The following is an 88,256-nucleotide window of genomic DNA, read 5'->3' on the forward strand; positions in this document are numbered from 1 at the left end:
TCAGCGCCTCGGTCATGCCCAGTTCGTCGATCTCCTCGGGGCTGGACGCGCCGATGGCATGCCCGGTCAGCCATTCCGGGAGAAGCTCGGCGAACGACGCGCGGTGGGCTTCGGTGAGGAGCTTGGAGTCGGTCAGCGCGACCGTCTTCTTCCCGCGTCCGGGCAGCACGGGCGGCGGGCTCAGGTCCGTGACCGCGGCACAGACCACGACAGGGCCCGCCCACGCGCCGCGCCCGACCTCGTCCACTCCGGCGATCCGCACGGCAGGGCCACTTCCGGACGGCGCCGCCAGCAGCTCCTCCTCGATCTCGTAGCCGGCGACGCGCGAGACGCCTTCGGCGGAGGCCGGCGGGGGCACCATGCCGGGCAGGGCGCCGGTGGAGTCGGTCAAGGGATCTCCTTCAGGCAGGTGACGGCTCGCGTCACTGATCGTAGGGCCCCGACTTCTGGACAGGACGAATGTCGTGGCTCCTCTGCCGCGTGCGTTCTGTTCCGCACCAGGCAGGGTCGGGAGAACGCAACGAACCGGGCCGGGGGAGTCCCGTTCCGGGCGGTCCTGCGCTTTACTCGCTCTTGATGGCTTTGTTCGGCAGGTCCCGCTCCCGCCCGGCGAAGGACGCCGCGGCGCGGGATCTTTTCGAGCGCCTGCGGTGGCGCTATTTCCAGGTCGCTCCGGGCCTGCGGTTCCTGGGCGCGGTGCTGCTCCTCGCCCTGGTGCTCTCCGCGACGGTCGTCCTGGACGGGCCGATCCTCGGCGCGGCCGCGTTCACGGTGATCGCGATGGTCGTCGTCCATCTGACGTTGCGCTCGCCTACAGGGATGGCGGTCGTCGCGGTCATCCTGGCCTGGCTCGGCGTGTCGATTCCTCTGGGCGGGCTCTATCCGGACGAGGGAACGCCGCTGTACCTGGACCCCGCCGTGCTTCTCGCCGCCTTGGCCGCGCCCGTCGCGTTCGTCGCCTACCGCCTCCGCGGTTACACGCCGTGGAGGACGACCCTCCTGGCGCTGGCCGCCGCGGGAGTGGCGGCGGCGGCGCTCGCGCATCCGCTGCCGGCGGCGGGCGTGGCGCCCGGCTGGGCGGCGGCGCTGGCCGTCCTCGCCTACCGCTGGGACCGGGCCAGGCGCACGGTGCCCGCGGAGGCCTACGAGACAGGCTGGGTGCAGGAGCAGGCGAGCCCGAAGGGGGACGCCATGGCGGGGCCGCGAGAACGGCCGGACAAGCCGGCCAGACCCGACCGCCGTCCCACCGGTGAGGACACCGGTGCCGCGGCCGCGCAGGGGGTCCCGGACCAGCGCGCGGCGGCGCAGGCGGCCGACGCCGCCTCCGTCTCCGAACGGCAGCCGCCCCCGGAGCGCCGGACGGACGAGTCACCGGACATCTCCGTCGCGGACGCGCTCGCGGAACTGGAGAACATGATCGGGCTGGAGCCGGTCAAGCGGCAGGTCCGCTCCATCGCCGCGTCCATCGAGGCCGCGCACATGCGCGCCGCCGCGGGGGTGCCCACCGAGAAGCCCATGCGGCATTTCGTCTTCGTAGGGCCGTCCGGGACCGGCAAGACCACCGTCGCCCGCGTGCTGGCCAAGATCTTCTACGCCTTCGGCCTCCTCCCGGAGCCCGCCCTGGTCGAGGCGCACCGCGCCGATCTGGTCGGTGAGTTCCTCGGCGCCACGGCCATCAAGACCAACCGGCTCGTCGACTCCGCTCTCGGTGGGGTGCTGTTCATCGACGAGGCGTACAGCCTGGTCAACTCCGCCGAAGGGCAGCCCGACCGGTTCGGTGACGAGGCGGTCCAGGCGCTGCTCAAGCGAGCCGAGGACGACCGCGACAACCTGGTCATCATCCTGGCCGGCTACGACGCGCAGATGGCCGAGTTCCTCGACTCCAATCCCGGGCTCGCCTCCCGGTTCGGCACGCGCGTGCACTTCCCCTCGTACCGGCCTTCGGAGCTGCTGCAGATCGCCGAGTACCACACCAGCCTCCGCGACGACCGTCTGGACCCGGAGGCCCGGAGATGTCTCGCGAACCGTTTCGAAGAGGTCGAACGGCGCGGCATCATCGACGATCTGGGAAACGGACGGTTCGTCCGGTCGCTGACAGAGGCGGCGGCGCGCGCGCGGGACGTCCGCGTGGTCGAGTCCGTCTCGGCGTCCGGCGGGCCCGCCAGACCCACCGCCGACGATCTGGTCACCGTGCGCGCCGAAGACGTCGAGACCGCCTTCGCCGAGGTCACCGAACGGTTCCGCGGCTACGCCGAGACCCCGACGCTGGACGAGGCCCTGGGCTCGCTCGACGCGATGATCGGGCTGGAGCCGGTCAAGCGGCAGGTCCGGGAGATCGCGGCCCAGCTCCAGGTGGCGCGGATGCGGCAGGAGCAGGGGCTGGTCACCCGCCCGCCGACGCGCCACTTCGTCTTCACGGGACCGCCGGGAACGGGCAAGACCACCGTCGCCCGGGTCCTCGGCCGCATCTTCGCCGCGTTCGGCCTCCTCGCCCGTCCCGAGGTGGTCGAGGCCCAGCGCGCCGACCTCGTCGGCGAGCATCTCGGCGCGACGGCGTTGAAGACCAACAAGGTCATCGACTCGGCCCTGGGCGGCGTCCTGTTCGTCGACGAGGCGTACGCGCTCAGCAACCCCGGCTATGCAGGCGGGGACGCGTTCGGCGCTGAGGCGGTGCAGACGCTGCTCAAACGCGCCGAGGACGACCGCGACCGCCTCGTCGTCATCCTGGCCGGATACGAGGACGACATGGGCCGCTTCCTGTCGTCCAACCCCGGCCTCGCCTCCCGCTTCGACGTGCGCGTGGACTTCCCCTCCTACGGGCCGGACGAACTGCTCCGTATCGCGCAGCTCATCGCCGAACAGGGAGGCGACCGCTGGGAGGAGCGTGCTCTGGACGACCTCGCCCTCGTCTTCCAGCGCGCATGCGGAACGGGCCGGATCGACGAGCTGGGCAACGGCCGCTTCGCCCGTTCCATGTACGAGAAGGCCTGCGCGCGCCGTGCCCTCAGAGCGGCGCGGCTCGGGTCCGCGGCGACCACCGCCGACCTGACGCTCCTCACCACCGACGATGTAAGGGACGCCTTCAACGAGCTGACCCATCGCCTGGCCTGACAGGCCGGTGTGGGCCGTCGGTGGGCTGCGGTGTAATCAGGGCATGTCTCCGGTGACGTGGGATCAGGTGCTGGCCTGGCGGATGCGGCGGCAGTACGTCGAGCAGGCGGAAGGCGCCTCCGCCTTGGACGCCGCGCTCACCCGTGAGGAACTCACACGGGCCGTCGTGGACAGGACGGGATCGCAGCATCTCGCCGACGTGCTCGGCTCCGGCTGGGGGACGCTGCTCAAGCCGCTGGCCTGGTGGGGCGTGCTCTGCTACGGCCCCCCGCAGGGCAGCAAGGTCACGTTCACCTCGCCCGCCCGATGGCTGCCCGGCTGGGCGGGCCTTCCGGCGGTGGAGGACGCCGCCCGCACGGTGATCCACGCTTGTCTGGGCGCGCACGGTCCCGCAACGGCCGACGCGCTCACCATGATCGTCTAGGGTGCTCAGTGTGGACGAGCGGGACGAACCGACCGAATATCGTCAGACACGCTACGAAGCCCCGCCGGGCGCCGCCGATGTGCTCCTGATCAGGCACGGCGCCTCGGCGCCGGCGCGTCCCGACCGGCCGTTCCCGCTAGTGAACGGCCAGGGCGATCCGGAACTCGCCCCCGAAGGCCGCGAGCAGGCCGAACGGGTCGCCGAGCGTCTCGCCGGTGAGGACCTGGACGCAATCTACGTGACGCCCCTGCGCCGCACGGAGGAGACGGCGGGGCCGCTGGCCCGCCGGCTGGGCCTGCGGCCCAAGGTCGAGGACGGGCTGCGCGAGGTCCATCTGGGCGAGTGGGAGGGCGGGCTGTTCCGCAAGATGGTCGCCGAGAACGATCCGGTGGCCCAGCGGATGTACGCCGAAGAGCGCTGGGACGTCATCCCCGGGGCGGAGGACTCCGAGGCGTTCGCCGCGCGTGTCGAGGAGAGCCTGACCCGGCTCGCCGCGGCGCACGCGGGCGGGCGGATCGCGGTCTTCACCCACGGCGGCGTGATCGCGCAGGCGCTCGCGTCGGCCACGGGCGCCAGGCCGTTCGCGTTCCTCGCCCCCGACAACGGGTCGATCTCGCGGCTGGTGCGGCTCGGCGGCCTGGCGTCGCTCCGCGGGTTCAACGACGTCTCCCACCTGGAGTGGTCCGCTCCGGCCCCGCTGACCTAGAGGCGGAAACGCAGCTTCTGCCCGGGACGGAGTTGTGCGGCCACGTCGATCGCGGCGGAGGCGAGCACGGCGATCACCGGGTAGCCGCCCGTCGTCGGATGGTCGGACAGGAAGATGATGGGCATCCCGCTGGGCGGAACCTGGAGCGAACCGGTCACCATCCCTTCGCTGCCCAGTTCGCCGTCGCGCGCGCGGGCGAGGGGCGGTCCGTCCAGCCGGACGCCTACGCGGTTGCTCGCCGGCGACACCTCGTATTGCTCGGAGGTGAGCGTGACCATGGCGTCTTCGGTGAACCAGTCGTCACGCGGTCCGGGGATGATGCGCAACACCGGTATCTCAGGGAGAGGCGGCACCGGCGCGACGTCCACGGTGATGTCGTCGAGGTTCTCGACCGAGCCGACCGGCAGGCGGTCCCCAGGGGAGAGAGGCGCCGGCCCCAGACCGGACAGCAGGTCGGTGGAACGGCTCCCCAGGACATCGTCGACGACGACACCACCCCGCACGGCGAGATAGCTCCGGAGCCCTGCCGAGGGCATGCCGAGTTCGAGGACGGCACCGTCCCGCACATGGCACGGCGCGTGCGTCCCGCAGGCTCGGCCGTCGATGCGCACCGGTACCGGTGCCCCGGTCACCGCCACCCACGCCCGGTCATGAAAGCGCAGGGCCGCACCGCCGAAGGTGAACTCCACGGCCGCCGATCCCTCGGAATTGCCGACGAGCCGGTTGGCCAGCCGGAGCGCGCCCTCGTCGGCGGCACCGGACCGGGGCACGCCGAGGTGGGCGCGGCCGGGTCTGCCGAGGTCCTGGACGGTCGCCAGCGTCCCCGGGCGCACGACCTCGATCAAGAACGCTCCTCGGGCACGAACCGGACGCGCATCCCGGGCCTGAGCAGGGACGGAGGGTCGCGCGACACGTCCCACAACCGCAGGTCGCCGTGCCCGAGCAGCCGCCAGCCTCCCGGCGACCGGGACGGGTACACGGCCGCGTACGGTCCCGCGATCGCGACCGAACCGGCCGGCACGGACGTCCTGGGAGACTCGCGCCGCGCCACGTGCAGCGCCGGGTCCAGCCCCGACAGGTAACCGAAGCCGGGGGAGAACCCCAGGTAGGCGACCGTGTACGAGGCCGCGGCATGGCGGCGGACGACCTCGTCGCGCGACAGCCCGGTGAGGCCGGCGACCTCGTCGAGGTCCTCGCCGTCGTAGACCACCGGGATCTCCACCGGCTCCGCGGCCCCCTCGGCGTCGCCGGGAAGCCGCAGCCGCGGGAGCCGCGCGGCGATCCGGTCCAGATCGGCCGACGCACCGGCGATCACCAGGACGGTCTGCTCGCCGGGGACGACGTCGACGACGCCGGGAAGCGGCGTGTCCCTCAGTGCGGCGTTCAGCCGGTGCGCGGTCGCCAGGTCGCCGGTCTCGACGAGCAGGGCCCGGTCACCGGCCCGCAGGACGTTCACGCGAACGGCTCCAGCGCGACCTCCGCCTCGGACAGGGCCGACCGGACGGACCGGGCCAGCGCCACCGCGCCGGGCGTGTCACCGTGCACGCAGATGGAGCGGGCCTGCAACGCGACCTCACTGCCGTCCACGGCGACGACGGTGCCCTTCACGGCCATGCGCACCGCACGCTCCACCACGGCCTCCCGGTCGTGGATGACCGCACCGGGTTCGCGGCGGGACACGAGCGCCCCGGACGGGGTGTAGGCGCGGTCGGCGAAGCACTCGGCGACCACCGTGAGCCCGTCGGCGGCGTCGCGGAGCGCGGACGACGGAAGGGTCAGCAAAGGCAGTGACGGGTCGTACTCACGTACCGCGTCGGCCACCGCACGCGCCTGCGCCGGATCGCGCGTGACCCGGTTGTAGAGGGCACCATGCGGTTTCACGTAGGCCACCCGCCCGCCCTCGACGCGCGCGATGCCGTCCAGCGCGGCGAGCTGGTACAGGATCTCGGCGGTCAGCTCCGGTGCGGCCACGTCCATCTCGCGGCGTCCGAAACCGGCCAGGTCCCGGTAGGACACCTGCGCTCCGATGGTCACCCCGCGCTCGACCGCCGCCGCGCACACCCGCCGCATGATCAGCGGGTCGCCGGCGTGGAAACCGCAGGCCACGTTCGCGCTCGTGATGACGTCGAGCAGCGCCAGGTCGTCGCCCAGCTCCCAGATGCCGAATCCCTCGCCGAGATCGGCGTTGATGTCGATGACCGCCATGCCCAAGACCTACCACTGATCCGCGTGCCTCAGACGGTCTCCTCGTGCAGACCCTCGACCTCGTGCTCGGACGCCCACGCCTGGTACACGCCCCGGTCGAAGAGCTCCAGCCCGAGTGCCTCCGCCAAGGGCGCCTTGCCTCCGCTGTACTCCACGCGCAGCCAGCCGTCGTGCTCGCCCAGGACGACGAACGGTTCACCACGCCACGTGCAGTGCGTCGTCACGTACCGGAGCTGGTCGACCTCCGACAGGGGCACCACGCGGACGTACCTGTCAGGCGTGACTTGCTGGAAGCCTTCGGCCGCCCGCGTGGCGTAGAGCCGCACGACGTCCTCGTCCGGGCTCGCCTCGTACTCGGTGCCCCGCCAGGTCGCGTAGTAGCCGTGCCTGATGGTCACCGGCGTCCTCCCGGCCGCTTGACGACCCACCTGCGCAGGTCGGCGTCGTAACCCGCCACGAGGGTCTCCGTGCCTTCGGAGTCGAGCCGGTATATCTCGGCGGCGTGCGGCAGCCGCTGGCTCTCGATCTTGAACTCGGGGATGGCGGGCCCGTCGCCGGGCGCGTAGCCGGAGCCGGGGAACGGCGCCTTCTCGATCACCCAGCCGCCGGGGATGATCCCCATGCTCCATTCGTCGATCCCGCCCAGCGGGCGCCGGAACAGGGCCGGTTTGACCGCCGGCCAGCGGAGGACGAAGACCTGCTCGTCCGCGGGCGAGAACGGCGACCCCTCGTACACCAGCCCGAGCGCGCGGATCAGTGCCGCGGGCGTCCTGATCTCCCGCAGGTCCTGGAACCGGTGCACGTAACCGGCGACCAGGTCGTAGCCGCCTTCCAGGTAGTGCTGCACATGTTCCGGCCGCAGGACCTTCTGCATCACCACGATCTGCGGCGCTCTGTCCGGCGGCTGTTGTTCCGTGGGGGACGGCGCGCTCGGCGGTGGCGGCGCCGGCGCATCGCGCTTCTCCCGGGCCGCGGCCATGGGGATGCTCTGTTGCCGGGTGGTCGCCTTGTCGCGGTCGCGCTGGCCGTAGAGGGGCGCCACCGGGAGGCCGTGGGGGTCGCTCGGCGTTTCGCGGGACGGGTTCGCCGGGGCGGCGGACCGGCGCTGCGGCAGGCGCCGCTGGTCGGGGGGCGTCTCCCGCGGCGCCGGGACCTCCGGAGGGCGGGCCGGCCGGGGCGAGGAGGGACGCTGCTCGGGAGCCCGCGGCTCCGCCACGGGCACGGATCGCGGGGCGGAGGCCGCCGGTCGCGCCGCCGGAGCGGGCGGAGCCGGAGCCGTGACCGGTGGCATCGGAGCCGTCGGCGCGGCGGCCGGAGGCGCCGCGGCGGACGGCGCCGGAGCCGGGGATGCCGGAGCGGGAGGCCGGCGCGTGGGTGAGGCGCCGGCCGGGGCTGTGCCCGCCCGTGACGGCGCGGGAACGTCGGAGGGCACCTCCGGTCCGGTCCGGGCCCGTTCGGGGCTCTCCGGCGGCTTGGGGGCCCGGCGTCCGTCGGCCGGGGCGCGCCGGGCGGCCTTGGCGCGGGTCCGCTTGGACGGGCCCGCCACGTGGACGTCCGTGGGCACGGGAGGCGTGGGAGCGGTCCGGCTCGGCTCCTCGGGTTCGAGCAGCGCGTTGGCGTCCAGGTAGCACGCGCTGGGAAGGCCGGGGTTCACGGCCAGCTGCCACTCCGGGTGCGGCCAGCGCCTGGACAGCTCCGCCAGTGTCGCCTGCCGGTGATGGACCGCCTGCCCCTGGAGGGAACGATCCATCGCCTCGGGGGAGGTGAAGGCGAGGATGAACGTGCCGTCGCCGAACTGGGCCGTGGCGAACTGGTGCTCGGCTGCCTCCGGATCGCCGGGCGCGGGCAGGTAGAGGACCGCGCGTGCGAGGAGCTCCAGGTACCCGTGCTGGTCACCGCGTTCGCGGGCCTCGGTGAGCGCCGTCTCCAGGGCGGAGCCGGAGGGGCGTGCCCGGCGGGACGCCGCCCGCCCGGAACGGCCCTGCTCCTCGGGGACGGCCAGCGGGATGCCGAGGCCGGGCAGCGCCAGCGGCCCGCCGTCGGGGCCGGACCTGCTCGCCTGGTAGACCAGTTCGAGCGGGGACTCGATGCCGTAGACGTCGCGGAACGCGCCCATCATCTGCCCGGCGAGAAGGGCGCACGCCTCCAGGAGCTCGGCGGAGGCTCGGCCGCCGCGCCCACCGCGCTCGCGGAAGGTGAGACGGTCCCACCAGTTCTTGCGCTCCTCCTCGTCCGGCGGCTCCCAGCCGAGCGCCCTCAGCCGCCGCTCCTGGCGCGGTGCCAGCGGACGGGGCAGGAACGCGCTCCCGACGGCCTCCGCGTCCAGCACGCCCTCGGACCTCATGGCCTGGACGTAGGGCAGCCCGCTGGACCCCTGCACGATGAGGAACGAGGTGACGGGCAGTCGTGAAAGCTCCAGAGTCAGCCGTTGGGCGAAGTCGTTCCAGTCCACTCGGGATCCACTTTCACGTTCGCGGGGAGGCTTCCGTACTCGACGGTAGCTGAACGGTGGGTCACTCGGTCCAGGGAGCCGGAACGGCGTCCGCCCGCACCGGCGCCCAGACACCGCCCACCGCGTCGAATATCGCGAGAGGTGTCCGGTCGCCTTCGCCGGTGGTGCGCCAGAGACGGGTGCCGTGGGGCAGCCGCATGGGGACCTGGGCGGGCCGCTTGCCGTGGGCCGGCGCCCTCCTCGGAGCCGGCGGCTCCTCGGCCGGGAGTGCGGCCGGTGTGTCGGCCGGGGGATCGGTCGGCGCGCCCAGAGGGGCCGCCGCCGGCTCGGGCCGCAGGCGCTCGGCCTCAAGCCGCGGGCGCTCAGGTTCGGGCCGCGGGCGCTCAGGTTCGGGCCGCAGGAGCTCAGGTTCGGGCCGCACGAGCTCAGGTTCGGGCCGCGGGCTCTCGGGCTCGGACCGCGGGCTCTCGGGCTCCGGGGTCCCGGCTTCGAGCGCCGCCCGCAGGTCGGCCGCCGTGTACGGGTCGATCGCGGTGTGGGTCTCGTCGAACGGGCCGTCCGGGACGGGGGCCGAACCGTTGACGGCCGGCCCGGAACCGCCGGCGACCGGGTTCGGGCCGGCGAGCGCGTTCGGGTCGACCGTCCCGTACGGGTTGGGGACGTCCGGTGCCGCGGCGGGCGTGACGTTCTGGCCGGTGTCCAGCCGGCCGATGACGGACGAGTCCAGCAGGACCTCGCTCGGCAGGCCCCAGTTGATGGCCAGCCGCCAGGCGGGGTCGGGCCAGCCGGCCGCCAGTTGCCCGAAGGACACGCGCCGGTACAGGCCGGGGTGGCGTTCGCCGGCGCGCGCGAGGGCGCCCGGCGAGGTGAACACCGTGATGTAGGTGTCGCCGCCGATCGTGATGGTGGGGAACTCGGCGCGGTCGGGGTCCTCCACGGCGGAGGCGGTCGCAGGAAGGACCAGGTCGGCGCTCGCCAGCAGCCGGAAGTAGGTGGTGTTGTCGCCGTTCGCCTTGGCCTCGGCCAGGCGCGGTTCGAGCAGTTCGGCGTTCATGCCGGGCACGGCCTGCTCCGGCAGCGCCATGGGGCTCCCCGCGGGGGGAGGGCCCGCGGGCAGCGGGTTCGGCTCCGGGACGGCTCCGGAGGACGAGCGGCGCTTGTTCACGCGCGACGGGTCGGCCACGTCGATGCCGAAGTCGACGAGTTCGATCAGGCCGTTCCCGTGCCGGTGGAACGACTCGTACACGAGGTCGGACGGGCGCCGGACGCCCTGCACGTCCCTGAGCGCGGTGACCATCACGTCCGCCAGCCGCGAGAAGTCGGCGTCGGTCACGGCCGGCATTCCGCCGGGCATACCGGTCTCCGGCAGCTCCGTCCACCAGTTGCGCGGGGCGGGGTCGGCGGGCGGGCGCCAGCCCGCGTCGCTCATGACCTCCTCGTCGGCCAGGGTGAGGAGGAGCGGCCCTTCCAGGAAGTTGTTGCTGACGGCCTCGGCGTAGAGCCGGTCGGGCTCGCGCATGGCCTGGACGTAGTGACGGCTCTCATCGCGCTCGCGCACGATGAGGATCGTGTCCGTTTCGAGACCCGCAAGCTCACGTCCCAGCCGCCGGGCGAACTCGGACCACTCCAACAAGATCACTCCCTACGACCGGGGGCCTGACCCGGGTCCCGCGAGACCATGCCCGGGAACCGATGATTGTCGCCGGGAGCGCCGCGCGCAAACCGGGAGTTCACTCGGGCGGCGGTTCGTGACGAAGCACACGCAGGCCCTCGCGCAGGGCTTCCGGATCACCTCCGGAGCGGTCGAGGACGTCGATGAGTTTGTGCAGGATCTCGTGGCGTTCGTAGCCGACGTCCAGGAGCGACTGGGCGGTGTCCCACAGTTGCGGGGGGTCGCCGTCCCACAGCCTCTCGGCGAGGCGGACGTGCGCGTCGAGGTGGTCGTCGCCGCCGCCCGGGTGCTCGAACTCCAGGATGGCGCGGCGGTCGTCGGGATCGGCGGGATCGAGCTTCGACAGGTTGATGAAGCCGTGCCGGCCGGAGTGCCGGTGCGTGCCGGACAGGAACGGCAGGGCGAACGCCCGGCGGGGCAGCGCCTCCAGGTCGCCGTCGGGCAGCAGGCGGTCGACCAGTTCGCGGTCGAGGCCGAAAGCGGACGGGTCGCGGTAGGCCTCGGCGAACTTCGCGGTGGCGTCCCAGAGTGCGTCCAGCGTGGCTCTGATGCCCTCTTCCGGCAGCCCCGTGCGGCGGCCCGCCCAGCGGACCCACGCGGCCAGCACGTGGGGGACCGCTTCCTGTTCCGACGGGGAGAGGAGAACCTTCCGCGGCAGCCAGTCGAGCAGGAACATCTCGCATTTGATCGGGCTGACCCGCAGCGGCCGGCCGAAGTCATGGGTGCAGCCGTAGTCGATGATGCGGTCCACGCAGCGGCTCGCCGCGGAGAGGTCCGACAGCTCCTCCGCCTCATCGGAGGCGAGGAACCTGGCCGCGATCGTCGCGCGCCTGTCCCGCCCGTACACCGGCGGCTGGGGCAGCCGTCCACCCGGCGGGAGGATGTCCACACGTGCGCGCACGAACGCTTGGTAGGAACCGAAGTTCTCGCTCACCGGCGGGTCGTCGGTGGTGTTGGTGAGATCGAGGGCGCTCTGCAGTAAGGCCTTTGTGTCGCGCGAGTCCAGCTGCTCGAAGCGCATCAGCGGGTTGTCGCGGCCTTCCCTGCGGCAGTGGTCGAGGAGCTTGTCCACCTGGGACGAGACCCAGGCGTCCCTGACCAACCCGCTCGCGGGCGGGCGTCCCGCTCGTGCCGCGGGAGTGAACGGGCCGGTGGACGGCTGGACGGCTCCGGCCTTGTTGCGGTCCACCAGGATGACCAGGGCGTGCCGCTCGCTGCCCCCGTAGGTGTAGGTGCAGATGACGGAGTCCTGGTCGCCGTAGACGTCCCGGGACACGTAGCAGGCCTCCGGCTCGACCATGCCCACACGGTCGGCCCACCCGGGTCTGGCGACGCCGTCGGCCATCAGCTCCAGGGCCGCGCGCTCGGCCATGGCCGCCTGCCTGGAGGTGCCCATGTAGGCGACCCCGGTGAGCAGCGCGAGCGCGGCAGGCGTCCGCGCGGCCCCGGCATGGGAGACCAGGGCCTCGCCGATGACCTCCTCGACGTCCCCGTCGGGGACGCGCTGCCCCCACCACGAGCCGAGGATCTCGCTGACGATGAGTTCGGCGTCCAGGGGACTGCGGACGGCGAGGAGTTCGCGGGCGTGCCGGAGCATGCCGTCGAAAATCGCCGAGATCTCGTTCGAGGGTGACGGGCCGTCCCAGGCCGGGTCCCCGGAGGAGCGGTTGCGGCTGCGGGGACTCACCCTCCTAGCTTCTCAGATCCTGCGAGGCCGGTGTGAAGGACACCGGCGAAGGCCGGAATGGGCCGTCGGGCCCGCCACTGGCGCGCCACAGGCCTCCCCGACGCTCAGCCGTCCACTCCGCCGGCGGGCGCGCGACCGGAGGGCGGCTCCGATTTCAGGACGCCGGTGAGATGCTCGCGGGCCATCCGCTCGACCCTGGCGGGCGTGGCATCGAGCCCCAGATGGGCCATGCACGCCTGGACGTCGGCCACGCACCGGTGCACCGCCTCCGACGGGAAGGTCGTGAACTCGTCACAGAGCCGTCGTGCGAGCGCGTCGCGGATCTCGCTCCGGTGATCGGCCAGTGCAGGCATCTGCGCACACCTCCGCGCACGGGGTTCCGGCGGACGGGGATGCCGCCGGCCGAGACGCGGCATCACCTGCGGCCGCCGTGGGAGCGTCCGCGAACCCCGCCTCGATGTCCCATTCCAGCGTTTTTGTGGGGCAAGTCAAGACGTACCGGGACGTCGTTTCGCAAATTCTGACTCCCGGTCACCGGAGGTTTCGTCCGGATCGCCGCTCCGGGCCCTGACCTGCGCGTCCGCCCAACGGGGGTGATGCCGCGCCGCCCAGCCGGGGTCGACCCGCCCGGTGAGCATCCCGTTGAGCGCGCCCCGGTCTCGGAACGCCTCCCACAGGTGCCCCGCAGTCACCACGACGATGATGAGGAACAGCCAGTCATGGACGAACGTCGCGCCCGTCCGCCACCGGTCGCCCCACGGCCCGGGGAAGGTCATGATCTCGCCGGTGCCGAGCATGATGAGGATCGCGCCCGCCGTGAACGCCGCGTTGAGCTTCTGCCCCGCGTTGAACTTCCCCACGGGAAAGATCCCGCGGCCGCCCCGCACGTCCCTGCGGTCGCTGCTTTTGAGCCACTCCCAGTCCGACGGGACGAACCTGTTGAACTGGCGGAGGTCGGCCCTGAACGCGCGGGACGCGAGCCCGAGCAGCACCGGCACGGGCAGCGCGAAGCCGCACCAGACGTGCACGGTCTTCACCATTTCCCTGCGGCCCACCAGCGTCGACAGCATCGGCAGGTAGAGCAGTGCCGCGGTTACCAGGCAGATCAGCATCAGGAGCGCGGTGGCATGGTGGATCGAACGTTCGGCTCTGGTGAACCGGGCGAGCCACCTCGGCGGGTGGTCAGGTCGGCTCATCATCACGCCCGTTCGACCGTCCGACCCACGCGTCCACGTCGTAACCGAGGTTCTCCCAGTAACCGGGCTTCACCTTGTCGGTGAGTTCGATGCCGTCGAGCCACTTCAGCGACTTGTAGCCGTACATGGGCGCCACGTACAGCCGCGTCGGCCCGCCGTGATCGTGAGTGACCGGCTTGCCGTCCATCTGGGTCGCCACCAGGACGTCCCTGCGGCGTGCCTGCGCCAGCGTCAGCGACTCGGTGTAGACGCCGTCGAACGACGTGAACCGCACCGCGCGCGCCTGGGAGGACACGCCGACCGCGTCGAGCAGCTCGGGCAGGGCCACGCCCACCCACCGCACATCCGGCACGCGCCAGCCCGTCACGCACTGGAAGTCCCTGTCGAGCACCGTCTGCGGGAGCCGCGCCAGGTCGGCCATGCCGAACGACTGCGGCTTGTCCACGAGGCCGGTAACGGTCACCTGGTGGGTCGCGGCGCTGTGACGCTTCACGCTGGGGGTGACTGAGTAGTACCGGAACCCGCCGGCCGCCGGTAGGACGTCCCCGATCGGTCCTACCGGCGCCAGCGTCCGGCTCACCTTGTCCTGGACGGACGCTCCGACGGCGACCCCCGCCGCGCCGAGGCCGAGCATCGTGAGCACGACCCGCCGTCCGACCGGGCTGCCTTCCGCTCGTTCCTCCTCTTTCACGACTCCATTCGAACACCGCGGCCTGTGGCCCGCCAGGTTTCCGTGATGTCCGTAAGACTTCTGACAGATTCGGAGGCCGCCCTAAGCTGGGCGCATGGCCACGAAGGTTCATCTCACGCAGCGTCCGGAGGCCGACGAGCTCCTCGGGCGCAGCCCGCTGGCCGCGCTGGCCGGCATGCTGCTCGACCAGCAGATCCCGATGGAGTGGGCCTTCACCGGGCCGTACACCATCGCCCAGCGGCTCGGCGGCGATGATCTGGATGCGCACGAGATCGCCGCGCAGGACCCCGAGCGATTCGCGGCGCTCCTGTCGGAGAAACCGGCCGTCCACCGCTACCCGGGTTCGATGGCCAAGCGCCTGCAGCAGCTGTGCCAGTACCTCGTCGAGCACTACGACGGGGACGCCGGGAACGTGTGGAAGGACGTCGAGAGCGGCAAAGAGCTGTTCAAGCGCCTGAACGCTCTCCCTGGGTTCGGAAAGCAGAAGGCGCAGATCTTCCTGGCGCTGCTGGGCAAGCAGTACGGGGTCCGGCCGGAAGGCTGGCGGGAGGCCGCCGGCGCGTACGGTGAGGAGGGCTCGCACCGGTCGGTCGCCGACATCACCGGCCCTGAGTCCCTTGCCGAGGTGCGGGCCTTCAAGCAGGAGATGAAGGCCGCCGCCAAGGCCGCCAAGGCCGCGAAGTAAGCGAGCGGGGCCGCTGGGAAAGCGAATATCCCCAGGCGGGGCGCTTGAGGAGACGGCCGACCGGTCTGTCAACTCGCCGAGCCCTGCCTGTCAACTCGCCGAGCCCTGCCTGCCAACTCGCCGAGCGAGGCGGGTTGACACCCTGTGATGCCGAGGCGCCGTAACATCTCCTACTCGCCGTCCGGATGGCCGTCTCGCGCGTCCTTCCAGGACGGCGTCCGAATCCGACGAGTTCGTCCGGTGGCCGAAGGGACAAGGATGTTCATCAGGGCTTCCGTACGCGGCGAACCATCGGGATGATGATTACCTGACTCCGACCGGTGTTGTGATGGAGGCGGGAGCGCTAACCTGCTCCCATTCACTCATAGTGATGAAAAATTGCCGCGCGGTACGGGACCCTCTGGGGCGGAGGTGTTGTCCTTGAGCACCGAGACGTCCGTCCCGCATCCCCGCGTCTCAGGGGTGGAGGGGCAGCCCATGGATGCGTCCGACGCCGCACTGTATGCGACCCTTCTCAAGGAAGCCCCCGGCGGGCTGGCGTTCTTCGACGGCGACCTGCGCTGCCGCAGGGCCAACGACGCGCTGGCGGCGCTGCTGGGCGTGGCCGTCCGGGATCTGCAGAAGCGCAGGCCGTCCGAGGTGCTGCCCGAGGGCGTGGCCGCCGCGTTCGAGACGGCCCTGCGCAAGGTGATCGACGAGGACCGGCCGGTGAGCGACCTCGATCTGGTCGTCCCCGCCGACGCCCCGGAAGGGCCGCCCGGCGACGCCTCCGGCGTGGCCACGGCCGTCGAGGAGCGCATCCTGGCGTGCACGTGGCTGCCGGCCAGGAACGGCGACGACGAGCGCCCGGGGGTCGTCCTGACCGCCTTGGACGTCACCGAGCGGCGCAGGGCCGAGGAGGTCATCCGCCGCAAGGAGCAGCGTTACCGGTCGCTCGTGGAGGCCAGCGCCCAGGTGGTGTGGGTCGCGGACCCGGGCGGCGGTGTGATCGACGACGCCCCCGAGTGGCGCGCGATCACCGGCCAGACGCCGGACGACTACGCGGTCGGCGGCTGGCTGTCGGTGGTGCACCCGGAGGACCGGCCCCGCATCGAGGCGGTCTGGCGCGAGTGCGTCGAGGAGAACCGGGTCTTCGAGACCAACTACCGGATCCGCACCAAGAGCGGCACCTACCGCCATTTCGACGTCCGGGCCGTGCCCATCTGGCAGGGCGACGCGGTGATCGAGTGGGTCGGCGCCAACACCGACGTCACCGGCCAGCGCGAGGCCGAGGAGATGCGGGGCCGGCTGACCGAGCAGCTGTCGGCGGCGGCGCTGCGCACGGCGCGGCTCCAGCAGGCCACCTCGATGCTCGCCGAGGCCCTGACCGTCTCCCAGGTCGTCCAGGTCATCACCGAGGTCGGGCGGTCCGCCATCGGCGCCGACTACTCCGCGGTGGCTCTGCTGGACGACGACAAGCTGCGGCTCAGCATCGTGGCCCCGTCCCAGCCCGGGACGGAGGGCGAGGCGGTGTCGGCCTCGGCCTCCCGCGACGCGATCAAGGTCAGCGACCAGACCGTGATGTCGGTGGCGGTCCGCGAAAGTCGGCCGTTTCTGGCCGAGCATCCCGACAGCCTCCGCCTGCAGCTCGGTCACGGTGAGCGCGACCTGTTCGCCCAGCACACCGAGGAGCGCGCCTGGGTGGGCCTGCCGCTGCTTGCGGCGGGTGCCCCGATCGGCGCCCTGCGGTTCTCCTTCACCCGGCCCAGGGAGATCACCGAGGAGGAGCGGGTCTTCCTGGAGGCGCTGGCGGGCCAGTGCGCCCTGGCCGTGGAGCGGGCGCTGCTGTTCGAGCGCGAGCACAAGACGGCCGAGGAGCTCCAGCGCAGCCTGCTGCCGAGCGATCTGCCTCAACTGCCGGGCATGGTGCTGGCCGCCCGCTACAACCCCGCGACGCGCCATGTCCAGGTGGGCGGCGACTGGTACGACGTCTTCCGTCTTCCGGACGACCGGCTCGCCGTGGCCGTGGGCGACGTCATGGGCAAGGGGGTCCTCGCCGCGGCCGGAATGGGACGCGTCCGCAACGCCCTGCGCGCGCTGGCGCTCAACGATCCGCGTCCCGCCGCCGTCCTGGCCGGGCTCGACCGGCTGTTCAGCGCGACCGAGGACGAAGAGCAGTTCACCACCGTCGCGTACGTGGTCATCGACCCTGAGACGGGGCAGGGGGAGTTCAGCAACGCGGGCCATCCGCCGCCTCTTCTGATCTCGCCCGACGCGCCCGCGCGCGTGAGCACGCTGGAGCCCGGAACGCCGCTCGGCTGGCCGAGCCAGCGGCAGCAGACAAGTTTTTCCATCGAGACCGGCAACACTGTGGTGTTCTATTCCGATGGACTTGTGGAGAACCGTAGGCGTGGGGTGGACGCCGGGCTGGAGGAGCTCGTCGCCGTGGCGGCCGACGCCCCACCTGAAGTGGTAGGAGATCCCGAAAGACTCGTCGACTTCCTGGTCGATCGGATGCTTGCCGGATATGAGCAGGTAGACGATGTGACCGTGCTTGCCCTGCATGTCCCGCCCAAGTCCGCGTGAAGCCCGCCGAAGACGGCGTGAAGACGGTGGAGCGCGTTCGAAGGACCGTCCCGCGCCCTCTAAGGTGGAGAGTTACCGGGTAGGACTCCAAGGCGGAATGCGCAGCAGTGCCAGAATGCTTGACCCAGAGAGAGCGGGTACGCTGCGGTCCCGCACCGGGAGGTCCGCTCCGTGTGTGGTCCCACCCAGTGTGAGGCCGGGCCCGTCAGGGCACTTGGGTCAACCAAGCCACACGTTCGTTCGAGAGGTATTTGTGTCGCCTGCTAGCTCGACCTCGAAAGCGTCAGATCTGCACGATCACGTCATCGCGCAACTGATCGAGCGTGGACGGTCCCAGGGTTACCTCGACGCCGACGACGTACGACGTACGTTCGAGGAGGCCGACATCCCCGTGTCGAAGGCCTCCAGCATTCTGCGGAGCCTCAGCAAGGAGGGTGTGACCGTCATGGTGAGCGCTGCCGACTCCGCGGCGCCCAAGCGTCCGCGCAAGCGCGCGACGCAGCCGGCACGCAGGCCCAAGACCGCCGCCGCCGCCAAGGAGCAGCCCGACACGGTGACCGCCGTCGTCGGCGACGACGCGCCCGAGGAGGCCGTCGCCGAGCCCCGCCCGGCGGCCCCCAAGCCCGCGCCGCCCAAGAAGGCCGCGGCCGCCAAGGGCGCCAAGGCCAAGGGCAAGAAGGCGGCGCCCGCCAAGAAGGCCGCGTCCCCGGCCGCCGCGGCCGCCAAGGCCGAGCCGGCCAAGAAGGGCGACGGGCCGGAGGCCGACGACGAGATCGACGTCGACCTCGACGAGGACCTGACCGACCTCGACGTCGAGCTGGAGGACGACGCCGCCGCCGAGGTCGAGGAGCCCGAGGCCGACGAGGCGCCGGCCGCACCGGCCGCCAAGCCCGCGCCCGGCGCCAAGACGGACGCCCCGACCGAGGAGGAGGGCTTCACCCTCGGCGACGACGACGAGGACGCGCCCGCCCAGCAGATCGCGGCCGCCGGCGCCACCGCCGACCCGGTCAAGGACTACCTCAAGCAGATCGGCAAGGTCCCCCTGCTGAACGCCGAGCAGGAGGTGGAGCTCGCCAAGCGGATCGAGGCCGGGCTCTTCGCCGAGGAGCGGCTCGCCGTGTCCGGTCCCGCGATGTCCGAGGAAGACCTCGAGGACTTCGAGTGGATCGCCGAGGACGGCCGCCGCGCCAAGAACCACCTCCTGGAGGCCAACCTCCGCCTGGTGGTCTCGCTCGCCAAGCGCTACACCGGGCGCGGGATGCTGTTCCTGGACCTGATCCAGGAGGGGAACCTGGGCCTGATCCGCGCGGTCGAGAAGTTCGACTACACCAAGGGCTACAAGTTCTCCACCTACGCCACCTGGTGGATCCGGCAGGCGATCACCCGCGCGATGGCCGACCAGGCCCGCACCATCCGCATCCCGGTGCACATGGTCGAGGTCATCAACAAGCTGGCGCGGGTGCAGCGGCAGATGCTCCAGGACCTGGGCCGCGAGCCCACCCCGGAGGAGCTGGCCAAGGAGCTCGACATGACCCCGGAGAAGGTCGTCGAGGTCCAGAAGTACGGCCGCGAGCCCATCTCCCTGCACACGCCGCTCGGCGAGGACGGCGACAGCGAGTTCGGCGACCTCATCGAGGACTCCGAGGCGATCGTCCCGGCGGACGCGGTCAGCTTCACGCTGCTGCAGGAGCAGCTGCACTCCGTCCTGGACACGCTCAGCGAGCGTGAGGCGGGCGTGGTGTCGATGAGGTTCGGCCTCACCGACGGGCAGCCGAAGACGCTGGACGAGATCGGCAAGGTGTACGGGGTGACCCGCGAGCGCATCCGGCAGATCGAGTCCAAGACGATGTCGAAGCTGCGTCACCCGTCCCGTTCCCAGGTACTGCGCGACTACCTGGACTGAGAACACGCGTAAGAACAGGGCCCCGCTTGGTGCGGGGCCCTGTTCTTACGTCCTGTTCTTGTGCCGCCCTCTGGCGGGCGGCGGGGCGTCGGTCGTGAAGGACGGCGTCAGTCGTGAAGGACGATGTCGAGGTTCGTGCCGTTCAGTTCGGCGGTGTGGCCGAGATCGGCCACGGCCTTCAGCAGCGCGTCCGGGGTGCGCGGCGACGCGCCCGCCTTGAGCAGGTCGTGCGCGATGCGCCCGCGGGTGGCCTTGGCCATGTGGCTGACCACGGTCCGCTTCGCGACGCCCCGGACGAGCCGCTCCCGGAACACCCGCACCGCGACGGCGGGCCGCGGCGCCTTCCACACCGACGCGTACGGGCCGGACCGCATGTCGACGATCAGATCGCCGTCTCCGAGGGCCTCGTCCATCACCTGGCGCATCACAGGGCGCCACAGCGCTCCCAGACGTCCCGCAGGCGGCAGGGACACCGCCATGGCCAGCCGGTAGGGCGGGACGCGGTCGGTGAGCCTCAGCGCGCCCCACAGGCCTGAGAAGACGATGATCTGCTCCGCGGCGGCCTCGGCGTCCAAGGCGGGAAGATCGAGGTTGTCGTAGAGAACGCCCGTGTAGAGCCGGGCGGCCGGCAGCGTGGGCGCCTCGTGCAGCGCCCTGTTACGGGCGAGGGCCTCGTCCGCCTGGCCGGGGGAGAGGCCGAGCACGTCCGCTGCGTCCTTCCGCCGGCACACCTTGACCAGGGCCGCGAGCACGCGCTCACGGACGGGTGTGAGGCCGGGGAGGCTCAGGGAGGCCAGGTCGAGGGGCGGACCGTCCCCACCAGTAGCCTTCTTCTCCGACGGCGGCAGCAGGATGTGCACGATTCCCCTCGAAAGCGGTGAGTGATGGCGCGTGCCATGGAATTCGGACGGCTCGTCGCCGAGGCGTGGCCCGCGCCCTCCAGCCAGGATATTGGCGGCTGGCTGCTTCGCCATGCGGAGGGCGTGACCAAGCGCGCCAACTCCGCCCTGCCCCTGGACGACCCAGGGGATCTGGAACACGCCGTCGAGCGAGCGGAGCGTTTCTACAGCGGACTGGGGCTGCCGACCGTGTTCTCGATGGACGCCCATGCAAGGCCGTCCGGGCTCGACGCGTTCCTTGCGGCACGGGGCTACGAGATCGTCGATCCGACGCTCGCGATGGTGGCGGACGTGCCGGATGCCTCCGGGCACGCCGGCGTTGAGATCGTGGAGAAGCCGGCCAGGGAGTGGCTCGACCTCTGGTGGTCGGTGGACGGCCGCTACGCCCACCAGCGGCCGGTGGCGGAGAAGATCCTCACCGGTGTGCCGGCCGGCTATGCGTCGCTGGACGGCGTGGCGGTCGGGCGCGGTGTGCCCCAGGGAGAGTGGCTCGGCGTCTTCGCGATGGCCGTGGCCCCGGAGGCGCGCAGGCGGGGCCTCGGGCGGCGCGTCCTGCGAGCGCTCCTTGCCTGGGGACGCGAGCAAGGATGCGAACGGGCGTACCTGGTCGTGGTCGAGCGGAACGCCCCGGCCCGGGCCTTGTACGAGGCGGAGGGCTTCGTGCCGGCCGGGGGCTACCACTACCGCGTGAAGAATGTCACTTACGGGTGAGGCTTCAGGTGCTCCGGTGATCCGCATCACCTGAATCCCGATTTTCACTACGGTAAGTGAGTGAGTAATTACACTAAGGAGTGGTGTCCCATTGGCTCTGCGGGGTGACGAAGGGGTGGAAATGTGAACGGCGGCCACCGTGTCCGGTGGCCGCCGTTCCGGGGCTCGTGCTATTTCAAGGGCTACCGCTCATCGTCCGTCGCGGTCGCCTGGGTTTCGGTGAGCCGGTCGGTCTCGTCCTGAATGTCGGCCCCGTTGGCGCGGAGAGCCTCTGCGTACTTGCGCCCGTGGTGGGCACAGAACAGAAGGTCGCCGCCGCCTACAAGGACTGCACGGACGTAGGCCTGGGCGCCGCAGCGGTCGCATCGGTCGGCGACGGTCAGCGGCTTGGTTGGGGCAAGGGCTCCAGTCACGGCACCTTCCTCATGCTCGGGGTCGGTACTTAGGACAACATCTAACCCGACGCTGGCGTTCCCAACCTGGTTCTTCGTACGCCCACAGCAGAATGGCCCAATAAGTGACCGAGGTCACATTAGACGGAGTCCCACCGGAACAGGCGCACGGCGATCAGCGCGCCGGCGACGGCGACGCCGAGAAGAACGCCGATCTGGGGCAGCGCCGAGGCCGGCCCGAGGCCCCGTCCCATCACATTGAGCATGCCCTCGTTCAGGTACCGCAGCGGGAAGACGTACGACAGGGCCCTCATCCAGCCCGGCGACGCGTCCAGCGGGAAGAACGAGCCGCCGAGGAACGCCATCGGGAGCACGACGAGCTGCGTCACCCCCTGGGCCGTCTCCTGCGTCTTGGCCCACGCGCCGATCAGCATCCCGATCGACAGGAAGGCGAGCACGCCCGCGAGCACCATCGGGATCGCCATCCACCAGGCGCCGCTGAGCTGGAGCCCGAACACCGGTAGCTGCGCCACCAGCACGAACAGGGCGAACTGCACGAGGGCTATGACGAGGCTGACCGCGACCCGCGCGGCGAACACGGTGGGGATCGGCGCGGGGGAGAGCTGGAGCCGGCGCAGGATGCCCTTGGTCCGCCAGGACACGAGCGTCTGGGAGGCGCCGAAGACGCCCGCCGACGCCAGTGCCCAGCCGAGAAGGCTCGGCGTGAAGAACTGGATGGCCTTCAGCGAGTCGTCCTCCACCTGCCGGTCGGTCACGCGGTAGGCGGGCGGCTTGCCGCTGGCCGCGATGTTCGCCGACTGGACGATCGAGTTCATCAGCCCCCGTACCGTCCCCGACTTCACCCGGTCGGCCGCGGAGTAGTGGACGATCAGCTGGTCGCCCTGCTGCTCGACGACCGCGTCCGCGTCGCCCTTCTCGACGGTGCGCAGGGCGTCGGCCCGGTCGGACGACTTCTCCACCTGCATGATCTTGCCCATCTCGCCGGAGCCCCCCGCCACGGCCCGGTCGATGATCGACGACTGGCCGACCTCCAGGATCTTCACCTTGGACGTCGTCTGGTTGCCGAAGACCCCGCCGAAGATGACCAGGAACATCAGGGGGAACAGCACGGTGAAGAACAGCGCCGACCGGTCGCGCCAGAAGCCCAGGAACATGGCCCTGGAGAGGCTTTTCAAGCTGTCGTACGTGCTCATGCCCTGTACTCCCGTCCGGTGAGCTCCAGGAAGACGTCCTCAAGGGTGGCGCCGCGGATCTGGACGCCGTCCAGAGCGTCCTTGGCGGCCATGGCCGCGACCACGGCGGACGGGTCGCGGGTGGAGATGGTCAGGGAGACGCCGTCGTCGTCCGCGCCGTCCACGCCCGGAAGCAGCCGTGCGTCCGCCACCTGCAGGAGGCCGCTGGCGATGCTGATCCTGGCCGGCGCGTCCAGGCCGCGCACCAGCACCGCCGGGGGTCCGAGCTTGAGGATCTTTCCCGAGTCCATGATGGCGACGCGGTCGCAGAGGTTCTCCGCCTCGTCCATGTAGTGCGTGGTCAGGACGATGGTGCGGCCTTCGGTGTTGATGCTGCGGAGCACGTCCCAAAGGTTGCGGCGTGCCTGCGGGTCCAGCGCCGCGGTGGGCTCGTCCAGGAACACCAGTTCCGGGTCGTGGACGAGCGCGCACGCGATGGACAGGCGCTGCGCCTGACCGCCCGACAGCTTCTCCACCCGGACGTCGGCCTTGTCGTCCAGGCCGACCAGATCCAGCATCGCGTCGGCCTTCTTGGCCGGGACGCCGTACAGGGAGCCGAACGTCCGCAGCTGCTCCCGCGCGGTCAGCCGCTCGAAGAACGACGACGCCTGCAACTGGACGCCGATGCGGGGCAGCAGCTTCGGGTTGCGGGGCCACGGGGGCAGCCCGAGCACCGCGAGTTCTCCCTCGTCGGGCTCCCGCAGGCCCTCGATGATCTCCAGCGTCGTCGTCTTGCCCGCGCCGTTCGGACCGAGGATGCCGAAGAACTCGCCCTCCTCGACCGCGAACGTCACCCCGTCCACGGCCCGGACGTCCCCGTATCGCTTGCGGAGGCCCGTGACCTCGATCGTTTGCGCCATGCAGAGGACGGTAAGGAGGATTCCGCTCCTCGCACACCCACCTAAAGGTGGACGTTCAGGTCTAGAAGTCGGAGTCCGGGTACCCTGGCGAACCGTCCGTGCCCGCCGCACGGACGTGCCCGAACGCCCGCGGCGGCGAGCCTTTCGGTGGATTGTCGTCGGCCGGGGGTACCCTTCTGCCGACCGTCCTACCCCCGAGGAGCACACGCACGTTGACCGCCGCGACCGCCGAAGTGCCAACCGAAGACCCGCACGGCTACTCCGCCCGGCACCTGTCGGTGCTGGAGGGGCTGGAGGCCGTGCGGAAGCGACCCGGCATGTACGTCGGGTCGACCGACAGCCGGGGCCTCGCACACTGCCTGTGGGAGATCGTCGACAACTGCGTCGACGAGGCGCTCGCCGGTTACTGCACCCACATCAGCGTGACCCTGCACGCCGACGGGTCGTTCGAGGTAGGCGACAACGGCCGCGGTATCCCGGTCGACCTGGAGCCCAAGACGGGCCTGCCCGGCGTCGAGCTGGTCATGACGCGGCTGCACGCGGGCGGCAAGTTCGGCGGGGTGTCCTACACCGCGTCCGGCGGCCTGCACGGCGTCGGCGCGTCCGTGGTCAACGCGCTCTCCGCCCGGCTCGACGTGGAGGTCGACCGCGACGGGCACACCCACGCGATCAGCTTCCGGCGCGGGCTGCCCGGCGAGTTCGCCGACGACGGGCGCCCCAACGCCCGGTTCAAGAAGAAGTCGGGCCTGCGGCAGGTCCGCAAGGTCGCCAAGAAGGTCACCGGTACCCGTGTCCGCTTCTGGCCCGACCTGCAGATCTTCCTGAAGGACGCCACGGTCGAGCAGTCCCTCGTCCTCGACCGGATGCGCCAGACCGCGTTCCTCATCCCCGGCCTCACCATCGACGTCCGCGACGAGCGCGGCGAGGAGGTCGTCGACGAGAGGTTCCGGTTCGACGGCGGCATCAGCGAGTTCTGCGGCTACCTCGCGAAGGACACCCCGATCGTCGACGTGCTGCGGCTCCAGGGGCGTGGCCACTTCACCGAGACCGTCCCGGTCCTGGACGACCAGGGCCACCTGACGCCGACCGACGTCGAGCGCGACCTCGAGGTCGACATCGCGCTGCGCTGGGGCAACGGCTACGACACGATCACCAAGTCGTTCGTCAACGTGATCGCCACCCCGAAGGGCGGCACCCACGTGCGCGGCTTCGACCGCGCGGTCCTGAAGGTCGTGAACGAGCAGCTCCGCGCGACGAAGCTGCTGAAGAACGGCGACGAGGACGTCATCAAGGAGGACGTCCTGGAGGGCCTCACCGCCGTGGTGACGGTCCGCCTGCCCGAGCCGCAGTTCGAGGGCCAGACCAAGGAGGTCCTCGGCACCTCCGCGGCGACCCGCATCGTCTCCCAGGTCGTGATGCGGGAGCTGCGGGCGATCTTCGAGAACCCGCAGCGCGGCCAGAAGCAGCAGCTCAGGGCGGTTCTGGAGAAGGTCGTCGGCGCGGCCAAGACCCGTATCGCCGCCCGCACCCAGCGCGACAACCAGCGCCGCAAGAACGCTCTGGAGAACTCCGCCCTCCCGGCCAAGCTCGTCGACTGCCGCACCGCCGACGACCGCAGCGAGCTGTTCATCGTCGAGGGCGACTCGGCACTCGGCACCGCCAAGCTCGCCCGCAACTCCGAGTTCCAGGCGCTGCTGCCGATCCGCGGCAAGATCCTCAACGTGCAGAAGGCGTCCGTCGCCGACATGCTGAAGAACGCCGAGTGCGCCGCGATCATCCAGGTGCTCGGCGCCGGCTCGGGACGGACGTTCGACATCGACGCCGCCCGCTACGGGCGCGTGGTGATCCTCGCCGACGCCGACGTCGACGGCGCCCACATCCGCACGCTGCTCCTCACGCTCTTCCACCGGTACATGCGGCCCATGCTGGAGGCCGGGCGGATCTTCTCCGCCGTCCCGCCGCTGCACCGCATCGAGCTGATCAAGCCGAAGAAGGGCCAGGACAAGTACATCTACACCTACTCCGACGCCGAGCTGCGGCAGCGGCTCGTCGAGCTGGAGCGCAAGGGCCAGCGCTGGAAGGAGCCGATCCAGCGCTACAAGGGCCTCGGCGAGATGGACGCCGACCAGCTGGCCGAGACGACCCTCGACCCGCGGCACCGGGTCCTCCGGCGCGTCCGCATCGAGGACGCCGAGGAGGCGGGCAAGGTGTTCGACCTGCTGATGGGCAGCGAGGTCGCGCCGCGCCGGGCGTTCATCACCGCGGGCGCCACCGAGCTGGACGCTGAGCGCATCGACACCTGAGCGCATCGACACCTGAGCGCGGAGGTTCCCGTGCGCGGCCGGGGTCCGGTGTCCACCCTGCGGTGGAGAACCGGAAGTACAGCCGCGCGCCGATCCGCGCGGAGGGCGCGCGCCCTACCGTCGTGGCCATGAACACGGTGGACCACGTGCTCGTCGCCCTCGGCGGGCCCGCCTCGGTTAGCGTCGTACCGTGAAGTGCGAGGCGAACATGATCGAGCGGCTGACCCGCGCGCTCGTCGTCTGCGTTCTGGTGATGTGGGGCGTCTACGCCTACGTCCGCGGCCTGATCCATGAGGAGCCCGCGCCGGCACTGCACGGTGTGGGGCTCGCCGTCGCGGTCCTCACCGCCGTCATGTTCTCCCTGCTGGGGACGGGCATCTGGGTCGTGCGGCGCGACGGCGACCGCTGGCGGAGGATCGGCATCGGGCTGCTGCTCGGGGCGATGGCGGCGGCGATGGCGCTGTACGCGCTCGCGCCCCACGCCGGCGGCGGGTTCTTCTTCTGCATGGCGGGCCTCTGGGTGCTGCTGATGCGGCTGCCGCTGCCCTGGGGCCTCACGGTCAGCGGCGTGACCATCGCCTCGATCGGCGTGCTGGGAGAGGCATTCCGGTCCGGTGGCGCCGATCTCGGTCTCATGTCGGCGTTCATGGGGCTCACGCTGGGGGCCGTCGCGAGCCGCCACGGCATCGCCGCGCAGGAGGCCGCCCGCCGGGCCGAGGCCGCCAACGCGGTACTCGCCGAGCGGTCCCATCTCGCACGGGAGATCCACGACATCCTCGCCCACTCTCTGTCGGCGCAGATCGTCCATCTGGAGGGGGCGAGGCTGCTGCTCGCGCGGGACGGCGACCGCGTCCAGGCCCTGGACCGGGTGGAGCGCGCCCGCAACCTCGCCCGCAGCGGTTTGGACGAGACACGGCGCGCCCTCGCGACCCTCCGGGGCGAGGTGCCGGAGCCGAAGGAGGTCATCGCGGAGCTCGCCGAGGAGTTCTATGCCAGCACCGGCCGTCCCTGCGACGTGGAGGTGACCGGGCAGCCGCGCGAGCTGACGCCCCAGGCCGGGCTGGCGGTCGTCCGCACCGCCCAGGAGGCGCTCACCAACGTCCGCAAGCACGCGCCCGGCGCGCGCGCACGCGTGACCCTGCGCTACCTCGCCGACAAGGTCGAGCTCGAAGTGACCGACAGCGGCGGGACGGAGGCCGTGGTGCAGCTCGGCGGTGGCGGCTACGGCCTGGTGGGCATGCGGGAGCGCGCCGAGCTGATCGATGGCACCCTGGTCACCGGACCGGAGGGCAAGGGGTTCCGCGTGTCCCTCCGGGTGCCGGCCTGACGGGAGACGGAGCGGTGAGCGACAAGACGAGGATCCTGGTCGTCGACGACCAGACGGTGGTGCGCGAGGGCCTGGTCCTCCTGCTGGAGCTGCTGCCCGGCATCGAGGTGGCCGGCGCGTGCGGCGACGGGGAGCAGGCGATCGCCATGGTGGACGAGCTGCGTCCCGACGTCGTCCTCATGGACCTGCGGATGCCGCGCGTGGACGGCGTGGAGGCGACCCGCCGCATCAAGGAGGCGCACCCCGACGTCGGGATCGTCGTCCTCACCACCTACGCCGACGACGAGTCGATCTTCGCGGCGCTGCGCGCCGGGGCCCGGGGCTACCTGACCAAGGACGCCGACGCCGACGAGATCGCCCGCGCGGTCACCGCCGTCCGCGGGGGAGCGTCCCAGCTCGACCCGGCGGTCCAGCGGCGCCTGGTCGAGGCCGTCGCCACCGGCGAGAGCCCGCGCCGGGCCGCCCCCGGCGAGCTGCCGGACGGCCTGACCCGCCGCGAGGCGGAGGTGCTCACGCTGATCGCGCAGGGGCGCTCCAACGCCGAGATCGCCGGTGACCTGTTCATCTCCGAGGCGACGGTGAAGACCCACATCAACAACCTGTTCGCCAAGGCGAATCTCCGCGACCGCGCGCAGGCCGTCACCTACGCCTTCCGGCACGGCCTCACCGGCTGATCATCGGTCAGCGTCCGGCAAGGACCGGGTCAAGGTGCGGGCGCCCGCGCCCGCGCGGCTCCAGCATGAGGACGTGCTCAGAACCCTCATGATCGCGGAGTATCTGCGCCCCTACGCGCAATGGCGGATCAACCGCCCGGACCCCTGCGACGGCGGCCGCAACGCCCGCGCCGCGATCGGCCTGATCGACGCCGCCGCCTACGTGAGCCGGCTGGACGACAGCGAACGCGTCATCGTCCGCATGGCCATCGCCGGATGCTTCGCCCTCGGCCGCTTCAACCCGGGCGCCGAGGGCGAGAACCTCATCCGCTTCTGGCACTACGACGACGCCTCGGGCACCCCGGCCGACCTCCTCGAAGCCCTGGCCGACTGCGCCGAGCGCGGCCTGCGGCATCAGGCGCCGCAGCCCCGCAAGGGCCGGACGACGGTGGCGTGACCCGCGTCCGGCGCCCGTGGAGAGGTAAGCAACCGCCGCGCCGCGATCGAGGAGTTCTACACGAACACCATCGCCGGCGGCGCCAAGCTCAGCCTGGACGGCCCCATCCGCGGCTCGCACGGCGACCGCGCCGCGATGGCCTTCACCATCGACGTGACCGGCCTGCGCATCCGCGCCATCGACGTCATGACCTTCGGCGCCGACGGCAAGATCGTCCGGATGGACGCCCACTGGGTCCGGACGACATCGAGAAGACCTGACCGGCACCTCCTCCCGGCCGTGGCAGGGTGGGGAGGTGCCCGTGCTCTATGTCATCGCCTGCGGCGGCCGTCCGGCCGCGGACCTCCCCGCGTTCGTCGAAGGGCTCCGCTCGGACGGCTGGACGGTGTGCGCCGTCTCCACCCCGTCCGGCCTGAAATTCCTGGACGCCGCCCGGCTCGCCGAGATCACCGGCCATCCCGTCCGGTCCGACTACAAGCGGCCGGAGGAGCCCGACGTCCTGCCGCCCGCCGACGCGATGGCGGTCGTGCCCGCCACGTTCAACACCGTCAACAAGTGGGCCCACGGGACCAGCGACACGCTCGCTCTCGGCCTCCTCAACGAGGCCGTCGGCCTGGGCCTGCCCATCGTCGCGGCGCCCTGGCCCAACGCGGCCCTGGCCCGCCACCCGGTCTTCGCACGCAGCGTCGCCGAACTCCGCGCGTGGGGCGTCACCGTCCTGCTGGACCCGTCCTGGCTGCCGGCGCCGGGTTCGGAAGGCGGCGCCGAACGCGCGTTCCCCTGGACGCGGCTCCGTGACGTCCTGGCCGATACCTTGACCCGCCTCGAACCATCCTCCGCATGGAGGTTTCGCGCGCCCGCTCGGGGGGCCAAGATCGTGGGTATGACGATCAACGAGTCGCCCGAGCAGGCCCTGGTCCGGCTGGGGCTCGACGGGGTGAAGCCGCCGGACCCGGTCGGCCGGTTCGTGTACGGGGTGCCGGCCGGCGGGTTCTTCTTCGTGTCCGGCACCTACGGGACGCGCAAGGACGCGGACGGGCGGGACCACCTGCCGATCACGGGCAAGCTCGGCCGGGACCTCACCGTCGAGGAGGGGCGGGCGTCGGCGCGCCTGGTGGCGATCAACCTGCTCGCCATGGCCCGCGCCGAACTGGGCAGCCTCGACCGCGTCGCCCGCGTGGTGCGCCTGGCGGGCTACGTCAACAGCGCCCCCGGCTTCGCCGAGGCGCCGGCCGTCCTGAACGGCGCGTCCGACCTCCTGATCGACGTCTTCGGCGAGGAGCTCGGCACGCACGCCCGCATCGCGCTCTACCAGCCCGACCTGCCGGGCGAGGCCCCGGTCGCCGCGGAGCTGACCCTCCTGCTCAGAGACGACGTCCAAAGCGACTGACCCGAGGCGACCGCCCGAGCACCGGTCAGAGCACGATGGGGCTCGGGCGTTCCAGGAGGACGACGTCGCCGGCGGCCATGAAGGCGGCCGGTTCCGGGGCGTAGGAGATCGAGCCTGGTCCGCCTGCGGTGTCGGTGGGTGCCGCTACGCTCCCGGAGCATGATCAATTCGAGCGGCGCCCTCCCGGACGAAACCGAGTACCAGGACGTCGTCTCCCTCCTCTCAGGACTGCGCACGACGCCGCCGCGGCAGATGGTCAGCGCCTATCTCGTCCCGACGGAGACGCACTGGGTCGCCGAGTGCTGTGCCGCGCCGCACTCGCTGCCGCGCGACCTGCTGCTGCGTTCCCTCTCACGATCCTGACGGCGTGACAGGCCCGGTCCAGCGGCGGTAGGCGGCCCCGGGGTGATCGCCCGGGGCCTTGCGCGTCACTCCTCGTCGGGGGTCTCCTCGTCGGGGGTCTCCTCGTCCGGGGGCGCGGCGCCGATCGGGCCGCTGATGGCCGTCAGGGGCTTGTCCAGCTTCTCGCCGGACCCGTCCCGGCGGCCCATGGCGACGTTCAGCATCGCCGGTTTGCCGTTGGCGGCCGCGGCGCGCAGCGGCGTCGGCGCCGCCCAGGCCTGGAGCAGCACGTCCTCGCCCTTGAGAAAGCGGTGGGCGCGGACGCCGCCGGTGGCGCGGCCCTTGGACGGGAAGTCGGCGAAGTCGGCCAGCTTGATCGCGCCGGTCTGGGTGCCGGGCAGGGCCGAGGACGAGCCGGAGACCGTGATGACGCGGGCCTCGCGGGACGGGTCGAGCGCGCCGAACCACAGCACGCTCGCGCCCGCGCCCAGCTTGATGCCGGCCATGCCGCCGGCGGCCCGGCCCTGCGGCCGGACGAGGGACGCCGCGAAGTGCAGCAGCTGGGCGTCGGTGGTGATGAACACGAGGTGCTGCTCCTCGGAGAGCAGCTGGACGGCGCCGACGACGCGGTCGCCCTCCTTGAGGCCGATCACCTCGAACTCGTCGCGGTTGGCGGGGAACTCGGGGGCGACGCGTTTCACCACGCCCTGCGCGGTGCCGAGCGCCAGCCCGCCGCCCTCCTCGCCGACCGCGGCGATCCCGACGACCGTCTCGTCCGGTTCGAGGTCGACGTACTCGGTGACCGGCGCCCCGCCCGCCAGGGACGGGGGCGTGGCCGAGGGCGGCAGCGTCGGCAGGTCGAGGACGTCGATGCGGATCATCCGGCCCAGCGACGTCACCGCGCCGACCTGGCCGCGCGCCGTGGACGGGACGACGGACGTCAGCACGTCGTGCGCCGCGCGGGGGCCGCTGTCGGGCAGCGGGCCGGCGTCGTGGGTGCGGGCCATGAGCCCGGTGGACGACAGCAGCACCGTGCACGGGTCGTCCGCGACCTCCAGGGGGACCGCCGCGGCGGCGGTGTGGCCCGAGGATTCGAGGAGGATCGTCCGGCGCGGGGTGGAGAACTCCTTGGCGACGTCGCCCAGCTCCCTCGAGACGACCCCGCGGAGCTTGCGCTCCGACTCCAGGATCGCGGTCAGCTTGGCGATCTCCTTGGCGAGCTGCTCCTTCTCCTTCTCCAGCTCCAGGCGGTCGTAGCGGGTCAGCCGGCGGAGCGGGGTGTCCAGGATGTACTGCGCCTGGACCTCCGACAGCTCGAAGATCTGCATGAGGCGCTGCTTGGCCTGGGCGGCGTCGTCGCTCTGCCGGATGACCTGGATGACCTCGTCGATGTTGAGCAGGGCGACGAGCAGGCCGTCCACCAGGTGGAGGCGGTCCTCGCGCTTCTTGCGCCGGAACATCGAGCGCCGCCGCACGACCTCGATGCGGTGGTCGACGTAGACCTGGAGCATGTCGCGCAGGCCGAGGGTGCGGGGCTGGCCGTCGACCAGGGCGACGTTGTTGATGCCGAACGTCTCCTCCATCGGCGTGAGCCGGTAGAGGTCGGCCAGCACCGCCTCGGGGTTGAAGCCGTTCTTGATCTCGATGACCAGGCGGAGGCCGACGTTGCGGTCGGTGAGGTCCTTCAGGTCGGAGATGCCCTGGATCTTCTTGGCGTTGACCAGTTCCTTGATCTTCGCCTTGACGCGCTCGGGCCCGACCGCGTACGGCAGCTCGCTGACGATGATGCCCTTGCGGCGGGGTGTGACGTTCTCGATGGTGACGGTGGCGCGGGTGCGGAACGTGCCCCGGCCGTTCGCGTAGGCGTCGCGGATGCCGTCCAGGCCGACGATCTTGCCGCCGGTGGGCAGGTCGGGGCCGGGGACGAAGCGCATGAGGTCGTCCAGGCCGGCCTCGGGGTTGTCGATCAGGTGCCGGGCCGCGGCGATGACCTCGCCGAGGTTGTGCGGCGCCATGTTGGTGGCCATCCCGACCGCGATCCCGGACGCGCCGTTGACCAGCAGGTTCGGGAACGCGGCGGGCAGCACCTCCGGCTCCTGCTCCTGCCCGTCGTAGTTCGGGCGGAAGTCGACCGTGTCCTCGTCGATGGACTGGACCATCAGCATCGCTTCGCGGGACATCCGGGCCTCGGTGTACCGCATGGCGGCGGGCAGGTCGTCGCCGCCGAGCGAGCCGAAGTTGCCGTGCCCGTCCACGAGCGGCATCCGCATCGCCCAGGGCTGCGCCATCCGCACCGTCGCGTCGTAGATGGCGCTGTCGCCGTGCGGGTGCAGCTTGCCCATGACCTCGCCGACGACGCGGGCGCACTTGACGTGCCCGCGGTCGGGGCGCAGCCCCATCTCGTTCATCGAGTACAGGATGCGGCGCTGGACGGGCTTCATCCCGTCGCGTGCGTCGGGCAGCGCCCGCTGGTAGATCACCGAGTAGGCGTACTCGAGGAAGCTGCCGCGCATCTCGTCGGAGACATCGACGTCGACGATGTTCTCTTCGAAGTCCGGCGGCGGTGGAGGGGCTTGGGATCCGCGTCGTGCCATGCCCCACATTGTGGCCGGTCCCGGGGACATCTTGGGCCCCGCCCCACCGGTGTTCCGCCCCGCCCGGCGGATCGATCCCGTTTCGTCACCTGCGCGGACCTGGCAGATTGAGCACCGACGGTTTCGGTTTCCCCTGGTGGAGGTTTCTCTTGAGCGGTCTGGCCGACTTCCAGAACTCGATCTATCTGCAGGGACTCGGGGACGTCCGGCCCGCGCTGCCCACGGACCTGACGAAGCTGGAGGGCCTCGCGGAGCGGTCCCTCTCGGCGCAGGCGTTCGGCTACGTGGCGGGGGCGGCGGGGAGCGAGGCGACCGCGCGGGCGAACCGGGCCGCGTTCGACCGGTGGCGGATCGTCCCGCGGATGCTGCGGGACGTCGCCGAGCGGGACCTGTCGGTGACCGTGCTCGGGACAGCGATGCCGTCCCCGGTCCTGCTCGGCCCCATCGGCGTGCAGTCCATCCTCCATCCGGACGGCGAGCCGGCCGTCGCGCGGGCGGCCGCCGCCGAGGGGCTGACCATGGTGCTGAGCACGGCGGCCTCGTACAACATCGAGGACGTGGCGGAGGCGAACGGCGACGGGTCGCGCTGGTACCAGCTGTACTGGCCGAAGGACCGGGAGCTCGCCATCAGCTTCCTGGAGCGGGCCAAGGCGGCCGGGTACACGGCCCTCGTCGTCACGCTCGACACGGTCACCCTGGCGTGGCGCCCGCGCGACCTGGACCAGGCCTACCTGCCGTTCCTGAAGGGGATCGGCGTCGCGAACTACTTCAGCGACCCGGTCTTCCAGAAGGCCGTCGGCGGGCCCGTCACCGACGCCAACCGGGACACGGCTCTCCTGCACTGGGTCGCCAACTTCGGGAACCCCGGCCTGACCTGGGACGACCTGATCTTCCTGCGGGAGCACTGGGACGGCCCGATCGCCCTCAAGGGCATCCAGCACCCCGACGACGCCCGCCAGGCGGTGGACGCCGGAATGGACGGCGTCATCGTCTCCAACCACGGCGGGCGGCAGGTGGACGGGGCGGTCGGTTCGCTCGACGCCCTGCCCGGCGTGGTCGACGCCGTCCGCGACCAGGCGACCGTCCTGTTCGACAGCGGGATCCGGACGGGATCGGACATCGCCAAGGCCCTCGCGCTGGGCGCCAAGGCCGTTCTGGTCGCGCGCCCGTACGCGTACGGGCTGGCGCTGGGCGGCCAGGCGGGCGTCCAGCACGTCCTGCGCTGCCTCCAGGCCGAGCTGGAGCTGACCATGGCCCTGTCCGGCGTGAGGCGTCCGGACGAGCTGAACCCGGACATTCTCGTGCGCGCCTGAACTTACGCGCCCGCGATGCAGGTAAGGAGACGCGCATGCGCTGGCCTGATCACGCCATCTGGTGGCACGTCTACCCGCTCGGGTTCACCGGCGCCGAACGCGAGGCCCTACCGGGCGGTGCCTCCCCGCGGCCGCGGCTGGCACGGCTCGAAGGCTGGCTCGACCACCTCGTCGGGCTCGGCTGCAACGGGCTCGCGCTCGGGCCGGTGTTCGCGTCCGAGACGCACGGCTACGACACCGTCGACCACTATCGTGTCGATCCGCGGCTCGGCACCGAGGACGACCTGCGAAGGCTCATTGACGCGGCGTCCCAGCGAGGTGTCCGGATCCTGCTCGACGGCGTCTTCAACCATGTCGGACGCGGTTTCGGGCCTTTCGCCGATGTCGCGGCCCAAGGCGAGGCGTCCCCGTACAGGAAGTGGTTCCACGCGGACCTGCGCACGTTCGAAGGCCACGACCGTCTCGTCACGCTCAACCATGGGGAACCCGAGGTCGCCGACTACGTCACCGGTGTCATGACCCACTGGCTGGAGCGCGGCATAGACGGCTGGCGCCTCGACGCCGCCTACGCCGTCCCGCCGGACTTCTGGCGGACGGTCACGGACCGCGTCCGCGTGAGCTTCCCCGAAGCGTGGCTGCTCGGCGAGGTCATCCACGGCGACTACGTGAGCTTCGTCGACCGGACCGGAGTCGACTCGGTCACCCAGTACGAGCTGTGGAAGGCCATCTGGAGCTCCCTGAACGACGGCAACTTCTTCGAACTGGCCCACGCGCTCGACCGCCACAACGGGATGCTGGACTCGTTCGTCCCGCAGACATTCGTGGGTAACCACGACGTGACCCGCATCGCCAGCCGCGTGTCCGAACGTCACCTGCCCCACGCGCTCGTGATCCTGCTGACCGTGGGAGGCGTACCGTCCATCTACGCCGGGGACGAGTTCGCCTTCGAGGGCATCAAGGAAGAACGCGAAGGCGGAGACGACGCGATACGGCCGGCCTTTCCCGACCGTCCCGAGAACACCCCTGGCCATGGCGGCCCGCACCACCGCCTCCACCAGGAGCTGATCGGTTTGAGGCGCCGCCACCCGTGGCTCGTCCGCGCCCGGACCACGATGGTCACCTTGAGCAACACGACCCTCTCCTACACCGTGGGTCACGACGCGGAGCGGCTCGCGGTCGTCCTCAATCTCGGCGACGAACCCGCGGAAGCCGATCTGCCCGGCGCCGACTGGACGTGCATCGCCGGCGGAGCCTCCTTCACCAAGGACGGCGCCGCCATCCCGCCCACCGGGTGGGCGATAGCCGAACCATGACATTTGTCAGTGGCCGCCCCTGCGTTCCTCACGATCGCCTTCTGACGCCTGTGACTGCACGTCCGCACGGCCACCGGACAGCATGGACACCATGAAGGCACCCGTGATCGAGGTACGCGACCTGGACCTGAACGAGGCCGTGCGCAGCGTCTCCTTCACGGTGGCGCAGGGGGAGGTCTACGCGCTGCTGGGCCGCTACGGCTCAGGCAAGACGACGCTTCTGGAGATGCTCGCGGGACTCCGGCGTCCGACCGGCGGAACCGTGCGCCTCCGCGGCGCCGACCCCTACACCGACCGCGACGCCGCCCGCGCCGGGGCCGTCTGGCACGACGGCGGCCTGTTCCCCGGGCTGACCGTCGCCGAGGTCGTCGGCACCTGGCGGCGCTGGACGCTCGACCCGCTCACCCGCGACGAGGCCCTCCGGCTGGCGCGCCTCACGCACGTCGCCGACGTTCCCTTCGAACGCCTGACCGCGGGGCGGCGACGCCTGCTCGACCTGGCGCTCGCCCTGATCGGACGGTCGGACGTGCTGTTCCTCGACGAACCCACCGCCGGCCTCGACGCCGCCGCGGCGCGCGAGGTGTGGGCCGTCCTGCTGACGCTGGCCGCGGAGGGCGTCACCGCGGTGGTCGCGACCCGTGATCCCGACGAGGCGTGCCGCGCCGACCGGGTCGGGGTCCTGGACGAGGGATGCCTGGTGACCGGCCGGGACGCCGCCCGCCTCCGGGCCGCCTGACCGCCGGCCGGACGCCGCGCGACCGCCGTGCCCGCCGCATACGCTGGGCGCGTGCAGCCCCGGATCCCGCGCCTCACCGCCATCGCCGCGATCATCGTGGGGATGACGGCGTTCACGCTGGCCGGACTCCTGCTGCCCGCGCTCTGGTACGAGATCGCGCACCGGCGCGACCCGGGACTCCTGATCATCGCCGTCACCGGGACCGGCGCCGCGTTCGTCCTCTACGCCCGGCTCCTGTGGCAGAACCTGATGCGCCGCACCGCCCCCGCGCACCGGCTCGGCCTCGCCGCGATCGGCGCGATCTGCTGGGCGCTGCCGCCGCTGCTCGGCACCGGCCAGGGCTGGGGCAACGCGCTCCTCGTCCCCGCCGGGCTGATCGCCGTCGTCCTCCCGCTGCGCGAGGCGGTCGCCGTCACGGCCGCGGCGACCGTCCTGACGCCCCTCTACGGGGCGTTCCTGGGCCTTCCGCCCCTCGCCGTGCTGTACGAGGTGACGGGCGTGCCCCTCGCCGCCTTCTCCGGATACGTCACCGTCTGGCTGTTCCACGTCGTCCAGGAACTCCGCGAGGCGCGCGCCGAGCTGGCCCGCTCCGCGGTGGGGGAGGAACGGCTCCGCTTCGCCCGCGACCTGCACGACGTCCTCGGCCACAGCCTCCAGGCCGTCGCGCTGCGCGCCGAGGTCGCCGAGCGGTTCGTGGAACGCGACGACGGGCGCGTCCGCAAGGAGCTGACCGAGATCCAGACCATGGCCCGGGACGCCGTCCGCGACGTCCGGGAGGTCGTCCGCGGCTACCGCACCACGTCCCTGCGCACCGAGCTGGACGGCATGTCCGCCGTCCTGCGCGCCGCCGGCATCCGCTGCGAGCGCCCCGAGGTGTCGCCGTCGCTGCCCGCCCACGTCCACGAGCCGCTCGGCTGGGTCGCCCGCGAGGCGGCCACCAACGTCCTGCGGCACTCCAGCGCCACCTGGTGCGAGATCAGCGTCCGCACCGGCCGGGACGGCGTCCGGCTGGAGATCGTCAACGACGGCGCCGCGCGCCGCGCGTCCGCCGGCGGCACCGGCCTGGCCGGCCTCGGCGAACGCCTCGCCGCCGCCGGCGGCGAGTTCGCGGCCGGTCCCGCGGGCGACGGGACGTTCCGGGTGACCGCCGCCGTCCCCGCGGAGGGAGACGCATGATCCGCGTGCTGCTGGCCGACGACCACCTGCTCATCAGGGAGGCGCTCGTCCTGCTGCTGGAGACCGAGGACGGCATCGAGGTCGTTGCCGACGTCGGCCGCGGTGACGAGGCCGTCGAACGCGCCCTCGGCCTCAAGCCCGACGTCGCCGTCCTCGACATCGACATGCCCGGCCTCGACGGCCTCGCCGCCGCCGAGCGCCTCGCCCGCGACCTGCCCGGCTGCCGCCTGGTGATCGTCACCGCGCACGGCCGCCCCGGCAACCTGCGCCGCGCCATGGCCGCCGGCGTTCGCGGTTTCCTCGGTAAGGACGCCCCCGGCCGCCGCCTCGCCGAGGTCATCCGGCAGGTCGCCGCGGGCGCCCGCTACATCGACCCCCAGCTGGCCGCCGACGCCCTCGCCGCCGAGGAATGCCCCCTCACCCCGCGCGAACTCGACACCCTCCGCGCCGCCGCCGACGGCGCCCCCGTCTCCCGCATCGCGCGCACCCTCGGCCTCTCCGAGGGCACCGTCCGCAACTACCTGTCGTCCGCCGTCACCAAACTCGGCACCGACAACCGCCACACCGCCGCCCGGACCGCCCGAGATCTCGGATGGCTCTAGTTATTGGCATTTCTCTCCTCCTTCGGGCGCTGGGCGCCCTCCATCGTCGAGAAACGCGGGCGATCGCTGGCATCGCTCCGGCTCGCCTGGCGGCTCGCTGCGCGATCAGGGTCTCGCTTCGCTCGCCCCTGCCTTCGGACGCGATCGCGGTGGCCCGGTCGACGCGTGGTTGCGGTGATGGCCGGGCTTTCAGCGGCGGGCTAGGACGAGGGAGCCTCGTTTGGTTACGGGGAGAGGGGTGTTGAGCTGGGTGGCGGCCTCGGCGGCCTGGGGGCGGGGGACGTGGCGGGCTATCAGGTAGTCGCGGACGGCCGCCGGGTCGGGGAGGGTGAGCAGCGGGGCGTCCCAGCGCTCCACCTCGACCTCGCCGAAGACCTCGCAGACGCGGGCCGGGGCGTCCTCGGCGTCGAAGGGGGTCGGCTCGGGACGCCAGACGGGGGCCAGTTCGGGGCTGTCGGTGCGGCAGATCGCGGTGACCAGCAGCAGCCCGCCCGGGGCGAGGACGCGGCGGGCCTCGCGGAGCGCGCCGCGCGGGTCGTCCAGGTGGTAGAGCATGTTGACGGCCACGGCGGCGTCGAACGCGCCGTCCCGGAACGGCAGGCGCAGCGCGTCCGCCTGGACGCGCGGGGGCGGGTGGGCGCGCAGCAGGACGCCGGACGCGTCCAGCCCCACGAACGTGAACGGCGGCGGGTCGGGGAGCGCGCCGGCGAGGGCGCCCTCCCCGCAGCCGATGTCCAGGACGCGGGACGCGCCCGAGTGCAGCAGCTTCGAGGCGATGTGGTCGTGCAGGCTCCGCGCCCCGATCAGGTACTTCCCGGTGACCCTGCTGGCCAGGCGGAAGCGCTCCGGGTCTGAGTCGTAGTCGGGTGTGAGGGCCATGCCGTGAGTTTGCCCGAAGAACCGCTGCGGAAGCGTGTCAGGCGGTGACGCCTCCGTCGACGACGAGGTCGTGCCCGACGACGTGGGACGCGGCGTCCGACGCCAGCCACAGGATCGTCTCCGCCACCTCCGAGGTGTCCGCCACGCGGCCGGACGGGGCCGACGCGCGCATCCGCTCCGCCCGGCCGGCCGGGGTCTCCCCGGGCCGGAGCGACATCGGGGTGTCGCTGGCCCCCGGGCTGACGGCGTTGATGCGGACACCGTCGGCGATGTGGTCGAGGGCGGCCGTGCGCGTCAGGACGCTGACGCCCGCCTTGGAGGCCGCGTACGCCGCCAGCCCGGGGCGGCGCCCGTGCGGCCCGATGTTGGACGAGACGTTGACGATCGCCCCGCCGCCGTGGGCCCGCATGTAGGCGACCTCGTGCTTCAGCGAGAGGAACGTGCCGGTCAGGTTGGTCGCGAGGACGGCGTCCCAGGCGGCGGTGTCGATGTCGGCGACGGGACCGGCGCCGGCGAGGATCCCGGCGTTGTTGACCGCGACGTGCAGGGCGCCGTGGCGCGCGGCGACCGTCTCGACCATCCGGGCGGCGGAGGCGGGGTCGGTCACGTCCGCGACGACGTGGTCGGCGTGGCCGGGCCCGATCTCCTTGACGGCCTCGGCCAGGGTGGTCGCGTCGCGCCCGGCGAGGACGACCGTGGCGCCCTCGCGGGTGAACGCCCGGGCTGTGGCGCGGCCGATGCCGCCCGCGCCGCCGGTGATGAGGACGACCGCGTCACTGAATCGCATGGTGGACTCCAAATACTAGATCGATCGGTCTTGAATAAGGGCCGGAAGAAGCCCCGCCGAACGGCGGGGCGGTGGACGGTCAGTCGAAGAGGGCGATGGCCTCGCGGGTCGCGCCCCGGAGCCGGCCGTCGTCGGCCGGTGCGCGCCCCAGGACGCGCATGCCCTGGAAGAGGACGAGCAGCAGGCGGGCCAGCGCCCGCGGGTCCTTGCCGGGAGGCAGCTCCCCCTGGGCCCGCGCACGGGTCAGGGCCGAGGTGAGCGATGCCTCCAGAAAGCTCCAGCTCGCCTCGACGAGCCGCGCGGCGTCGGCGTCGTGCGCGGCCAGCTCGACGGCCGTGTTCACGACGAGGCAGCCGCGCCGCGGACGGTCGCGCCCGGACTCCTCGGCGAAGCGCTCGATCAGTTCCCGCACCGCCGGCAGCACGGGGCCGGGGCGCGACAGCGCCTCGGCGATCTGCGGGTCCGTGAGCTGGACGTAGCGTTCGAGGGCCTTCAGGTACAGCTCGCGCTTGCCGCCGAACGTCGCGTACAGGCTGGCGCGGGCGACGCCGAGGTGGGCGACGAGGTCGGCCATGGACGTCGCCTCGTACCCGCGCTCCCAGAACAGCTCCAGGGCACGCTGCAGGACCGCGTCCGGGTCGAACTCCTTCGTCCGTGCCATGGCACGGACCTTAGACCGTTCCAGAACGAACGGTCAAATATCGGCCTTGGGGCGCGCCGAGACGAACGGGCGGTCGAGGTCGAGGGCGTCCAGGACGGACCCGTCGGCGGCCAGCGCCTCGACGACCGGGCCGCGGCGGGCGCCCCACACCACCACGACGTGCCCGTGCTCGGGGACGTCCAGGATCCGCTTGCCCACCCGGACCCGCACGACCTCCGCCGAGGCCCGCAGTCGCGCCTCGTTCACCCACTTGGCGCCCCACGGCAGCAGCCGGTTGGAGTTGCGGACCGTCCGGCCCGAGCCGTACTTGAGCAGGTGGCGCCCCATCTCGCCGGACGAGCGCCGGGCCAGCGGCTCGGCGGGGGCCGACCCGCCTGCACCGCCCAGTTCGCGCCACTCGCCGTCGCGACGGTGGAACGTCCAGCCCTCGATGAACGCGGAAGCGGCGTCCCCCCACTGGTGCAGGAACGTGACGACGGCGACGTCGCCGTCCATGTCGAGCCCGAGCGGAAGGAAGTCCCGGCCCTCCTCGAAGGTGGCGGGAGCGGGGACGGGGAGGCCGTCCCTGAGGAGCCGCATGCACTCCTCGTGCACCTCGTGGTCGTTCATCTGGGGGACCTCTGATCATGCAGGCAGGGCAAAGGGCCCTCCCGCAAGAGGGCCCCCACGTGCCCCTCACTCTAGAGGTCCGGCTCGTCTGGTTTCACCCGTCTGAGGTACTCCCGTCAAGGCTTTGCCATCCGGGCTTCACCCTCTGGACGATCTCGTGCTCGCCGGCCCGGGCGCCCGCGCGGGCAGGGCGATCGCCGCCCGGGGATGAGAGCGATCGGTGTCACACCCGATGGATTTGCGGTCAGTGGCGTCGAGCCGGTTAACTGCTGACATGCCTTCCGTACGCCTGTGCCGCGAGCACCGCCCGCCCATGCCGCGGGCCACGCGGCGTACGTGTTGCCGGCGAATGTGTGACCGCTGAGGGCCCCCGCCCGAGCCTCGCGCCCCGAAGCGAGCCCGTCCCGACACCCGAGCCGCGCATGAGCATCGAACACCACCTGCTGGGCCACGCGCCGTACCCGCCCGGTCTCTCCTGAGCGCCCCGCGCCGCCCGGCCACGTCCTGATCCGCGCCGCCCGTCCGGTGGCCCCCGTCCGCATGGGTGATTCCCTGTGATTCAGATCGAGAAACTTCGTAAGGTCTACCGCGGCCGAGGCCGCGAGGTGACCGCCGTCGACGGCGTCGACCTGGCCGTCGCCGAGGGCGAGGTCTTCGGCGTGCTCGGCCGCAGCGGTGCCGGCAAGAGCACCCTGCTGCGCTGCGTCAACCTGCTGGAGCGTCCGGACGAGGGCCGCGTGGTGGTCGGCGGCCGGGACCTGCTCGCGCTGCGCGGCGGGGAGCTGCGCAGGGCGCGCCAGGGCATCGGCATGATCCACCAGCACTTCGGCCTGCTCGGCAGCCGGACGGTCGCCGGGAACGTCGCGTTCCCGCTGGAGGTCATGGGCGTCCCGCGCGCGGAGCGGGCCGGACGCGTCGCCGAGCTGCTCGACCTCGTGGGGCTGGCCGAGCACGCCGGGGCCTACCCGGCGCAGATCTCCGGCGGGCAGAAGCAGCGCGTCGGCATCGCCCGCGCCCTCGCCGGACGGCCGAAGGTGCTGCTGTCGGACGAGGCGACGTCCGCGCTCGACCCGGAGACGACCGCGTCGATCCTGGAGCTTCTGCGCGACCTCAACCGGCGCCTCGGCCTCACCGTCCTGCTGATCACCCACGAGATGGACGTGGTCAAGCGCATCTGCGACTCGGCCGCGGTCATGCGGGACGGCCGGCTCACCGAGTCGGGGCCGGTCCGGGAGCTGCTCGCCCGGCCCGGCTCCGAACTCGCCCGCGGCCTGTTCCCGCTGCCGCCGGCCGAGCCCCGCGACGGCACGACCGTCATCGAGGTCACGTTCACCGGCGAGGCGACCGGGGAGCCGTTCGTGTCGGCGCTGGCCCGCAAGTACTCGGTCGACGTCAACATCCTCGGCGGCGCCGTGGAGACCGTCGGCGGCGAGCGCGTCGGCAGGCTCCAGCTCGAACTGCCCGGCGACCCGTCGCTCAACGCCGCGCAGCTCGCGTTCCTGCGCGAGTCCGGACTGGCCGTGGAGCTGAAGAACCCCGCACAGGAGGACCCCCGATGAGCTGGGACGAGGTCATGCCGCTGCTGTGGCCGGCGACCGTGGACACCCTCTACATGACCGGCGTCGCGACGCTGCTCACCGCCGCGTTCGGGCTGCTGCTCGGCGTGCTGCTGGTGGTGACCGAGCGCGGCGGGCTGCTGCCCGCGCCGCCGCTCAACGCCGTGCTCGGCGTGGTCGTCAACGTCGGCCGCTCGCTGCCGTTCCTGATCCTGATGGTGGCGATCATCCCGTTCACCCGGATCGTCGTCGGCACCAGCATCGGCAACGCCGCCGCGATCGTCCCGCTGACCGTGGGGGCCATCCCCTTCTACGCCCGGCTCGTCGAGATCGCGCTGCGCGAGGTCGACCCGGGCGTGCTCGCCGCGGCGGACGCGATGGGCGCCACCCGCCGGGAGATCGTCGGCAAGGTCATGCTGCGCGAGGCGCGGCCCGGCCTGGTGTCCGGCCTGACCGTCACCGTCATCGCGCTGATCGGCTACACGGCCATGGCCGGGACGGTCGGCGGCGGCGGGCTCGGCAACCTCGCCGTCGTCTACGGCTACGAGCGCTTCGAGACCAAGGTCATGGTCGCCACCGTGGCGCTGCTGATCGTCCTGGTCCTGCTCATCCAGGCCGCGGGGGACATCGTCGCCCGCCGTCTCACTCACAGGTAACGCACAGAAAGGCACCCCTCGTGCTCCGCAAGATCACCACCGCGCTGGCCTCCGCCGTGCTCCTCGCGGGCCTGACCGCCTGCGGATCGTCGTCGGCGTCGGACGACCCGGACGCGCCGCTGAAGGTCGCGGTCAACCCCGTCCCGCACGGCGACATCCTCACCTACGTCAAGAACGACCTCGCCGGCAAGGCCGGCCTTGAGCTCGACATCGTGACCTTCAACGACTACCAGCAGCCGAACACGGCGCTGAAGGAGAAGCAGGTCACCGCCAACTACTTCCAGCACGTACCGTTCATGGAGGAGTTCGAGAAGAAGTCCGGGACGAAGCTGGCGTTCGTCGCGCCCGTCCACCTGGAACCGCTCGGCGTGTACTCCAAGAAGGTGAAGGACCTGCAGTCCGTTCCACAGGGCGCGACCGTGGCCGTCCCCAACGACCCGGCCAACGAGGGGCGCTCGCTGAAGCTGCTCGCCGACAACGGCCTGCTCACACTCAAGCCGAACGCGCCCGCGAGTGCGACCGAGCGGGACATCGCGAGCAACCCCAAGGGCCTGAAGTTCAAGCCGCTGAAGGCCGCGCAGCTGCCCCGCTCGCTGGAGGACGTCGACCTGTCGGTGATCAACGGCAACTACGCCATCGAGGCCGGACTGGCGCCGAACAAGGACGCGCTCGTCGCGGAGAAGGCCGAGGGCAACCCGTACGCCAACGGCATCGTCACGCTGCCGGAGAACAAGGACGACCCCCGCGTGAAGAAGCTCGTCCAGCTGCTGCAGGGGCCGGAGGTCAAGAAGTTCGTCGAGGACAAGTACAAGGGGTCGGTTCTGATCGCGACCTGAGCCCGGTGACCCCCTTCGCGCGGAAAGCGACGCCGGATGTCCGCCCGCCCTGATAGGACATGTGCCGACGATCTCGCGAAAGGGAACCATGGGCGTATACGAGCACCTTGAGGAGTATGTCGGCCTGCCGGTGGCCACGTTCAACGAGGACACCGGCGCCGAGGAGGAGGACGACGACGGGCGCGGCGCCGATCCCGTCACCGGAGCGGACCTCCCGCCCGCCGGCGAGGCCGCCTGGTTCGTCGGCACGTCCTTCGACGAGGAGGCGTTCGGTGACGTCTTCGCCCGGTTCCTGAAGACCGTCGACACCACCGAGATCACCGCGCTGATCATCGGCTACTGGGGCGCGTCCTACGACGACGGCGCCGCCGACCCGGTCGCGCTCCTGACCGAGGCGGCCGCGTCCTTCCCGAGGCTGCGGGCCCTGTTCCTCGGGGACATCACCGGTGAGGAAGCGGAGATCTCCTGGATCGAGCACTCCGACATCACGCCCCTGTTCGCCGCGTTCCCCGGCCTGGAGCGGTTCGAGGTGCGCGGCGCGCAGGGGCTCGTCCTCGAACCGGTGAGCAGCGAGCGGCTGAAGGTGCTGCGGTTCGAGTCGGGAGGGCTGCCGGCCTCGGTCGTGCGGGCCGTCGGGGCGAGCGAGCTGCCGAACCTGGAGCACCTCGACCTGTGGCTCGGCGAGGAGAACTACGGCGGCGACACGACCGTCGCCGACCTGGCGCCGTTCCTGAGCGGCGAGCGGCTGCCCGCGCTGCGCCACCTCGGCCTGGAGGACAGCGAGATCCAGGACGAGATCGCGGCGGCCGTCGCGGGCGCGCCCGTCGTGGCGCGGCTGGAGTCGCTGAGCCTGGCGATGGGCATCCTGACCGACCAGGGCGCCGAGGCGCTGCTGTCCGGCCAGCCGCTCACCCACCTGCGCAAGCTCGACCTGCACCACCACTTCCTGTCCGACGCGATGGTCGAGCGGGTGCGGGCGGCGCTGCCGGGCGTCGAGGTCGACCTGGACGAGCAGGAGAAGCCGGACGGCGACTGGCACTACATCGCGGTCTCCGAATGATCCAGGAGCGCCTGTCCACCTTCGCGGGACTGCCCGTGCACACCTTCGACGGCGAGCCGGACGGCCCGCTGCCCGCGCCCGAGGACGTCGCCTGGGGCGTCTACCACCACGTCGCCGACAACGGCGTGTGGGGCGCGGAGGTCCCGGAGAACCTCGACCTCTTCCTGGAGAAGGTCGACACCGCGCGGGTCACCCACCTCGTCATCGGCTTCTGGGGGTTCGACCCCGAGGAGTTCTCCCCGGTGGGCTGGCTGGTGGACAACGCCGAGCGCCTGCCGAACCTGCGGGCGCTGTTCCTCGGCGACATCCTCGACTGGGACCTGCACATCTCCTGGATCAAGAACGGTGACATCTCGCCGCTGTTCGAGGCGTACCCGGACCTGGAGCACTTCGAGATCCGCGGTGCCTCGGACCTGCGGTTCGAGCCGATCCGCAGCGAGCGGCTCACGGTGCTGCGGATCGAGTCGGGCGGGCTGCCGGCCGAGGTCGCCCGGACGGTGATGGCCGGCGACCTGCCCGCCCTGGAGCACCTGGACCTGTGGATCGGGTCCGAGTGGTACGCCGGGTCGTCGGAGGCAGGCGACTACGCGCCCGTCCTGACCGGTGAGCGGTTCCCCTCGCTGAAGCACCTCGGCCTGGAGAACGGCCCGTTCCAGGACGAGCTGGCGGAGGCCCTCGCGAGCGCACCGGTCGTCCCGCGGCTGGAGTCGCTCAGCCTGGCGATGGGGATGCTCAGCGACCGGGGCGCCGAGGCGCTGCTGGCCGGGCAGCCCCTCACCCACCTGCGGAGGCTGGATCTCCACCATGCCTTCCTGAGCGAGCCGATGGTGGAGCGGCTGAAGGCCGCCCTGCCGGGAGTCGAGCTCGACCTGCGCGACGCGGTGGGCAAGGCGGGATGGGTCGGTGACGAATGGGCCGCGAGCGCCCTCTACGTCGCGGTGTCGGAATGACGTTCGCGGTGGTCGGGACGCCCGGCGACCGGCGTCCCGTGCTGTTCGCGCGGGCGTGCCGGTCGGCCGGGCTGCCCGCGCCGCGGCTCGTCCCCTGGACGGACGTGCTGAGCGGCGCCCCGCTCGCCTTCGAGGAAGGCGACCTGGTCCGCATCGACTCGCCGGGTGAGGACCCCGCGGCCGACGCGCTGCTGCGCGGCCCGGGCGAGCCCGCCCGGGTGGGCGGCGGGGCCCGCTGGCACCGGACGTTCTCGGCCGCTCTGCGCCGCCTGGCGTCGTCGGCCGCGGCGTCCGGCGCCCGGATCCTCGGTGACGTCGAGGAGATCGGGGTGATGTTCGACAAGCGGCGCGCGCACGCCCGGCTGCTGTCGGCCGGGGTGCCCGTCCCGGCCGCGCTGCCCGGTGTCGACGGGTATGCGGCGCTCCGCTCGCGGATGGACGAGGCGGGGGAGCGGCGGGTGTTCGTGAAGCCGGCGCACGGCTCGTCCGCCTCCGGGGTGGTCGCCCTGCAGACCGCCCCTGGCCGGGTGAGGGCCGTGACGTCGGCGCTCCTGGCGGGGGACCGGTTGTTCAACTCCCTGCGCGTGCGCTCGTACGAGACCGAGGAGGAGGTCGCGGCGCTGATCGACCTGCTCGCGCCGGACGGCCTGCACGTCGAGCGGTGGCTGCCGAAGGCCACCCTCGGCGGGCGCGTGTTCGACCTGCGCGTGGTCGTCGTCCGCGGGGAACCCACCCACGCGGTCGTCCGGACGAGCCTTTCCCCGATGACCAACCTGCACCTGGGCGGCGCCAGGGGAGATCTCGGCGCGGTGCGGAGCGCGCTCGGGGAGGACGGCTGGCGCCGGGCGCTGGACGTGTGCGCGCGGGCGGCGGCCTGTTTCCCGTCCAGCCCGATGGTCGGAGTCGATCTCCTTGTCGGGCACGGGCTGAAGCGGTTCTCGGTGTGCGAGGTGAACGCCTTCGGCGACCTGCTCCCGGGGCTGACCGGCTTGCCCGGAAGCTCCGCCGAGGGGCTCGACACCTATGCTGCCCAGGTCAAGGCCGCCATGCCGGAGATCGCCGCCGCATGTACGACATGAACGAGATCATCGGCAGCCACGACGTGCTGCTGGTGACCCTCGACACGCTGCGCTACGACGTGGCCGCCGAGCTCGCCGCGTCCGGCAGGACGCCCATGCTCACAGGTCTCCTGCCGGGCGGCCGCTGGGAGCGCCGCCACACGCCGGGCAGCTTCACCTACGCCGCGCACGCCGCGATGCTGGCGGGGTTCCTGCCCACCCCCGCGTCGCCCGGACCGCATCCGCGCCTGTTCGCCGGGGCGTTCCCGGGCAGCGAGACCACCGCCACCGGCACGTGGACGTTCGACGCCGCCGACCTGCCGTCCGGTCTCTCCGCGGCCGGCTATCACACGGTCTGCGTGGGCGGCGTCGGGTTCTTCAACAAGCTGACGCCGCTCGGTTCGGCACTGCCGTCGCTGTTCGCGGAAAGTCACTGGGAACGCGCGTTCGGCGTCACCGATCCGGACGCCCTGCCCAACCAGATCGACCGCGTCGCCGAGATCGTGGCGCGGCAGCCTGCCGAGCGCCGCCTGTTCTTGTTCCTGAACGTCGCGTCCCTGCACCAGCCCAACTGGTTCTACCTGGACGGCGCCACAAGCTCGGCCGGCGATACGCGGGCGAGCCACGCCGCCGCACTCCGGCATGTCGACGCCCATATCGGCCGGTTGTTCGAACTGATGCGCCGTCCCTGCTTCGTCATCGTCTGTTCCGACCATGGGACGGCGTACGGAGAGGACGGCCATGTGGGTCACCGCATCGGCCACGAGGTCGTCTGGACCGTTCCTTACGGGGAGTTCGTTCTGTCGTGAAGCCCTACCAGGGGTACGTGTACGCGTACCCGCACAAGACCGCCTACCGTCCATTGCGACCCGCGCCCACTCTCCGGGACGTGTGGGCGGGGGAGGTGTTGGACGCGCTCTTCCTCTACCTGCACGTGCCCTTCTGCGAGATGCGGTGTGGCTTCTGTAACCTCTTCACCCGCACCGGTGCCCCCGAAGAGCTGACCGGCGCCTACCTGGACGCGCTCGACCGGCAGGCCACGAGCGTGCTGGACGCCCTGGACGGGCCGGCGTTCGCCACCGCGGCGTTCGGCGGCGGAACCCCCACCTACCTCACGGCGCCCGAACTGGAACGGCTCTGCGACATCGCCGGACGGTTCGAGGGCTTCGGCTCCGGTCCGCTGGGCGTGGAGACGTCCCCGGCGACCGCCACCACGGACCGGCTGACCGTCCTCGCCGAACGCGGGACGACGCGCGTCTCCATCGGGGTGCAGAGCTTCCTGGACGAGGAGGCGCGTGCGGCCGTCCGTCCACAGAAGCGCGCCGACGTGGAGGCCGCGCTGGACCGGATCAGGGCCGTCGGCTTCCCCGTCCTCAACATCGACCTCATCTACGGCATCGACGGGCAGACGCCCGCGACATGGATGCACTCCCTGGACGCCGCCTTGGTGTGGCGTCCGGAGGAGATCTATCTGTACCCGTTGTACGTCCGTCCGTTGACCGGCCTGGGGCGCCGGGCCCGCGATTGGGACGACCAGCGCCTCACCCTCTACAGGATCGGACGCGACCACCTTCTGGCCGAGGGCTACGAGCAGGTGTCGATGCGCATGTTCCGGCGGCCCTCCGCTGACGCGGGCGGGACGGAGTACTGCTGCCAGACGGACGGGATGGTCGGCATGGGCTGCGGCGCTCGCTCCTACACGTCCCGCCTGCACTACTCCTTCGAGTACGCGGTCGGGGCCGGGCAGGTGCGTTCCATCATCGACGACTACGTGCGCGAGACCGACTTCACCACCGCTCGCGTGGGGTTCGAACTGGACGACGAAGAGCGCCGGCGCCGCCATCTCGTCCAGTCCCTTCTGCAGGTGGAGGGGGTGGACCGGGACGCCTACCGTGCGCGCTTCGGCTCCGACCCGCTGGACGACTTCCCCGGCGATCTCAAGTCGTTCGCAGATCGGGAGTGGCTGGAGACGTCCGAAACCACTGTGAGGCTGACACCGGAAGGGCTCGCCTACTCCGATGCCATCGGCCCGGCCCTGTTCTCGTCCCGTGTCCAAGCCCTGATGGACTCCTACGAGGCGCGGTGATGGAACACCTGACGATCCTCTACCGGGGGCCGCTCGCAAGCTGCGACTACGACTGCCCGTACTGCCCGTTCGCCAAGCGCCGTGACACGCCGGAGCAACTCCGCGCCGACCGTGCCGCGCTCGAACGCTTCACAGAGTGGGTCACCGAGTGCGGCCATCGCGTCTCCGTCCTGTTCACGCCGTGGGGGGAGGGGCTCGTACGGTCCTGGTACAGGCGTGCCCTCACCGAGCTGAGTCACCTTCCGCACGTCGAACGGGTCGCGATCCAGACGAACCTGAGCCACCGCGTGTCCTGGACGGCCGATGCCGACCTCACGCGGCTGGCGTTGTGGGCGACCTACCACCCCGGCCAGGTCCCCTACGAACGCTTCCTGGGCAAGTGCCGAGAGCTGGCGGCCCGCGGCGTCCGCTTCAGCGTCGGGATCGTCGGGCAGCCCGACCATCTCGACGCCGCCCGCCGCCTGCGCGCCGACCTGCCGGCCGGAACCTACCTGTGGGTCAACGCCGCCGAGGGACGCGTCTACGACGACGCCGAGGCCGCGTCCTGGACGGAGATCGACCCGCTGTTCCCGGTGAGCCGCCGCCCGCACGCCAGCCGCGGGCTCCCGTGCCGGACCGGCGACGGCGTCGTGTCGGTGGACGGCGACGGCACGGTGCGCCGCTGCCACTTCGTCCCGTCCGTGCTGGGCAACCTCTACGACGGCTCGTTCCGGGACGCCCTCGCGCCGCGCCCCTGCCCGCTGGACACGTGCGACTGCCACATCGGCTACGTCCACCTCGAACCGCTGGGCCTCTACGACACGTTCGCCGGAGGCGTCCTGGAACGCATCCCCGCCCTGCTCGGGCGGGCCTGAACCGTCGGCCGCCGCGGTGCCGGCCCGGCCCGGCGGCCGGGCGTCGGCCCGAGCCGGTCATCGCAGAGCGGGCGGTTCCCGTGCACGGCCGCCCCGGAGGGCGCATGCTTGCGTTTAGCCGGCGAGCCTAGGCGGTTCCGTGGACCATCGAGAACGACCCCACTTCATCCTCGCGCTGAAACCCGTGGACGCGGCCGTGCGCGCCGCACGCGACACGGTGCGCGCGGCGCTGGACGGCTGGAACCGCGCCGACGTCAACGGCGACCTGGAACTCATCACCAGCGAACTCGTCACCAACGCGATCCGGCACGCGAACTCGATCACGCTCGTCCTCTACCTGCTCGATGACGCGACCGCCATGGTCGAGGTGTGGGACGACAACCCGCAGGGCCCCGCCGCGCCCGTCGTCGACCTCCACGCCGAGGGCGGGCGCGGGCTCATGCTCGTCGGCGCCCTCGCCCGCTCCTGGGGCTGGCGTTCGACCGCCGGTGGGAAGGTCACCTGGGCGCAGACCGTCACGTCGTGAAAGGGCGGGCGTCCTCTGGTTACTGGGGAAGTGCGACCAGGGGACGCCCGCCGGGCCGGGGATGCGCCCCGGCAGCCGAGGGGTTCAGGTCTGCTTCTCGGGGCGGTATTCGTCCTCGTCCACGCCGAACGTCCAGGCGACGCCCGCGCGGGCCGTGCGGGTGCCGGGCGGGACGCGCAGGTAGTAGGTGCGGTGCGTGCCGTCCGGCTCGGGGGTGGAGTTGACCACCTCGACCATCACCACCGGCTCGTCGCCCGGCAGGTCGATCGACCACAGGACGCCCGTCTCGTCCCGGTGCAGGGGACGCGCGCCGGTCTCGGCCAGGTAGCGGTCGTATCCGAAGATCTCCAGCATGACGCGGCGCAGCTCGGCGTTCTGCTCCGAGGAGATGCGGTCGGGCGTGAGGCCGGCCAGCGACGCGACGAAGTCGTGCGGGATCGGCATGCCGCGCCACGCGTGGAGCGCGAACCCGTCCGGGTAGGCCAGGGCGGGGCCGTCGCCGCGGTGCAGCCGGCCCGGCTCGTCGCGGTGAAGCTCGCTCGGCCGCTCGGTGAGGATCGCCAGCCGCTCGTAGGGCCACCACCAGCCCGCCGAACGGGCCACCTCCGCCAGGCCGGCGAGCGGGCCGTCCAGCCGTCCGAGCGACTCGAACAGCGCGAGCCACGGCGCGTCGTGCTGGCCCAGCACCGCGTCGAGCGTGGCGGCGCGGAGCAGGGACTCCGCCGCGTCCTGCTGCGGGGTCTCCCGCCGGTTCTCGGCCGGCCGGCCGAGCGCCTGCTCGCCGATCGCGCCGCGCACCCGCGCGACCAGCGCCTGCACCTGGCTCCAGAGCAGGCCGCCGGTCTCCGCCCATGTGCGCGGCCACTGCTCCGGCCCCTGTTCGGAGTAGGCCGCCGCACGTTCCGCCTCCCAGGGGCGGGTGCGCACCTCGGTCAGGACGCTCCCGCCCGCCTCGCCGTCACCGAGGTCGGCCCGCGCCCGGTCGACGAGGTCGCCGAGACCGGCGGCCTCCAGCGCCTCGCTCCCCCCGGCGAGGACGGCCGCCGCGACGGCCGCTCGTGCGGGAGAGGGCACCCAGACGTACCGCTCCGGCGCGGCCAGCCCCGCGGACGCGTAGGCGGCGGCCACGCCCGCCTCGGCCCGGGCGCGGTCGGCGGGCGCGGCGGTGAACGCCACCGCCTGCCAGTCGCCGACCACGAAGTGCGTCTCGCGTACCGTTCCGGTGGGCATCCCGGCCACCTCAGTCCGCCACGACGCGGACGGACCCGGGCACGTACTCGCGCTGCCGGATCACCCGGTACCAGCCCTTGGGCAGCGTGATCGGCGCGTGCTCCTCGTGCACCAGCCGCCCGCCGGACGGCAGGTGCAGGTGATCCGGGACGAGCGGGTCGGGCGTGCGCAGCAGCGAGCCCGGCGCCGTCAGCGCGTGCGCGTGCCCGGTCGCCTCGCCGAGCGCGAGCACCATGCGGCCCCTCCCGTCGCGCGGGGACGGCGGAAGGTCGCGCACGGACTGCGGGACCGCCTCCGCGGGCACGGGCAGGATCAGGACGTCTCCCTGTCGGTACATGCGGCGAACGTAACGTCCGCCACCGACAGAATGAGCACCGACAGAATGAGCACCGACAGAATGACCGGCGCCGGAATGAGGCGGCTCAGAAGCCGCGGGTGCGGCGGGCGGCGGGGCGCGCCCAGCGCCCGGACGCGCTCAGCCCCACGCGCTGGAACGCCCGCACGAGCTCGCCGCCGAGGTTGACGCCGGCGCCGAGCGCGAGGGCCACCGACACGGCGGTGATGAGGCTCAGCACGCCCGCCTGCGGTGAGCCGGTGTTGAGCTCGACCATGCCCCGGTAGAGCGCGGTCCCCGGCAGGAGGGGGCCGATCGCCGGGACCACGTACGGCATGACGGGCTGCGAGTTCCTGCGCGCGAGCCAGCTCGCCGCGACACCGACGATCGTGGCCGCCACGGCCGCGGCGAGGACCGGCGGGACGTCCCACCCGCGGGCCAGCACGTACAGCACCCAGATCAGCGCGCCGCCGAGGGCGGTGGCCGCCAGCACGTCCCGCGGCGTCGCCAGGGACACCGCGAACGTCAGCGAGATCGCGGCGGCGGCGATGACCGCGACGGGCTCCAGCTTCGCCGACGGGGCGGGCAGGTGGCGGACGTCGATCGGCACGCCGAGGCTGATCGCGAGGTAGACGACCGCGCCGAGCCCGGCGACGATCGCCGCGATCATGAAGAAGACCTCCAGCACCCGCGCCCCCGCGCTGAGCAGGTCGCCGGTGATGCCGTCCTGGATGCTCGCCACGAGCGGCCGCCCCGGCAGCAGCGCCAGGATCGCGCCGGTGACGATCGTGGCGGCCTGGCCCGGGTTGCCCATCGCCACCACCAGCACCGCCGCGCTGGCGCCGATCGCGGCGGCCAACGCCAGCTGGAAGAACTCGGCGACGCCACGGCGCGCCAGGTAGGCGGCGGCGCGGTCGCCGAGCAGGGTGGCGAAGAACGCGGTGGTCGCCACGAGCGGACCACCGCCGGACAGCACACTGCCGGACGCGGAGATGAGCCCGAGCGACACCACGAGCAGCCACGCCGGGTACGGGGGACGGCCCCGCTTGATCGCCGCGAGCCGCCTGTGCGCGTCGTCCAGTTCCAGCATGCCGATGGACGCGTCCTGCACGAGCTGGTGCAGCGCGGTGAGCCGCCAGTAGGCCGGGGTCCGGCGCCGGATGGCGCGCGTGCCCGTCATGGGCGGCGCGCCCCCGCCGGGGTGGGCCGACACCAGGAGGCTGGTCAGCGTGACCTGCACCTCGCAGCGGGGGAGCTCGTAGGCCACGGCCAGGCTGAGCATCGCCTCGTTCACGCGCTCGGTCGTCTCGCCGCTGGCCAGGAGCAGTTCACCGACCCGCAGGACGAGGTCGACGGCCCGGGGATCGACGACCTCGCCGGGCTCCTCCTCGTGGGGTTCCGGGGGCGACCCGTCCATCAGGACCTGCCACGTCCGCCGCAAGCGTTCCGCCGCGCCCATACCCCCGCCCGTGCCCCTTTCCGCCCTGGATGCTGATCTTGTCTGGCAGGCTACCCACGCCCCCCGTGTGTGAAATCCGCCCCGGTCGCCCCGCCTTTCCACAGAACGTGATTCTGGTGCGGAGTCTTCCGCGGCGCTGGTACCAAGGACGCATGACCACTTCGGACGGACTACGGGACGAGGCCGAACGCTGTCTGCGCGCTCTCGCGGGCGACCACGCGCGGCTCCGCGACGACCAGTGGACGGCCATCAGCGCGCTCGTCGTCGAGCGGCGCCGGGCCCTGGTCGTCCAGCGGACGGGCTGGGGCAAGTCCGCCGTGTACTTCGTGGCGACCCGGCTGCTCCGCGAGCGCGGCGCCGGCCCGACGGTGATCGTCTCGCCGCTGCTGGCGCTGATGCGCAACCAGATCGACGCGGCCGACCGGGCGGGCATCCACGCCCGCACGATCAACTCGTCCAACACCGGCGACTGGGACCAGATCTTCGCCGAGGTCGAGGCGGGCGCCGTCGACGTCCTGCTGGTCAGCCCCGAGCGGCTCAACAACCCCGACTTCCGCGACCTCGTGCTGCCCAAGCTCGCCGCCGGCGCCGGGCTGGTGGTCGTCGACGAGGCGCACTGCATCTCCGACTGGGGCCACGACTTCCGCCCCGACTACCGGCGGCTGCGCACCCTGCTGGCCGATCTGCCGCCCGGGATCCCGGTGCTCGCCACCACCGCGACCGCCAACGCCCGCGTCACCCAGGACGTCGCCGAGCAGCTCGCGGGCGCCGACGCCCTCGTCCTGCGCGGCCCCCTCGAACGCGAGTCGCTGCACCTCGCCGTCGTGACGCCGCCCACCGCCGAGCAGCGCGTCGCCTGGCTGGGCGAGCACCTCGGCGACCTGCCGGGCTCCGGCATCATCTACACCCTCACCGTCGCCGCCGCCCACGAGATCACCGGCTACCTGCGCGACCGGGGGTACGAGGTCGCCGCCTACTCCGGCCAGACGGAGCAGGCCGAACGCCTCCAGGCCGAGCAGGACCTCCAGGAGAACAAGCTCAAGGCCCTCGTCGCCACCAGCGCCCTCGGCATGGGCTTCGACAAGCCCGACCTCGGCTTCATCGTCCACGTCGGCGCGCCGCAGTCCCCGGTGGCCTACTACCAGCAGATCGGGCGGGCCGGACGCGGTGTCGACCGCGCGGAGGTGATCCTGCTCCCCGGCCGGGAGGACCGCGACATCTGGGCCTACTTCGCCAGCCTCGCCTTCCCGCCGGAGCACATCGTCCGCGCCACCCTCGACGTCCTGGACGCCGCCGGCCGGCCGCTGTCCACCGGCGCGCTGGAGCCGCTCGTCGACCTGAACCGGGCCCGGCTGGAGATGATGCTGAAGGTCCTCGACGTGGACGGCGCCGTCCGCCGCGTCAAGGGCGGCTGGACGTCGACCGGCGAGCCCTGGGCCTACGACCGGGAACGCTACGAGCGCGTCACCGCCGAACGCCGCCGCGAGCAGCAGGCGATGCTCGACACATCTCGACCACGGCCTGCCGCGAGGAGTTCCTGCGCACCCGGCTGGACGACCCGGCCGCCGCCCCCTGCGGCCGCTGCGACAACTGCACGGGCCGCCACCGCCCCGCCGAGGTCACCCGGGAGAGCGTCACCCGGGCTCGCGACCGGCTGCACCGTCCCGGCGTCGACATCGCCCCCCGCCGCATGTGGCCCACCGGCGTCAAGGACGACCTGGGCGTCTCCGGCCGCATCAAGCCGGAACTCCAGGCCGAGACCGGCCGCGCCCTCGGCCGCCTCACCGACATCGGCTGGGGCAACCGCCTGCGCGACCTCTTCGCCGCCGACGACACCGACGTCCCCGCCGACCTCGTGGACGCCGTCGTCCAGGTCCTCGCCGCCTGGGACTGGCCGGCCCGCCCCACCGGCGTCGTCACGATCGGCTCCCGCTCCCGCCCCCGCCTGGTCACGACGTTCGGCCAGAGCATCGCCCGGATCGGCCGCCTGCCGTACCTGGGCGAACTGACCCCCTTGGGCGACCCGGCCCCGCGCCGCCACAACAGCGCCCAGCGCCTCCGCTCCGTCTGGCACACCCTGGCCGTCCCCGACGACCTGGCCACCGCCCTGGCGACCAACCAGGGCCCCATCCTTCTGGTAGACGACCGCATGGAAACGGGCTGGACCATGACCACGGCAACCCGCCTCCTGAAAGAGGCAGGCGCAGGCGCAATCCTCCCGCTGGCGCTGGCCACCCCCTCCTGACCGCGCGGGGTGTCAGTCGGCGGGGAGGTAGCGGGTCTGACCGAACGTGCCTTTCGCGAAGGTAAGGATCTTGGTCGGCCGCACTTCGAGGACGATCGCCTCGCCCGCCCCGTGGGTGAAGCCGGTGTCGGTCACCTGGTACTGCCACTCGCCGTTCCACTTGGCCGCCCACGCGGTGGCGAGACGTTCGAGGAGGGCGCGGTCGGTCACGCGCTGGGCCTCACCCTCGACCATGACGTCCAGCCCCCGGTCCCAGTCGTTGCGGCCGGTGGTCAGGACCACGTGGGGATTGCCGCGGAGATTCAGGGCCTTCTGCTCTTCGGGCCCCGTCGTGAAGTACAGGGCGTCGTCGAGCCACACCGCCACGAGCGGCGTGACATGCGGCCGCCCATCGGACCGGACGGTCGTGATCCAGAAGAGCTGGGCGTCCTCCAGCGCCTCACGCGTGGCCGCCCACGGCGTGGCTTCGGCCGCGGGATCACTGAAGCGTTCGTCGAGCCGGGTCACCGGATTCCGCATGGTCGTTCACTCCGATCTGGCGGGGAAGGCCTCCATCACGATGCGGTCGATCTGCGAGGCCGCCGCGAGGTCGAACCCGAAGCGGTTGCGCATGACCGCGACGGCCACCCCGGAGTCGATGTCGGCGTAGGCGGCCGAGCCGTTCATCCCCACCATGCCGAGCGTCGAGCCGGGCCGGCCCTGCGTGCCACCGGGCCGGAAGGTGCTGAACCCGAAGGCCGATTCGGTCGGTATGCCCATCACCTCGTCCATGCCCTGGTACTTCACGGCCGCCATGCCGGAGAGGCGGGCGGCGGAGACGAGGCCGACGCCGTCGACATGGCCGAGCAGACCGGCGTAGACGCGGGTCGCCCCGCGGGCCGACATGGTCCCGGCGGACGGGATGTCGGAGCCGAGGACGTCGGCCCGGTTGGCGTACGCGGCGTCGGACCTGATGCCCGGCGGGATCGCCCTGTCCGCCGGAGACCCGGGCGGCGGAGGCTCGGGCGGCGGCCCCTCCGGCGGCTCCTGCCGGGCGACACGATCCAGCAGGACGTCCGGAACCCCGAAGTGCACCTCGTCCTCGACACCGAGCGGGCGTGTGACGGCCTCCCTCAGCCACCACGACAGGGTCCGCCCGGTCGCCCTCCGCACGATCTCGCCGAGGAGGAACCCGAACGTCTGGGCGTGGTAGCCGAAGCGCGTCCCCGGCTCCCACCAGGGCTCGGACCCGGCGAGCACCGCGCACATGTGCTCCCAGTCGCACAGATCCTCGACCGTGGTGTCGTACGGCGGCCCGGGGACGCCCGCCGTGTGCAGCAGCATGTGGCGGAGCGTCACCTTCTCCTTGCCGTGCACCCCGAACTCCGGCCAGACGTCCACCGCGCGCAGGTCATAGTCGAGCTCCCCACGCTCCACGAGCACGTGCGCGACCGTCGACGCGATGCCCTTCGCAGTGGAGGCGGCGTAGAACAGCGTGTCCGGCGCAACGGGCAGCCCCCGCCGCGAGTCGGCGACGCCCCCGACCACGTCCGCCACCACCCGCCCGTGCTCGACCACCGCCACCTGCAAACCGACCTCGCCGCCGGACGCCACGAGCCCGTCGACCGCCGCCTGCACCCGCCCCTGCACGTCATCGCCGCTCATAAGGTCACGATCCTCACCGCTCCACGGGACCGCCTCACTTTCCTCCTACCCGCAACATCCGCACCACTTGGCCCGCCCATCCTGATAACCGCCCGCCCGCTTGAGACCAGCCCGGCGTCTCCCTGCTTCCGCTGGTGCGGGGGCGTGCGCCCGCGCGCCCCCGTCGGCGCGGGCGGGACGATTCGGGCCGGCCCGTGCGCGCGGCCCCGCGCACGGGCCGGCGTCCGGTCCCGGCGCCGCGGCGGAGAAGGGCCGCGGCGAACGGGAGTCGGGCACCGGGCGGCGGCCCCGGCGGCCGGCACCGCCGGGGCTCGCCCGGGAACGCCGCCGTCCTGGGACGGATGGACGGCGGCGAGGGAGTGGTCCGTCGAGGTGAAAGTGTTCTAGAGGTCAGGAAAGTCTGTCCAGTTGTTTGGGGGAACATCTTGGGATAAGTTCAGGCGGAAATGTCATCATTTCCCGTTCAGTTGACCGCGCGGCCATTTCCGCGAGGCGCCGGAAGAGGTAGTAATGTCCCTCCCCGTGTCACCGACCCTCGACGCCCTTCTCGACGGCCCGCCCGGGCTTCTCGACATGACGTTCGACCAGCTGCGGACCCTTCTGGTGGTTCACGAGACGGGGTCGGCACTGAGGGCCGCGCGGGTCCTCGGACGCGAGCAGTCGAGCGTCCAGAAGCAGCTCGACACGCTGAACCGCACCAGCCAGACTCTGTGCGGCGAGGTCCTCACGGCCCGGCAGGGCCGGGGAAAGGACTTCCTCTTCACCCCGACCGGTGAGGCGACGGTCGAACTGGCGCGGAGCACCTTCGAGAAATGGCTGGAGTCCATTCATCTGAGCCGGCGGCGGCTCGGCCGCATGCTGACCGTCGGCACGACCGAGTTCACGCTGCCGATCGTCTCTCGGGCCTGGAACCGCGTCTCGGAGGAGTTCCGGCAGCGCGAAGTGGAGTTCAAGGTCCTGCACGTCCGTACGAAGGACGTGTGGTCACGGCTGGAGAACCGCCAGGTCGACCTCATCTGCGGCAGCATCGTCAGCACCCAGGAGGGCGACCTGCGGCTGAAGGAGTACGAGGTCATCGAGTACGCCCGGGGCCAGGCGCTGCTGCTCACCAACCTGCCGGAGTCCGAGCTGCCGGACACGGCCGTGGAGACCAGCGGCCTCGGACGCGTCCCGCTCGTGGTGCCGCCCGCCGGCCTCGTCGCCGACCTGCTCGCCACCTGGTACGGGACGAACTTCCGCGAGCGCCTCAACGTCGTCGCCGACATCGACGACGTGCACTACGGGCTGTCGCTGCTCAGGTCGGGATTCGTCCGCGGCTGCATGATCGTCACCGGCTCGATCGGCCGCGGAATGGCCGCGCAGGAGGACCCGGACGCCGTTCCCCTCCGCGCCATCGGGCTGCACGACGACCTGGAGCCCAAGGCCGAGCTCATGACGGGCGCCTTCGTCCGCCGCGCCGACCTCGAACGCTACGACGCCGGCCACCCCCTCAACCGCCTCTGGGACGCGGTCAAGGAAGACGTCCGCACCTACACCCCCCTCGCCTGACCGCGCCGCGCCGCTAACGCCGGCTCGGGGCACGGGCGAGTGAGGCGAACCCGCAGCGGCAGGGTCCAGGGGAAGCCCCTGGACCCGTGCGGACCGGCCCCTTACTTGATCTGGTTGTCGACCACGTCGAGGGTGGGGCGGGCGCCGAGGTGCTGCATGGCGCGGGCGGCGAGGCGGCAGCCGGCGGTGAGCGCGTCGGCGGGCTGCTTGCCGTCCAGCCAGGGCGGGATGAGGCCCGCGACGAACGCGTCTCCGGCGCCGGTGCCGTCGACGATCTTCTCGACGGGTTCGGCGGCGACGGTGATCGGTTCGGGGCGGCCGTTGGTGTACCAGAGGGCGCCGTCGGCGCCGCTCTTGATGACGACCTGCGGGTACCAGGCGGTCAGCACCTTGGCGGCCTGCTCGGGGGTGTCGCGGCCGGTGAGGATCTCGGCCTCTTTGGCGTTGACGACGAGCAGCCGGGCGCCCTGCGTCCACTCGAGGAAGGGTTCCGCGCCCATCCGCTTGAGCGGGGAGGAGGAGCCGCCGTCCACGGAGACCGACATCTGCGCCTTGCGCGCGAGGTCGAGGGTGTGGATCGCGGCCTTGCGGGAGCCCTCGTTGATCAGCGAGTAGCCGGACAGGTGCAGATGGGTGCCCTGCGTGAACAGGTCCTTGCAGCGTTCGATGTCCTCGGGGAGGAGCGCGCCGTTGGCGCCGGGGTCCGACAGCATCGTCCGGTCGCCCTTGTGGGTGACCATGATGACGCACGTGCCGGTGGGACGTTCCTGGTCCATGACGAGGCGGGCGTCGACGCCGTAACCCATCAGTTCCATGTCCCGGTTCCGGCCGGCGATGTCGGAGCCGCGGCGGCCGACGAAGGCGGCGTCGGTCCCTTCCACGGCGAGCCATGCGGCCACGTTGGCGCCGGAGCCGCCACCATGGATCGTCACGGCGGCGGGCGTGTCGCTCCCTTTCGCCAAGGGGTACGCGGCACGCGCCACGGTGTCGGTCATAAGATCGCCGACCACGACCACGCGCGTCATGGAGTCATCACCTCGATCAACACGGCCCGCGCGAGCGGCAATTCCGGGCGTGTGGTTGACCGTAACAGCTCTTGCGCCCGGATTAGGTCTCGAACGCGCAGCGAAACCGAGGAAGCCTGGTTTTTCTCGCACGGGCGGCGGCGCCCCCGTGCCTTACCCTCGGGTACGTGACCGAGCGTTACCCGGACCACTGGGAGGCCGACGTCGTCCTCAGCGACGGCGGGACGGCCCATCTGCGTCCCATCCGGCCCGAGGACGCCGATCTGCTGCGCACGTTCCACGCCCGGCTGTCCCCGGAGTCGATCTACTACCGGTTCTTCTCGCCGCGCCCGCGCCTGTCCGACCGCGAGGTCGAGCACTTCACGACCGTCGACCACGACCGGCGGGTCGCGCTGATCGCCACGATCGCGGGGGAGATGGTGGCGGTCGTCCGGTACGACCGGCTGGCCGACCGGCCGGAGACGGCGGAGGTCGCCTTCCTCGTGGAGGACGCGCACCAGGGCCGCGGGGTCGGCCCGGTGCTGCTGGAGCACATCGCCGCCGCGGCGCGGGAACGGGGCGTGCGCCGGTTCGTCGCGAGCGTCCTGCCCGACAACCGGCGGATGACGCGGGTGTTCCGGGAGGCCGGCTACCGGGCGGAGCAGCGGTTCGAGGAGGGCGTGATCGAGCTCGTCCTCGACCTGGAGCCGACGGAGACGTCGCTGGAGGTCATGACGGCGCGCGAGCACCGCGCCGAGTCGCGGTCGATCCAGCGGCTGCTGTTCCCGCGGTCGGTGGCGGTGATCGGGGCGAGCCGCGCCGAGCACACCGTCGGGCAGACCGTCCTGCGCAACCTGCTGTCCGGCGACTTCTCCGGCCCCGTGTACCCGGTGCATCCGACGGCCGTGGCGGTGGCGGGGGTCCGTGCGTACGCGTCCGTCCTGGAGATCCCGGACGATGTGGACCTCGCGGTCGTCGCCGTCCGCGCGGACGCCGTCCACGAGGTCGTGGAGGAGTGCGCGGGCAAGGGGGTGCGCGGCCTGGTCGTCGTGTCGTCCGGCTTCGGCGAGGTGGGGGACGAGGGGAGGGCCGCCCAGGAGCGGCTGGTCAGCCTCGCCCGCGCGTACGGGATGCGCGTCGTCGGGCCCAACTGCCTCGGGATCGCCAACACCGATCCGGACGTGCGGCTGAACGCGACCCTGGCGCCGACCCTTCCGGGACGGGGCCCGGTGGGGTTCTTCTCCCAGTCCGGTGCGCTCGGCATCGCCATCCTGCAGCGGACGGCCGAACGCGGCCTCGGCCTGTCCACGTTCGTGTCCGCCGGGAACCGCGCCGACGTGTCAGGCAACGATCTGATGCAGTACTGGGAGGAGGACCCGGAGACCAAGGCCGTCCTCCTCTACCTGGAGTCGCTGGGGAACCCGCGCAAGTTCACGCGGCTCGCGCGCAGGCTCGGCCGCCGCAAGCCGATCGTGGCGGTGAAGAGCGGCCGCAGCACGCAGGGCGTCCCGCTCGGGCACGCCGCGCGGGCGCTCACCCTGCCCGACCACGCGGTCAGCGCGCTGTTCGAGCAGGCCGGCGTGATCAGGGTGGAGGACCTCGCGGAGCTGTTCGACGTCGCGCAGGTGCTCGCCTACCAGCCGCTCCCCGCCGGCGACCGCATCGCGATCATCGACAACTCCAACTCGCTCGGCCTGCTGGCGCAGGACGAGGCCGTCGCGCTCGGCCTCGACGTCCGGCCGCGCATCGACCTCGGCCCCCAAGCGGACGCCGACGACTACGAGGCCGCGCTCGCCGGGGCACTGGACGACGACACGGTCGACGCGGTCGTGGCGCTGTTCACGCCGCCGACGATCGGCGGCTACGACGTCCGCGTCCCCGAGAAGATCCTCCGGCTGGCCGCCGAGGGCCGCAAGCCGATCGTGGCGACCTACCTCGGCACCGAGGGGATGCCCGCCGACCTGCGCGTGCCCGGCCCGGACGGGACGGCGGCGGAGGGGTCCGTGCCGTCCTACACCTCGCCGGAGGACGCCGTCCGGGCGCTGGCCTACGTGATCAGGTACGCGCGGTGGCGGCAGCGCCCCACCGGCCGGACGCCGGAACTGGAGGACGTCGACCGCGACCGGGCGCGGGAGCTGGTCGCGGGATGGCTCGGGGACGGCGGCCCGGTCGAGGCCACCCCGAAGCAGGCGGCCGAGCTGCTCGGCTGCTACGGCATCGAGGTCGCGGGCGGCGGGGACGGGGTGCCGACCCGCATCGTCGTCCGCGAGGACCGCTCGTTCGGCGCGCTGATCTCCTTCGGGATCGCCGACGAGACCGCCGACCTGCTGGACGACCGCGCCTACCGGCTGTCGCCGCTGGCGGACGCGGAGGCCGCGGAGATGATCCGCGCGATCCGCACCGCGCCGCTGCTGCTCGGGCACCGCGGCGCCGAGCCCGCCGACACCGGCGCCCTCGAAGACCTGCTGCTGCGGGCGTCCCGTCTCGGCTACGACCTTCCCGAGGTGGCGCGGCTGGAGCTCGACCCGGTCATGGCCGGCGGGGCGGGCGCGACGGTGCGCTCGGCGACGCTCACCCTGGAACGTCCGCTCGGGCCGCGTCCCGAGCTCGGGCCGCGGCGCCTCTGACGTCAGCCCGGGGGCGGCGGCGGGCTCGGCTCCGGCGTCGGCGGGACGGGATCCGGCTCGGGCCCCGGCGGGACCGGCTCCGGCGGCGGTCCGGGCGGCGTGGGCTCCGGCGGCGGGCCCGGCGGCACGGGCTCGGGCGAGGGGCCAGGGGGGACGGGCCCCGGCGGCCGCGGCGCGGGGCCGGGCGGCGGCGTGGGCGGCACCGGCGGCTGCGGGGGCGGGGCCGGGTCCGGTGTCGGCGGCGGCACCGGCGGCGGAGTCGGCAGGGGATGCTCGTCCATGCCCACCCCCTACCCCGCCCGCGCCGGGATCACCGCGCGCCGCGGGTCATGTGCGCGTCCGTCCCGGACAGGGCAGGATGGGGCCATGAGGGAAACCCGAGCGACCGTCAGTGGGCTGCGCACGGCCATCGAGCGCAGCGGTTACTACCCGGCCCTGGTCGCGGACGCGGTCGAGTCGGCGGTCGGTGACGAACACGTCACCGCCTACGTCGTCCACCACGAGGCGACCTTCGACCCCGCGATGGAGGTGCGCCGGCACGTGACCGTGCTCGTGCTGTCGGCGACCCGGCTGCTGGTGTGCCACACCGACGAGCACCCGCCGGGCGAGGGGATGACCCGGCCGCACGCGTCCACCACCACCGAGGCGGTGAAGCTGGAGCGCGTCCAGTCGGTCGCGGTCACGCGGGTCGTCCCGGACCCGGCCGCCTACGTGCCGGGCGTGCCGCCCACCGAGGTGGTGCTGACCATCGGCTGGGGGGCCATCGCGCACATCGACCTGGAACCCGCGACGTGCGGGGACGAGAACTGCGAGGCCGACCACGGCTACACCGGCAGCGTCACGGCCGACGACCTGTCCCTGCGGGTGAGCGAGGCCGCCGACGGCGCCGACGCCGTGCGCCAGGTCCTGGCCTTCGCCGAGGAACTGTCCACCGCGACCGCCCGGTGACCGCGTGACCGCGGCGGAGCAGCGCGTGGTGGAGGCGCCTGTGCCTCGGTACGGGGGCGGGGCGCTCGCTGATCTGGCGCCCTCCGTGCTGGCGGCGCTGGGCGTCCCGGGCGCGGTGAACGTGCTGGGGCTTTCGGAGGTGCCGCGCGTCTGCGTCCTGCTCGTGGACGGTCTCGGCTGGGAGCAGCTCAGGGCGCATCCCGATGAGGCGCCGTTCCTGAACGCGATGGCCGGCGGCCCGATCACGTCCGGGTTCCCGGCGACGACGGTGACGAGCCTCGCCTCGCTGGCGACCGGCGTCCCGCCCGGGGAGCACGGGCTGCTCGGCCTCCAGGTCGCGATCCCCGGTGCCGGACGGCTTCTCAACTGCCTGCACTGGAAGGACGACGACCCCGACCCGGCGGAGTTCCAGCCGGTCCCGACCGCGTACGAGCGGGCGGCGGCGGACGGGGTCGAGGTCGCCTACGTGTCCCTGCGCCAGTACAAGCGCTCGGGGCTGAGCCGTGCCACCGCCCGCGGCGCCGACTACCTGGCCGCCGAGGGCCTCGGCCAGCTCGTGGGACGGACCGAGCTGGCGCTGCGCCGGGGCGAGCGGGCCTACGTGACCGCCTACCACCCCGATCTGGACTCCACCGGCCACCGGTTCGGCGTCGGCTCGGCGGACTGGCGCCACCAGCTCAGGTTCGTCGACGTCCTCGCCCAGCGCATCGCCGAGGTGCTGCCGCCGGGCTCGGCCCTGCATGTGACGGCCGACCACGGCATGGTCGATCCGGCCGAGCGGATCGACGCGGACACCGTCCCGGAGCTGCGGGAGGGTGTCGCCCTCCTCGGCGGGGACGCCCGCGCCCGGTACGTCTACAGCGAGCCGGGCGCCCATGGCGACGTGCTCGCCGCGTGGACGCAGACGCTGGACGGGCGGGCGTGGGTCGTCTCGCGAGACGAGGCCGTCGCGCGCGGCTGGTTCGGGCCGGTCGGCGACGGGATGCTGGAACGCGTCGGCGACGTGGTCGCGGTCCCGCACGCCGACCTCGCGATCGTCGCGACCGAGCGGGAACCGTGGCTGAACAGGATGGTCGGCATGCACGGCTCCCTCGTCCCGGCCGAGCAACTCGTGCCGCTGGTCGGCACGTCCCGGCCCTGATACCTGGGGAGTTGAGATGAGTCCCGATTCGCCCCTCCCTAATCGGGGCATCGGCGGTCAAACTGGCGATGTGCACCCTCTCATCGAAGTGCCCGCGCTGGACCGGCTGCTCCGGCGGCAGACGCCCGTGGTCCTGCTGGACGTCCGATGGCATCTGGCGGGACCGCCGGGGATCGAGTCCTACCGCAGGGGGCACCTGCCCGGCGCCGTGTTCGTCGACCTCGACCGCGACGTGGCCGGTCCGCCCGGCCCGGGCGGCCGGCATCCCCTTCCCGAACCCGTCGTCTTCGAGGCCGCCATGCGCCGCGCCGGCGTCTCGGCGGACAGCCTGGTCGTCGCCTACGACGACGCCGACTCCACGTCCGCGGCGCGGGTCTGGTGGTCGCTGCGCTACTTCGGGCACGACCGGGTCCGCGTCCTGGACGGCGGCTACCGCGCCTGGACGGAGGCGGGCCTCCCGGTGACCACCGCCGAGCCGGAGCCCAAGCCGGGCGACTTCATCGCCAACCCGGGCCGGCTGCCCGTCCTGGACGCGGAGGGCGCCGCCGAGCTGGCGACGGCGGGCGTGCTGCTGGACGCCCGCGCCGCCGAGCGGTACCGCGGCGAGCAGGAGCCCGTGGACCCGGTCGCCGGGCACATCCCGGGCGCCCGCAACGCGCCCACCTCCGGCAACGTCGGGGTGGACGGCCGGTTCCTGCCGCCCGAGCTGCTCCGCGAGCGGTTCGCGCAGCTCGGCGCGACGGACGCCCTCGACGTGGGTGCCTACTGCGGTTCCGGTGTCACCGCCGCCCACGAGATCCTCGCCCTCACCCTCGCCGGGATCCCCGCCGCCCTGTACGTCGGGTCCTGGTCGAACTGGGTGACCGACCCGGCCAACCCGATCGCCACCGGGGACAACTGACGGGCCGGCGCGGCGTCAGCCCGCCCCCATGGCGACGAACCCGGCCGTCGCCGGCGCCCGGGGGATCGCGGCCAGGGCGCGGGCGGGGCTCACGCCCGCCGCGAGGGAGGCGTGGAACGCCGCCATGAACGCGGGCGTCGCCTCGTCGCGGACCGGGGTGACGCTGGCGACCACCGTGGCGGTGCCGAGCGCGAGCAGGGCGCCCGCCATGCCGAGGACGGCGTCGCCCCCGTCCGCGCGGCCGATGTCGCAGGCGGACAGGACGATCAGGTGCGGCGGCGCGGCCAGCTCGTCGAGGTCGTGGACCAGCAGCGGGCCGTCGGCGAGGCGCAGGCGGGAGAACAGGGCGTTCCCCTCGCGGAACTCGCCGTGGGCGGCGATGTGGGCCAGCGCCGCGCCGTCGAGGGCGTCCCGGACGGTCTCCGCCCGCGCGCCGTCACCGTCCAGGACGGCCGCCTCCGGATAGAGGCGGTGCAGCGACGCGATCTCCCCGCCGGCGTAGTGGAGGTCCGGGCCCGCCACGAGGACTGTGTGCCCGCTCGCCGGGGCGCGCGTGCGGGCGTGCAGCCACGCGCCGGCGGACGGAACGATCGCGTGCGGGCGCCCGGCCAGGGAGGGGAGCACCGCCCACGGCAGGCCGTGGAGGGCGCCGGTCGGGGTGATGACCAGCTCCCGGTCGCCGATGACGGGACGCAGCGGGGCGAGCAGCAGCCGGTCGAGGCGTCCGGCGGTGGCGGTGAGGGCGGACAGCGCCGCGGTGTCGTCCCGTTCGGCGAGGCGGCGGGCGGCGAAGCGCAGCAGGCCGATCTCGCGGAGGGCCTCCTCGCACGGCCCGAGGTGGTGGCGGCGCGGCCGGCCGTCGGCGACCGTGACGGCGTGCAGCTCGCCACCGATGTCGACCAGCTCGACCAGGGCGCGGTCGCCGAGCGCCGCGGCGACCTCGGTGGCCGCGCCCGAGCGCGGCGGGGACGCGCCGGACGGCCGGCGCCGCGTCCGGGCGCGGATCGCCGCCTCCAGCCCGGCCATCCCGCCCGACGGCGCGGACCCGGCGCCGCCGCGGGCCGTGTCGGCCGTGTGGTCGACGCTGAGGGCGCGCAGCGCGGTCAGCGCGGCGGCGCGCTCGGGGTCGCGCGGCGGCCGGACCCGGACCGGGCGCGCGATCGCCCGCCGCCGCTCCTCCACCGCGAGCAGCTCCCGGGCCGAGCCGGCGAGGCCGAGGCCGAACGCGGCGAGCTCGGCGGCGCATCCCGCGGCGCGGGCGCGCAGATCGAGCGCGTCGAGCACCTCCGCGTGCTCCTCGGTCACCTCCAGGCCCTTCCTGACCGCGGCCACCGCGCCGCTGCGGTCGTCGCGCGCCGCGCGTTCGAGGGCCAGCGCGTGCCAGGCGGCGATCCGGGCGGGCGCCGGGCCGCGGGACCGCCCGACGGAGGTGAGCAGATGCCCCGCCGGACGCCCCAGCGACAGCGCCACGCGCGCGGCGACGATCCGGGCCTCGTCGGCGGCGTCGGACCAGCCGCCGCTCTCCAGCCGGTCGGCCACGGCCACGGCGGAGCGGAGCAGGACGGGGGACCGTTCACCGCACGCCCACCGGGCCTTGAGCAGGACATGCTCGGCCAGGAGCATCCATCCGGTGCGTTCCTGCTCGGCGAACGTGGTGCGGGCCTGTTCGGCCGCTTCCGTGGCCTGCTCGGCGTTGCCGTCGGCCAGCTCGGCGTGCGCGAGGAGCAGGAAGCCGTCCGCGACGTCGCATCCGTACCCGTGCTCGATGGCCGCGTCCAGGGCGGCGGTCAGGACGGGGCGGGCCTCGCCCGGCAGGCCGGCCATGATGAGGGTCTCGGCCTGGTCGAGCCGGCACTGCGCCAGGCGTTCGCCGGTCAGGCCGGGTTCGGCTTCGGCGAACAGGTCGAGCGCCCGCGGGACGTCCCCGCGCCGCGACGCCACGAACGCGAGGTTGCCCTTCGCCATGGCCGTCTGGTGACGCAGCCCCGCCGCCTCCCCGACGGCGACGGCCTCCGCCAGGGCCTCCTCCGCACCGCCGTGGTCACCGCGGAACGCCCGCGCGAGCCCCAGGTTGGTCAGCAGCCCGTTGAGCGCGGCGGGGTCGTGGCCCTCGCGGAGGCGGGGGAGGGCTCCGGCCGCGACGTCGTGCGCCTCGTCCAGCCGTCCGGCCCGCGCCAGGGCGCACGCCTTGTTCGCGGCGAGGCGGTCCGCGTCGAGACCGCGCAGGACGGTCTCCGCATGGGACGCGTTGGCCAGCGCCCCGGTGACGTCTCCCCGTGCCGTGAGCAGGCCGACCAGGTTCATCCGCACTTGAGCCGCCGCATACGGGTCGGACACGGTAGCCAGATCCAGAGCCTGATGCAGGAACGCGAGCCCTTCGTCCAGCCTCCCCAGCTCCTTGGCCGCCAGCCCGGCCACCCGCAGGGCGAACACCCCGCCGCCGTCCTCAAGGAGGGCCTTCGCCCGCGCGAAGGCCTCCGCCGGGTCCACGGCGGCCAACCGCAGGAGCGTGCGCTCGTCCCGGCCGGTCACAGCCGGACCCAGCTCGTGACGAGCGATGTCCCGCCGTCCAGCCGGAAGACGAGGCTGACCAGCCCGGACGGGACGCGCGGCAGGCAGAACAGCCCGGCCGGCTCGGCGCGCGCGGTGAGCGCGTCCAGGTCCGGCAGGTCGCGGTGCCGGACCTGGACGAGCGCCGCCGCGGCCGGGACGAGCCGCCCCGTGATCTCGCGGTGCCGTCCGTTCCGCGTCACCTCGATCTCCACCGTGCGGCCGGGGCACGCGAACGCCAGCGTGCGGCCCGCGCCGCCGCGGACCCCGGCCGCCGCCCGCCCGCCCCGGTCGAGGGCCAGCTCCGCGAGCGTCGCGGACGGCGTCCGCCACGCGATCGACGCGCGGGCCGCCGCCAGGACGTCCGCCGGCACCGGGTCGAGGATCTCGAAGGCGTCCCGCACCTGCGCCATGAGCTCGTCGTCGTTCACGGGACGAGCCTCCGCAGCGCCTCCACGCAGCGCGCCCGCGTCGGCCCGACGCTGCCGAGGGGGATGCCGAGGGCGGCGGCCAGCTCGGCGTGCGTCGGTGCGAGCGCGAACAGCCGCAGCAGCGTGCGGCACCGCCGCGGCAGCGCCTCCAGCGCCGCGCCGACCAGGCCGAGCCGCTCGCGCGCCGCGACGACCCGGTCGGGACCGGGCTCGGGCGCGCGCGGCGCGGGCACCGCCGGCAGCTCCCGGCCGCGGCGGCGCAGCAGCCGCAGGCATTCGTTGCGCGCGGTCGTGGCCAGCCAGCACGCCGTCGCGGCGGGCTCGCGCAGGCCGTCGATCCGCTCCACCAGCCGCAGCCAGGTGGTCTGCACCACGTCGCCCGAATCGGCGTCGTTCAACCCGTGCGAGCGGGCGATCGACCACAGCAGCCCGCTGTGCCGCTCGACCAGCCGGGCCCACGCGTCACCGTCGCCGTCGCGTGCCCGGATCACCAGCTCGTCCGTACCGTCCCTGCGGGCCACCGAAGTCTCCTCCCGAGGCCCCCCGCTCCGCGTTCACCCTAGGGCATCGGACGCTGACGAAGCGTGAACTTCGGTACCGAGATCCGCGAGAACCCGGTGCCGCGCCGGATCGAGGACGCGATCGGCCGCCTCGGCGGCTCCGATGCCCTCCACCGCGGCGAGACGGGCGATCCGCCCCGCCACGACCGGCGCCGCGAACGAGGTGCCGCTCCAGGTCGCGTAGCCGTCGAACCGGTCGGGGTCGATCCCGTCGACGGCCGTCCGGCGCCCGTCGAAGCGCACGAAGGTGCTGGCCACCCCGACGCCCTGCGCGCACGCGTCCACCCACCAGCCGTAGTTGGAGAACCAGGCCCGGTCGGCGCCGTCCAGCGCGGCGACGGCGATGACCGGCTTCATCGCGGCGGGCCAGAACGGGCGGTCCGCCGCCGCGTTCCCCGCGCACGCCACGACGGCCGTGCGGCGGCCGAGCGCGGCGATCGCCTGCGCCAGCACGGGCGACGGCCGGTCGTCGTAGGTGTGGCAGCCGAGCGAGATGTTGACGACGTCGGCGTGCTTCCGCTCGGCGAGCCACTCCAGTGCCCGGATCACGTCGAGTTCGTCGCCGACCCCGTCGCCGCCGATGACGCGCCGGGCCCGCAGCTCGGCGGACGGGGCCTGCGCCAGGACGACGCCCGCGATGAACGTGCCGTGCCCCGCCTGCGCGTCGAGGTCGAAGTCCAGGTCGGCGTCCAGGACCTCCGCCACCTCGGCGCGCTGCTCGCGGTACCACTCGGTCTGCGCGTACCAGGGGTGCGGCGCGAGGCCGGTGTCGAGGATCGCGACGGTCACGCCCCGCCGCGCCGCGACGGCCTCCGGGGCGGGCACGGGCGGTGCCGGGCGGGGCCGGTCCGCGGGCCCGCTCCACCACATCGGCTGCCCGACGACGAGATGGTTCGGCGAGACGCTCAGCCGGCGGTGCCGCCCGCCGGAACCGAGCGCGGACGCCAGTTCGCACACGTCCACCTTGGCCGGAGGGCGCAGCCGCAGCCGGGTCGTGCCGCGGCCGTCGTGGCGCGCGTCGCACCAGCGGCGGACCAGGTCCTCGGCGGCAGCGGCGTCCCGCCCGGCGACCAGGAGTTCGTCGCGGCGGATCAGCGCCGGCCGCCCCGGCAGCGGTTCCACCACGACCGCGTTCGCGTGCCGCGCGAGCACCCGGTCCAGCCGCGCCTGCTGGTCGAACATCAGAGCCCCGCCTTTCCCTGACCGTCCCTGCGCCCATGGTGCCGGATCGGCGACGGTGCGTGACACTGGATCAACCGAAAGTATTCGGTTGCGGTCGAGCGAAAGCTGAGATCGCCTTACGCGCTTTGCCCCCGCGACCGGCCCGCGAAGGCCTACCCTTGTCGCGCGGGCCGGGTGAACGGCGCGCATCCCGTGATCAAGTGTTCGACAAACAGCGGATCCACGGTGGTGCGACACGGGCCGATGATGCACAATGAGGGACGCGGACGCCGACTTGGGACGTACGAGGCCGTAGGGGAAGACGAGCCTCGGTACAGATCCAGGAGGTCCGGTGACCGCACGTGGCGTTTTCTACGTCCACTCCGCGCCACCTGCGCTGAGCCCGCACATCGAGTGGGCCGCCGCAGGTGTTCTTGGGGTGCCCGTTTCCCTTGAGTGGGCCGATCAGCCGGCGGCGCCGGGAACGCTCCGCGCCGAGCTTCATTGGGAGGGACGGCCCGGCACCGCCGCGGGCATCACCTCCGCGCTGCGGAACTGGAAACTGGTGCGGTTCGAGGCGACCGAGGATCCGACGCCCGGCACCGACGGCGTCCGCTTCAGCTTCACCCCGTCGCTCGGGGTGTTCACCGGCGTCATCGGGGCCAACGGCGACATCATGGTCCCCGAGGACCGGCTCCGCGCCGTCATGGCCAACGCCGCCGTCGGCAAGACCAGCCTGGAGACCGAGCTCGACCGCCTGCTCGGCACCCCGTGGGACAACGAGCTGGAGCCGTTCCGCAGGGCCGGCGACGGCGCGCCCGTCCGCTGGCTGCACGCCGCTGTGTAACTGCAACCCCGGCCCAGAGGGCTCGCCTGGCGGCTCGCCCTCTGACCGTGCTCGGGCGAGCGCGACCTCGCTTCGCGAGCTTCCCGGTGGAGGCTCGCCTCCGGCGTCGCCTCCACCGGTCAGATGGCGCGCTCGCGTGGTGGCAAAGGTCGTTGCCGGACATCGGACGACAGGAACACGGAAACGGCCCGGCGAGACGCACTCGCCGGGCCGTTCACGTGCGCGGTCATCGATCGCGCAGGAAGTTCTTACAGGGCGCGCTGGAAGGCCACCGACACGTTGTGGCCGCCGAACCCGAACGAGTTGTTCAGCGCCGCGGCGGGACCGTCCGGCAGCTTGCGCGGCTCGTCGCGCGCGATGTCCAGGTCGACCTCGTCGTCGAGGTCCTCCAGGTTGGCGACGAACGGTGCGATGCCGTCCCGCAGCGCCAGCACCGTGAAGATCGACTCCAGCGCGCCGGCGCCGCCGAGCAGGTGCCCGGTCATCGACTTGGTCGCGGTGATGACCACCTGCCGGGCCGCCTCCTCGCCGAGCCCCGCCTTGATCGAGGCGAGCTCGGCGACGTCGCCGGCCGGGGTCGAGGTCGCGTGCGCGTTGATGTGGACGAGGTCGGAGGGCTCCAGCCCGGCGTCCTTGAGCGCCCGCTGCATCGCCTTGGCCTGCCCCGCACCGGACGGGTCGGGCAGGACGATGTCATAGGCGTCGCCGGAGTAGCCGCACCCCGCCGCGATGCCGTGGATCTGGGCGCCGCGGGCGCGGGCGTGCTCCTCCGACTCCAGGATCATCACCGCGGAGCCCTCGCCGAGCACGAACCCGTCGCGGTTCTTGTCGTAGGGCCGGGACGCCCGCGCGGGCTCCTCGTTGCGGGTCGACATCGCGCGCATCGCGCCGAACGAGGCCATCTGCAGCGGGTGTATGCACGACTCGGTGCCGCCGCAGATCACCACGTCCGCGCGGCCGGCGCGGATCATGTCGATGGCGTAGCCGACCGCCTCGCCGCTGGACGCGCAGGCGCTGACCAGGGCGTGCGAGCCGGCCATCGCGCCGAACTCGATGCCGACGTGCCCGGACGCGCCGTTCGGCATCAGCATCGGGACGGTGAAGGGCGAGACCCGCGACCAGCCCTTCTCCCGGTAGACGTCGTAGCTGTTCAGGGCGGTGTGCAGGCCGCCGATGCCGCTGGAGAACACGACGCCGAGGCGCTCGCCGTCCACGGTGAAGCCGCCGTCGACGCCGGGCCGGTCCATGCCCTTCTGCGGCTTGCCGCCGGTCGGCGGGGCGAACCCGGCGGAGTTCCACGCCTCGCGCGCGGAGATCAGCGCGATCGCCTGGTTCCGGTCGAGCCGCCGCATGTTCGCCCGGGGCAGCACCTCGGACGGGTCGACCTTGAGCGTCGCGGCGAAGCGGACCGGCAGGTCCTCGACGCCCTCCCAGTCCAGCGGGCGGATGCCGGACTCTCCGGCGAGCAGGGCGGACCAGGTCGACGGGAGGTCTCCGCCGAGTGGCGTCGTTGCACCGAGACCCGTCACGACGACTCTGGTCTGGCTCTTGCTCATGGTGGGCTCTCCTTGCGGACTGTGAGGGGGAGGGTCGGGCGCGCCGCCTCCCCGGCGGGCGGCGCGCCGTCCCCGCGGCTCAGCTCTGGAGGTTCTGGACGAAGTTGACGACGTCCTTGACCGTCTTCAGGTTGCGCAGCTCGTCGTCGGGGATCTCGACGCCGAACTGGTCCTGCGCGGCGACGGCGATCTCCACCATCGACAGCGAGTCGATGTCGAGATCGTCGATGAAGTTCTTCTCCGGGGTGACCTCGGACTTGTCGATGCCGACGATCTCGTCGATGATCTCGGCGAGGCCGTCCAGGATCTGCTGTTCGGTGGCGACGTCTGCCATGGTTCCGCTTTCTCCTTCGGTGGGTTGGTCCAGAGCCTGCGAGCAGGCGTGACGGCCTACGGGATCTGGATGACTTGGGCAGCGTAGGACAGCCCGGCGCCGAACCCGACCAGCAGGGCCGGGGCGCCGGACGGCACGTCGCCGCGTTCGATCATGCGGGACAGGGCGAGCGGGATGGAGGCGCCCGAGGTGTTCCCCGACTGCACGATGTCGTCGGCCACGACGGCGTTGGTGGCCTTCACCTTGCGGGCGATCGCCTCGATGATCCGCAGGTTGGCCTGGTGCGGGACGACGGCGGCGAGGTCGGCCGGGGAGATCCCGGCGCGCTCGCACGCCTCCGCCGCGATCGGCGCGATGGCGGTGGTGGCCCAGCGGAACACCGCCTGGCCCTCCTGCCGGATGAACGAGTTGCGGTCCTCGATGATGATCTTGTCGTACTTGTCGCCGGCGCTGCCCCACACGACCGGTCCGATGCCGGGGGTGTCGCTGCCCGCAACGACCGCCGCGCCGGCCCCGTCCGCGAAGATGATGCAGGTGGACCGGTCGGTCCAGTCGATCCACTGGGACATCTTCTCCGAGCCGATGACCAGCACGTTGCGCGCGCTCCCGGCGCGGACGGCGGCGCTGGCGGTGGCGAGGGAGTAGCAGAAGCCGGCGCAGGCGGCGTTCAGGTCGAAGGCGCCCGGCGCGTCGATGCCGAGCCGGTGCGCGACCTGTGCGGCGTGGCCCGGCATCGGCGACTCCGCGGAGCAGGTCGCGAGGATGACCAGGTCGATGTCGGACGGGTCGAGGCCGCTGTTGGCGAGGGCCTTGCCGCCCGCGTGCACGCCGAGCTCGACGATGCCCTCGTCGTCGCCGGCGATGCGGCGCTCGGCAATGCCGACGCGGGTACGGATCCACTCGTCGTCGGTGTCGACCGTCTCGGCGAGCTCGTCGTTGGTGACGATCCGGGCGGGCCGGTAGTCGCCGAAGGCCAGGATGCGGGCGCCGGGCGCGGCCTCGGGGATGCGCAGCACGGCGGTCATGAGGCGTGCGCCTTGATCAGCTCGCGGGCCTTGTCCAGGTCCGCGGGGGACTTGAGGGCGACCAGCTCGACGCCCTTCAGCTCGCGGCGGGCGAGCCCGGTGAGCGTCCCGGCGGGCGGCAGCTCGATGATCGCGGTGATGCCGAGGTCGCGCATCGTCGCCATGCACGCGTCCCAGCGGACGGGGGCGCTGACCTGGTCGACGAGCCGGGCGAGGAAGTCGCGTCCGGACGAGACGACGGCGCCGTCGCGGTTCTGCAGCAGCGTGGCCCGCGGGTCGGCGACGGGGGCGCCGAGTGTGAGCCGGGCGAGGGTGCCGACGGCGGGCTCCATGTGCTCGGTGTGGAACGCGCCCGCGACCTGCAGCGGCCGGAGCCGCGCCTTGGCGGGCGGCTCGTCGGCGAACCGGGCGAGCCGCTCCAGCGTCCCGGCGGCGACGACCTGGCCCGCGCCGTTGACGTTGGCGGGGGTGAGCCCGTGCTTGTCGATGGAGGCGAGCACCTCCTCGGTGTCGCCGCCGAGGACGGCGGTCATGCCGGTCTCGGTGACGGCGGCGGCCTCGGCCATCGCCCGTCCCCGCTCCCGGACGAGGACCAGCGCGGTCTCGGGGGTCAGGACCCCGGCGATGGCGGCGGCGGCCAGCTCGCCCACGCTGTGCCCGGCGACCGCGTCCGGGGCCGCGTCCTCGTACAGCACCTCGTAGGCGGCGAGCGCGGCGGCGACCAGCAGCGGCTGCGCCACCGCGGTGTCGCGGATCTCCTCGGCGTCCGCGGTCGTCCCGAACCGGACCAGGTCGAGACCCGTGACGGCCGACCACCAGGCGAGACGGTCGGCGACTCCGGGTATCTCTAGCCATGGCTGCAGGAAGCCGGGGGTCTGGGCGCCCTGGCCGGGCGATGCGAGGAGTATCACAGCGACCAGCCTGCCGCGATCGTCCCTTCCACCACGATGCGGATCGCGACCAACTTTGGTCAGGGCGGTTTGTACGACCCCTACAAGCTGCGCTGGTCAGGCATACCGGCCGTGTTCGGCGTCCTGGAAGCGTCCGAGGACCAGGGCGATGCGCAGCGTGAAGGCGTTGCGGCCGTCGGTGGGGGCGAGGCCGGTCAGCTCGGTGACGCGGCGCAGCCGGTACCGGACGGTGTTGGGGTGGACGAACAGCAGCCGCGCGGTCGCCTCCAGCGACGACCCCTGTTCGAGGTAGGTGGTGAGCGTGTCGAGGAGCGGGGCGCCGGCGGCGAGCATCGGGTTGTAGACGTCCTCCACGAGGTGGCGGCGCGCCTCGGCGTCGCCGTCCAGGGCGCGCTCGGGGAGCAGCTCGGCGGCCTGGACGGGACGGGGCGCGTCCGGCCAGCCGGCGGCGGCGCGCAGGCCGGCGACGGCCGCGCGCGCGGAGCGGGTGGAGTCGTAGAGGTCGGCGACCTGGGGGCCGACGACGACGGGGCCGGGCCCGCACTTGGCGGCGATCGGCCGGGCGGCCTCCATGGGGTCGGTGTCGCCGCCGACGATGACGATGACCCGGTGCCCCTGGACGCCGGCCAGCACGTCGGAGCGGGCGCGGCGGGCGGCCAGCTGCATCTGGTCGATGGTGACCTCGGGCTCCTCGTCCTCCGGGGTCATCCCCGCGATGACGGTGACGGGCTTGGACGTCCAGCCGAGCGCGGCGGCCCAGGAGTGCATGCCGTCGTCGACCTCGCCGCGCAGGACGGCGTTGACGACGAGGGCCTCCAGCCGCGCGTCCCAGGCGGCGCGCGTCTCGGCGGCGCGGGCGTACACCTGGGCGGCGCCGAACGCCACGTCCCGCGTGTAGCGCAGGATCGCCTCGCGGAGCTGGGCCTCGCCGCCGGGCGCGGCGAGCTCGTCCAGCCGGGTCTCCACCACGTCGATGATGACGCGGATCATGTCGATGGTGTGCTGGAGCTTGACCGAGCGCAGCAGCTCGCGGGGCGCGGTGCCGAACACCTCGCCGGCGATGGCGGGCCGGGTCCGCTCGTCGCTCTTGAACCACTCCACGAACGCGGCGATGCCGGCCTGGGCGACGAGGCCGATCCAGGACCGCTGGTCGGCGGGCATGCGCCGGAACCAGGGGAGCTGCTCTTCCATCCGGCTCAGCGCCGCGGTGCCGAAGGTCCCCATGGCCTTCTCCAGGCGCTGGGTGGTCTGCTCGCGGATCTCGGCCTCGTTCGCGGTGTTCACCTCCCCAGAGTGCCACCACCCCGACGGTGGCCCGCCCGAAAGCGAGCATCGTGTCCCTGGTCACCCCGGCGTCAGCCCGGCGTCACTCCGGTGGGACGTCCGAGCGCGATGGCGGTGAGGTTGCGCAGGGAGACCGACCTCGGGGCGAGGTAGTCGCTGTGGCCGCCGTGCCCCGCCTCGAAGACGCGCGCGCCGAACGAGGGCGAGACCGGGTCGGGTCCGAGCCCCAGTCCGAAGATGCGGACGTGGGGGACGTCCTCCATCCAGTCGGCGGCGCCGCGCCCCGCCCAGACGCGGGCGGTGCCGCCCAGCGCGAACGCCGACCAGACGGTCGTTCCGGGACTGCCGTAGAGGGCGATGTCGGTGACCTGCTTCCAGGCGGTGTTCCCTGGGCCGTCCGATGCCGCCTTGCCGCAGACGACCGAGCCGTAGCTGTGGCACAGCAGGCCCACGCTCGCGCGTGGGTTGACGCTGTGGACGCCCGTCATGAAGTGGCGCAGCCGGACCGCGCCTTCCGCGGCCTTCTCGTCGGTGAGGACGTCGCTGCTGAACGTCTTGGGCGCCGGGTAGCCGAGCCAGGCGACGACCGCCAGGTCGGGGTCCGCGGACAGGGAGCGGGCCTGGGCGTAGACGGCGCGGGCGCCTCCGCCCGGAGTCGACCACGGTTTGCCGCCGCGCCGGTCGAACGCGGACAGCGTGGTGTCGGCGCCCGGGACGAGGACCGCGATGCGCCGCGCCCTGGTGAGGTCGCCGATGACCTCGATGGCGCGCCCGGCGCCGCGCGGGTCGAAGTAGAGGAACCGGCGTCCGGGCCGGAGGAAGTCGCCGAGCGCTTTGCCGCGGTCGGTGTCGCCGACCTCCTGCGCCGTTTCGAGCGCCTGCTCGATGGAGCGGCGCTCGGCCGCGTAGCGGACGTCCAGCGTCGACGGCGACAGCTTCGGGACGGCGACCGGCGGGGCGTAGGGGTCGGCGTGCCCGGTTCCCGCGGTCGTCAGCATCACCACCCCGATGGACGCGGCGCAGGCCACGGCCCTTCGGAGACGTCGGGAGCGGGGCCTCCGGGTGCGCGGGGGCCGGGAAGGCGGTCGGGAAGGCGGTCGGGACAGCGGTGAGGTCGTCGTAAGGTGCGGCGGCATCGTCGCCTTTCTACCAAAGACGAGCGGAGCGATCCGGGGGGGTGTGGGGGGTCGTCCCCCCACAAGCAATACAGTCCCGCGACACCTTCCCGGACGGGACGCCTCGGCCGTCCGGCCGAGGCGGCCGCGAGCCCGAAGAGGGTGAGCACGCCGGCGAACACCGCCAGCCAGGGGAGGCGCGCCAGGATCCATACAGGCCGTCCGGGGGAGTCGTGCAGGCCGTCCACGGTGCCGAGCGTCAGGAGCGTGCCGACGGTGACGGCCATCAGCGCGGTCTGGTGCCAGAGGAAGATCGTCATCGCGGAGCGGTTGGCCGCCGAGACCGCCGACCGGGCGCCGGCGTGGCGCGTCCAGCGGGTCAGCGGCCCGTGGAGCAGCACCGCGAGGCCGGTCTGGGCGAGCCCGAACGCGACCGCCGCGAGCGTGGGCGGGCTGAGGTTGGACACGGCGGCGCCGGGGACGCCGACCATGCTCGCCGGGTATCCGGCGAAGGCGACGAGCAGGGCGGTCGCCGCGCCGCCCCCGGTCAGCAGGACGAGCCCGGCCCGGCGCGAGCGCAGTGCCCCGTCCGCCCATCCGATGCCGAGGTAGAACGGCACGAGCCAGGCGGTGAGGACGGTGGCCCAGCCCGTCCAGCCGGGGGCGCCGAGGGCGAAGCGGCCGAGGTCGATCGCGGCCGTCGCGCCCGTGAGGAGGACCGCGCCCCAGAGCCCCAGCCGGTCCCAGGCCGCGGCGACCGGCGGGGTGAGGGCCGTCAGCGCCGCGTACACGCACAGGAACCACAGCGGGCTGAGCGCGAGCTTGATCAGCGCGCGGACGGTGTCGGCCGGGAACCCGGCCCACGACAGGGCGGCGGCGACCGGGACCCAGGCGAGCACCAGGACGGGAAGGGGCCGCGCGAGCCGCGCCAGGCGCCGTCGCAGGCGGGGCGTCCACGGCTCGGCGGGACGCAGCCCTCGCGCGGCCGAGTAGCCGCCGACGAAGAAGAACACGGCGAGCGTCTGGAGGACCCAGGAAAGAGGTGCGAACTCCGGCATCGCCTTCAGCGGGCTGGTGACGCGCAGGTGGTGGGCCGGGCCGTCCGCGACGAACGCGGTGACCAGCCAGTGGCCGAGCACGACGCCGAGGATCGCCAGGGCGCGCAGGGCGTCCACGGCCCGGTCCCGCTCCCGCGGCTCAGGCACGGGTGACCTCCGCGTCCCGCCCGAGCGCGATCAGGGCGAGGTTGCGCAGCGCGCGGGAACCGGGCTTCAGGTAGGCGCTGTGCGGGCCGGTCCCGGCGTCGAAGCGCAGCGCGCCGAAGTCGCGGGAGACGGGGTCGGGGCCGAACCCGACACCGGCGAAGCCGACGTTCGGGACGTACCGCATCCAGTCGCCCTTGCTGCGTCCCGCCCAGACGCGTGCGGGCGTACCGAGGCCGGCCGCATTCCCGGCCCCGGTGCCGGGGCTGCCGTACAGCGCGATGTCGTCCACCGGCAGGGGGGCGAGCCGCCGCGCGGCCTTCCCGCACACCACGGTGCCGTAGCTGTGGCAGAGCAGGGCGAACCGGGCGTGCGCGTTCATGCGGTGCACGCCGTTGAGGAGTCGTCCGAGGTCGCGGGCGCCCTGCTCGGCGCGCCCGCTCGTCAAGACGGCGGTGCTCCGCGTCGAGGGCGAGCCATAGCCGAGCCAGGCGACCACCGCGATCCGCGTGCGCGGCGCGTCGGCGCGGGCCTGCCGGTAGAGGGCACGGCTGCCGCCGCCGACGAACTTGGGCGAGTCGAAGTTGCTCAGCGAGTTGTCCGCGCCGGGGACCACGACCGCGACCTGTTCCGCGTGCTCCAGGTCGCCCAGCACCTCGACCGCCCGCCCGTCGCCCCGCGGGTCGAACGACAGGAACCGCCGGCCCGGCGCCAGGAGGGCGGAGAGCGCCCGCGCCCGGTCTCCGTCATGGAAGCGCCGTGCCGTGTCGAGGGCGCGCGTGATGTCCCGGGCGGCGGCCTGGTAGCGAGCGTCCAGCGTGGCCGACGACAGCGCGGGCGCCGGCGACGGCGGCGCGTAGACCTCGGGGCGGCTCGCCGCGGCGGTCGTCGAACCGGCCGCGGCCAGCACCGCGACGGCGGCGGCGGTCTTGCGGACGCTGGGCATCCGGGGCGTCCTTCCTGGTCAGCGAGTGGGCACTGATCAGGAAGGTAGGGATCGGAGGCCGTAGCGGAGATCAACCGGCGGACCGGTCTTCGGGGTGCGACCTGGGGGCGACGAGGTGCGACCTGGGGGTGACGATCTGGGCCCCGGGCCTCAGTCACCCGGCCGGACCAGCCCCACCTCGTACGCGTAGACGATCGCCTGCGGGCGGTCGCGCAACCCGAGCTTCATCAGGATGCGCCCGAAATGCGTCTTGACCGTCTGCTCGGCGACCACCAGCCGCTCGGCGATCTCGCCGTTGGACAGCCCCCGCGCCACCAGGGCCAGGACCTCGGTCTCCCGCTCGGTCAGCTCGTCCAGCCGCTTGCGGGACGGTGCCCGCGGCGCGCCCAGCCGGGAGAACTCCGCGATCAGCCGCTTCGTGACCGACGGGGACAGCAGCGCGTCGCCCGCCGCGACGACCCGCACCGCGTCCGCCAGCTCGGCCGCGGACGCGTCCTTCAGCAGGAAACCGCTCGCCCCGGCCCGCAGCGCCTCGTAGACGTAGTCGTCCAGGTCGAACGTCGTCAGCATGAGGACCTTCGGCGCGCCGTCCGCGGCGCCCGCGAGCAGCCGCCGGGTCGCCTCCAGGCCGTCCATCACCGGCATCCGGACGTCCATCAGCACCACGTCGGGCCGCAGCTCGGCGACGCGGCGCAGCCCCTCCTCGCCGTTGACGGCCTCGCCGGCGACCTCGATGTCGGGCTGGGCGTTCAGCAGCACGCCGAACCCGGTCCGCACCATGCCCTGGTCGTCGACGATCACGACCCGGATGGTCACGTCGCATCCCGCGCCTTCACCGGCAGCGTCGCGGTCACGGCGAATCCTCCCTCGGGGGTGGGACGGGCGGTCAGCTCGCCGCCCAGCGCGGCCGCCCGCTCCCGCATCCCGACCAGGCCGTGGCCGCCGCCGGGAAGGGGGGATCCGGCGTCCTGGCCGTCGCCGGGCGGGCCGTTGACGACGCCGAGCCACACTAGACCGTCATCGCGGGCCGCCTCGACGTCCACGCGGGAACCGGGCGCGTGCCGCATGGCGTTGCTCAGCGCCTCCTGCAGGATCCGGTAGGCGGTGAGGCCCACCCCGGGCGGGAGCCCGCCGAGGTCGCCGCTAAACCGCGTCTCCACGCGCAGGCCCGCGCCGCGCGCGTTGGCGACCAGTTCGTCGATCCTTTCGAGGCTCGGCTGGGGCGCGGTCTCGGCGCCGTCCTCCGCGCGGAGGACGCCGAGGATGCGGCGCAGCTCGGTCAGCGCGTCCAGCGCCGTCGCGCGGATCTCCGCGAGATCCCGGCGCGTCTCGTCCGGGACGGCCTCCACCTTGTACGGCGCCGCCTCCGCCTGGATCGCGATCATCGACATGTGGTGCGCGACGACGTCGTGCAGCTCCCGCGCGATCCGCTGCCGCTCGGTGAGCACGGCCTCGGCGTCCAGGTGCCGCCGCTCCTGCTCGGCCAGCTCGCGCCGCGCCGTCTGCCGGACCCGGACGGCGTATCCGATGGTCAGCGGCAACAGCAGCAGCACCGACGCGGCGGGCCCGGTCTCCGGGTCCTTGAGCCACACCCCCGCGAACGAGATGATCCCGACGCCGAGCGTGATGTCGCGCGAGCAGCGGACCGCGACCGTGTACACGCACACGATCGCCGCGAACGTGCCCGCCGGGACGTACGGGACCGTCAGCCAGCCGTCGACGTCGATCAGCGCCATCGCCAGGAAGCTCAGCCGCCACGCGCCGAGCGGATGCCGGTCCCGCAGCGCGAGCGGCGCCGTCACCGCGATCGCTATGAACAGCTTCGTCCCGTCGGACACGATGATGCCGCGCCGCAGGGTCTCGGTCGTCAGGAGGGACACCGTCCCGGCGATGAGACCGACCGTGAGCGCCAGCCCGACCAGGTTCGTGACGATCCCGTAGGGGAGCCGCCCCACGCCGATGTAGCGCGTCCAGCGCAGGAGAAAGGGCCACGGCCGGTTCAGCGGGGCCGGGTCCGCCCGCCCGGTGAACGCGGCGGCCAGGAGCACGTCCCGCAGCACGCTCCGCAGTGTGAGGTTGTCCCCGGCCATGCCCCCAGGCTAGAGAAGCACGGTCCCGCCCGGATGCCACCGCGGTAGGACGAGCCGGGTCATACCTGGGTACGGTGCGAGGCGTGGAGCCCGTCGAAGCGCTGCGCCGCATCGCGTTCCTGCTGGAGCGCGCCCATGAGCCGACCTACCGCGTCCGGGCGTTCCGCGGCGCCGCGGACCTCGTCGAGCGGACGTCCCCCGACGAGCTGGCCGGCCGCGCCCGCGACGGGACGCTGACCGCCCTGCCCGGCATCGGCAAGGTCACCGCCCTGGTGATCGAGGAGGCGCTGCGCGGCGAGACCCCCGTCTACCTGCGGCGCCTGGAGGCCACCGAGGGCGAGCCGGTGGACGAGACGACGGCCGCGCTCCGCGCCGCGCTGAAGGGCGACCTGCACACCCACAGCGACTGGTCGGACGGCGGGTCCCCGATCCGGGAGATGGCCGAGACCGCCCGCTCCCTCGGCCACGAGTACCTCGCGCTCACCGACCACTCGCCCCGGCTGACGGTCGCCAACGGCCTGTCGGCCGACCGCCTCCGCCGCCAGCTCGACACGGTCGCCGAGCTCAACGAGGAGCTCGCGCCCTTCCGCGTCCTCACCGGCATCGAGGTCGACATCCTGGAGGACGGCACCCTCGACCAGGACCCCGACCTGCTCGAACGCCTGGACGTCGTCGTCGCCAGCGTCCACTCCAAGCTCCGCATGGACCGCGTCGCGATGACGAAGCGGATGGTCGCCGCGATCGCGAACCCGCGCGTGAACGTCCTCGGCCACTGCACCGGGCGGATCGTCAAGGCCGGCGGCAAACGCGGCGGCCTGCGGCCGGAGTCGGAGTTCGACGCCGCCCTCGTCTTCGACGCCTGCGCCGCCTACGACGTCGCCGTCGAGATCAACTCCCGCCCGGAGCGACTCGACCCGCCGAAGCGCCTGCTGCGAATCGCCGTCGAGGCGGGCTGCCGGTTCTCCATCGACTCCGACGCCCACGCGCCCGGGCAGCTCGACTGGCAGCCCTTCGGCTGCGAGCGAGCCGCCCGGTGCGGCGTCCCCGAAACGCAGATCGTCAACACGCTCCCGGCCGACGCCCTGCTCACCTGGACCCGCGCGAAGCTCTGAGCCTCTCCTTGGCTAGCCGCCGAGAGCGTGGACCATTCGCATGATCGTCTCGATCTGCTCGCCGCCCTTCATGTCGTAGGACGTGTCGCCGCCATATCCCCACCAGTTCCAGCAGCCCTGCGGGTTGCCGCCCGCCCAATTCGACGCGGTCGCTTGCGGGTACAGCACGATCACGCTGTTGGTGTCGGCGTACTCGTTGAGGTAGGTCTTCGTCGCGAACGTGTTCCCGATGACGCTCCGCCCCTGCTGGCAGCCGTGCAGCGCCACCATCAGCCGGCAGGACGCCGATGCACAGCCCGCCGGGATGTAGGCGAACCCCGTGGCGTCCATGCTGATGGACGAGGCACTCCCGCCCGGCGCGTAGGCGTTCTGGTCGAACTCCATGAGCGTGCCCCCGGGCGAGGAGGCCGGCGCCGAGACCGAGCCGAACAGATGCCTCAGCATCGCGCCTACGGGATCGCCGGAGCACTTGTTGATGTACGGGGTATAGGTCGCCGAGCACGGATTGGGCCCGATGGGACTCACCCACGCATGCCCGGCCGGCGACGTCTTGTCATACGAGACGGCGGCGCCGAAGTTTCCGTAGAACCCGGCGAGCCCGTCGTTCACGGACTGCTTCACCGTGGAGTCGTTCGTCCCGTGGAAGATCCATACGGGATGCCCGGACAGGTTCGCCACGGGATCGACGCGGCCCTGCGCGGCCCGATCCCGAGCCGTCCGCTCCAGCTCCGCGGGATTGTCGTCGTAGAGGTCGTTCATGCACGCGAGCTGCGCGGTGACCACGCTGCCCCGCGCGCAGTGGTACGCCCCGGCACTGAAGATGCCGGCCCCTTTGAACGTCCCGGAGTAGGCCATGTGCAACTGGTCGGCCATATAACCGCCAGACGACACCCCGCTGACGTACGAGGTGCTGATCGAATGGCGCGGAAGCGCCTCGGCGATGGCCGCGGAGGCAGGTGATGCGGCGACCGTCGCAAAGGTGAGCGCGGCGGCCGAGAGAAACGCGGTGGCTTTCATGGCGGGGACCTCCTCGATGGTTACGAGGTGAGGGAGCAGGTGTTGGTGGGGTCGCCGGATGTGGGGAGGGGGAGGGTGGTGCTCCTCGGCGGGGGTGTGCCGTCCTGCGTCCAGGACTCCAGGGCCGTGAACGCGGTGCGCATGCAGGGGAGGAGCGGGCGCAGGCGGGTGGGGTGGGCGTCGTAGAGGCCGTCCACGTGGTTGGCGGCTTCGACGCGGTAGTAGCGGTAGGGGGCCTTGCCGCGGGCGCGGACGAGTTTCGCGTAGACGTCGGAGTCGGTGGTGATCGGCAGGAGCGAGTCGTAGGTTCCGTGGAGAGTGATCAGTGGTTTGCGGATCCGGCCGGTGAGGGACACGCGGGCGACGGCGCGGTGGACGTCGCGGGGGCGGGCGGCGTAGTTGTAGTCGCTCTCCTTTCCGGTGTAGGCAGGGTCGAATTCTTCGCGGTAGATGCGCTGGGTGAGTTCCCAGTAGACCTGGTCGTGGAATGGCCAGAGGAACTCTGAGCCGGGGGCGAGGCCTGCCTTCAGGAGCGCTTTGTGGGCGGCCGGGTCGCCCGTGGCGGCGTAGGACGGGTAGGCGCGCAGGACGGACGGCAGGTACGTGAACAGGTTCGGGCCGTCGGCGCGCCAGAGCGTGCCTTCCGCGTCGATTCCGCCGTCGTAGAGTTCCGGGTGGTTCTCCAGTTGCCAGCGGACGAGGTAGCCGCCATTGGAGATGCCGGCCGCGTAGGTGCGTCGGGGGATGCGTCCGTAGCGTTTCGCGACGACCTTCTTGGCGGCTCTCGTGAGTTGGGTCACGCGGTCGTTCCATTCGACGACGGCGTCGCCGGGGCGGCGGCCGTCATTGAAGAATTCGGTGCCTGTATTGCCTTTGTCGGTCGCGGCGAAGGCGTAACCCTTGGCGAGGGCCCAGTCGGAGATGGTGAAGTCGTTGGCGTACTGGCGCCGGTTGCCGGGCGAGCCGCCGACGACGAGGCCGCCGTTCCAGCGGTCGGGCAGGCGGATGACGAACTGCGCGTCGTGGTTCCAGCCGTGGTTGGCGTTGGTCGTGGAGGTGTCGGGGAAATAGCCGTCCAGCTGGATGCCCGGGACTCCGGTGGGGTTGCGGGTCCCGGCGGCGTGAAGGCCGGCCCAGTCGGCGGGGACGGTGTGGCCCGAGCCGGTCGTTCCGGCGGTGGTGAGGTCGTCCAGGCAGGCGCCGACCTGCTTCTCCGCTCCGGGGACGGTGATCTCGCAGCCCGGTCTCTCCTGCGCGTGCGCGGGCGCGGTCAGGGCTGCGGCGACGGCGCCGGCGGTCAGGACGGTGCGGACGATCGGCATGCCGGCTCCTCGGGGAGGGACGTCAGGTGCCCGTCATGGTGAGCGCCGGTTGTGACCGCGACCACGTGGCCGGTCCACATATCGCCGAGATCCGCCATGTGCCCCCGGTCGTGACCTGCACGTGATGTGGGTTACGGCCGTATCGGAGCGTCCGAATATGGGGTGGCCTCACATGGTCCGGCCCGCGGGCGCGACCTAGCGTTCCCGGTCACGGCGGCCCGGTGTGGTCCGGGTCACCGACGACGAGCGCGAGGAGGACGCATGGGCGACCCCGCCCGGGAGGCCCCGGTCCTGGAGGCGCGGGGCCTGGTCCGGGAGTTCCGCGGTTTCCGTGCCGTGGACGGCGTGGACCTCGACGTCGCCGAGGGCAGCGTGCATGCGCTGGTGGGGCCGAACGGCGCCGGCAAGACGACGCTGTTCAACCTGCTCACCGGGTTCCTGAAGCCGACCGCGGGCAGCGTCCGGCTCGGCGAGCACGAGCTGGCCGGCCGCCGCCCGGAGCGTATCGCCCGGCTCGGGCTGGCCAGGTCGTTCCAGATCACGAGCCTGTTCGCCGAGCTGACCCCGCGGCAGCACGTCGAGCTCGCGCTGGCCGGGCGCAGCGGCCTCGGCTGGCGGTTCTGGCGGTCCGACAAGGCGCTCGGACGCTACTCCGGACGCGCCGCCGAGCTGCTCGGGCAGGTCGGGCTGGACGGGCACGCGGAGGTTCCGGCGGGCTCGCTGGCGTACGGCCGCAAGCGCGCCCTCGAACTGGCGCTGGCCCTCGCGCTCGACCCCAAGGTGCTGCTGCTCGACGAGCCGACCGCGGGCATGGGCGTCGAGGACGTCGGCCGGACCGTCGAGCTCATCAGGAAGGTCCGCGACGGCCGGACGGTGATTCTGGTCGAGCACAACATGAGCGTCGTCTCCAGCCTTGCCGACCGGGTCACCGTCCTGCAGCACGGCAAGGTGCTGATCGAGGGCCCGTACGCGGAGATCCGTCACGATCCGCGCGTCGTGACCGCCTACCTGGGAGACTCCAATGCTGCGCATTGACGGGCTGTCGGCCTGGTACGGCGAGGCTCAGGCCCTGCGCGGGGTGTCGATGCACGTCGACGAGGGTGAGATCGTCACGCTCGTCGGGCGCAACGGCGCGGGCAAGACCACGCTCCTGCGGTCTCTGATGGGTCTCCACCAGGGAGTGTCGGGAAAGATCCGGTTCCAGGACGAGGACATTGCCGCCCTGAGCTCGCACAAGCGCGCGCGGCGCGGGCTCGGCTACGTCCCGGACGACCGGGGGATCTTCGCGTCGCTGTCGGTGGAGGAGAACCTCACGCTGCCGCCCGTGATGGGCCCGGATCCCTGGTCGCTTGAGCGTGTGTACGAGACCTTCCCCAAGCTCCAGGAGCGGCGGCGGTTTCCTGGGACGAAGTTGTCGGGCGGTGAGCAGCAGATGCTCGCGCTGGCCCGGGTGCTGCGGACGGGTGCCCGGCTGCTGCTGTGCGACGAGCCCACCGAGGGCCTGTCCCCGCTGATCGTCCAGCAGATCGGCGACATCCTCCGGGAGGTCAAGGCGGCCGGGGTGACCGTCCTGCTGATCGAGCAGAACGTGCACTTCGCCGCCACGGTCGCCGACCGCCACCATCTGCTCGCCGAGGGCCGGATCGTCGAGTCCATGGACAACGACGAGGTCCGCGCCCGCGAGAGCGAACTCCTCCAGTACCTCGGAATCTAGGGAGACCCCGATGAGACTTCTCGGACGTTCGGCCGCGCTCGCGACCGCCGGAGCGCTGCTGGCCGGCTGCGCGGGCGGACCCGGCGGGGGCGGAGGCAAGATCAGCGACGACAAGATCGTCCTGGCGGTGCTGACCGACCAGTCCGGCGTCTACGCCGACCTGTCGGGCAAGAACGCGGTCGAGGCGGTGAAGATGGCGGTCGCCGACTTCAAGGCCAAGTACGGCGGCAAGGCGGTGACCGACAAGATCGAGGTCGTCTCCGCCGACCACCAGAACAAGCCGGAGATCGCCAACTCCAAGGCGCAGGAGCTCTACGACCGCCAGAAGGCGGACCTCATCGTCGACGTGCCGACCTCGTCGGCCGCGCTCGCCGTCGCCACCGTCGCGAAGAACAAGAAGAAGGTGTTCATCGACGTCGGCGCCGCGACGACCGAGCTGGAAGGGAAGCAGTGCAACAAGTACACCTTCCACTACGGCTACAACAGCTACATGCTGGCGCACGGTACGGGCGCCGAGGTGACGAAGGACGGCGGTAAGAACTGGTACATCGTCTACCCGGACTACGCGTTCGGGCAGGACATGGAGAAGACGTTCACGGCGGCCGTGAAGGGTGCGGGCGGCAGCGTCGTGAAGAGCGATCCCACGCCGTTCCCGAACGACAACTTCTCCACGTTCCTTTTGAAGGCGCCGGGTCTGAAGCCGAAGCCGCAGGTGCTCGGGACGATGCAGGCGGGCGGTGACCTGGTCAACCTGGTGAAGCAGTACAACGAGTACAAGCTGCGCGACAAGGGCGTCGACCTCGCCGTCGGGCTGATGTTCCTGACCGACATCCACTCCCTCGGACCGGACGCCCTGGCCGGGACGCGCTTCACCGACTTCTGGTACTGGAACGCCAACCAGGGCAACCGCGCCTGGGCGGACAAGTTCAAGGCCAAGACGGGCGCCCGCCCGACGGCGGTCCACGCGGCCGACTACTCCGCGGCCCTGCAGTACCTGGAGGCCGTGCAGCGCGGCGGCACCGACAAGTCCGACGACATCGTGAAGCAGCTCGAAGGCCACAAGGTCAACGACATCTTCACCTCCACCGGCACGATCCGCCCCGAGGACCACCTGCTGCTGCACGACGCCTACGTCGCGCAGGTGAAGCCGAAGAGCGAGGTCAAGGAGGAGTGGGACTACGAGAAGATCATCAAGACGATCCCGGCGGCGGAGGCCTTCCAGCAGCCCGACCCGTCCTGCAAGCTGTAGGCGGGCGCGACGTGCTGCAGCAGGCGTTCAACGGGTTGGTGGGTGGGGCGTTCTACGCCCTGCTCGCCCTCGGTCTGGCCGTGATTTTCGGGATGCTGGGTGTGGTGAACCTGGCGCATGGCGCGTTCTACATGCTGGGGGCGTTCGGGGCGTTCATCGCGCTGGATTCGTTCGGGTTGAACTTCTGGGTCTCCCTGATCCTGGTCCCGCCCCTACTCGGGGTGGCCGGGATCATCGTGGAACGGCTGTTCGTGCGGCGGTTGACGCCGCTGGATCCGCTGTACAACTTTCTGTTCACGTTCGGGCTGGCGCTGATTTTGCAGGATGTGATGAAGCGGCAGTACGGCGTGAACTCCCAGCCCTACCCGCGTCCGTCGCAGCTGGGCGGGACGATCGATCTGGGGTTGTTCACCTATCCGGCGTATCAGGTGTTCGTGCTGGGGGTGTCGGTGCTGGTGTGCGCGGTGGTGTGGGTGGTGCTGACCTGGACCCGGGTGGGGATGATCGTGCGGGCCTCGACCGAGCGGCCGGAGCTGACGAGGGCGCTGGGGATCGATGTGGGGCGGTGGGTGACGCCGGTGTTCGGGTTCGGGATCGCGCTGGCGGCGTTGGC

Annotated in this window: 83 protein-coding genes and 1 pseudogene (1 of these 84 only partly in view); 40 read left to right on the forward strand and 44 right to left on the reverse strand. The window is 72.5% G+C overall.

The genetic code is table 11. The features are described 5' to 3' along the window. On the reverse strand, positions 1 to 361 hold the 5' portion of the coding sequence (locus ABGB11_RS29030) for a ribonuclease HII (RefSeq protein ID WP_347638001.1). 389 nt of this gene lie to the left of the window's left edge; 361 of the gene's 750 nt are visible here — the first part of the coding sequence; it begins with the start codon at positions 359 to 361; the stop codon falls past the left edge of the window. 215 nt (positions 362 to 576) lie between these two features. On the opposite strand from ABGB11_RS29030, the gene ABGB11_RS29035 reads away from it, so the two are divergent. From ABGB11_RS29035 to ABGB11_RS29045, 3 genes are read left to right on the forward strand one after another with little or no spacing between them, the layout of a single operon-like run. After that, positions 577 to 3,111 carry an AAA family ATPase gene (locus tag ABGB11_RS29035; RefSeq protein ID WP_347637839.1) on the forward strand — a complete coding sequence of 845 codons (2,535 nt, stop codon included), beginning with the start codon at positions 577 to 579 and terminating at the stop codon, positions 3,109 to 3,111. Positions 3,112 to 3,154: 43 nt separating this feature from the next. After that, positions 3,155 to 3,535, forward strand: a complete 381-nt coding sequence (locus tag ABGB11_RS29040; protein WP_347637841.1) for a crosslink repair DNA glycosylase YcaQ family protein — start codon at positions 3,155 to 3,157, stop codon at positions 3,533 to 3,535. Between the two features lie 10 nt (positions 3,536 to 3,545). Next, the gene (locus ABGB11_RS29045) at positions 3,546 to 4,241 is read left to right on the forward strand and encodes a histidine phosphatase family protein (RefSeq protein ID WP_347637843.1); all 696 of its coding nucleotides are present in this window, start codon (positions 3,546 to 3,548) and stop codon (positions 4,239 to 4,241) included. On the opposite strand, the gene ABGB11_RS29050 is transcribed toward ABGB11_RS29045, so the two are convergent. The 10 genes from ABGB11_RS29050 to ABGB11_RS29095 all read right to left on the reverse strand — a co-directional run bounded on the left by ABGB11_RS29050 (position 4,238) and on the right by ABGB11_RS29095 (position 14,144). Further along, a complete protein-coding gene (locus tag ABGB11_RS29050) occupies positions 4,238 to 5,086 on the reverse strand; it encodes a biotin-dependent carboxyltransferase family protein (RefSeq protein ID WP_347637845.1) in 849 nt (282 codons plus the stop codon). The genes ABGB11_RS29045 and ABGB11_RS29050 overlap by 4 nt on opposite strands. Further along, positions 5,083 to 5,697 (reverse strand): 5-oxoprolinase subunit PxpB, encoded by a 615-nt coding sequence (gene pxpB / locus ABGB11_RS29055; RefSeq protein WP_347637847.1) that lies wholly within the window; start codon positions 5,695 to 5,697, stop codon positions 5,083 to 5,085. Before pxpB ends, ABGB11_RS29050 begins: the two co-directional genes overlap by 4 nt. After that, positions 5,694 to 6,446, reverse strand: a complete 753-nt coding sequence (locus ABGB11_RS29060) for a 5-oxoprolinase subunit PxpA (RefSeq protein WP_347637849.1) — start codon at positions 6,444 to 6,446, stop codon at positions 5,694 to 5,696. Before ABGB11_RS29060 ends, pxpB begins: the two co-directional genes overlap by 4 nt. A 29-nt stretch (positions 6,447 to 6,475) precedes the next feature. Further along, entirely contained in the window at positions 6,476 to 6,844 is a 369-nt protein-coding gene (locus tag ABGB11_RS29065; RefSeq protein ID WP_347637851.1) for a hypothetical protein, read from the reverse strand. Next, positions 6,841 to 8,898 carry an SseB family protein gene (locus tag ABGB11_RS29070; RefSeq protein WP_347637853.1) on the reverse strand — a complete coding sequence of 686 codons (2,058 nt, stop codon included), beginning with the start codon at positions 8,896 to 8,898 and terminating at the stop codon, positions 6,841 to 6,843. The genes ABGB11_RS29065 and ABGB11_RS29070 overlap by 4 nt, the downstream gene beginning before the upstream one ends. Before the next feature lie 61 nt (positions 8,899 to 8,959). After that, positions 8,960 to 10,531 carry an SseB family protein gene (locus ABGB11_RS29075; RefSeq protein WP_347637855.1) on the reverse strand — a complete coding sequence of 524 codons (1,572 nt, stop codon included), beginning with the start codon at positions 10,529 to 10,531 and terminating at the stop codon, positions 8,960 to 8,962. A 97-nt stretch (positions 10,532 to 10,628) separates the two neighbouring features. Further along, complete coding sequence (locus ABGB11_RS29080; protein ID WP_347638003.1) at positions 10,629 to 12,167, reverse strand: hypothetical protein; 1,539 nt, start codon at positions 12,165 to 12,167, stop codon at positions 10,629 to 10,631. Positions 12,168 to 12,361: 194 nt separating this feature from the next. Then, entirely contained in the window at positions 12,362 to 12,610 is a 249-nt protein-coding gene (locus ABGB11_RS29085) for a hypothetical protein (RefSeq protein ID WP_347637857.1), read from the reverse strand. A 135-nt stretch (positions 12,611 to 12,745) separates the two neighbouring features. Then, positions 12,746 to 13,456, reverse strand: coding sequence for a cytochrome b/b6 domain-containing protein (locus ABGB11_RS29090; protein WP_347637859.1), 711 nt, complete (start codon positions 13,454 to 13,456; stop codon positions 12,746 to 12,748). Then, positions 13,440 to 14,144, reverse strand: coding sequence for a molybdopterin-dependent oxidoreductase (locus ABGB11_RS29095; protein ID WP_347637861.1), 705 nt, complete (start codon positions 14,142 to 14,144; stop codon positions 13,440 to 13,442). Before ABGB11_RS29095 ends, ABGB11_RS29090 begins: the two co-directional genes overlap by 17 nt. 94 nt (positions 14,145 to 14,238) lie before the next feature. On the opposite strand from ABGB11_RS29095, the gene ABGB11_RS29100 reads away from it, so the two are divergent. The 3 genes from ABGB11_RS29100 to ABGB11_RS29110 all read left to right on the forward strand — a co-directional run bounded on the left by ABGB11_RS29100 (position 14,239) and on the right by ABGB11_RS29110 (position 19,297). Continuing rightward, positions 14,239 to 14,829 (forward strand): HhH-GPD-type base excision DNA repair protein, encoded by a 591-nt coding sequence (locus ABGB11_RS29100; RefSeq protein WP_347637863.1) that lies wholly within the window; start codon positions 14,239 to 14,241, stop codon positions 14,827 to 14,829. Between the two features lie 420 nt (positions 14,830 to 15,249). Next, a complete protein-coding gene (locus ABGB11_RS29105; RefSeq protein WP_347637865.1) occupies positions 15,250 to 17,394 on the forward strand; it encodes a SpoIIE family protein phosphatase in 2,145 nt (714 codons plus the stop codon). A gap of 253 nt (positions 17,395 to 17,647) precedes the next feature. Beyond that, positions 17,648 to 19,297, forward strand: a complete 1,650-nt coding sequence (locus tag ABGB11_RS29110; RefSeq protein ID WP_347637867.1) for an RNA polymerase sigma factor — start codon at positions 17,648 to 17,650, stop codon at positions 19,295 to 19,297. Positions 19,298 to 19,404: 107 nt separating this feature from the next. Here the strand turns inward: ABGB11_RS29110 and ABGB11_RS29115 are convergent, their stop codons facing one another. Further along, on the reverse strand, positions 19,405 to 20,157 hold the full coding sequence (locus ABGB11_RS29115; protein ID WP_347637869.1) for a peroxide stress protein YaaA: 753 nt from the start codon (positions 20,155 to 20,157) through the stop codon (positions 19,405 to 19,407). A gap of 36 nt (positions 20,158 to 20,193) precedes the next feature. Between ABGB11_RS29115 and ABGB11_RS29120 the strand changes: the two genes are divergently transcribed. Then, positions 20,194 to 20,907, forward strand: a complete 714-nt coding sequence (locus ABGB11_RS29120; RefSeq protein ID WP_347637871.1) for a GNAT family N-acetyltransferase — start codon at positions 20,194 to 20,196, stop codon at positions 20,905 to 20,907. 182 nt (positions 20,908 to 21,089) lie between these two features. Here the strand turns inward: ABGB11_RS29120 and ABGB11_RS29125 are convergent, their stop codons facing one another. The 3 genes from ABGB11_RS29125 to ABGB11_RS29135 form a co-directional block, all read right to left on the reverse strand. After that, a complete protein-coding gene (locus ABGB11_RS29125) occupies positions 21,090 to 21,320 on the reverse strand; it encodes a hypothetical protein (protein WP_347637873.1) in 231 nt (76 codons plus the stop codon). A gap of 119 nt (positions 21,321 to 21,439) precedes the next feature. Beyond that, positions 21,440 to 22,513, reverse strand: coding sequence for an ABC transporter permease (locus ABGB11_RS29130; protein WP_347637875.1), 1,074 nt, complete (start codon positions 22,511 to 22,513; stop codon positions 21,440 to 21,442). After that, on the reverse strand, positions 22,510 to 23,412 hold the full coding sequence (locus tag ABGB11_RS29135) for an ABC transporter ATP-binding protein (protein ID WP_347637877.1): 903 nt from the start codon (positions 23,410 to 23,412) through the stop codon (positions 22,510 to 22,512). Before ABGB11_RS29135 ends, ABGB11_RS29130 begins: the two co-directional genes overlap by 4 nt. Positions 23,413 to 23,624: 212 nt before the next feature. Here ABGB11_RS29135 and ABGB11_RS29140 point away from each other — a divergent pair, with 212 nt between their 5' ends. The 4 genes from ABGB11_RS29140 (at position 23,625) to ABGB11_RS29155 (ending at position 28,152) form a co-directional block, all read left to right on the forward strand. Then, the gene (locus ABGB11_RS29140; RefSeq protein WP_347637879.1) at positions 23,625 to 25,715 is read left to right on the forward strand and encodes a DNA topoisomerase IV subunit B; all 2,091 of its coding nucleotides are present in this window, start codon (positions 23,625 to 23,627) and stop codon (positions 25,713 to 25,715) included. 190 nt (positions 25,716 to 25,905) lie between these two features. Next, positions 25,906 to 27,042, forward strand: a complete 1,137-nt coding sequence (locus ABGB11_RS29145) for a histidine kinase (RefSeq protein WP_347637881.1) — start codon at positions 25,906 to 25,908, stop codon at positions 27,040 to 27,042. Positions 27,043 to 27,056: 14 nt separating this feature from the next. Next, positions 27,057 to 27,716, forward strand: coding sequence for a response regulator transcription factor (locus ABGB11_RS29150; RefSeq protein ID WP_347637883.1), 660 nt, complete (start codon positions 27,057 to 27,059; stop codon positions 27,714 to 27,716). Between the two features lie 73 nt (positions 27,717 to 27,789). After that, positions 27,790 to 28,152, forward strand: coding sequence for a hypothetical protein (locus ABGB11_RS29155; protein WP_347637885.1), 363 nt, complete (start codon positions 27,790 to 27,792; stop codon positions 28,150 to 28,152). 56 nt (positions 28,153 to 28,208) lie between these two features. Here the strand turns inward: ABGB11_RS29155 and ABGB11_RS29160 are convergent, their stop codons facing one another. Continuing rightward, a complete protein-coding gene (locus ABGB11_RS29160) occupies positions 28,209 to 28,361 on the reverse strand; it encodes a hypothetical protein (RefSeq protein ID WP_347637887.1) in 153 nt (50 codons plus the stop codon). Positions 28,362 to 28,447: 86 nt separating this feature from the next. On the opposite strand from ABGB11_RS29160, the gene ABGB11_RS29165 reads away from it, so the two are divergent. After that, complete coding sequence (locus ABGB11_RS29165) at positions 28,448 to 29,542, forward strand: Atu1372/SO_1960 family protein (RefSeq protein ID WP_347637889.1); 1,095 nt, start codon at positions 28,448 to 28,450, stop codon at positions 29,540 to 29,542. Between the two features lie 159 nt (positions 29,543 to 29,701). Next, the gene (locus ABGB11_RS29170) at positions 29,702 to 29,905 is read left to right on the forward strand and encodes a hypothetical protein (RefSeq protein WP_347637891.1); all 204 of its coding nucleotides are present in this window, start codon (positions 29,702 to 29,704) and stop codon (positions 29,903 to 29,905) included. Between the two features lie 65 nt (positions 29,906 to 29,970). Here ABGB11_RS29170 and ABGB11_RS29175 read toward each other — a convergent pair whose 3' ends face one another. Then, positions 29,971 to 32,478, reverse strand: coding sequence for a DNA topoisomerase IV subunit A (locus ABGB11_RS29175; protein WP_347637893.1), 2,508 nt, complete (start codon positions 32,476 to 32,478; stop codon positions 29,971 to 29,973). Positions 32,479 to 32,627: 149 nt separating this feature from the next. Between ABGB11_RS29175 and ABGB11_RS29180 the strand changes: the two genes are divergently transcribed. The 5 genes from ABGB11_RS29180 to ABGB11_RS29200 all read left to right on the forward strand — a co-directional run bounded on the left by ABGB11_RS29180 (position 32,628) and on the right by ABGB11_RS29200 (position 37,618). After that, a complete protein-coding gene (locus ABGB11_RS29180; RefSeq protein ID WP_347637895.1) occupies positions 32,628 to 33,791 on the forward strand; it encodes a lactate 2-monooxygenase in 1,164 nt (387 codons plus the stop codon). A 35-nt stretch (positions 33,792 to 33,826) separates the two neighbouring features. Further along, the gene (locus ABGB11_RS29185; protein ID WP_347637897.1) at positions 33,827 to 35,104 is read left to right on the forward strand and encodes an alpha-amylase family glycosyl hydrolase; all 1,278 of its coding nucleotides are present in this window, start codon (positions 33,827 to 33,829) and stop codon (positions 35,102 to 35,104) included. 91 nt (positions 35,105 to 35,195) lie between these two features. After that, positions 35,196 to 35,840, forward strand: a complete 645-nt coding sequence (locus ABGB11_RS29190) for an ABC transporter ATP-binding protein (RefSeq protein ID WP_347637899.1) — start codon at positions 35,196 to 35,198, stop codon at positions 35,838 to 35,840. Positions 35,841 to 35,891: 51 nt separating this feature from the next. Then, positions 35,892 to 37,016 carry a histidine kinase gene (locus ABGB11_RS29195; protein WP_347637901.1) on the forward strand — a complete coding sequence of 375 codons (1,125 nt, stop codon included), beginning with the start codon at positions 35,892 to 35,894 and terminating at the stop codon, positions 37,014 to 37,016. Further along, on the forward strand, positions 37,013 to 37,618 hold the full coding sequence (locus ABGB11_RS29200) for a response regulator transcription factor (RefSeq protein ID WP_347637903.1): 606 nt from the start codon (positions 37,013 to 37,015) through the stop codon (positions 37,616 to 37,618). Before ABGB11_RS29195 ends, ABGB11_RS29200 begins: the two co-directional genes overlap by 4 nt. Before the next feature lie 189 nt (positions 37,619 to 37,807). On the opposite strand, the gene ABGB11_RS29205 is transcribed toward ABGB11_RS29200, so the two are convergent. From ABGB11_RS29205 to ABGB11_RS29220, 4 genes are all read right to left on the reverse strand, one after another. After that, positions 37,808 to 38,497, reverse strand: coding sequence for a class I SAM-dependent methyltransferase (locus tag ABGB11_RS29205; RefSeq protein ID WP_347637905.1), 690 nt, complete (start codon positions 38,495 to 38,497; stop codon positions 37,808 to 37,810). Between the two features lie 37 nt (positions 38,498 to 38,534). Beyond that, positions 38,535 to 39,284: an SDR family NAD(P)-dependent oxidoreductase gene (locus ABGB11_RS29210; protein WP_347637907.1), complete on the reverse strand. Its 750-nt coding sequence runs from the start codon at positions 39,282 to 39,284 to the stop codon at positions 38,535 to 38,537. A gap of 79 nt (positions 39,285 to 39,363) precedes the next feature. Next, complete coding sequence (locus tag ABGB11_RS29215) at positions 39,364 to 39,945, reverse strand: TetR family transcriptional regulator (RefSeq protein WP_347637909.1); 582 nt, start codon at positions 39,943 to 39,945, stop codon at positions 39,364 to 39,366. A gap of 33 nt (positions 39,946 to 39,978) precedes the next feature. After that, the gene (locus tag ABGB11_RS29220; RefSeq protein ID WP_347637911.1) at positions 39,979 to 40,554 is read right to left on the reverse strand and encodes a hypothetical protein; all 576 of its coding nucleotides are present in this window, start codon (positions 40,552 to 40,554) and stop codon (positions 39,979 to 39,981) included. A gap of 554 nt (positions 40,555 to 41,108) precedes the next feature. On the opposite strand from ABGB11_RS29220, the gene ABGB11_RS29225 reads away from it, so the two are divergent. The 10 genes from ABGB11_RS29225 (at position 41,109) to ABGB11_RS29270 (ending at position 50,136) form a co-directional block, all read left to right on the forward strand. Further along, positions 41,109 to 42,113 carry an ATP-binding cassette domain-containing protein gene (locus ABGB11_RS29225; RefSeq protein ID WP_347637913.1) on the forward strand — a complete coding sequence of 335 codons (1,005 nt, stop codon included), beginning with the start codon at positions 41,109 to 41,111 and terminating at the stop codon, positions 42,111 to 42,113. 53 nt (positions 42,114 to 42,166) lie between these two features. Next, on the forward strand, positions 42,167 to 42,766 hold the full coding sequence (locus ABGB11_RS29230) for a methionine ABC transporter permease (RefSeq protein ID WP_347638005.1): 600 nt from the start codon (positions 42,167 to 42,169) through the stop codon (positions 42,764 to 42,766). Positions 42,767 to 42,786: 20 nt separating this feature from the next. Further along, the gene (locus ABGB11_RS29235) at positions 42,787 to 43,602 is read left to right on the forward strand and encodes a MetQ/NlpA family ABC transporter substrate-binding protein (RefSeq protein ID WP_347637915.1); all 816 of its coding nucleotides are present in this window, start codon (positions 42,787 to 42,789) and stop codon (positions 43,600 to 43,602) included. Between the two features lie 88 nt (positions 43,603 to 43,690). Beyond that, positions 43,691 to 44,662 (forward strand): STM4015 family protein, encoded by a 972-nt coding sequence (locus ABGB11_RS29240; protein ID WP_347637917.1) that lies wholly within the window; start codon positions 43,691 to 43,693, stop codon positions 44,660 to 44,662. After that, complete coding sequence (locus ABGB11_RS29245; RefSeq protein WP_347637919.1) at positions 44,659 to 45,612, forward strand: STM4015 family protein; 954 nt, start codon at positions 44,659 to 44,661, stop codon at positions 45,610 to 45,612. The genes ABGB11_RS29240 and ABGB11_RS29245 overlap by 4 nt, the downstream gene beginning before the upstream one ends. After that, positions 45,609 to 46,691, forward strand: a complete 1,083-nt coding sequence (locus ABGB11_RS29250) for an STM4014 family protein (RefSeq protein WP_347637921.1) — start codon at positions 45,609 to 45,611, stop codon at positions 46,689 to 46,691. The genes ABGB11_RS29245 and ABGB11_RS29250 overlap by 4 nt, the downstream gene beginning before the upstream one ends. After that, positions 46,688 to 47,479, forward strand: a complete 792-nt coding sequence (locus ABGB11_RS29255; RefSeq protein ID WP_347637923.1) for an STM4013/SEN3800 family hydrolase — start codon at positions 46,688 to 46,690, stop codon at positions 47,477 to 47,479. The genes ABGB11_RS29250 and ABGB11_RS29255 overlap by 4 nt, the downstream gene beginning before the upstream one ends. Then, positions 47,476 to 48,756: an STM4012 family radical SAM protein gene (locus tag ABGB11_RS29260; RefSeq protein ID WP_347637925.1), complete on the forward strand. Its 1,281-nt coding sequence runs from the start codon at positions 47,476 to 47,478 to the stop codon at positions 48,754 to 48,756. Before ABGB11_RS29255 ends, ABGB11_RS29260 begins: the two co-directional genes overlap by 4 nt. Further along, positions 48,756 to 49,610, forward strand: a complete 855-nt coding sequence (locus ABGB11_RS29265; protein ID WP_347637927.1) for an STM4011 family radical SAM protein — start codon at positions 48,756 to 48,758, stop codon at positions 49,608 to 49,610. Before ABGB11_RS29260 ends, ABGB11_RS29265 begins: the two co-directional genes overlap by 1 nt. Positions 49,611 to 49,749: 139 nt before the next feature. Continuing rightward, positions 49,750 to 50,136, forward strand: a complete 387-nt coding sequence (locus ABGB11_RS29270; protein WP_347637929.1) for an ATP-binding protein — start codon at positions 49,750 to 49,752, stop codon at positions 50,134 to 50,136. A gap of 84 nt (positions 50,137 to 50,220) precedes the next feature. Here the strand turns inward: ABGB11_RS29270 and ABGB11_RS29275 are convergent, their stop codons facing one another. From ABGB11_RS29275 to ABGB11_RS29285, 3 genes are all read right to left on the reverse strand, one after another. Further along, a complete protein-coding gene (locus ABGB11_RS29275; RefSeq protein ID WP_347637931.1) occupies positions 50,221 to 51,366 on the reverse strand; it encodes a DUF6745 domain-containing protein in 1,146 nt (381 codons plus the stop codon). A gap of 10 nt (positions 51,367 to 51,376) precedes the next feature. Beyond that, positions 51,377 to 51,703: a hypothetical protein gene (locus ABGB11_RS29280; RefSeq protein WP_347637933.1), complete on the reverse strand. Its 327-nt coding sequence runs from the start codon at positions 51,701 to 51,703 to the stop codon at positions 51,377 to 51,379. Positions 51,704 to 51,788: 85 nt separating this feature from the next. After that, positions 51,789 to 53,159, reverse strand: coding sequence for a threonine/serine exporter family protein (locus ABGB11_RS29285; RefSeq protein ID WP_347637935.1), 1,371 nt, complete (start codon positions 53,157 to 53,159; stop codon positions 51,789 to 51,791). Positions 53,160 to 53,311: 152 nt separating this feature from the next. Between ABGB11_RS29285 and ABGB11_RS29290 the strand changes: the two are divergent. Next, a pseudogene (locus tag ABGB11_RS29290) lies at positions 53,312 to 55,404 on the forward strand (RecQ family ATP-dependent DNA helicase). 12 nt (positions 55,405 to 55,416) lie between these two features. On the opposite strand, the gene ABGB11_RS29295 reads toward ABGB11_RS29290, so the two are convergent. Next, entirely contained in the window at positions 55,417 to 55,923 is a 507-nt protein-coding gene (locus ABGB11_RS29295; protein WP_347637937.1) for a pyridoxamine 5'-phosphate oxidase family protein, read from the reverse strand. Positions 55,924 to 55,929: 6 nt separating this feature from the next. Then, on the reverse strand, positions 55,930 to 57,048 hold the full coding sequence (locus tag ABGB11_RS29300) for a serine hydrolase domain-containing protein (RefSeq protein WP_347637939.1): 1,119 nt from the start codon (positions 57,046 to 57,048) through the stop codon (positions 55,930 to 55,932). Between the two features lie 522 nt (positions 57,049 to 57,570). Between ABGB11_RS29300 and ABGB11_RS29305 the strand changes: the two genes are divergently transcribed. Beyond that, positions 57,571 to 58,596, forward strand: a complete 1,026-nt coding sequence (locus ABGB11_RS29305; RefSeq protein WP_347637941.1) for a LysR family transcriptional regulator — start codon at positions 57,571 to 57,573, stop codon at positions 58,594 to 58,596. A 101-nt stretch (positions 58,597 to 58,697) separates the two neighbouring features. Here ABGB11_RS29305 and ABGB11_RS29310 read toward each other — a convergent pair whose 3' ends face one another. Further along, complete coding sequence (locus ABGB11_RS29310) at positions 58,698 to 59,621, reverse strand: sugar kinase (protein WP_347637943.1); 924 nt, start codon at positions 59,619 to 59,621, stop codon at positions 58,698 to 58,700. Between the two features lie 167 nt (positions 59,622 to 59,788). Between ABGB11_RS29310 and ABGB11_RS29315 the strand changes: the two genes are divergently transcribed. Then, positions 59,789 to 62,227, forward strand: coding sequence for a GNAT family N-acetyltransferase (locus ABGB11_RS29315; protein WP_347637945.1), 2,439 nt, complete (start codon positions 59,789 to 59,791; stop codon positions 62,225 to 62,227). A gap of 2 nt (positions 62,228 to 62,229) precedes the next feature. On the opposite strand, the gene ABGB11_RS29320 is transcribed toward ABGB11_RS29315, so the two are convergent. Next, entirely contained in the window at positions 62,230 to 62,508 is a 279-nt protein-coding gene (locus tag ABGB11_RS29320) for a hypothetical protein (protein ID WP_347637947.1), read from the reverse strand. An 85-nt stretch (positions 62,509 to 62,593) separates the two neighbouring features. Here ABGB11_RS29320 and ABGB11_RS29325 point away from each other — a divergent pair, with 85 nt between their 5' ends. The 3 genes from ABGB11_RS29325 to ABGB11_RS29335 all read left to right on the forward strand — a co-directional run bounded on the left by ABGB11_RS29325 (position 62,594) and on the right by ABGB11_RS29335 (position 65,217). After that, positions 62,594 to 63,175, forward strand: coding sequence for a DUF5998 family protein (locus ABGB11_RS29325; protein ID WP_347637949.1), 582 nt, complete (start codon positions 62,594 to 62,596; stop codon positions 63,173 to 63,175). A 40-nt stretch (positions 63,176 to 63,215) separates the two neighbouring features. Next, complete coding sequence (locus ABGB11_RS29330; RefSeq protein WP_347637951.1) at positions 63,216 to 64,316, forward strand: nucleotide pyrophosphatase/phosphodiesterase family protein; 1,101 nt, start codon at positions 63,216 to 63,218, stop codon at positions 64,314 to 64,316. Between the two features lie 70 nt (positions 64,317 to 64,386). After that, entirely contained in the window at positions 64,387 to 65,217 is an 831-nt protein-coding gene (locus ABGB11_RS29335; RefSeq protein WP_347637953.1) for a sulfurtransferase, read from the forward strand. Positions 65,218 to 65,232: 15 nt separating this feature from the next. On the opposite strand, the gene ABGB11_RS29340 is transcribed toward ABGB11_RS29335, so the two are convergent. Genes ABGB11_RS29340 through ABGB11_RS29355 form a run of 4 tightly spaced genes read right to left on the reverse strand, consistent with a single transcriptional unit; the run spans position 65,233 to position 69,940 of the window. Next, entirely contained in the window at positions 65,233 to 67,749 is a 2,517-nt protein-coding gene (locus ABGB11_RS29340; RefSeq protein ID WP_347637955.1) for a CHAT domain-containing protein, read from the reverse strand. Continuing rightward, positions 67,746 to 68,198, reverse strand: coding sequence for a hypothetical protein (locus ABGB11_RS29345; protein ID WP_347637957.1), 453 nt, complete (start codon positions 68,196 to 68,198; stop codon positions 67,746 to 67,748). The genes ABGB11_RS29340 and ABGB11_RS29345 overlap by 4 nt, the downstream gene beginning before the upstream one ends. Next, entirely contained in the window at positions 68,195 to 68,719 is a 525-nt protein-coding gene (locus ABGB11_RS29350; protein WP_347637959.1) for a sigma-70 family RNA polymerase sigma factor, read from the reverse strand. Before ABGB11_RS29350 ends, ABGB11_RS29345 begins: the two co-directional genes overlap by 4 nt. 33 nt (positions 68,720 to 68,752) lie before the next feature. Next, positions 68,753 to 69,940 carry a S8/S53 family peptidase gene (locus ABGB11_RS29355; protein ID WP_347637961.1) on the reverse strand — a complete coding sequence of 396 codons (1,188 nt, stop codon included), beginning with the start codon at positions 69,938 to 69,940 and terminating at the stop codon, positions 68,753 to 68,755. Positions 69,941 to 70,271: 331 nt separating this feature from the next. On the opposite strand from ABGB11_RS29355, the gene ABGB11_RS29360 reads away from it, so the two are divergent. After that, a complete protein-coding gene (locus tag ABGB11_RS29360; protein ID WP_347637963.1) occupies positions 70,272 to 70,766 on the forward strand; it encodes a DUF3145 domain-containing protein in 495 nt (164 codons plus the stop codon). A gap of 248 nt (positions 70,767 to 71,014) precedes the next feature. Here ABGB11_RS29360 and ABGB11_RS29365 read toward each other — a convergent pair whose 3' ends face one another. The 10 genes from ABGB11_RS29365 to ABGB11_RS29410 form a co-directional block, all read right to left on the reverse strand. Further along, positions 71,015 to 72,322: a beta-ketoacyl-[acyl-carrier-protein] synthase family protein gene (locus tag ABGB11_RS29365; protein WP_347637965.1), complete on the reverse strand. Its 1,308-nt coding sequence runs from the start codon at positions 72,320 to 72,322 to the stop codon at positions 71,015 to 71,017. Positions 72,323 to 72,401: 79 nt separating this feature from the next. Next, complete coding sequence (locus ABGB11_RS29370) at positions 72,402 to 72,656, reverse strand: acyl carrier protein (protein WP_021599354.1); 255 nt, start codon at positions 72,654 to 72,656, stop codon at positions 72,402 to 72,404. A 56-nt stretch (positions 72,657 to 72,712) separates the two neighbouring features. Beyond that, a complete protein-coding gene (locus ABGB11_RS29375; protein WP_347637967.1) occupies positions 72,713 to 73,681 on the reverse strand; it encodes a beta-ketoacyl-ACP synthase III in 969 nt (322 codons plus the stop codon). Beyond that, a complete protein-coding gene (locus ABGB11_RS29380) occupies positions 73,678 to 74,592 on the reverse strand; it encodes an ACP S-malonyltransferase (protein ID WP_347637969.1) in 915 nt (304 codons plus the stop codon). Before ABGB11_RS29380 ends, ABGB11_RS29375 begins: the two co-directional genes overlap by 4 nt. Before the next feature lie 96 nt (positions 74,593 to 74,688). Then, positions 74,689 to 75,876 carry a helix-turn-helix domain-containing protein gene (locus tag ABGB11_RS29385; protein ID WP_347637971.1) on the reverse strand — a complete coding sequence of 396 codons (1,188 nt, stop codon included), beginning with the start codon at positions 75,874 to 75,876 and terminating at the stop codon, positions 74,689 to 74,691. Between the two features lie 71 nt (positions 75,877 to 75,947). Next, a complete protein-coding gene (locus ABGB11_RS29390; protein WP_347637973.1) occupies positions 75,948 to 76,874 on the reverse strand; it encodes an alpha/beta hydrolase in 927 nt (308 codons plus the stop codon). After that, a complete protein-coding gene (locus ABGB11_RS29395) occupies positions 76,874 to 78,196 on the reverse strand; it encodes an acyltransferase (RefSeq protein WP_347637975.1) in 1,323 nt (440 codons plus the stop codon). Before ABGB11_RS29395 ends, ABGB11_RS29390 begins: the two co-directional genes overlap by 1 nt. Further along, the gene (locus tag ABGB11_RS29400) at positions 78,189 to 79,139 is read right to left on the reverse strand and encodes an alpha/beta hydrolase (RefSeq protein WP_347637977.1); all 951 of its coding nucleotides are present in this window, start codon (positions 79,137 to 79,139) and stop codon (positions 78,189 to 78,191) included. The genes ABGB11_RS29395 and ABGB11_RS29400 overlap by 8 nt, the downstream gene beginning before the upstream one ends. A 150-nt stretch (positions 79,140 to 79,289) precedes the next feature. Continuing rightward, positions 79,290 to 79,955: a response regulator transcription factor gene (locus tag ABGB11_RS29405; RefSeq protein ID WP_347637979.1), complete on the reverse strand. Its 666-nt coding sequence runs from the start codon at positions 79,953 to 79,955 to the stop codon at positions 79,290 to 79,292. Then, positions 79,952 to 81,229 carry a sensor histidine kinase gene (locus tag ABGB11_RS29410; protein WP_347637981.1) on the reverse strand — a complete coding sequence of 426 codons (1,278 nt, stop codon included), beginning with the start codon at positions 81,227 to 81,229 and terminating at the stop codon, positions 79,952 to 79,954. The genes ABGB11_RS29405 and ABGB11_RS29410 overlap by 4 nt, the downstream gene beginning before the upstream one ends. Before the next feature lie 83 nt (positions 81,230 to 81,312). Between ABGB11_RS29410 and ABGB11_RS29415 the strand changes: the two genes are divergently transcribed. After that, positions 81,313 to 82,341, forward strand: a complete 1,029-nt coding sequence (locus ABGB11_RS29415; protein ID WP_347637983.1) for a PHP domain-containing protein — start codon at positions 81,313 to 81,315, stop codon at positions 82,339 to 82,341. 12 nt (positions 82,342 to 82,353) lie between these two features. Here the strand turns inward: ABGB11_RS29415 and ABGB11_RS29420 are convergent, their stop codons facing one another. Both ABGB11_RS29420 and ABGB11_RS29425 read right to left on the reverse strand, forming a co-directional pair. Next, positions 82,354 to 83,358, reverse strand: a complete 1,005-nt coding sequence (locus ABGB11_RS29420) for a PHB depolymerase family esterase (protein ID WP_347637985.1) — start codon at positions 83,356 to 83,358, stop codon at positions 82,354 to 82,356. Positions 83,359 to 83,378: 20 nt separating this feature from the next. Next, positions 83,379 to 84,680, reverse strand: coding sequence for a tannase/feruloyl esterase family alpha/beta hydrolase (locus tag ABGB11_RS29425; RefSeq protein WP_347637987.1), 1,302 nt, complete (start codon positions 84,678 to 84,680; stop codon positions 83,379 to 83,381). A 261-nt stretch (positions 84,681 to 84,941) separates the two neighbouring features. On the opposite strand from ABGB11_RS29425, the gene ABGB11_RS29430 reads away from it, so the two are divergent. From ABGB11_RS29430 to ABGB11_RS29445, 4 genes are all read left to right on the forward strand, one after another. Then, positions 84,942 to 85,715 (forward strand): ABC transporter ATP-binding protein, encoded by a 774-nt coding sequence (locus tag ABGB11_RS29430; protein WP_347637989.1) that lies wholly within the window; start codon positions 84,942 to 84,944, stop codon positions 85,713 to 85,715. Beyond that, positions 85,702 to 86,394, forward strand: a complete 693-nt coding sequence (locus ABGB11_RS29435; RefSeq protein WP_347637991.1) for an ABC transporter ATP-binding protein — start codon at positions 85,702 to 85,704, stop codon at positions 86,392 to 86,394. Before ABGB11_RS29430 ends, ABGB11_RS29435 begins: the two co-directional genes overlap by 14 nt. 10 nt (positions 86,395 to 86,404) lie before the next feature. Continuing rightward, positions 86,405 to 87,643 (forward strand): ABC transporter substrate-binding protein, encoded by a 1,239-nt coding sequence (locus tag ABGB11_RS29440; RefSeq protein ID WP_347637993.1) that lies wholly within the window; start codon positions 86,405 to 86,407, stop codon positions 87,641 to 87,643. 11 nt (positions 87,644 to 87,654) lie between these two features. Then, on the forward strand, positions 87,655 to 88,256 hold a 602-nt coding region (locus ABGB11_RS29445; RefSeq protein ID WP_347637995.1), incomplete at its 3' end, for a branched-chain amino acid ABC transporter permease.

Origin of the sequence: Actinomadura sp. B10D3 (assembly GCF_039871695.1) — a bacterium.
GTDB classification, from domain to species: Bacteria; Actinomycetota; Actinomycetes; order Streptosporangiales; family Streptosporangiaceae; genus Spirillospora; species Spirillospora madurae.

What these genes read in the sequence shown, in the direction of transcription:
- ABGB11_RS29035 (WP_347637839.1), top strand. Translation starts at nt 577, where the DNA reads ATGGCTTTGTTCGGCAGGTCCCGCTCCCGCCCGGCGAAGGACGCCGCG.
- ABGB11_RS29040 (WP_347637841.1), top strand. Translation starts at nt 3,155, where the DNA reads ATGTCTCCGGTGACGTGGGATCAGGTGCTGGCCTGGCGGATGCGGCGG.
- ABGB11_RS29060 (WP_347637849.1), bottom strand. Translation starts at nt 6,446, where the DNA reads ATGGCGGTCATCGACATCAACGCCGATCTCGGCGAGGGATTCGGCATC.
- ABGB11_RS29080 (WP_347638003.1), bottom strand. Translation starts at nt 12,167, where the DNA reads ATGCTCCGGCACGCCCGCGAACTCCTCGCCGTCCGCAGTCCCCTGGAC.
- ABGB11_RS29085 (WP_347637857.1), bottom strand. Translation starts at nt 12,610, where the DNA reads ATGCCTGCACTGGCCGATCACCGGAGCGAGATCCGCGACGCGCTCGCA.
- ABGB11_RS29090 (WP_347637859.1), bottom strand. Translation starts at nt 13,456, where the DNA reads ATGATGAGCCGACCTGACCACCCGCCGAGGTGGCTCGCCCGGTTCACC.
- ABGB11_RS29100 (WP_347637863.1), top strand. Translation starts at nt 14,239, where the DNA reads ATGGCCACGAAGGTTCATCTCACGCAGCGTCCGGAGGCCGACGAGCTC.
- ABGB11_RS29120 (WP_347637871.1), top strand. Translation starts at nt 20,194, where the DNA reads ATGGAATTCGGACGGCTCGTCGCCGAGGCGTGGCCCGCGCCCTCCAGC.
- ABGB11_RS29130 (WP_347637875.1), bottom strand. Translation starts at nt 22,513, where the DNA reads ATGAGCACGTACGACAGCTTGAAAAGCCTCTCCAGGGCCATGTTCCTG.
- ABGB11_RS29135 (WP_347637877.1), bottom strand. Translation starts at nt 23,412, where the DNA reads ATGGCGCAAACGATCGAGGTCACGGGCCTCCGCAAGCGATACGGGGAC.
- ABGB11_RS29170 (WP_347637891.1), top strand. Translation starts at nt 29,702, where the DNA reads ATGATCAATTCGAGCGGCGCCCTCCCGGACGAAACCGAGTACCAGGAC.
- ABGB11_RS29175 (WP_347637893.1), bottom strand. Translation starts at nt 32,478, where the DNA reads ATGGCACGACGCGGATCCCAAGCCCCTCCACCGCCGCCGGACTTCGAA.
- ABGB11_RS29185 (WP_347637897.1), top strand. Translation starts at nt 33,827, where the DNA reads ATGCGCTGGCCTGATCACGCCATCTGGTGGCACGTCTACCCGCTCGGG.
- ABGB11_RS29190 (WP_347637899.1), top strand. Translation starts at nt 35,196, where the DNA reads ATGAAGGCACCCGTGATCGAGGTACGCGACCTGGACCTGAACGAGGCC.
- ABGB11_RS29200 (WP_347637903.1), top strand. Translation starts at nt 37,013, where the DNA reads ATGATCCGCGTGCTGCTGGCCGACGACCACCTGCTCATCAGGGAGGCG.
- ABGB11_RS29205 (WP_347637905.1), bottom strand. Translation starts at nt 38,497, where the DNA reads ATGGCCCTCACACCCGACTACGACTCAGACCCGGAGCGCTTCCGCCTG.
- ABGB11_RS29210 (WP_347637907.1), bottom strand. Translation starts at nt 39,284, where the DNA reads ATGCGATTCAGTGACGCGGTCGTCCTCATCACCGGCGGCGCGGGCGGC.
- ABGB11_RS29215 (WP_347637909.1), bottom strand. Translation starts at nt 39,945, where the DNA reads ATGGCACGGACGAAGGAGTTCGACCCGGACGCGGTCCTGCAGCGTGCC.
- ABGB11_RS29220 (WP_347637911.1), bottom strand. Translation starts at nt 40,554, where the DNA reads ATGAACGACCACGAGGTGCACGAGGAGTGCATGCGGCTCCTCAGGGAC.
- ABGB11_RS29230 (WP_347638005.1), top strand. Translation starts at nt 42,167, where the DNA reads ATGACCGGCGTCGCGACGCTGCTCACCGCCGCGTTCGGGCTGCTGCTC.
- ABGB11_RS29240 (WP_347637917.1), top strand. Translation starts at nt 43,691, where the DNA reads ATGGGCGTATACGAGCACCTTGAGGAGTATGTCGGCCTGCCGGTGGCC.
- ABGB11_RS29245 (WP_347637919.1), top strand. Translation starts at nt 44,659, where the DNA reads ATGATCCAGGAGCGCCTGTCCACCTTCGCGGGACTGCCCGTGCACACC.
- ABGB11_RS29250 (WP_347637921.1), top strand. Translation starts at nt 45,609, where the DNA reads ATGACGTTCGCGGTGGTCGGGACGCCCGGCGACCGGCGTCCCGTGCTG.
- ABGB11_RS29255 (WP_347637923.1), top strand. Translation starts at nt 46,688, where the DNA reads ATGAACGAGATCATCGGCAGCCACGACGTGCTGCTGGTGACCCTCGAC.
- ABGB11_RS29265 (WP_347637927.1), top strand. Translation starts at nt 48,756, where the DNA reads ATGGAACACCTGACGATCCTCTACCGGGGGCCGCTCGCAAGCTGCGAC.
- ABGB11_RS29275 (WP_347637931.1), bottom strand. Translation starts at nt 51,366, where the DNA reads ATGCCCACCGGAACGGTACGCGAGACGCACTTCGTGGTCGGCGACTGG.
- ABGB11_RS29280 (WP_347637933.1), bottom strand. Translation starts at nt 51,703, where the DNA reads ATGTACCGACAGGGAGACGTCCTGATCCTGCCCGTGCCCGCGGAGGCG.
- ABGB11_RS29285 (WP_347637935.1), bottom strand. Translation starts at nt 53,159, where the DNA reads ATGGGCGCGGCGGAACGCTTGCGGCGGACGTGGCAGGTCCTGATGGAC.
- ABGB11_RS29295 (WP_347637937.1), bottom strand. Translation starts at nt 55,923, where the DNA reads ATGCGGAATCCGGTGACCCGGCTCGACGAACGCTTCAGTGATCCCGCG.
- ABGB11_RS29300 (WP_347637939.1), bottom strand. Translation starts at nt 57,048, where the DNA reads ATGAGCGGCGATGACGTGCAGGGGCGGGTGCAGGCGGCGGTCGACGGG.
- ABGB11_RS29310 (WP_347637943.1), bottom strand. Translation starts at nt 59,621, where the DNA reads ATGACGCGCGTGGTCGTGGTCGGCGATCTTATGACCGACACCGTGGCG.
- ABGB11_RS29320 (WP_347637947.1), bottom strand. Translation starts at nt 62,508, where the DNA reads ATGGACGAGCATCCCCTGCCGACTCCGCCGCCGGTGCCGCCGCCGACA.
- ABGB11_RS29325 (WP_347637949.1), top strand. Translation starts at nt 62,594, where the DNA reads ATGAGGGAAACCCGAGCGACCGTCAGTGGGCTGCGCACGGCCATCGAG.
- ABGB11_RS29355 (WP_347637961.1), bottom strand. Translation starts at nt 69,940, where the DNA reads ATGTTCGACCAGCAGGCGCGGCTGGACCGGGTGCTCGCGCGGCACGCG.
- ABGB11_RS29365 (WP_347637965.1), bottom strand. Translation starts at nt 72,322, where the DNA reads ATGAGCAAGAGCCAGACCAGAGTCGTCGTGACGGGTCTCGGTGCAACG.
- ABGB11_RS29370 (WP_021599354.1), bottom strand. Translation starts at nt 72,656, where the DNA reads ATGGCAGACGTCGCCACCGAACAGCAGATCCTGGACGGCCTCGCCGAG.
- ABGB11_RS29375 (WP_347637967.1), bottom strand. Translation starts at nt 73,681, where the DNA reads ATGACCGCCGTGCTGCGCATCCCCGAGGCCGCGCCCGGCGCCCGCATC.
- ABGB11_RS29390 (WP_347637973.1), bottom strand. Translation starts at nt 76,874, where the DNA reads ATGCTGACGACCGCGGGAACCGGGCACGCCGACCCCTACGCCCCGCCG.
- ABGB11_RS29400 (WP_347637977.1), bottom strand. Translation starts at nt 79,139, where the DNA reads ATGCCCAGCGTCCGCAAGACCGCCGCCGCCGTCGCGGTGCTGGCCGCG.
- ABGB11_RS29410 (WP_347637981.1), bottom strand. Translation starts at nt 81,229, where the DNA reads ATGGCCGGGGACAACCTCACACTGCGGAGCGTGCTGCGGGACGTGCTC.
- ABGB11_RS29420 (WP_347637985.1), bottom strand. Translation starts at nt 83,358, where the DNA reads ATGAAAGCCACCGCGTTTCTCTCGGCCGCCGCGCTCACCTTTGCGACG.
- ABGB11_RS29425 (WP_347637987.1), bottom strand. Translation starts at nt 84,680, where the DNA reads ATGCCGATCGTCCGCACCGTCCTGACCGCCGGCGCCGTCGCCGCAGCC.
- ABGB11_RS29430 (WP_347637989.1), top strand. Translation starts at nt 84,942, where the DNA reads ATGGGCGACCCCGCCCGGGAGGCCCCGGTCCTGGAGGCGCGGGGCCTG.
- ABGB11_RS29435 (WP_347637991.1), top strand. Translation starts at nt 85,702, where the DNA reads ATGCTGCGCATTGACGGGCTGTCGGCCTGGTACGGCGAGGCTCAGGCC.
- ABGB11_RS29440 (WP_347637993.1), top strand. Translation starts at nt 86,405, where the DNA reads ATGAGACTTCTCGGACGTTCGGCCGCGCTCGCGACCGCCGGAGCGCTG.